Source organism: Pseudomonas sp. NBRC 111119 (assembly GCF_001320125.1).
Lineage (GTDB): Bacteria > Pseudomonadota > Gammaproteobacteria > Pseudomonadales > Pseudomonadaceae > Aquipseudomonas > Aquipseudomonas parafulva.
In genome coordinates, this window is the sequence record NZ_BCAV01000051.1 from 1 (window position 1) to 90,405 (window position 90,405).

Annotated in this window: 78 protein-coding genes and 1 tRNA gene; 33 read left to right on the top strand and 46 right to left on the bottom strand. The window is 63.0% G+C overall.

Translation table 11 applies throughout. The features are described 5' to 3' along the window. Positions 1-106: 106 nt before the first annotated feature. Positions 107-1,420 carry an ATP-binding protein gene (locus APH25_RS18625; RefSeq protein ID WP_060482954.1) on the bottom strand — a complete coding sequence of 438 codons (1,314 nt, stop codon included), beginning with the start codon at positions 1,418-1,420 and terminating at the stop codon, positions 107-109. A gap of 13 nt (positions 1,421-1,433) precedes the next feature. Then, positions 1,434-2,174: a two-component system response regulator OmpR gene (gene ompR, locus APH25_RS18630; RefSeq protein WP_028635354.1), complete on the bottom strand. Its 741-nt coding sequence runs from the start codon at positions 2,172-2,174 to the stop codon at positions 1,434-1,436. Positions 2,175-2,389: 215 nt separating this feature from the next. Between ompR and APH25_RS18635 the strand changes: the two genes are divergently transcribed. From APH25_RS18635 to APH25_RS18660, 6 genes are all read left to right on the top strand, one after another. After that, positions 2,390-4,720 (top strand): Tex family protein, encoded by a 2,331-nt coding sequence (locus tag APH25_RS18635; protein ID WP_060482955.1) that lies wholly within the window; start codon positions 2,390-2,392, stop codon positions 4,718-4,720. Further along, positions 4,720-5,103, top strand: a complete 384-nt coding sequence (locus APH25_RS18640; RefSeq protein WP_060482956.1) for a PaaI family thioesterase — start codon at positions 4,720-4,722, stop codon at positions 5,101-5,103. The genes APH25_RS18635 and APH25_RS18640 overlap by 1 nt, the downstream gene beginning before the upstream one ends. A 154-nt stretch (positions 5,104-5,257) precedes the next feature. Next, positions 5,258-6,835 carry a glutamate--cysteine ligase gene (gene gshA, locus APH25_RS18645; RefSeq protein ID WP_177331204.1) on the top strand — a complete coding sequence of 526 codons (1,578 nt, stop codon included), beginning with the start codon at positions 5,258-5,260 and terminating at the stop codon, positions 6,833-6,835. Then, a complete protein-coding gene (locus APH25_RS18650; RefSeq protein ID WP_028635357.1) occupies positions 6,835-7,470 on the top strand; it encodes a TetR/AcrR family transcriptional regulator in 636 nt (211 codons plus the stop codon). Before gshA ends, APH25_RS18650 begins: the two co-directional genes overlap by 1 nt. 81 nt (positions 7,471-7,551) lie before the next feature. Beyond that, positions 7,552-12,261, top strand: a complete 4,710-nt coding sequence (locus tag APH25_RS18655) for a dermonecrotic toxin domain-containing protein (protein ID WP_060482958.1) — start codon at positions 7,552-7,554, stop codon at positions 12,259-12,261. Beyond that, on the top strand, positions 12,155-13,027 hold the full coding sequence (locus tag APH25_RS18660; RefSeq protein ID WP_060482959.1) for a hypothetical protein: 873 nt from the start codon (positions 12,155-12,157) through the stop codon (positions 13,025-13,027). Before APH25_RS18655 ends, APH25_RS18660 begins: the two co-directional genes overlap by 107 nt. A 48-nt stretch (positions 13,028-13,075) precedes the next feature. Here the strand turns inward: APH25_RS18660 and APH25_RS18665 are convergent, their stop codons facing one another. The 8 genes from APH25_RS18665 to APH25_RS18700 form a co-directional block, all read right to left on the bottom strand. Beyond that, a complete protein-coding gene (locus APH25_RS18665) occupies positions 13,076-13,291 on the bottom strand; it encodes a molybdopterin-binding protein (protein WP_003255829.1) in 216 nt (71 codons plus the stop codon). Between the two features lie 31 nt (positions 13,292-13,322). Further along, a complete protein-coding gene (gene ssuB, locus APH25_RS18670) occupies positions 13,323-14,135 on the bottom strand; it encodes an aliphatic sulfonates ABC transporter ATP-binding protein (protein ID WP_028635359.1) in 813 nt (270 codons plus the stop codon). Continuing rightward, positions 14,132-14,929 (bottom strand): aliphatic sulfonate ABC transporter permease SsuC, encoded by a 798-nt coding sequence (gene ssuC / locus APH25_RS18675; protein ID WP_060482960.1) that lies wholly within the window; start codon positions 14,927-14,929, stop codon positions 14,132-14,134. The genes ssuB and ssuC overlap by 4 nt, the downstream gene beginning before the upstream one ends. A gap of 9 nt (positions 14,930-14,938) precedes the next feature. Beyond that, complete coding sequence (ssuD, locus tag APH25_RS18680) at positions 14,939-16,087, bottom strand: FMNH2-dependent alkanesulfonate monooxygenase (RefSeq protein ID WP_028635361.1); 1,149 nt, start codon at positions 16,085-16,087, stop codon at positions 14,939-14,941. Between the two features lie 59 nt (positions 16,088-16,146). Further along, a complete protein-coding gene (locus APH25_RS18685) occupies positions 16,147-17,112 on the bottom strand; it encodes a sulfonate ABC transporter substrate-binding protein (protein WP_060482961.1) in 966 nt (321 codons plus the stop codon). An 82-nt stretch (positions 17,113-17,194) separates the two neighbouring features. Beyond that, positions 17,195-17,788, bottom strand: coding sequence for an NADPH-dependent FMN reductase (gene ssuE / locus APH25_RS18690; protein ID WP_060482962.1), 594 nt, complete (start codon positions 17,786-17,788; stop codon positions 17,195-17,197). Positions 17,789-17,995: 207 nt separating this feature from the next. Next, positions 17,996-18,634: a peroxiredoxin gene (locus APH25_RS18695; RefSeq protein WP_060482963.1), complete on the bottom strand. Its 639-nt coding sequence runs from the start codon at positions 18,632-18,634 to the stop codon at positions 17,996-17,998. A 164-nt stretch (positions 18,635-18,798) separates the two neighbouring features. Continuing rightward, the gene (locus APH25_RS18700; protein WP_028635365.1) at positions 18,799-20,133 is read right to left on the bottom strand and encodes an OprD family porin; all 1,335 of its coding nucleotides are present in this window, start codon (positions 20,131-20,133) and stop codon (positions 18,799-18,801) included. 424 nt (positions 20,134-20,557) lie between these two features. Between APH25_RS18700 and tauA the strand changes: the two genes are divergently transcribed. Genes tauA through tauD form a run of 4 tightly spaced genes read left to right on the top strand, consistent with a single transcriptional unit; the run spans position 20,558 to position 24,051 of the window. Further along, positions 20,558-21,529, top strand: coding sequence for a taurine ABC transporter substrate-binding protein (gene tauA, locus APH25_RS18705; protein WP_060482964.1), 972 nt, complete (start codon positions 20,558-20,560; stop codon positions 21,527-21,529). A gap of 26 nt (positions 21,530-21,555) precedes the next feature. Then, the gene (tauB, locus tag APH25_RS18710) at positions 21,556-22,344 is read left to right on the top strand and encodes a taurine ABC transporter ATP-binding subunit (protein WP_060482965.1); all 789 of its coding nucleotides are present in this window, start codon (positions 21,556-21,558) and stop codon (positions 22,342-22,344) included. Next, positions 22,341-23,180, top strand: a complete 840-nt coding sequence (gene tauC, locus APH25_RS18715; protein WP_060482966.1) for a taurine ABC transporter permease TauC — start codon at positions 22,341-22,343, stop codon at positions 23,178-23,180. The genes tauB and tauC overlap by 4 nt, the downstream gene beginning before the upstream one ends. 37 nt (positions 23,181-23,217) lie before the next feature. Continuing rightward, entirely contained in the window at positions 23,218-24,051 is an 834-nt protein-coding gene (tauD, locus tag APH25_RS18720) for a taurine dioxygenase (RefSeq protein WP_060482967.1), read from the top strand. A gap of 60 nt (positions 24,052-24,111) precedes the next feature. Here the strand turns inward: tauD and betT are convergent, their stop codons facing one another. Beyond that, positions 24,112-26,073 (bottom strand): choline transporter BetT, encoded by a 1,962-nt coding sequence (betT, locus tag APH25_RS18725; protein ID WP_177331205.1) that lies wholly within the window; start codon positions 26,071-26,073, stop codon positions 24,112-24,114. A 276-nt stretch (positions 26,074-26,349) separates the two neighbouring features. Beyond that, positions 26,350-27,282, bottom strand: a complete 933-nt coding sequence (gene epsC, locus APH25_RS18730; protein ID WP_060482969.1) for a serine O-acetyltransferase EpsC — start codon at positions 27,280-27,282, stop codon at positions 26,350-26,352. A gap of 157 nt (positions 27,283-27,439) precedes the next feature. Between epsC and tcyJ the strand changes: the two genes are divergently transcribed. The 9 genes from tcyJ to APH25_RS18775 all read left to right on the top strand — a co-directional run bounded on the left by tcyJ (position 27,440) and on the right by APH25_RS18775 (position 36,300). After that, a complete protein-coding gene (gene tcyJ / locus APH25_RS18735) occupies positions 27,440-28,234 on the top strand; it encodes a cystine ABC transporter substrate-binding protein (RefSeq protein ID WP_028635372.1) in 795 nt (264 codons plus the stop codon). After that, on the top strand, positions 28,231-28,899 hold the full coding sequence (gene tcyL, locus APH25_RS18740; protein WP_028635373.1) for a cystine ABC transporter permease: 669 nt from the start codon (positions 28,231-28,233) through the stop codon (positions 28,897-28,899). Before tcyJ ends, tcyL begins: the two co-directional genes overlap by 4 nt. Before the next feature lie 2 nt (positions 28,900-28,901). Beyond that, positions 28,902-29,660: an L-cystine ABC transporter ATP-binding protein TcyN gene (tcyN, locus tag APH25_RS18745; protein WP_060482970.1), complete on the top strand. Its 759-nt coding sequence runs from the start codon at positions 28,902-28,904 to the stop codon at positions 29,658-29,660. Positions 29,661-29,896: 236 nt separating this feature from the next. Then, a complete protein-coding gene (locus APH25_RS18750; protein WP_028635375.1) occupies positions 29,897-31,138 on the top strand; it encodes an SfnB family sulfur acquisition oxidoreductase in 1,242 nt (413 codons plus the stop codon). Between the two features lie 51 nt (positions 31,139-31,189). Next, positions 31,190-32,371 (top strand): SfnB family sulfur acquisition oxidoreductase, encoded by a 1,182-nt coding sequence (locus APH25_RS18755; protein ID WP_060482971.1) that lies wholly within the window; start codon positions 31,190-31,192, stop codon positions 32,369-32,371. Then, the gene (locus tag APH25_RS18760; RefSeq protein WP_060482972.1) at positions 32,371-33,762 is read left to right on the top strand and encodes an LLM class flavin-dependent oxidoreductase; all 1,392 of its coding nucleotides are present in this window, start codon (positions 32,371-32,373) and stop codon (positions 33,760-33,762) included. The genes APH25_RS18755 and APH25_RS18760 overlap by 1 nt, the downstream gene beginning before the upstream one ends. Then, on the top strand, positions 33,755-34,555 hold the full coding sequence (locus tag APH25_RS18765) for a MetQ/NlpA family ABC transporter substrate-binding protein (protein WP_028635378.1): 801 nt from the start codon (positions 33,755-33,757) through the stop codon (positions 34,553-34,555). Before APH25_RS18760 ends, APH25_RS18765 begins: the two co-directional genes overlap by 8 nt. A gap of 1 nt (position 34,556) precedes the next feature. Beyond that, the gene (locus APH25_RS18770; protein ID WP_060482973.1) at positions 34,557-35,666 is read left to right on the top strand and encodes a methionine ABC transporter ATP-binding protein; all 1,110 of its coding nucleotides are present in this window, start codon (positions 34,557-34,559) and stop codon (positions 35,664-35,666) included. After that, the gene (locus APH25_RS18775) at positions 35,656-36,300 is read left to right on the top strand and encodes a methionine ABC transporter permease (protein WP_060482974.1); all 645 of its coding nucleotides are present in this window, start codon (positions 35,656-35,658) and stop codon (positions 36,298-36,300) included. Before APH25_RS18770 ends, APH25_RS18775 begins: the two co-directional genes overlap by 11 nt. A 26-nt stretch (positions 36,301-36,326) precedes the next feature. Here APH25_RS18775 and dibA read toward each other — a convergent pair whose 3' ends face one another. After that, a complete protein-coding gene (gene dibA, locus APH25_RS18780; RefSeq protein WP_060482975.1) occupies positions 36,327-38,222 on the bottom strand; it encodes a phosphodiesterase DibA in 1,896 nt (631 codons plus the stop codon). A 184-nt stretch (positions 38,223-38,406) separates the two neighbouring features. Between dibA and desA the strand changes: the two genes are divergently transcribed. Then, positions 38,407-39,591: a delta-9 fatty acid desaturase DesA gene (desA, locus tag APH25_RS18785; RefSeq protein WP_060482976.1), complete on the top strand. Its 1,185-nt coding sequence runs from the start codon at positions 38,407-38,409 to the stop codon at positions 39,589-39,591. A gap of 131 nt (positions 39,592-39,722) precedes the next feature. Beyond that, positions 39,723-40,709 carry a sensor domain-containing diguanylate cyclase gene (locus APH25_RS18790; protein ID WP_042141864.1) on the top strand — a complete coding sequence of 329 codons (987 nt, stop codon included), beginning with the start codon at positions 39,723-39,725 and terminating at the stop codon, positions 40,707-40,709. Between the two features lie 258 nt (positions 40,710-40,967). Here APH25_RS18790 and gabT read toward each other — a convergent pair whose 3' ends face one another. From gabT to APH25_RS18810, 4 genes are all read right to left on the bottom strand, one after another. Then, positions 40,968-42,245: a 4-aminobutyrate--2-oxoglutarate transaminase gene (gabT, locus tag APH25_RS18795; protein WP_028635384.1), complete on the bottom strand. Its 1,278-nt coding sequence runs from the start codon at positions 42,243-42,245 to the stop codon at positions 40,968-40,970. 183 nt (positions 42,246-42,428) lie between these two features. Then, entirely contained in the window at positions 42,429-43,871 is a 1,443-nt protein-coding gene (gabD, locus tag APH25_RS18800) for an NADP-dependent succinate-semialdehyde dehydrogenase (RefSeq protein WP_028635385.1), read from the bottom strand. A 224-nt stretch (positions 43,872-44,095) separates the two neighbouring features. After that, positions 44,096-45,772, bottom strand: coding sequence for an aryl-sulfate sulfotransferase (locus APH25_RS18805; RefSeq protein WP_060482977.1), 1,677 nt, complete (start codon positions 45,770-45,772; stop codon positions 44,096-44,098). Positions 45,773-45,789: 17 nt separating this feature from the next. Further along, complete coding sequence (locus APH25_RS18810; RefSeq protein ID WP_060482978.1) at positions 45,790-48,126, bottom strand: TonB-dependent receptor; 2,337 nt, start codon at positions 48,124-48,126, stop codon at positions 45,790-45,792. A gap of 192 nt (positions 48,127-48,318) precedes the next feature. Here APH25_RS18810 and APH25_RS18815 point away from each other — a divergent pair, with 192 nt between their 5' ends. Next, a complete protein-coding gene (locus APH25_RS18815) occupies positions 48,319-49,233 on the top strand; it encodes a LysR family transcriptional regulator (protein WP_060482979.1) in 915 nt (304 codons plus the stop codon). 331 nt (positions 49,234-49,564) lie between these two features. On the opposite strand, the gene APH25_RS18820 is transcribed toward APH25_RS18815, so the two are convergent. Continuing rightward, positions 49,565-50,470 carry a TauD/TfdA family dioxygenase gene (locus APH25_RS18820; RefSeq protein WP_060482980.1) on the bottom strand — a complete coding sequence of 302 codons (906 nt, stop codon included), beginning with the start codon at positions 50,468-50,470 and terminating at the stop codon, positions 49,565-49,567. 37 nt (positions 50,471-50,507) lie between these two features. Further along, a complete protein-coding gene (locus APH25_RS18825) occupies positions 50,508-51,545 on the bottom strand; it encodes an ABC transporter substrate-binding protein (RefSeq protein WP_060482981.1) in 1,038 nt (345 codons plus the stop codon). A gap of 297 nt (positions 51,546-51,842) precedes the next feature. On the opposite strand from APH25_RS18825, the gene APH25_RS18830 reads away from it, so the two are divergent. From APH25_RS18830 to APH25_RS18850, 5 genes are all read left to right on the top strand, one after another. Continuing rightward, on the top strand, positions 51,843-53,432 hold the full coding sequence (locus APH25_RS18830; RefSeq protein WP_371262517.1) for an ABC transporter permease: 1,590 nt from the start codon (positions 51,843-51,845) through the stop codon (positions 53,430-53,432). Then, positions 53,429-54,292 carry an ABC transporter ATP-binding protein gene (locus tag APH25_RS18835; protein ID WP_060482982.1) on the top strand — a complete coding sequence of 288 codons (864 nt, stop codon included), beginning with the start codon at positions 53,429-53,431 and terminating at the stop codon, positions 54,290-54,292. The genes APH25_RS18830 and APH25_RS18835 overlap by 4 nt, the downstream gene beginning before the upstream one ends. 112 nt (positions 54,293-54,404) lie before the next feature. Beyond that, a tRNA-Arg gene (locus APH25_RS18840) sits at positions 54,405-54,481 on the top strand. Between the two features lie 160 nt (positions 54,482-54,641). Next, positions 54,642-56,372 (top strand): dipeptidase, encoded by a 1,731-nt coding sequence (locus tag APH25_RS18845; protein ID WP_060482983.1) that lies wholly within the window; start codon positions 54,642-54,644, stop codon positions 56,370-56,372. 167 nt (positions 56,373-56,539) lie between these two features. Next, the gene (locus tag APH25_RS18850) at positions 56,540-56,977 is read left to right on the top strand and encodes a CBS domain-containing protein (RefSeq protein ID WP_028635542.1); all 438 of its coding nucleotides are present in this window, start codon (positions 56,540-56,542) and stop codon (positions 56,975-56,977) included. A 5-nt stretch (positions 56,978-56,982) separates the two neighbouring features. Here the strand turns inward: APH25_RS18850 and APH25_RS18855 are convergent, their stop codons facing one another. The 4 genes from APH25_RS18855 to APH25_RS18870 form a co-directional block, all read right to left on the bottom strand. Beyond that, positions 56,983-57,621 (bottom strand): hypothetical protein, encoded by a 639-nt coding sequence (locus APH25_RS18855; RefSeq protein WP_060482984.1) that lies wholly within the window; start codon positions 57,619-57,621, stop codon positions 56,983-56,985. A gap of 69 nt (positions 57,622-57,690) precedes the next feature. Beyond that, complete coding sequence (locus tag APH25_RS18860) at positions 57,691-57,933, bottom strand: DUF2789 domain-containing protein (RefSeq protein WP_060482985.1); 243 nt, start codon at positions 57,931-57,933, stop codon at positions 57,691-57,693. Between the two features lie 178 nt (positions 57,934-58,111). After that, on the bottom strand, positions 58,112-58,744 hold the full coding sequence (locus tag APH25_RS18865) for a LysE family transporter (RefSeq protein ID WP_060482986.1): 633 nt from the start codon (positions 58,742-58,744) through the stop codon (positions 58,112-58,114). Between the two features lie 132 nt (positions 58,745-58,876). Continuing rightward, entirely contained in the window at positions 58,877-60,787 is a 1,911-nt protein-coding gene (locus tag APH25_RS18870) for an ATP-binding cassette domain-containing protein (protein ID WP_060482987.1), read from the bottom strand. Between the two features lie 50 nt (positions 60,788-60,837). On the opposite strand from APH25_RS18870, the gene APH25_RS18875 reads away from it, so the two are divergent. Continuing rightward, a complete protein-coding gene (locus APH25_RS18875) occupies positions 60,838-61,320 on the top strand; it encodes a TIGR02444 family protein (RefSeq protein WP_060482988.1) in 483 nt (160 codons plus the stop codon). On the opposite strand, the gene APH25_RS18880 is transcribed toward APH25_RS18875, so the two are convergent. Further along, a complete protein-coding gene (locus APH25_RS18880) occupies positions 61,296-62,186 on the bottom strand; it encodes an AlgP family protein (protein ID WP_060482989.1) in 891 nt (296 codons plus the stop codon). The two genes, APH25_RS18875 and APH25_RS18880, sit on opposite strands and share 25 nt — an antisense overlap. Positions 62,187-62,392: 206 nt before the next feature. Between APH25_RS18880 and APH25_RS18885 the strand changes: the two genes are divergently transcribed. After that, positions 62,393-63,031, top strand: coding sequence for an FKBP-type peptidyl-prolyl cis-trans isomerase (locus tag APH25_RS18885; RefSeq protein ID WP_060482990.1), 639 nt, complete (start codon positions 62,393-62,395; stop codon positions 63,029-63,031). A gap of 9 nt (positions 63,032-63,040) precedes the next feature. On the opposite strand, the gene APH25_RS18890 is transcribed toward APH25_RS18885, so the two are convergent. The 7 genes from APH25_RS18890 to APH25_RS18920 form a co-directional block, all read right to left on the bottom strand. Continuing rightward, complete coding sequence (locus APH25_RS18890; protein ID WP_028635548.1) at positions 63,041-63,511, bottom strand: Rsd/AlgQ family anti-sigma factor; 471 nt, start codon at positions 63,509-63,511, stop codon at positions 63,041-63,043. A 232-nt stretch (positions 63,512-63,743) separates the two neighbouring features. Continuing rightward, complete coding sequence (locus APH25_RS18895; RefSeq protein WP_060482991.1) at positions 63,744-64,259, bottom strand: disulfide bond formation protein B; 516 nt, start codon at positions 64,257-64,259, stop codon at positions 63,744-63,746. A gap of 223 nt (positions 64,260-64,482) precedes the next feature. Continuing rightward, on the bottom strand, positions 64,483-65,721 hold the full coding sequence (locus tag APH25_RS18900; RefSeq protein WP_028635550.1) for a heme biosynthesis HemY N-terminal domain-containing protein: 1,239 nt from the start codon (positions 65,719-65,721) through the stop codon (positions 64,483-64,485). Beyond that, positions 65,718-66,818, bottom strand: coding sequence for a uroporphyrinogen-III C-methyltransferase (locus APH25_RS18905; protein ID WP_060482992.1), 1,101 nt, complete (start codon positions 66,816-66,818; stop codon positions 65,718-65,720). The genes APH25_RS18900 and APH25_RS18905 overlap by 4 nt, the downstream gene beginning before the upstream one ends. A 44-nt stretch (positions 66,819-66,862) precedes the next feature. After that, positions 66,863-67,630 carry a uroporphyrinogen-III synthase gene (locus APH25_RS18910; protein ID WP_060482993.1) on the bottom strand — a complete coding sequence of 256 codons (768 nt, stop codon included), beginning with the start codon at positions 67,628-67,630 and terminating at the stop codon, positions 66,863-66,865. Next, the gene (gene hemC / locus APH25_RS18915) at positions 67,627-68,568 is read right to left on the bottom strand and encodes a hydroxymethylbilane synthase (RefSeq protein WP_060482994.1); all 942 of its coding nucleotides are present in this window, start codon (positions 68,566-68,568) and stop codon (positions 67,627-67,629) included. Before hemC ends, APH25_RS18910 begins: the two co-directional genes overlap by 4 nt. 181 nt (positions 68,569-68,749) lie before the next feature. Next, a complete protein-coding gene (locus APH25_RS18920) occupies positions 68,750-69,493 on the bottom strand; it encodes a LytTR family DNA-binding domain-containing protein (protein WP_060482995.1) in 744 nt (247 codons plus the stop codon). Positions 69,494-69,802: 309 nt separating this feature from the next. Here APH25_RS18920 and argH point away from each other — a divergent pair, with 309 nt between their 5' ends. Further along, on the top strand, positions 69,803-71,200 hold the full coding sequence (gene argH / locus APH25_RS18925; protein WP_060482996.1) for an argininosuccinate lyase: 1,398 nt from the start codon (positions 69,803-69,805) through the stop codon (positions 71,198-71,200). Positions 71,201-71,244: 44 nt separating this feature from the next. Here argH and APH25_RS18930 read toward each other — a convergent pair whose 3' ends face one another. Further along, positions 71,245-71,907 (bottom strand): glutathione S-transferase, encoded by a 663-nt coding sequence (locus APH25_RS18930; protein WP_060482997.1) that lies wholly within the window; start codon positions 71,905-71,907, stop codon positions 71,245-71,247. A gap of 147 nt (positions 71,908-72,054) precedes the next feature. Between APH25_RS18930 and APH25_RS18935 the strand changes: the two genes are divergently transcribed. Both APH25_RS18935 and APH25_RS18940 read left to right on the top strand, forming a co-directional pair. After that, on the top strand, positions 72,055-72,360 hold the full coding sequence (locus tag APH25_RS18935) for a hypothetical protein (protein ID WP_028635557.1): 306 nt from the start codon (positions 72,055-72,057) through the stop codon (positions 72,358-72,360). A gap of 69 nt (positions 72,361-72,429) precedes the next feature. Continuing rightward, positions 72,430-72,675, top strand: a complete 246-nt coding sequence (locus APH25_RS18940; RefSeq protein WP_028635558.1) for a TIGR02647 family protein — start codon at positions 72,430-72,432, stop codon at positions 72,673-72,675. Positions 72,676-72,738: 63 nt separating this feature from the next. Here the strand turns inward: APH25_RS18940 and APH25_RS18945 are convergent, their stop codons facing one another. The 8 genes from APH25_RS18945 to APH25_RS18980 form a co-directional block, all read right to left on the bottom strand. Further along, the gene (locus APH25_RS18945; RefSeq protein WP_060482998.1) at positions 72,739-74,682 is read right to left on the bottom strand and encodes an FTR1 family protein; all 1,944 of its coding nucleotides are present in this window, start codon (positions 74,680-74,682) and stop codon (positions 72,739-72,741) included. Positions 74,683-74,801: 119 nt separating this feature from the next. Then, complete coding sequence (locus APH25_RS18950; RefSeq protein WP_256217591.1) at positions 74,802-75,761, bottom strand: RHS repeat-associated core domain-containing protein; 960 nt, start codon at positions 75,759-75,761, stop codon at positions 74,802-74,804. 80 nt (positions 75,762-75,841) lie between these two features. Continuing rightward, positions 75,842-77,311 (bottom strand): efflux transporter outer membrane subunit, encoded by a 1,470-nt coding sequence (locus APH25_RS18955; protein ID WP_060483000.1) that lies wholly within the window; start codon positions 77,309-77,311, stop codon positions 75,842-75,844. 2 nt (positions 77,312-77,313) lie between these two features. After that, entirely contained in the window at positions 77,314-78,183 is an 870-nt protein-coding gene (locus tag APH25_RS18960) for an HlyD family secretion protein (protein WP_028635561.1), read from the bottom strand. Further along, positions 78,180-78,392, bottom strand: a complete 213-nt coding sequence (locus tag APH25_RS18965; RefSeq protein WP_028635562.1) for a DUF1656 domain-containing protein — start codon at positions 78,390-78,392, stop codon at positions 78,180-78,182. Before APH25_RS18965 ends, APH25_RS18960 begins: the two co-directional genes overlap by 4 nt. Continuing rightward, positions 78,389-80,476, bottom strand: a complete 2,088-nt coding sequence (locus APH25_RS18970) for an FUSC family protein (RefSeq protein ID WP_060483001.1) — start codon at positions 80,474-80,476, stop codon at positions 78,389-78,391. Before APH25_RS18970 ends, APH25_RS18965 begins: the two co-directional genes overlap by 4 nt. Continuing rightward, positions 80,473-80,925 (bottom strand): MarR family winged helix-turn-helix transcriptional regulator, encoded by a 453-nt coding sequence (locus tag APH25_RS18975; protein WP_028635564.1) that lies wholly within the window; start codon positions 80,923-80,925, stop codon positions 80,473-80,475. The genes APH25_RS18970 and APH25_RS18975 overlap by 4 nt, the downstream gene beginning before the upstream one ends. 104 nt (positions 80,926-81,029) lie before the next feature. Next, a complete protein-coding gene (locus APH25_RS18980; protein ID WP_060483002.1) occupies positions 81,030-81,824 on the bottom strand; it encodes a tetratricopeptide repeat protein in 795 nt (264 codons plus the stop codon). Positions 81,825-82,031: 207 nt separating this feature from the next. Here APH25_RS18980 and APH25_RS18985 point away from each other — a divergent pair, with 207 nt between their 5' ends. Next, entirely contained in the window at positions 82,032-82,598 is a 567-nt protein-coding gene (locus APH25_RS18985) for a WYL domain-containing protein (RefSeq protein WP_028635566.1), read from the top strand. A 4-nt stretch (positions 82,599-82,602) separates the two neighbouring features. Here the strand turns inward: APH25_RS18985 and APH25_RS18990 are convergent, their stop codons facing one another. From APH25_RS18990 to APH25_RS19015, 6 genes are all read right to left on the bottom strand, one after another. Continuing rightward, positions 82,603-83,466: an ABC transporter permease gene (locus tag APH25_RS18990; RefSeq protein ID WP_028635567.1), complete on the bottom strand. Its 864-nt coding sequence runs from the start codon at positions 83,464-83,466 to the stop codon at positions 82,603-82,605. Between the two features lie 14 nt (positions 83,467-83,480). Then, positions 83,481-84,344 (bottom strand): ABC transporter ATP-binding protein, encoded by an 864-nt coding sequence (locus APH25_RS18995; protein ID WP_060483003.1) that lies wholly within the window; start codon positions 84,342-84,344, stop codon positions 83,481-83,483. 4 nt (positions 84,345-84,348) lie between these two features. After that, complete coding sequence (locus APH25_RS19000) at positions 84,349-85,368, bottom strand: ABC transporter substrate-binding protein (RefSeq protein WP_060483004.1); 1,020 nt, start codon at positions 85,366-85,368, stop codon at positions 84,349-84,351. 17 nt (positions 85,369-85,385) lie between these two features. Beyond that, complete coding sequence (locus tag APH25_RS19005) at positions 85,386-86,285, bottom strand: TauD/TfdA family dioxygenase (protein ID WP_060483005.1); 900 nt, start codon at positions 86,283-86,285, stop codon at positions 85,386-85,388. Between the two features lie 198 nt (positions 86,286-86,483). After that, entirely contained in the window at positions 86,484-86,825 is a 342-nt protein-coding gene (locus tag APH25_RS19010) for a hypothetical protein (protein ID WP_028635571.1), read from the bottom strand. A gap of 162 nt (positions 86,826-86,987) precedes the next feature. Next, the coding region (locus APH25_RS19015) for a type I secretion C-terminal target domain-containing protein (protein WP_156333233.1) at positions 86,988-90,405 on the bottom strand (3,418 nt) is incomplete at its 5' end.

The window sequence follows — 90,405 nt, forward strand, 5'->3', positions numbered from 1 at the left end:
GTACCTGCCTCTTCGCGGCTGAAGCCGCTCCCACAGGATTACCGCAGCCTGCAGCTTTGTGCAGTACCTGTGGGAGCGGCTTTAGCCGCGAAGAGGCCGGAAGGCCTCACACAGCATTACGCGGTAACAGCAACCCCAGCGGCAGCCTTACCCGCGCCTCGATCCCACCACCGGACCGATTGCGCAGCTCCACATTCCCACCATGCTGCGCCGCGATCCGCTTGACGATCGCCAGCCCCAGCCCGGTGCCTTTGCCACCGCGCGCCCGGTCACCACGAATGAACGGGTTGAAGATGGTTTCCAGCTCCGACTCATCGATGCCGGTACCCCGGTCCAGCACGCTCAGCACCACATACGGCGCACTTTCGTCACCCGATACATAGGCCGCCACCTCCACGCCTTTGCCCGCATGGTGCAGGGCGTTGCCGATCAAGTTGCCCAGCATGCGCTTGAGCGACACCCGGCGTACCGGGAACGGCGGAATGGGCTCCAGGCACAGACGCACCCGCTCCTGCGGCTGGTTGTACGGCGCCACCACCTCACGCACCAGCGCGCCCAGGTCGATTTCTTCCAGAGGCTCATCCCGCCCGTCGCGGATGAACGCCAGGAACTGATCGAGAATGGCGTCCATGTCTTCGATGTCGCGGACCATGTCGTCACTCAGGTCGTTGTCGCTGTCGAGCAATGACAGCGACAAACGCAAGCGTGTCAGCGGCGTGCGCAGGTCGTGGGAAACCCCGGCCAGCATCAACTCACGCTCGCGCCCGGCCTGCTCCACGTCCTCTGCCATCTGGTTGAACGCCTTGTACACCTCGGCCATTTCGCTGGGGGTGTCGCTGATGGGCAAACGCACACTGCGCCCCTGCCCCAGCTGGCGGGCGGCGAACACCAGGCGCTTGAGCGGCTGGTTGAGCTGGCGCACGAAAATCCAGGCCGACGCCGTGGACAACAGGCCGATGGCCAGGAACCAGCCCAATACGTTCCAGATTTTCTGGCCGCGCAGCGGGTGTGGGTACAGCGGCACTTTCAACCAGCCAGGGCCCAGGCTGGGGGCGTTGACCCACAGCGCCGGTGGCGCATGAATGCGCAAACGCACCTCGGTGTCTTCGCCCAGCTCGGCCTGCATCTGCCGCTGGTAGATTTCGCTGTACGGCCAGTGCTGCTCGCCCTCGGGCACGCCCGAGCCGGTCACCCGGATAAGGCCTGCCGCTTCGGCGATCTGGTCGCGGTTTTCTTCATCCGCCGCCCAGTAGGCGCGCAGGGTCAATGCCACGCCGTGGCTGTACTGCCGGTCGACCAGCACATCCTCGTTCATCAACAGGTAGACCAGGGTGAGTGCCTTGGAAAACAGGACGACGATCAGGACCAGCCACAGCGTGCGGGCGAAGAAGCTTTGCGGAAACCACAGAGGGGTTTTCATTCAGTGGGTGACATCATTTGCCGGCATTGCCATCCGGTACGAATACATAGCCCACGCCCCAGACCGTCTGGATGTAACGGGGCTTGGACGGGTCGGGCTCGATCATGCGGCGCAGGCGCGAGATCTGCACGTCGATGGAACGCTCAAGCGCATCCCACTCGCGGCCACGGGCCAGGTTCATCAGCTTGTCGCGGGTCAGCGGCTCGCGGGCGTGCATCACCAGCGCCTTGAGCACGGCGAATTCGCCGGTGGTGAGCATGTGCACTTCGTTGCCGCGCTTGAGCTCGCGGGTGGCCAGCGACAGCTCGTAGTCACCGAAGGTGACCGACTCGTCTTCGCTGCCCGGCGCACCCGGCACGGTAGGCGCCTGGCGGCGCAGCACGGCCTTGACCCGCGCCATCAGCTCGTCGGGGTTGAACGGCTTGCCCAGGTAATCGTCGGCCCCCAGCTCCAGCCCCTTGATGCGGCTGAGTTCGTCACCCTTGGCGGTGAGCATGATGATGGGGATCTGGTTGTTCTGCTGGCGCAGGCGCCGGCAGGCGGACAAGCCATCCTCGCCAGGCAGCATGAGGTCGAGCACCACCAGGTTGAACACCTCGCGTTGCAGCAGGCGGTCCATTTGTTCGGTGTTCGGCACCGCACGGGCGCGGTAGCCCTTGCTGGTGAAGAAACGTTCCAGCAGGCTGCTGAGCCCCGGATCGTCATCGACGATAAGAATCTTTTCACCTTCAGCGGTGTTTGGCGTGCCGGTCATGAATAACTCCTCTGGTATCGCCGCGCATTATGGCGTAGCCGTTGTAGCGCGTGCCGTGAGCATTGTTAGCAGATTTTTCCCCGGGCGCCAGTTCCCGCTGGCGGCGGGCCATCACCGCAAGCCGTTTGCGATGGGTATAATGCGCCGCTTTCATCCAGCGCCGCCGGGCGAAAAGCTCACCGGCGACCCGTATCCAAGAATGTCAGGTGGTTTACATGGACAGCATCAACAGCCGTATCGCCGAGGAACTGGGCGTGCGCCCCCAGCAGGTCGAGGCGGCCGTGGGCCTGTTGGACGAAGGCTCTACCGTCCCCTTCATCGCCCGTTACCGTAAAGAGGTGACCGGCAGCCTGGACGACACCCAGCTGCGCCACCTGGAAGAGCGCCTGCGCTACCTGCGCGAACTCGACGAGCGCCGTGCCAGCATTCTTGGCAGCATCGAGGAGCAGGGCAAGCTGACCCCGGAGCTGGCCCGGGAGATCAAGCTGGCCGACACCAAGACCCGCCTTGAAGACCTGTACCTGCCGTACAAGCAGAAGCGCCGCACCAAGGGCCAGATCGCCCTGGAAGCCGGCCTGGGCGAGCTGGCCGACAGCCTGTTCAACGACCCGACGCTGGTGCCAGAAGACCAGGCCGCCCGTTTTGTCAGTGCCGACAAGGGTGTGGCCGACACCAAGGCCGCGCTGGAAGGCGCCAAGTACATCCTCATGGAGCGTTTTGCCGAAGACGCCGCGCTGCTCGACAAGCTGCGCAGCTTCCTCAAGCATGAGGCCGTACTCACGGCCCGCGTGGTGCCCGGCAAGGAAGAGGAAGGCGCCAAGTTCCGCGACTACTTCGCCCATGACGAACTGCTGCGCAACGCCCCCTCGCACCGTGCCCTGGCCATTTTCCGCGGCCGCAACGAAGGCGTGCTCAGCGCCTCGCTCAAGGTTGGCGAAGAACTGCCAGGCACCCTGCACCCGTGCGAGCTGATGATTGGCGAACACGTGGGTATCGAGAACCGCAGCCGCCCGGCAGACAAGTGGCTGGGCGAGGTGGTGCGCTGGACCTGGAAGGTCAAGCTGTACACCCACCTGGAAACCGACCTGTTCGGCGAACTGCGCGATAACGCCGAAGGCGAGGCCATCAATGTCTTCGCGCACAATCTGCACGACCTGCTGCTGGCCGCACCGGCCGGCCCACGCGCCACCCTGGGCTTCGACCCGGGCCTGCGCACCGGCTGCAAGCTGGCCGTGGTGGATGCCACCGGCAAGCTGCTGGACTACGCCACCGTCTACCCGCACGCGCCGAAGAACGACTGGGACCGCACCCTGTCTGTCATGGCCGCCCTGTGCGCCAAGCACTCGGTGGAGCTGGTCGCCATCGGCAACGGCACCGCCAGCCGCGAGAGCGACAAGCTGGTGGCCGACCTGGTCAAGCAGTACCCGGCACTGAAGATCACCAAGGTGATGGTGTCCGAGGCCGGTGCTTCGGTGTACTCGGCGTCGGAACTGGCCGCGCGGGAATTCCCGGACCTGGACGTGTCGATCCGTGGCGCTGTCTCGATCGCCCGCCGCCTGCAGGACCCGTTGGCCGAACTGGTCAAAATCGACCCAAAATCCATCGGTGTCGGCCAGTACCAGCACGATGTGTCCCAACTCAAGCTGGCCCGTGGCCTGGACGCCGTGGTCGAGGACTGCGTGAACGCCGTGGGCGTGGATGTGAATACCGCTTCGGTGGCCCTGCTGACGCGCATTTCCGGCCTGAACGCCACACTGGCGCAAAACATCGTTGCCCACCGTGATGCCAACGGCCCGTTCGCGACCCGCGCGGCGCTTAAAAAGGTCAGCCGCCTGGGTGAGAAAACCTTCGAACAGGCCGCAGGCTTCCTGCGCGTAATGAACGGCGACAACCCGCTGGACGCCTCTGCCGTGCACCCGGAGGCCTACCCGCTGGTGCAACGCATCGCCGCCGGCACCGACCGTGACATCCGCTCGCTGATCGGTGACAGCAGCTTCCTCAAGCGCCTGGACCCGAAGAAATTCACCGACGAAACCTTCGGCCTGCCGACCGTCACCGACATTCTGCAAGAGCTCGACAAACCCGGCCGCGACCCGCGCCCCGAGTTCAAGACCGCCACCTTCCAGGATGGCGTCGAAGACCTCAATGACCTGGAGCCGGGCATGATCCTGGAAGGCGTGGTGACCAACGTCACCAACTTCGGCGCGTTCGTCGACATCGGCGTGCACCAGGACGGCTTGGTACATATTTCGGCACTGTCGGAAAAGTTCGTCAAAGACCCTCGCGAAGCGGTCAAGGCGGGCGACGTGGTCAAGGTCAAGGTCATGGAGGTGGATATCCCGCGCAAACGCGTCGGCCTGTCCATGCGCATGGGCGACACCCCGGGCGAAAAGGTTGAAGGTGGCCGAGGCAACGGCAGCAACCGTGGCAATGGCGGCAACCGCCAGCAGCAGGCCCCGCGCCAGCGCGAAACGGCAACCGCTGCCCCGGCCAACAACGCCATGGCGGCGCTGTTCGCCAACGCCAAGCAGTTGAAGAAGAAGTGATGGACGTCCCGCGCGAGTATGTCGAAAGCGCCTTCAGCCAGCTGCTGGGCTGCCGCCTGCAACACCTGGAAGCGGGTGTTGCCGAAGTGGCCCTGGCGCTGGAGCCACACTTGCGCAACCGTGGCCAGAAGCTGCACGGCGGGGCGATTTTCAGCCTGGTGGACATCGCCATGGGCCTGGCCTGCTCGGCCAGCCATGGCTTTGACCAGCAGAGCGTCACTCTGGAGTGCAAGATCAACTACCTGCGCGCCGTCAGCGAGGGCGAGGTGCTCTGCATCGCCCGTGTGCTGCACGCCGGGCGGCGCACCCTGGTGGTCGACGCCGACGTAGTCCAGGGCGACAAGCGGGTGGCGAAGGCGCAAGGAACCTTCGTCGTCATCTAGCTCACAAAGCAGTATCTGCGGTATTTTCCAGCAGTGCGCTGGCACTGCTGGGGCCGTGTAAACCAGGCGACAACGCCAGTTCCTTTCTTCCTACCCTTGTAGACCGTTATCTCTACCCCCATATTGGGGCGACTGACGCGTGAAGGAATACATCTTGAGCGAACTCCTCAACCGCCGCCTGAGCCTGCTCGGCGCAAATCTTCCCCTGCTCAAGCAGTGCCTGCACGGTATTGAGCGCGAATGCCTGCGCGTGACCGACCAAGGTCGCCTGGCCCAGACCCCACACCCGGAGGCGCTGGGCTCGGCCCTCACCAACGAGCGGATCACCACCGATTATTCCGAGTCGTTGCTGGAGTTCATCACCCCGGCACTGCCCGACCCCGCCGAAGTCCTGGAAAACCTCGAGCAAACCCACCGCTTCGTCTACAGCAAACTGGGCGAAGAGTACTTGTGGAGCCCGTCGATGCCGTGCTCGCTGCCGGCCGAGGAAGACATCCCGATCGCCGAATACGGCACCTCCAACATCGGCAGGCTCAAGCACGTGTACCGCAAGGGCCTGGCCCTGCGCTACGGGCGCACCATGCAGTGCATTGCCGGTATCCACTACAACTTCTCGCTGCCCGAGGCGCTGTGGCCGCTGTTGCGCGATGCCGAAGGCAGCGGTGAAAGCGAGCGCGACTATCAGTCGTCGGCCTACATCGCGCTGATCCGCAATTTCCGCCGTTACAGCTGGCTGCTGATGTACCTGTTCGGCGCCTCCCCGGCCCTGGACAAAGGCTTCTTGCGCGGCCGCCCGCACCAGCTCGAAGAACTGGATGCCGATACCCTGTACCTGCCCTACGCCACCAGCCTGCGCATGAGCGACCTGGGTTACCAGAGCAATGCCCAGGCGGGCCTCACGCCTTGCTACAACAACCTGGCCAGCTACACCGACAGCCTGCGCAAGGCAGTGGGCACCCCCTACCCGCCGTATGTGGAAGTCGGTACCCACGTGGACGGCGAGTGGGTGCAGTTGAACACCAACATTCTGCAGATCGAGAACGAGTACTACTCGAACATTCGCCCAAAACGCGTCACCTATACCGGCGAGCGCCCGATCCAGGCGCTCGCCTCGCGTGGCGTGCAGTACGTAGAAGTACGCTGCCTGGACATCAACCCGTTCCTGCCGGTAGGCATCGACATCAGCGAAGCACGCTTCCTCGACGCCTTCCTGCTGTTCTGCGCGCTGGATGACAGCCCGCAGCTGGGCAACAGCGAATGCACCCAGTGCACCAGCAACTTCCTGAAAGTGGTCAAGGAAGGCCGTCGCCCAGGGCTGGAACTGCAGCGCAATGGCCAGCCGGTCAGCCTGGCTACCTGGGCCAGCGAACTGATCGAGCAGATTCGCCCACTGGCCGACCTGCTGGACCAGGCGCACGGTGGCGACGACCATGCCAAGGCCCTTGACGCCCAGCAAGCCAAGGTCGAAGACCCGGCCCTCACGCCGTCTGCCCAGGTGCTTGCCCGCATGACCGAGCATGACGAAAGCTTCGTGGCGTTTTCCTTGCGGCAAAGCCGCATCCACGCTGAGACCCTGCGCGAGCAGCCGCTACCGGCCGAGCGCCAGCAGGCCTTCGAAACCCTGGCCCGCGACTCGCTGGCAGAGCAATCCCGCCTTGAGCAGCAAGAGGTGGGTGACTTCGACCTGTTCGTGGGTGCCTACCAGGCGAGCATCCTGGCGATCAGCAACTGATGAGCCGCAGCAGCACCCCACGCAGGCCCCGCGCCAGCAGCCAGGCCCGGATCGAAGCGATCCTGGCTGCGGCGCGCGAGCTACTGGCAGGCGAAGGGGTTGCTGCACTCTCGATCTACAGCGTGGCGGAACGTGCGCACATTCCGCCTTCGTCGGTGTATCACTTCTTCGCCAGTGTGCCGGCATTGCTCGAAGCGCTTACCGCCGATGTGCACCGGGCATTTCGCGAAGCCCTGAGTGCGCCTATCGACAGCAGCGCATTCACCACCTGGCACCAGCTGTCGCGGCTGATCGAACAGCGCATGCTGGGCATCTACCACCAGGATGCCGCGGCCCGTCAGTTGATTCTGGCCCAGCATGGGCTCAGTGAAGTCGTGCAAGCCGACCGCCAGCACGACATGGAGCTGGGCGAACTGATGCACCGCCTGTTCGACCGGCACTTCCAGTTGCCGAGCCTGCCAGACGATGTAGAGGTGTTCGCCCTGGCCATGGAGCTGAGCGACCGGGTGTATGCCCGGTCGATGCAGTTGTACGACCAGATCACCCCACGCATGGCCGAAGAAGGCATGCGTGTGTTCGAAGCCTACATGTCCCTCTACCTGCCGCCGTTCCTGCCACCGCGCAAGGCGAGCTGAGCACATACATCTACCACCGGCTGAACCGTCGCGATGCTTTCAATGGGTGCACCACATGCCACCCCATAGGGACCATCGCCCATGCCCACCTCCTCCGCCCAGCCGGGCCTCATCAAGACGCTCCCCGCCTCGGCCCTGAACGCCGTACCCGAACACCTGGCCGGCAAAAGCAACGTGCTCACCGCTGCACAGCCGGCCCTGGCCGCCTGCACCAAGCAGCTGCGAGACCTGTTCGGTCAGGCGCCCAGCCTGCGCCAGACCTTGCTCGACACACTGCAGGATGAATTGGAGATAGACCCAACCCACTGCGGGCTGCGTGACGGCGCCAACCAGACCACCTTGCTTTCATTCGCAGCCCGCCTGCTGGCGAACCCGGCGTTCGCCAACCCGTTCGCCGGCTGGACAACGTGGGGCTTTGCAGAAGGCAGTGATCACGCCCAGATGACCGCCGCTGACTGGGTACGTTACCTGGGGCCGCTGGCAAGCACCGCCAGGCTGCGGGCCACCCGCAGTTACTGGGCTGCCCGCATGCCGGGTACTGCCGTTTCACGGCAAAGCCATGCAACTACCCTGCTGCGCGAGCATTTCGAGCACAGCCTGGACATTGCCTACGGGCTGGGAAACCTGGCAACCAGTGCCTGGCTCACTGCAAGGCAAGCCACCCCACGCTTCGCTCAACTGCAATGGCAACCCGCTGGCGCGGCAACGCTGAGCAGTGTTGCGGCGATAGTTGTAGAGCCTGAACCCGAAACAACCGGCTGGCTGTTGTACATTCCCGGGCTCACAACCTGCACTGTGCTGTTCAATGATCTGCAGCGCCTGCGTACCTGGGTATTCGAGAACCGCCACACCTTCTGGCCGGACCCGCGATGGCCCATCACCCTGGGCAGCAGCGACGATGTGCTCATCACGCCGCTGCACGGCGACGGTTTCAGCGCACTGATGGCGGAAACCCTGGCGCAGCACCAGGGCCTTTCCGACCACCACCTGCTGCAGGCGTGCCAAACCAGTGCCACGGATCCCCTGGACTGGACAGCCTTGCAAGCCTGGGAGAACCAGCGAAACGCCATCGTGCCAGAGGCTTTGCCCCAGGACCTAGCGGCACGGATCGCCCAGGTATGCGCCGACGACGCCGCCATGGCCACGCAAGAGGTGCATTTCGCCTGCCTCGAGGAACACCTGCCCATCAGTTGGCGCCAGCAGCGTGTCGAACAGCAGGAGGCGCTGCTGGAGGGATACCTGGCAGGCGACACCGCGCCGACCTCGGCCAAAGTGACACAGCTGCGCGAACAACAGGCGGCGCAGGACCTGGTGAAAACCACGCTGGATACCTACCTGCTCGCCCTGCCAGAGCCCGTGAGCAGCGCCGTGCTGCACCAGCAGGCCGGCGACAAGACCAGGCGCACGCAGATTGCAGAGGGGCTATGCCAGGCGTTGCTGGCCGAAGCGCGGCTGCAACACACGCTGGGCGAGCTGACGGCTGCCCACCTTGGCTGGGTGGAACACCTTGTCAACAGGCCGGAGCCAAGCCTGCAAAGGCCGGTGCAGGTTCGCGCGTTGGCAGTGATCAGCGCCGGCCAGCGCTGGGTATTGAGCGGTTACTTCACAGTGCGTGAACTGCCCGCTGAGCCCGCCCAGGAGCAGGACCCAACGCTGCTGCTGTACCGCCCAGGCCAACGTGGCGGGCTGCTGGCGTTCGCTGACGAAGCGGCACTTGAACGCAACCTGCTGGCTACCCTCGACGGCGCATGGCCCGATGCGCTGCTGGAGGCCGCCCACGCCAGCGATGGCGTGCCGCTGCACCTTATGCTGAGCAACGCGCCCACCTTCGTATTCGAGCATCCGCCCGTCGATGGGCACTTCATGCTGCAATGCGTTGACGCCATCGCTGCCTCCCTGCCCGCTGACACTTCACGCGAACAGGCGCGTCAGCGGCTGTGCATCAGTGAACATCGCGCTAGGTCGACCGCCTTTGCACGGTTCGCCGAGAAAAACCGCAGCAGCCACTTTCAGCACAACCTGCCCCGATTGAGCCATCTCGATGCCCAGCAGATCGCCGCAGTGGCTGCCCAGATCGAAACACTGCAAGCGTCACTGCGCACTTCTACTGGCCTGCTCACGTCGAGCCTGCCACCACGCGATCAATTTACCCGGCAACTGCTGAGGGACCATTTGCGCACTGCATTCGGTGTGCAGGATGCCGGGCAGATCACCCTCGACATCGCTGACAGTGTCACCCTGAACAAAGAGGTCACCGGCCAATCGGCCGCCGGTGGTGCGGGGGCGCGGGACGTACCCGTGTTCAGCACGGCGCGCAGTGATGTGCCACTCGAGGCCTTCATCATGGTGGCACTGGATGAACAGCGCCGCCTGCGCCTGGGCAATGCCACGGTAAAGTTCGAACCTGCGAACCCTTATCTGGCAGAGCGGCTTACGCCAGCGCGCATTGCCATGCTGATTGCCGAACTGGATGCCGCTGGGCGCTTCGAAACACACATCGCCCAAGCCTACCTGGGCTTCGAATATGAAACGCCCTGGCAGGTGGCCTGGCGCCAGGAAACCCTGCGTGCGCCTTACGAGCACCGCCTGAAGCTGCTGTCGCTAAGTCGCCCCACCGGCTTGGATGCCAGCGGCCAGCAAATGCTGGAAACGCTCTACCGCGAACAGGTGACTACAGGCACAGACAGAACCCTCGCCTACCACTCGCTGGAGTTGAAGCCAGGTGTGGCGGCCGACGGTTCGAGCAGCAGTGTCGCGCTGGCCGGCATTGCGCTGGTGCAAGGCACGGCAGGCCCGGTGCTGCTCTACATGCCGGAGGCTCCCAACGGCAAGGCCATCAGCCAGTACCCAGACAGCAGTGCGGCATGCGAAGCGCTGCAGACCATGGCCTTGGACAGCGCCATGGCTCGCTACCTGGCCGAGCAAACCTTGACCGGCAACCCGGATGAGCATGAGCAGTACATCGATGCCGCGCTGCAGGCAGGCTTCAACGGTTTCATCGGCGTAGGCATCGCGCTTGCGCCGAGCCTGCCAACCTACGAGTCCCGCCAGGGCATGGGGGCGCTTATACGCCATCATCGCGCCACCTCTCGCAGCCAGGCCGACCTGGCCCTCGCTGCGCCGCAGGTATTTGACCGTTACTTCTTCATGGGGCTGCGGCTGGTACTCGGTATATTGCCCGGAGCGGGTACCGGCCTTGCGCTCTACGACGGCTGGCAGGCGGCTACTGCTGCGGCCACCGCTTTCGAACAAGGCAACCTGGAAGACGGCCTGACGCACCTCGTCAGCCTGCTGCAGTCAATCAGCGACGCAGTGCTGACCATGGCGCCGCTGGTTGTAGCCACTGGCAAGCCTGCCATGACGGCGCGGCTACTGACCCAGCAACGCCAGCGCCTGCACCCCCTGCGCCCGGTGAGCGGAACACCCCTCCCGCCCCTCGGCGCCTTCAGCGGCTACGAAACCGACCTGCCCAGCGGCCCGATGGTGCGCTGCAGCCTTCCCCAGGGCGCCGGGGTATTCGAGCACACGGCTACCCAGCAAACCTACATCACCCGCAACACGGCCTGGTACGCGGTCGAATGGGATGCCGCTCACCTGACCTGGCGGCTCAAACCCCAGGGCATACGCAGCTATCGTCAGCCTGTGCGGCTCAGCGAGCGAGGGGTCTGGGAAACGCCTGGCCGCCTCAGTGGCCTATTGGTGGACAGCGGCCTGCGCGGGGGCGGCGGTGCACTTACCACGCTGTACAACCGTGGCGTCGCCTACTGGCGCATGGCGATGCGCGCCCAACCCAGGCGCCTTACCGGCCTGGAACTGGCCCACGACATCAATGACGAGCTCATCCGCAGCCGGCCCCGCCTGGCGCAGAAGCAGGCGGCCTACCGCGCAGCGGTGGAGGCTGTGGGCGAAGGCAGGCAGCCCACCGAGGGGCAACGGGCTGCCTACGTCAATGCACGTACGCAACTGGCCGAAGAGCTTCAGGGCAACATGGCGTTCAACGAGCAGGCCGTGGCGCGCCTGCGGGAGCAACGTGCCACGCTGGCTCGGGCAGACTACGTACGCTTCAAGGCCCTGTGCGAAGAAAACATTCTTGAGATGGCGGTGCTGGACATGCACCTGGTCTCGGACCGCTTCACCCTCGCCACCCAGCAGGTCAAGCTGGCGTTCAGCGCCATTCAGGCACTGCCTGGGTCTACCACACACACCTCGGTCGCCAAGCGCCTGACCCAGAATTCACTGGCGGCAAGCAAGGAGATGGTACAGACGCTGGTGGAGGCGGAGCGCCTGGCCGCCAGCCACCAGGTACGGCTTAACACCTTGCAAGGCAATACCCTGAGCAGCTACATGGCCCGCGTGCAGCAGACCGGCCTGGTACTGGACCTGACCAACACCCGCCTGGTCAGGGCGTCGATCCTGTCGATGATCCTGTTCAAGGCGAGCGCGGTGGAGCACCCGCGCATGGGTGCCTTCATGACCCATTTCCATGAACAGGGGGTTGCCCTGCGCAGCACCCTGTACAGCCAGGTACAGCTGCCGCAAGCGCCGCGCCCAGGAACGCACGTTCCTCAGCCACGCCAGAAGCCGCTACGGGCGCTACCTGAACCACCTGACTGCCTGGGAAGACAACTTCACGGACTTGCTGGCGCCTGCAGAAACCTCGTCGTTTCGCCACCTCATGCGGGCAATGATCGACGAGATCGACGCCAACCTCGCCAGGGCCAGCTTGCCCCGCCCTTCTACCGGCCAGCCCCCGCGAGGCGCGAGCCGCCCGCGCCTGTTCGAGACGGTTGAGGGCCCGTTTATCGGTAACGCGTTCGTCGAGCGCGGCCAGACGCGCATGCGCATCAACCAGCCCAATTCCGAGCAGGCGCACACCGTTTACGTCAAAAGTGAAACAGGCCAATGGCAACAAATAGCAGACGAGCCCTGGATGCCCACGCAACCCCTCGCCTCGCTGCTGGAAACCGCGAGCGCCCGCCTGAATGCCATCGATCAGCAACGGGCCAGGCTGCACCAGTACCAGAAACCGCAAACCCTCCCGGTAGACCTGGAAGACATCGCCGAAGGCCACGCCCAGCAGTTGCGATTTCTGGGCGAGAGCATCCGGCGCAAGGCGGGTACTGCGTTCACCGCCAGCCACCTGGGGTTAACCCAGCAGCTGGAAACCGCTGCAGCAGAGATGCATGCACTGGGCCGGCAACTGCGCATAGCCCAGAGCAAGGCAAGCAGCAAGCCGACAGTGGCTTACCTGGAATACCTGGTGGAGCAGCAGGAGGTGGAGCTTGGCTGGTCGCGCACGCTGAACCCGAAACGGGACCGCAAAGGCAACCCGGTGGAATACCTGGAGGAATACCGCATAGTGGACCGCACCAGCGGGCAGCCGCTGTGGTATGCGCACTTCCACTTCCGGCACAAACCGGCAAGCGGCTTCACCCGCCTGGAAGCAGGCCACCTGAAACTGGCCAGCGAACGGGACCTGGGGGAAGGGGCCTGGCGCGCGGCCATGACTGAGGCCCAGGCCAACAAACTGTTCGGCAGCCTGCGCCCGGCTGGCTGACAAATGCCGCATCACCCGGGCTGCCTGACAGCCCGGGTGCCGTTTGGCTTACAGCTTGGCGATGGACACTTCGGTGGACTTCACGAAGGCGATCACTTCGCTGCCAACCTGCAGTTCCAGCTCACGCACCGAGCGGGTAGTAATCACCGAGGTGACGATACCCGAGGCAGTCTGCACGTCGATTTCCGACAGTACCGGGCCTTCCAGGATTTCTTTCACAGTGCCTTTGAACTGGTTACGAACGTTGATGGCTTTGATGGTCATGGGGTAATTCCTTCTATGGGCTTCAGTGGGTTCAGAGCGCCCAGCGCAGTTGCGTGGGCAAAGGGGCTACAGGGTCAGGTTCGGGGGCTGTGCCCGGCGCCGACAGAACACGTTGCAAGACCTCGCTTTCCAGCGCGGCCAGGCGATGGGAGCCACGTGCACGGGGCCGTGGCAGGTCGACGGTGAGGTCCAGGCCTACCTCGCCTTCTTCGATCAGAATCACCCGGTCGGCCACGGCGACTGCCTCGCTCACGTCATGCGTCACCAGCAGCACCGTGAAGCCATGCTGGCGCCACAGGCGCTCGATCAGTTGCTGCATCTCGATGCGGGTCAGGGCATCCAGCGCGCCGAGCGGCTCATCGAGCAACAGCAGGCGCGGCTGGTGGATAAGCGCACGGGCCAGGGCCACGCGCTGCTTCTGCCCACCGGACAGCGCCGCAGGCCATTCATGGGCGCGGTCGGCCAGGCCCACCGCCTCCAGTGCCTGCAGGGCGCGGGGCTGCCAGTCGCCCTTCAGGCCCAGGCCAACGTTGTCGATGACCTTTTTCCACGGCAACAGGCGGGCGTCCTGGAACATCAAGCGGGTTTCTTCGCGGGCCTCTTCCAGCGGTGCGGCACCGGCCAGCAGCTGCCCGGCAGTGGGCTGGTCGAGCCCGGCCAGCAAACGCAGCAGCGTGCTTTTACCGCAGCCGCTGCGCCCGACGATGGCGACAAACTGGCCGGCCGGGATGTGCAGGTCGATACCCTTCAAGACTTCGCGCGGGCCAAACGCCTTGCGCAGGCCGCTGGAGGCCAGCGGGATACCGCGCAGCAGGCGTTGTGGCGAGTCGTTCAAAATGGTCATGCGGCCTCCTTCCTTGCCACCTGGTAAGCCGGGTGCCAGCGCAGCCACACACGCTCCAGGCCACGGGCGGCCAGGTCGGCGAGCTTGCCGAGCACGGCGTAGAGGACGATGGCCAGCACCACCACATCGGTTTGCAGGAACTCACGGGCGTTCATGGCCAGGTAGCCGATGCCGGCATTGGCCGAAATGGTTTCGGCAACGATCAGGGTCAGCCACATGAAGCCCAGGGCAAAGCGCACGCCCACCAGAATCGAAGGCAGTGCGCCCGGCAGAATCACCTGGCGGAACAGGCTGAAACCAGACAAACCATAGCTGCGGGCCATTTCGACCAGCGCCGGGTCGACGTTGCGGATGCCGTGGTAGGTGTTCAGGTAGATAGGGAACAGCGTGCCCAGCGCTACCAGAAAAATCTTGGCCGATTCATCGATACCGAACCACAGGATGACCAGCGGGATCAGCGCCAGGTGCGGCACGTTGCGGATCATCTGCACCGAGCTGTCGAGCAGGCGTTCGCCCCAGTTCGACAGGCCGGTGATGAAGCCCAGCACCAGCCCGATGCTGCCACCGATGACGAAGCCCAGCCCGGCGCGCCAGCCGCTGATTGCCAGGTGGGTCCAGATTTCCCCGCTGTGCACCAGCTCTACGCCGGCACTGAGCACGGCACTGGGCGCAGGCAATATGCGGGTAGACAGCCAGCCTGCACTGACGGCCAGCTGCCAGGCGGCCAGCAGCAGCACCGGCAGCGCCCATGGTGCCAGGCGCTGGGTCAGGGTGTTGGAAGTTGCACGGCTCATGACGGCCCCTCAGCTCTGCGCGACGGATTTAGGCAGGATGTCGTTGGCCACCATCTCGCCGAAGGGGCTGACGTAACCGCCTGCCGTGGCCTGTTCCGGGCGTTGCACGTCCAGGTGCGGGAACAGCAGTTCGGCAACACGGTAAGACTCTTCCAGGTGCGGGTAGCCAGAGAAGATGAAGGTGTCGATGCCCAAGGCTGCATATTCCTTGACCCGCGCCGCCACCGTCGGGCCGTCGCCCACCAGCGCTGTGCCGGCCCCGCCGCGTACCAGGCCAACGCCCGCCCACAGGTTGGGGCTGACCTCCAGCTTGTCGCGGCTGCCGTTGTGCAGTGCGGCCATGCGCTGCTGCCCCACGGAGTCGAAGCGGGCCAGCGAGGCCTGGGCGCGGGCGATGGTGTCGTCATCCAGGTGGGAAATAAGCTTTTCGGCTGCGGCCCAGGCTTCTGCGTTGGTTTCCCGCACGATCACGTGCAGGCGGATGCCAAAGCGCACCTCGCGGCCCTGCTCGGCCGCCTTGGCGCGCACCTGGGCGATCTTTTCGGCAACGGCGCTGGGTGGCTCACCCCAGGTCAGGTACAGCTCCACCTGCTCCGCCGCCAGGTCTTGGGCAGCTTCGGACGAGCCACCGAAATACAGCGGTGGGCGCGGCTGCTGGATGGGCGGGTAGAGCAGCTTGGCGCCCTTTACCTGGATGTGCTTGCCGTCGTAGTCCACCACCTCGCCTTCCAGCACCTTGCGCCAGATGCGGGTGAACTCCACCGACGCCTCGTAGCGCTCCTGATGGTTGAGATGCAGGCCATCACCGGCCAGTTCGTCCGGGTCGCCGCCGGTCACCAGGTTGAAAAGGGCGCGGCCGTTGGACAGCCGGTCGAGGGTGGCAGCCTGGCGGGCTGCCACGGTGGGCGAGATGATGCCGGGGCGCAGGGCCACCAGAAACTTCAGCCGCTGGGTGACCGGAATCAACGATGCCGCCACCAGCCAGGAGTCCTCGCAGGACCGCCCGGTAGGGATCAGTACACCGCCAAAACCAAGGCGGTCTGCCGCCTGGGCAATCTGTTGCAGGTAACCGTGGTCGACCGCACGGGCACCATCGGAGGTACCCAGGTACTTGCCGTCACCGTGGGTGGGCAAAAACCAGAAAATATTGAGGCTCATTGGAGTTGTCTCCTGAAAGGTGACTCAGCCGAGGCGGTGCCCCGGCGCAGGCGAAAGAATCAAGGCGCGGTGGCGACCTTGGCCGGGGGCGTCCAGATCACGTCCTTGATGCTCAGCGGCTTGGGTATCAGCTTGAGCCCCTGGAAGGTGTCAGCGATCTTTTGCTGAGCGTTCACAACGTCGGGCGTCAGCGGCTCTGCACCAAAGCCCTGCCGCTTCATGGAGGTCAGCGTGATGTCGGCGGGCAGGCCGAGCAGCGGGGCAACCTGGTCGGTGACCTGCTGCGGGTTGGCCTCGGCCCATTCACCAACAGCACGCACCTCTTCGATCAGGGCGTTGATCACTGCTGGGTGCGCGGTGGCGTACTTGCGGGTGGCCAGGTAGAACTGGTGGTTGTCGACCAACCCCTTGCCGTCACGCAGCGTACGGGCTTGCAGTTGCTGCTCGGCGGCAGCCTGGTACGGGTCCCAGATCACCCAGGCGTCGACACTGCCGCGCTCGAACGCGGCACGGGCATCAGCGGGCGGCAGGTACACAGGCTGAATGTCGGTGTACTTGAGGCCGGCATCTTCCAGGGCGCGAACCAGCAGGTAATGCACGTTGGAGCCTTTGTTGAGCGCGACCTTCTTGCCCTTGAGTTCTTTTACGGACTGAATCGACGAGCCCTTGGGCACCAGAATGGCTTCGCTGTGCGGCGCAGGGGGCTCGTAGGCCACGTACAGCAAATCGGCACCTGCTGCCTGGGCAAACACTGGCGGGGTTTCGCCGGTAACCCCAAAGTCGACCGAACCGACGTTCAGCCCTTCAAGCAGCTGGGGGCCGCCGGGGAATTCTGTCCACTGCACCTGAATGCCCTGATCGGCCAGGCGCTTTTCCAGCGTGCCTTTGGCCTTGAGCAGCACCAGGGTGCCGTATTTCTGATAGCCGATGCGCAGGCTTTCGGCCTGGGCTTGGGTAATGGCGCCGAAGGACACAGCCGCCGCAAACAGGGCGACCAGACCGCGACGCAAGAAGACTGTGCGCATGGCGCTCTCCTGTGCGATGGGTTCGGGTTGCACCTGCTTGCCTCGTTGACGGGCGAGTAAGGTGGTAAAGCGGTGTAGCCGGTCAGATACTCCAGCGAGCGCTGATCAGGCGTTCATTGAGTACGCCGGGCGCCACGGGGCGCGGCCGGCGGGCCAGCGCCACATGGAAGGTTTCCAGCGAGTCCAGCAGGCGGCCTTCCAGTGCCGGTGCCAGCACGGCGGGCTTATTGCCTTCGCCGTAGGCTATCTGGCTGTCGTCGGCGAAGATCCCTTGCAGGGTCTCTTGCGCCTTGAGTGCTGACAGCACCGGTTTCAATGCGTAGTCCACGGCCAGCATGTGGGCGATGCTGCCGCCTGTGGCGATGGGCAACACGATCTTGTGTTCCAGCGCACGCTCAGGCAGCAGGTCGAGCAGTGTCTTGAGCGCCCCGGCAAACGATGCCTTGTACACCGGGGTAGCCACGATCAGGCCATCGGCCTGGGCCACCAGCTGTTGGAAGTGCTGCACCTGCGGGCTGTCAAAGCGCGCATGCAGCAGGTCTTCTGCGGGGAAGTCACGTACCTGGAAGCTCACCACTTCCACGCCCTGGCCCTGTAGCCACTGGCGCGAGCGCTCGAGCAGCACGCCGGAGCGTGAACGGGTACTGGGGCTACCACCGATTGAGACGACCAGCATTGGAAGGCTTCCTTGTGTTCTGTTGAAACGACAGTAACAGCTTCTTTATATATCTATAAATCATATTTATTTATTTGTTTATTCATTTTTAATCTTATCAATGCAGGCGGCTCCTCTGCGGGCAGGCAAATTCCTTCAGGCATAAAAAAAGGCCGTCGAGACGGCCTGAAACCCTGCTTGGCTAAGCGCGATGCAACAACGAATCCACTAACGATTTGGCTGGGGGGTCAACCGCAGGTACGGTTTCACGGCGCGGTACCCTTTGGGGAACCGCTGCTTGATTTCTTCCTCGTCCTTGAGCGAGGGCACGATCACCACATCATCGCCGTCCTGCCAGTTCCCTGGCGTGGCCACCTTGTGGGTGTCGGTGAGTTGCAGCGAGTCGATCACCCGCAGAATCTCGTTGAAGTTGCGCCCGGTACTGGCCGGGTAGGTAATGGTCAGGCGCACCTTTTTGTTCGGGTCGATCACGAACAGCGAACGCACCGTGAGGGTATCGCTGGCGTTCGGGTGGATCAGGTCGTACAGGTCGGACACCTTGCGGTCGGCGTCAGCGATGATCGGGAAATTGACCACGGTGTTCTGGGTTTCGTTGATGTCGTCGATCCAGCGGTGGTGCGAGTCCACCGGGTCTACCGACAGGGCAATGGCCTTGACCCCACGCTTGGCGAATTCGTCCTTCAGCTTGGCGGTCAGCCCCAGCTCGGTAGTGCACACCGGGGTGAAGTCGGCGGGGTGGGAGAACAGCACACCCCAGCTGTTGCCCAGCCACTGGTGAAAGTGGATTTTGCCTTCGCTGGAATCCTGTTCGAAATCGGGGGCGATATCGCCGAGTTTGAGGCTCATGGGCTGCAACTCCTGTGCTGGCGCCGTGGGTATGGGTTCAATGTGCCTGCATTCGAATAAAAACAAAAAGAATAAATAACGATTTATTTATAATTTTTTAGCCTATTGAATTGCAGGTACAAAAAAGCCTCGCACACGGCGAGGCTTTCTACTGGCGCTACGGCTTACAGGAAGTTGTAAGTGTAGTTGAAGATCAGACGGGTCTGGTCCTGGTCAGCCAGCGAGCTGGTGCCGGTGCCACGGTATACGCCGTGACGCAGGCTGGCGCCCAGGCCCTTGAAGGTGCCTTCCTGGATCACGTAGTCGACGCGAGCGTCACGCTCCCATTCGCTGAAGGTGCCGTTGCCGTTGGCGTTCTTGCCGTCTTCGCCTTTGAGGTAGGAGACCGACGCCTTCAGGCCCGGTACGCCCAGGCGCGCGAAGTCATACGAGTACTGACCGAAGGTGGTGTTTTCACCCGCCTTGGCGAACTGGTTGATCATGCTGTCGGTGAACAGGTAGAAGCTTGCACCGCCGGCGCCTTCCAGCGAGGAGCGCGAGCCGTCCTTGCGGACGCTGCCCTGGTTCAGCCATACGAAGCCACCGTCGTCGTTGACGCGCTGGTGACCGACCATGAGCGAGTGGCCACCCAGGGTATAGGTGAACATCGCGGACCAGGTCTTGTTGTCGACTTCGCCCGGCGTTCTGGCAAAGCCGCCGTTGTTGTTGAAGGTGTAGCCCGAATCGCCGTTGCGGCCGTCGCTGCTGCTGTTGAAATAGCGCAGGTCGGTCTTGAAGGACTGGTCGTCAGCGATCTTGAAGACGTGGGTAGCACCCAGGAAGTGCTGCTTGTAGAAGTCTTCCAGGTTCGAGTAGTAGTACTGCAGGGTCAGGTCTGGCGTGAGCTTGTAGTCCAGGCCGCCGTAGCGGAACTTGTTGCTGTCACGGAAGGCGCCGTTGACCGACAGGCCGGTACGGTTGCTCGAAGCACGGCCCATGGCGTGGGTCAGCTGGCCTGCGTTGATGGTGAGGTTGTCGATTTCCTTCGACTGGATGGTGCCACCCTCGAAGGTCTGCGGCAGCAGACGGCCATCGTTGGACACCAGGATCGGCAGGTTTGGCGCCAGGGCGCTACCGTAGTGAACCTCGGTCTTGGAGAAGCGTGCCTTGGCGTTACCGCCTACGCGCGCCCACTGGCTGGCAGAAGAGCCGTCGGAGTCGCTAGGGAAGAAGCTGCTGTTATCCGGGTGCTTGCCGCGGCCACCGTCCAGGTGGATACCCCACAGGGCCTGTACGTCAACACCGAAGCCAACGGTACCCTCGGTGAAACCGGACAGGTAGTCGAGCTTGAAGCCCTGACCCGACTCACGGTTGTCTGCGCCACCGTCACGGTTGTCGTTGTTGAAGTACATGGTGCGCGAGCTGAGCGACAGTTTGCTGTCGTCTACGAAACCGGCAGCGCCTGCTTGTTGGGCGATAACCCCCAGTGCCACGGCGATGGCCAGGCTGGACTTGTACATGTTTTGCTCCTCTACGTTCTAATTTTTGTGTATCGCTGGCGGCGGGGTCTGTGCCCTGCTCACCGTGGATTGGCGATTTAGTCCCAAAGCGTGACCATTTAGTCAATCGTTTCTAAACATTTCGCGACTTTGGTCTAAGGCGCCACCTGGGCTACAGGATAATGACAATCCTATAAATCCAAAATGACTGTTTTGTGAAACCTTAAGATTTTTACGGAATATGGTGTGAACCTTTACTGCGTTTTGTTGTAGGTCGCGTCAGGGGAATAACCATAGGTTATTTCCAGGCAGTTGGCGCGCATTTGCTGAAAAAGATCACCCGGCTGCACCAACCGCCTTAGCTAATGCCTAAAAGTTATTTATTTCGTCTTTCTTAGATCATTTAGCCTTCTCGTCACAGCCTCCCTGCCGACGAGAACGCCCAATGAATCCGCATACTCCACTGCGCCTGCTTACCGCCCTCACCCTCGCCGGCGCCAGCTGGCTGGCACAGGCCGCCGACCTGACCATCGCCTACCAGACCACGGTCGACCCCGCCAAAGTGGCCCAGGTTGACGGCGACTACGAAAAAGCCAGCAAGGCCAGCATTGACTGGCGCAAATTCGATAACGGGGCCGATGTGATCACTGCGGTTGCCAGCGGCGACGTCCAGATCGGCTACCTGGGCTCAAGCCCGCTGGCAGCTGCCGCCACGCGCAAACTACCCATCGAGACATTCCTGATCGCCACGCAGATCGGCGCCGGTGAAGCCCTGGTCGCCCGCGACAACATCAAGACCCCGCAAGACCTGATAGGCAAGAAGGTGGCGGTGCCGTTTGTTTCCACGGGGCATTACAGCCTGCTGGCAGCGCTGAAAGGCTGGAACATCGACCCTGCCAAGGTGCAGATCCTCAACCTGGCACCACCGGCCATCATTGCCGCCTGGAAGCGTGGCGATATCGATGCCACCTATGTGTGGGACCCCGCCCTGGGTGTGGCCAAGGAAACCGGCAAGGTGCTGATCACCTCTGGCGAGCTGGCCAAGCAAGGCGCCCCGACCTTCGACGCCTGGATTGTGCGCAAGGACTACGCCACCCAACACCCTGAAGTGGTCAAGGCCTTCGCCAAGGTCACGCTGGATGCCTACGCCGCCTACCGCCACGACCCCAAAACCTGGCTGGCCAACCCCGACAACGTGGCCAAGCTGGCCAAGCTGTCGGGTGCCAAGCCCAGCGACATCCCGGTACTGCTGCAAGGCAACGTCTACCCCCTGGCCGCTGACCAGGCCAAGGCGCTGGGCGCCCCGACCATCCAGGCGCTGACCGACACGGCCACCTTCCTCAAGCAGCAGGGCAAGGTCGACGCCGTACTGCCGGACTACGCGCCCTACGTCAGCGCCCAGTACCTGCCCAACTGAACCCGTAGATAACCACGGAGCCTGCCATGGCCTTGCTCGAACTGGAGCACATCAGTGCACAGTACCCCGGCGCCACCGCCCCTGTACTGGCCGACATCAACCTCAGCCTGGGGCCGCGCCAACTGCTGGTGGCCCTTGGGCCCTCCGGCAGCGGCAAGACGTCGCTGCTGAACCTGATCGCCGGCTTCGTCAGCCCCAGTAGTGGCCGCATCACCCTCGACGGTGTGCCGGTCGCAGGGCCCGGAGCGGAACGCGGCGTGGTGTTCCAGGACGACGCCCTGCTGCCCTGGCAGAACGTGCTGGCCAATGTTGCCTTCGGCCTGGAGCTGGCCGGTGTGCCACGTGCGCAGCGGCAAGCCAAGGCAAGGGAGATGCTGGCGCTGGTGGACCTGCACGGCTTTGCCGAGCGCAGCATATGGCAGCTCTCCGGCGGCCAGAAACAGCGGGTTGGCCTGGCCAGGGCACTGGCAGCCGACCCACGGGTGCTGCTGATGGACGAGCCGTTCGGCGCCCTGGATGCCTTCACCCGCGAGCAGATGCAGGAGCTGTTGCTGCAAGTGTGGCAACGCACTGCCAAACCCGTGTTCCTGATTACCCACGACATCGAAGAAGCCGTATTCCTGGCCAGCGACCTGATACTGCTGGCGCCCAACCCGGGGCGGGTGGTCGAGCGCCTGCAGCTGGACTTTGGCCAGCGCTATGCAGCCGGCGAACCCGCCCGTGCCATCAAGTCTGACCCGGCCTTCATCGAAACCCGCGAACACGTGCTGGCGCGGGTGTTTTCCCAGCGCCAGAACCTGAAGGAGCACGCATGAACATCCTGGACCTGCTGGCAGACGGCGAACACGACGCGTCGGCGCAGCCAGCCCTGCGCGCACGCCGCCCACTGCCCACCCGCTGGATCAGCGCTCTGACGCTGGGCAGCCTGCTGCTGGCCTGGTGGCTGGTAACCGCTGCTGGCTGGGTAGAGCCGCTGTTTCTGCCCTCACCGGCGGATATCCTGGACCGGGCCTGGGGCCTGCTGACCCAGGGCTACATGGACGCCAGCCTGTGGCAGCACCTGGCCGCCAGCCTCGGGCGTATCGGCTTCGCGCTGCTGGCTGCCACCCTGACAGCCATCCCGGTGGGTATCGCCATCGGCTACAACCGCGTGGCGCGCGGCATCCTCGACCCACTTATCGAGTTCTACCGGCCCATCCCGCCGCTGGCCTACCTGCCACTGATCGTGATCTGGTGCGGCATCGGTGAAGCCTCGAAAGTACTGCTGATCTACCTGGCCATTTTTGCCCCGATCGCCATCGCCACCGCCACCGGCGTACGCACCGTCGACCCGGCCAGGTTACGCGCCGCGCAGTCGTTGGGTGCCAGCAAGGCCCAGCTGGTTCGTCACGTGATCCTGCCCAGCGCGCTGCCCGACATCCTCACCGGCATACGCATCGGCCTGGGCGTGGGCTGGTCCACCCTGGTGGCCGCCGAGCTGATCGCAGCCACCAGCGGCCTGGGCTTCATGGTGCAGTCTGCCGCGCAGTTTCTGGTCACGGATGTGGTGGTACTGGGCATCCTGCTGATCGCGCTGATCGCCTTCGCGCTGGAAATGAGCCTGCGCGCCCTGCAACGCAAGCTGGTGCCCTGGCACGGGCAAGCCCACTGACCACGCCGGCACACTGGCGCCTGATTGAGAGACCGACATGAGCCTGACCATTACCCCCCTCAGCCCGGCACTGGGCGCACAGATCAGTGGCGTGGACATCAGCCGCGACATCACCGCCCAGGACCGCGATGCCATCGAGCAGGCGCTGCTCCGGCACCAGGTGTTGTTCCTGCGCGACCAGCCCATCAACCCGCAGCAGCAGGCACGCTTTGCCGCGCTGTTCGGTGACCTGCACATTCACCCGATCTACCCCAATGTGCCGCAGACACCACAGGTGCTGGTGCTGGATACCGCCGTGACCGATGTGCGGGACAATGCGGTGTGGCACACCGACGTGACCTTTTTGCCTACCCCGGCACTTGGCGCCGTGCTCAGCGCCAAGCAGCTGCCGGCCTACGGTGGCGACACCTTGTGGGCCAGCGGCATTGCGGCGCTGGAGGGTTTGTCGGCGCCGCTACGGGCGATGCTGGAGGGGCTTACGGCCACCCACGACTTCACCAAGTCGTTCCCGCTGGAGCGTTTTGGGACCACGCCAGAAGACCTGGCGCGCTGGGAGGCCACGCGGCGCAACAACCCGCCGCTGTCGCACCCGGTCGTGCGTACCCACCCGGTAAGCGGGCGCAAGGCGTTGTTCGTCAACGAGGGGTTTACCACGCGTATCAATGAGCTGAGCGAACTGGAAAGCGATGCCCTGTTGCGGCTGTTGTTCGCCCATGCCACGCGGCCGGAATTCAGCATTCGCTGGCGCTGGCAGGAGAACGACGTGGCGTTCTGGGACAACCGCGTGACCCAGCACTTTGCCGTGGATGATTACCGGCCAAGCCGGCGGGTGATGCATCGGGCCACCATTTTGGGGGATGCACCCTTCTGATCGGGGCATCGCCGCGGCCTGTCGTGGCGACGGGCCGCGGTGATGCCTGCAGGGCAGCCTCTAGCGCACCAGATGCAGGAACTGCATGTGCCGTTCGTACTGGTCGAGGATGTCGTTGATGATCTGCTCCTTGCTGTAGCCCACCAAGTCGTAGTCCTGGCTGCCTTCGCTCAGGTGCACTTCCGCCCGGTAGTAGCGGCGGTTCTTCAGGTCCTGCGCGCCCAGCCCACCCAGGGCGAACGATGGCGTGAAGTAGCCACGCATCTGCACCTGGTAGATGAACGGCTGCTCTTCGCCATGGCCCACCTTCAGGCTGACGTTGTCGTGGCTGGGGTCGTCCTGGGTGATCAGCACAAGGCCCTTCTGCTCGAACACTTCACGCACATCGGCAATGGCCGGGCGCACCACATCATCCATGAAGCGGTACACCTCATCGCGTGACGGGAAGTGCACCGCCTGGTTCAGGCGCTGCCGCCAGCCGCCACGGCCACGCCGCGTCTGGGCGAAGGGTGCCAGGGAGTGCAGTTGTGCGATCCGCCGCTGCGACTCCATGTAGAACGCCTTGTGCAGCCCCCACATCATGCACAGCAGAATCAGCGAGAACGGCAACGATGTAAGCACCACCGCCGACTTCAGCGAATCGATGCTGCCGGCGAACAGCAAGGCGCTGGTGACCAGCGCCGTCATGGCGCCCCAGAAGATGCGCAGCCAGTTGGGGCCGTCTTCGTCGGTACTGCCGCCCGTGGCAGACAGGGTGGACAGTACCACCGTGCCGGAATCGGCCGAGGTGACGAAGAACACGAAGCTGATGAACACCGTCATGGCGATCACCGCTTTGCTCCAGGGGTAGGTTTCCAGCAGCAGGTACAGGCTCATGGACGGGTTGTCCAACGCTGCCTGGCCCAGTGCCGTCATGCCATGGTTGATCACCTGGTCCAGTGCGCTGTTGCCGAAGATCGACATCCACGCCAGGGTGAAGCCAAGCGGAATCAGCAGCACGCCGAACACGAACTCGCGGATGGTGCGCCCACGGGAAATACGGGCAATGAACAGGCCCACGAAGGGTGCCCAGGCAATCCACCATGCCCAGTAGAACACCGTCCAGCCACCCAGCCAGTCGCGGTTCTCGCCGTAGGCATACACGTCGAAGCTTTTGCGTGGCAAGGCGCCCAGGTAGTCACCGAGGTTCTGGATCAAGGTGTTGAACAGGTGCTGGGTGGGGCCGGCGAACAGCACGAACAGCAACAGCGCGCAGGCCAGGAACAGGTTGATGTCGCTCATCACCCGCACGCCCTTCTCCACCCCTGCAACTGCCACTGCAACGGCAGCGCCCATCATCAGGGTGATCAGCACCACTTGTACCCACTGGCTGTGGCTGATGCCGAACAGGTAGTCCAGGCCGGCATTGAGGTGCAGCACCCCAAAGCCCATGTCGGCGCCCAGGCCGAAAACCGTGGCGATGATGCCGAAGCCGTCAACGGCGTAGCCGATAGGCCCGTTGATACGCTTGCCAATCAGCGGGTACAGCGCCGACCGCAACGCCAGCGGCAGGTTGTGGCGGTAGGCGAAATACGCCAGCGCCATGCCGACAAAGGCGAACACACCCCAGCCATGCAGGCCCCAGTGCAAGAACAGAATCTGCATCGCCTGGCGCCCGGCTTCGGCCGTGCCAGCCTCGCCCTGCGGCGGCTGCAGCATGTGGGTAAGGGGTTCGGACACGCAGAAGAAGAACAGCGTGATGCTGATGCCGGCGGCGAAGAGCATGCCGGCCCATGACAGGTAACTGAATTCGGGCTCGTCGTGGTCGGCACCGAGCTTGATCTTGCCGTAGCCAGACAAGGCGGTGACCACCACGAAGACCAGATACAGCGTCATCGCCAGCATGTAGTACCAGCCGACGGTGTTGGCAGCCCAGTTCTGCGCCGCCAGCAACCAGTCGCCTGCGGTTTGCGGATTGGAGATGACCACCAGGCCAAAAATGAGGATGAAGCTTGCCGCGAAATAGAACACCGGGGGGTTCATGCGGACCTTGCCGTTGGCAAGTGAAGGGGTCGGCGCACTCATGGGGCATGCACCTCGTCGTAGGACGGAAGGCTCGAAATGAACGGGTTCAGCAAAGGAATCCTCCTGTTGAACACCGGCGGGGGACCAGCGTTTTTAAATTGAACAAGCGTTCAAGTTAATCATGGATTGGGCGTTGGATGCGAATAAGGCCGCTGATCGGTGGGTTTGGTTCCCAGCTGGGTTCGGGGTTGTGAGCGCCGCAGGGCGGCGCTTCGCAAGGGGCGGCAGAAGGGGTTATTGCTTGTCCTGGCAATCCAGTTGCAGGTTTGCCTGGGTGATGTTGCTTTCGGCCGGCACACTGCGGGTCAGCCACACGTTACCGCCGATGGTCGACCCCTTGCCGATGGTAATGCGCCCCAGCACGGTAGCGCCGGCGTAGATGACCACGTCATCTTCCACGATCGGGTGCCGCGCCAGGCCCTTGTGCAAGGTGCCGGACTCATCGCTGGGGAAGCGCTTGGCGCCGAGGGTCACGGCCTGATAGATGCGTACGCGCTCGCCAATGATCGCGGTTTCGCCGATTACCACACCGGTACCGTGGTCGATGAAGAAGCTCGGGCCGATTTGCGCACCGGGGTGGATGTCGATGCCGGTGGCCGAATGCGCCAGCTCCGAACTGATCCGCGCCAGCAGGGGCAGGCCAGCACGGTAAAGGTGGTGAGCGAGGCGGTGGTGAATGATGGCCAGGATACCGGGGTAGCACAGCAACACCTCATCGACGCTGCGTGCGGCGGGGTCACCGTGATAGGCCGCCAGCACGTCGGTGTCCAGCATCACGCGCAGGCCCGGCAGCGCTGCGGCGAAACCCTGGATCAACCTGAGTGCCTGCGCATCCGCGCCGGCCATGTCTTCCTGGCTTTGCCGGGCGGCATAGCGCAGTTCCAGGCGCGCCTGGGCCAGCAACGCATTCAGGGCGGCATCCAGGGTGTGGCCCACGTAGAAGTCTTCACTCTCTTCACGCAAGTCCACAGGCCCGAGGCGCATGGGGAACAACGCGCCGCACAGTTGCTCCAGCACGTGCCGCATCGCCTCGCGCGAGGGCAGCTCGCGGCCACCCTGCTCACCGCTGCTGCGGCCGTTGCGGCTGCGCCATTGCTCACGGGCGCCACGCAACCCGGCCACGATACTGTGCAACTGCCAGTGCCCAGATGAAGGTTGTTCGCTCACGGTTGTCTCCTGCCGTATCGGCCATCCAGTTTTATCGCCATGCCCGCAAACGGCCCGGGCCGGCCTGTGTGCGAACCACTCTACGGCAAAACAGTCACTTGGAAATAACACCGCTTTATTCCATGCTGCGGCATATCAAATATAAGGGGGCTCAGACATGTCGAAATTCGTTAAACCATTACTCAACGCAAGCCTGGCTGTGGTGCTGGGTACCGGCCTGCTCGGCCACGCTTTTGCCGGGGAGGAACTCAAGACCATCCAGGAAAAGGGCGTGATCAACGTCGGCCTGGAAGGCACCTACCCACCGTTCAGCTTCCAGGACGAAAACGGCAAGTTGACCGGCTTCGAAGTGGAGCTGTCCGAGCTGTTGGCCAAGGAGCTCGGGGTCAAGGCCAAGATTCAGCCCACCAAATGGGACGGCATTCTGGCGGCACTGGAGTCCAAGCGCCTGGACGTGGTGGTCAACCAGGTGACCATTTCTGACGAGCGCAAAAAGAAGTACGACTTCTCAGAGCCGTACACCGTCTCTGGTATCCAGGCGCTGATCCTGAAGAAGAAGGCCGACCAACTGAACATCAAGCGTGCCCAGGACCTGGCTGGCAAGAAGGTGGGTGTAGGGCTCGGCACCAACTACGAGCAGTGGGTGAAGCAGGATGTGCCCCAGGCTGAAGTGCTTACCTACGAGGACGACCCGAGCAAGTTCGCCGACCTGCGCAACGGCCGCATCGACGCCATTCTGATCGACCGCCTGGCCGCGCTGGAATATGCGCAAAAGGCCAAGGACACCGAACTTGCCGGTGAGGCGTTCTCGCGCCTGGAAAGCGGCGTGGCGCTGCGCAAGGGGGAACCGGAGCTACTGGCTGCCATCAACAAGGCCATCGACAAGCTCAAGGCAGATGGCACCCTGGCCAAGCTCTCCGAAAAATACTTTGGTGCTGATGTCACCCAATGATCGCTGAAAGCCTGCAACTGGTTGTCGACTCCGCGCCCTTCTTGCTGAAGGGCGCGGGTTATACGGTCCTGCTCAGCGTCGGGGGGATGTTCTTTGGCCTGCTGCTGGGCTTTGCCCTGGCACTGATGCGGCTGTCCAAGGTGCTGCCGGTGAACTGGCTGGCGCGGGTCTATGTGTCGTTCTTCCGCGGCACACCGCTGCTGGTGCAACTGTTCGTGATCTATTTCGGCATGCCGCAGATCGGGATCGAACTGGACCCCATCCCTGCCTCGCTGATTGGCCTGTCACTGAACATGGCAGCCTATGTATGCGAAATTCTGCGCGCCGCGATTTCCTCCATCGACCGCGGCCAATGGGAAGCGGCGGCCAGTATCGGCATGACCCGCGTGCAGGCCATGCGCCGGGCCATTTTGCCCCAGGCGCTGCGCACAGCGCTGCCGCCGCTGGGCAACAGCTTCATTTCACTGGTCAAGGACACCGCGCTGGCGGCCACCATCCAGGTGCCGGAGCTGTTCCGTCAGGCTCAGCTGATTACCGCGCGAACCTTCGAGGTGTTCACCATGTACGTGGCAGTGGCGGTGATCTACTGGGTGCTGTGCAGCATCCTGGCGCACTTCCAGAACCGCATGGAAGCGCGGGTCAACCAGCATGACCAGGAGCATTGAGCATGATTGAAGTCAAAGGCCTTACCAAGCGCTTCAAGGGCCAGACCGTGCTCGACGGCATCGGCCTGACCGTGCAGGCCGGCGAAGTGGTGGCCATCATTGGCCCCAGCGGCTCGGGCAAGACCACCTTCCTGCGTTGCATCAACCTGCTGGAAACGCCCGACGCCGGGCAGATCCACATTGGCGACATCGGCATCGACGCCAACCGCCCGCTGGGTTCGCAGCAGGGGGCGATCCGCCGGCTGCGCCAGCAGGCCGGGTTCGTGTTCCAGAACTTCAACCTGTTCCCGCACCGCACAGCGCTGGAAAACGTCATCGAAGGGCCCGTGATCGTCAAGAAGACACCCCGCGAGCAGGCCGAGGCCCTGGGCCGACAGCTCTTGGCCAAGGTTGGCCTGGCCGGCAAGGAAGACGCCTACCCCAGGCGGTTGTCCGGCGGCCAGCAACAGCGTGTCGCCATCGCGCGTGCCTTGGCCATGGAGCCGCAGGTGATCCTGTTCGACGAACCTACCTCGGCACTGGACCCGGAGCTGGTGGGTGAGGTGCTGGCAACCATCCGCAGCCTGGCCGAAGAAAAACGCACCATGATCATCGTCACTCACGAAATGAGCTTTGCCCGCGACGTGGCGAACCGGGTGGTGTTTTTCGACAAGGGCGTGATCGTGGAGCAGGGCGAGGCCAAGGCATTGTTCGCGGCCCCGCAGCAAGAGCGCACCCGGCAGTTCTTGCGCAAGTTCCTGGGCACGGCCGCCTCAGAGTAACGCCCCGCGCCCGCCCTGCCGAGGGCGGGCAGACCTCTTCTATATATATTCCAAAGCGTTAGTTCATAAACTTTTTATAAAGCCTTACGGTATATATACCGGACCACCGGACCAGCACACATCTGCCGCAATCAGCTGTAGCGGCATTACTTATTTGTGAGGTCAGGAATGGTCAGGATCACAATCACCCCAGTGCGTAACGCCAGGGCATTGAGTGCAGCCAAGGAGCGGCACTGATGTCCACACATGCCCAAATCCCTTCCAGCAGCGACCTGGACAGCGCGCCACCCCTGCTGCCGGCCAAGATACTGCGCAACGATGCCGAGGCCTTGCAGGCAGCACGCGACGTTGCCGCAGTAGCCCGTGAACACGCTGCACGCCGTGACCAGCAACGCAAACTGCCCTGGGCCGAAATCGAACTGTTCACCCGCAGTGGCCTGGGCAGCATCAGCGTGCCCAAAGCCCATGGTGGCCCAGACGTGTCGTTCGAGACCGTGGCCGAGGTGTTCCGCCTGATCAGTGCTGCCGACCCCGCGCTGGGGCAGGTCCCGCAGAACCAGTTCGGCATGCTGCAACTGCTGCGCCTTACGGCAACCGAGGCGCAACAGGCAACGCTGTTTCGCAGCGTGCTGGACGGCTGGCGCATCGGTAATGCAGGCCCCGAGCGTGGCACCAAGGACACCCTCACCCTCAAGGCCCGGATTACCCGCTCAGGCGATGGCTTTCGCATCAGCGGCGAGAAGTTCTATTCCACCGGTGCCCTGTTCGCCCACTGGGTGGCAGTAAAGGCGCTGGACGAACAAGGCCGCCAGCGCCTGGCATTCGTACGCCGCGGCACCCCGGGCCTGCGCATCGTCGATGACTGGTCCGGGTTCGGCCAGCGTACCACCGCCAGTGGCACGGTGCTGCTGGACGAGGTGCCGGTGGAGGCCGAGCTGGTCATCGACAACTGGCGCCAGCGCGACGTGCCCAATATCCAGGGCGCCGCCTCGCAGCTCATTCAGGCAGCGATAGACGCCGGCATCGCAGAAGCCGCAATCGACGACGCCATCACCTTCGTGCGTGAAAAATCACGCCCGTGGATCGAGGCCAACGTCGACCGTGCCAGCGACGATCCTTACGTAATCGCCGACGTCGGCCGCCTCAAGCTCGACCTGCACGCCGCCGAGGCTTTGCTGCGCAAAGCTGCGCGAGTGCTTGACGAGGTCAATGCCAAACCCGTGGATGCCGAGTCGGCGGCGCGGGCCTCGATTGCGGTAGCCGAAGCCAAGGTGCTCACCACCGAAATTGCCCTGCAGGCCAGCGAAAAACTGTTCGAGCTGGCCGGCAGCCGCGCCACCCTCGCCGAGTTCAACCTCGACCGCCACTGGCGCAATGCACGCGTGCACACCCTGCACGACCCGGTGCGCTGGAAGTACCACGCGGTGGGCGCCTACCACCTCAACGGCACACGGCCCGCGCGGCATTCCTGGATCTGATCTGCAGCGTGCGTGGGGCCACTGGGTGCCCCCACGCCGCGGAGAAACACCATGACTACAAGCATCATCAGCAACGACGCCGAAGCCCTCGGCGTTGCCGAACACCTTGCCCAGCAGTTGCGCCGCGACAGCGCACTGCGCGACCGTGAACGGCGTTTGCCACACGCAGAACTCGAGCTGTTCACCCGCTCGGGGCTGTGGGGCATCAGCGTGCCCAAGGCGTACGGTGGGGCGGGCGTATCCAATGTCACCCTGGCCAAGGTGATCGCCCGCATTGCCCAGGCCGACGGTTCACTCGGGCAGATACCGCAGAACCACTTCTACGCGCTGGAAGTGCTGCGGGTAAACGGCACACCCGCGCAGCAACAGCGCCTTTATGCAGAAGTGCTGGGTGGCCGCCGCTTCGGTAACGCCCTGGCCGAGCTGGGCACCAAGACCGCCAATGATCGCACCACCCTGCTGAGCCGCGACGGCGCGGGCTGGCGTATCAATGGCCGCAAGTTCTATGCGACTGGCGCCATCTATGCCCAGCGCATTCCAACCTCGGTGGTTGACGAACAAGGCGTGCAGCACCTGGCCTTCGTGCCCGCTGACAGCCAGGGGCTGCAGGTGATAGACGACTGGAGCGGGTTTGGCCAGCGCACCACTGGCAGTGGCTCTGTGGTGTTCGACAACGTCTGGGTCAACGCCGATGACGTGGTGCCGTTCCAGAGCGTGTTCGAGCGCCCGACACCGGTGGGGCCGCTGGCGCAGATTCTTCATGCGGCCATCGATACCGGCATCGCCCGCGCCGCCTATGAAGACGCCCTGCACTTCGTGCGTACCCGCAGCCGGCCCTGGGTGGACTCCGGTGTGGAACGTGCCAGCGATGACCCGCTGACCCTCAAGAGCTTCGGCCACTTGGCCATACGCCTGCATGCCGCCGAGGCCTTGCTGGAGCGTGCCGGCGAATACCTGGACCTGGCACGAGCGCACAGCACTGCCGACAGCGTCGCCGCTGCGTCCATCGCCGTGGCTGAAGCGCGGGCCATCAGCACCGAAATTGCACTGGCAGCCGGCACCACCCTGTTTGAGCTGGGCGGCAGCCAGGCCACCCTGGCCGAACACAACCTGGACCGCCACTGGCGCAACGCCCGCGTGCATACCCTACACGACCCGGTGCGCTGGAAGTACCACGCCATCGGCAACTACTACCTCAACGATGCCAACCCGCCACGCAGGGGGACCATCTGATGGCCAGGCACATTCTGCTCAACGCCTTCAATATGAACTGCGTGGGGCATATCAACCATGGCCTGTGGACCCACCCGCGCGACACTTCCACCCAGTACAAGACCCTTGAGTACTGGACCGACCTGGCGCGCCTGCTGGAGCGGGGGCTGTTCGACGGGCTGTTCATCGCCGACATCGTCGGCACCTATGACGTGTATGGCCAGTCGCTGGACGTGCCGCTGAAGGAATCCATTCAGCTGCCGGTCAATGACCCACTGCTGCTGGTGTCCGCCATGGCCGCAGTCACCCGCCACCTGGGTTTCGGCCTGACTGCCAACCTGACCTACGAGTCGCCCTACTTGTTTGCACGGCGCCTTTCCACCCTGGACCACCTGAGCAATGGCCGGGTTGGCTGGAACATCGTGACCGGCTACCTGGACAGCGCGGCCCGCGCCATGGGCCTTTCACAGCAGCCCGAACACGACCGGCGCTACGACCAGGCCGATGAATACCTGCAGGTGCTGTACAAGCTGCTGGAAGGCAGCTGGGCGGACGATGCCGTGGTTGCCGACCGCCAGCAGCGTGTGTACGCGCACCCCGACAAGGTGCGCAAGGTTCAACACCATGGGGCGTTCTACGACGTGGACGGCTACCACCTGTGCGAGCCGTCGCCCCAGCGCACGCCTGTGCTGTTCCAGGCGGGCAGTTCGCCGCGCGGCCTGGCCTTCGCCGGCAACCATGCAGAATGCGTATTCATCAGCGGCCAGGACAAGGCCGCCACCCGCACCCAAGTCGACAAGGTGCGTGCCGCAGCAGTGGCGGCAGGGCGTACAGCAAACGCCGTAAAGGTGTTCATGGGCATCACGGTGATCGTTGCGCCCACCGAGCAGCAGGCCCAGGCCCGGCATGCAGAGTACCTGCGCCATGCCAGCGCCGAAGCCGGGGTGGCGCACTTTGCCGCGTCCACCGGCATCGATTTTGCCGCGTACGGCCTCGATGAGCCCATCGCCTTCCGCCAGGGCAACGCCATCCAGTCGGCCACCCGTCAGTTGCAGAGCGACGCCTGGACCCGCAGGCGCCTGCTGCAACAGCACGCCCTGGGTGGCCGCTACGTAACCCTGGTCGGCGACCCGCAGCAGGTGGCCGAGCAACTGATCGCCTGGGCCGACGACACAGGCCTGGACGGCTTCAACCTCACCCGCACCGTCACCCCCGAAAGCTTCGAGGACTTCATCGAGCTGGTCGTGCCCCAATTGCAAGAGCGCGGCCGCTACAAAACCGCCTATGCCCCCGGCACCCTGCGGGAAAAACTGTTCGACGCCAGCCACCCACACCTGCCAGCCGACCACCCAGGTTCGGCCTACCGCTTTACCCCCTACCCTGCCCCGACTGGAGCCCTGCACCATGCTTGAGAAACTGTTCCGGCCCGTCGCGGCCATCGCTGTTGCACTGGGCCTTGCAGCCGGCGCCAACGCTGCCGAGCCGCTGAAGATCGGCACCACTTCGGCTTTCGCCATCCCGCTGGAGGCTGCGGTGGAAGAAGCACACAAGCAAGGCCTGGAGGTGAAGCTGGTGGAGTTCAGCGACTGGATTGCCCCCAACGTCAGCCTCAACAGTGGGGACATCGACGTCAATTACTTCCAGCACATCCCCTTCCTGGAAAACGCCAAGGCGGCCGCCGGCTTCAACCTGGTGCCGTACGCCCCCGGCATCATCAACAACGTAGGCCTGTACTCGAAAAAGTACAAAAGCTTTGCCGAGCTACCGGATGGCGCCAGCGTGGCCATCGCCAACGACCCCATCAACAGCGGCAGGGGCCTGCAACTGCTGGCCAAGGCGGGGCTGATCACCCTGAAACCCGGGGTCGGCTACAAGGCCACCGAAGACGACATCGTCGCCAACCCGAAGAACCTGAAAATCCTCCAGGTGGAGGCCGTGCAGCTGGTGCGCGCCTATGACGACGCCGACCTGGTGCAGGGCTACCCCGCCTACATCCGCCTGGCCAAGACGTTCGATGCCGGGTCTGCATTGCTGTTCGATGGCCTGGAAAACAAGGAATACGTGATCCAGTTCGTGATCCGCCCACAGAGCAAGGGCGACCCGCGCCTGGCCAAGTTCGTCGACATCTACCAGCATTCGCCGGTGGTGCGGGCAGCGTTGGACAAGGCCCACGGCACGCTGTACCAGGCAGGTTGGGAGGGGTGACATGAGCCAGACCAGCGCACTGAAGGTGCCAGATGCGGCGCCCCTGCCGCTGCAGGCCGAGCCGCTGACCCTGCGCCCGAACGTGAATGACGCCCACGTGCGCTTCATAGGCCTGGGCAAGACCTACCCGGGCCAGGCGCAGCCTGCACTGCAAGGCATCGACCTGAACATCCGCCGTGGTGAAATCTTCGGCATCATTGGCCGCAGCGGTGCCGGCAAGTCCTCGCTGCTGCGCACCATCAACCGCCTTGAGCAGCCCAGCCATGGCCGGGTGCTGGTGGACCAGGTGGACATTGGCGGGTTCGATGAGGACCAACTGGTGAACCTGCGCCGCAGCATTGGCATGATCTTCCAACACTTCAACCTGATGTCGGCCAAGACGGTGTGGCAGAACGTGGAGTTGCCACTGAAGGTGGCCGGCGTGGCCAAGGCCGAGCGCCAGCGCAAGGTGCGCGCCCTGTTGCAACTGGTAGGCCTTGAGGAAAAGCACCAGGTGTACCCGGCGCAGCTGTCGGGGGGCCAGAAGCAACGGGTAGGTATCGCCCGGGCACTGGTGCACGACCCACGCATATTGCTGTGCGATGAAGCCACTTCCGCACTGGACCCGGAAACCACCGCATCCATTCTTGAGCTGCTGCGCGACATCAACCGGCGCCTGGGCCTGACCATCGTCCTGATCACCCATGAAATGGCGGTGATCCGCGACATCTGCCACCAGGTCGTGGTGCTGGACCGCGGCCAAGTGGTGGAACAGGGCGAAGTCTGGCGGGTGTTCGGTGCGGCACGGCATGCCGTGACGCGTACGTTGCTGGCACCGTTGCAACCCAGGTTGCCAGACGCGTTGACGGGCCACCTGCAAGCCAGCCCGGCAAGCCGGGACAGCGCCGTGGTGCTGAAGCTGACGGTGCTGGGCGAACCGGACCTGACTGCATTGTTCAACACGTTGGGCGGCAGCGTGCGGTTGCTGCAAGGCGGGGTACAAGCCATCGGTGGGCATGCCCTGGGGCAGTTGATCGTGTCGGTGCAGCATTCGCCGCACGCGACTGGCCCTTTACTGGAGCGCGCCCGTCGCTGGGCCGAAGATGTGGAGGTGCTGGGTTATGTGGTTTGATCGCTTGCTGCAGGGCTTGCTCGATACCTTGTTGATGGTGGGTGTATCGTCGCTCATCGCCCTGCTGGCCGGGGTGCCGATGGCAGTGTTGCTGGTCACCAGCGACAAAGGCGGCATCTTTGCGGCCCCCACGCTGAACCGCGTGCTGGGGGCATTCGTCAACCTGTTCCGGTCCATCCCGTTCCTGATCCTGATGGTCGCGCTTATTCCCTTCACCCGTATGGTGGTAGGTACCACCTATGGCGTATGGGCCGCAGTAGTGCCACTGACCATCGCCGCCACGCCGTTTTTTGCGCGCATGGCCGAGGTGAGCCTGCGGGAAGTGGACCACGGCCTGGTCGAGGCGGCGCAGGCCATGGGTTGCCGACGTTGGCACATCGTCTGGCACGTGCTGTTGCCCGAAGCGCTGCCGGGCATCGTGGGGGGCTTCACCATCACCCTGGTTACCCTGATCAACTCATCGGCCATGGCGGGTGCCATCGGCGCCGGAGGGCTGGGGGACATCGCCTACCGGTATGGCTACCAGCGCTTCGACAGCCAGATCATGCTGACCGTGATCGCCATGCTGGTGGCGCTGGTGGCGCTGATCCAGCTGGGCGGGGACCGCCTGGCGCGCGGGCTGAACAAGCGTTGAAAAGGTGCCGGGCCAACCCGGCACACTCAGCCCCAGCGCAAATCCTGCGCCGCGACTGGCCGTCCGAACCAGTAACCCTGGCCTAACTGGCATTGCTCCTGCAGCAGCAGGCTGGCCTGCTCCGGCTGCTCGATGCCTTCGGCATGCACCTGCATGCCCATGCTGCGCGCCAGGGCAATGATCACCCGCACGATGGCCACATCGTCTTCGTCGAACGGCAAGCCAGCGACGAAGCCCTGGTCGATCTTGAGTTTCTGTACCGGCATCCGCTTGAGCCGCAGCAACGACGAGTAGCCGGTGCCGAAGTCATCGATGGCCAGTGCCACCCCCAGCTCACGCAGGCGATGCAGTTGCTCCAGCGCCACTTCGGGGTCTTCCATCACGGCGCTTTCGGTGACTTCCAGCTCCAGCAGTGCAGGCGAAAGGCCGCTGTCGTGCAACACGTCGGCTACCTGCCGGTACAGCTCACGCTGACCAAACAGGCGGCTTGAGATATTCACTGCCACGAAGGCCAGCGGGCGGCCTTCCTGCTGCCAGCGCACCATCTGCCGACAGGCATTGCGCAGTACCCAGGCATCTATCTCGGCAATCAGCCCGGTGCGTTCAGCGATGGGGATGAATTCTACCGGTGGCACCAGCCCCCGCTGCGGGTGCTCCCAACGCACCAGGGCTTCTACACCCACCTGGCTACCGGTCGCCAGGTCGTGCACGGGCTGGTAGTACACCCGCAGTTCATCGTGCTCCAGCGCCCGCCGCAGCTCCCCTGCCGTTTCCACCCGCTGCTGGGCGTGGGCGGTCAGTTCCTCGGTGTACAGCGCATAACAGGCTCGGCCGTTGCTCTTGGCCTTGTACAGGGCCGAGTCGGCGTTGCGCAGCAATTGCTCGGCACTCAGGGCGTCACTGGGGAACAGGCTGATACCGGCACTGACGCTGATAAACAGCCGATGGCCCTCGAACACGAATGGCTCACGCATGCGGTCGATGATGCCTTGGGCCAGCTTGCCGGCCTGGCCGAGGTCCTGGCATTGCTCGGCCAGCACGCCGAATTCGTCACCGCCCAGGCGCGCAAGGGTCACGCCGCTCACTACCACCTCGCCCAGGCGATCACCCACCAGCTTCAGCAACTGATCGCCGATGGTATGGCCCAGGCCATCATTGATGCTCTGGAAGTGGTCGAGGTCCAGCAGCAACAGTGCACAGCCGCGCTTTTTTGCCTGCGCAGCCACCAGCGCCTGCTGCACGCGGTCGGTGAACAGCAGGCGGTTGGGCAGGTCGGTGAGCGGGTCGTGGTGGGCCAGGTAGGCCAGCTCCTGCTCGGAATGCTTGATCGCGCTGATGTCGCTGAACACCGCGACGTAATGGCTGAGCTCGCCGTCGTCGTCGCGGATCGCGCAGATGGTCTGCCACTGCGGGTAGATTTCGCCGCTCTTGCGCCGGTTCCAGATTTCGCCGCTCCACTCGCCCTTCTCGGAGAGGGTGGCATAGATGTGCTTGTAGAAGTCCGGGCCATGGCGCCCCGACTTGAACTTGCTCGGGCGCTGGCCGATCACCTCGTCCTGCCGGTAACCGGTGATACGCATGAAGGCGCGGTTGACGTGCACGATCAGGCCTTTGCGGTCGGTGACCAGTACCCCTTCGAGCGTGCTGTCGAACACGGCGGCGGCCATGCGCAGGCGTTCCCGGTCCTCGCCGCGCAAGCGCGCACCGACGCCGATGAAGTTCAGCAACCTTACGCGGGACACATAGATCAGCAACGCACTGAGCAGTACCCAGACCACCAGGTTGATCTGCCGCCCTACGGTACGGGCCAGGGGGTCGTCAGTCATGCCGTGCAGCATCACCTCGGCCAGTACCAGCCAGAGGATCGAGAGCACCACATACAGCGCAGCCATGCGCAAGGCGTCGCGAACGGAAACAGACATGTCGGGTGGAATTGCCCATGCAAAAGGATGGGGGATTATAAAGGTTCTGCTGCGCTGTGCGACCGCTGCACGGCGCGCCGCGCAAAGATCGCCTGAAACATCACGTGGTCAGCTGCGACTGGTTTTATTTCCCCGCCAAGGGATAATCGGCCCTTCCCCCTGCATTTCGAGGGTATTTGCATTTATGTGGTACAACGGCCTGCTCGACTTGTCGGCCTGGCAACTGGTCGGCATCACTTTGTTGATGACCCATGTGACCATTGTCAGCGTCACGGTCTACCTGCATCGCTACTCGGCGCACCGGGCACTGGAGCTCAACGCCGTGCTCAAGCATTTCTTCCGTTTCTGGCTGTGGCTGACCACGGCGCAGAACACCCGCGAATGGACCGCCGTCCACCGCAAGCACCACGCCAAGTGCGAAACCCCGGACGACCCGCACAGCCCGGTATACAAGGGTTTGGGTACGGTACTGCGCAAGGGCGCCGAGCTTTACCGCGAAGAGGCGCGCAACCCCGACACCTTGCGCATCTACGGCAAGAACTGCCCGGATGACTGGCTGGAGCGCAACGTCTATTCGCGCTACAAACTCGGTGGCATCGCGCTGATGGCGGTGATCGACCTGCTGCTGTTCGGCACGGCGGGTATCACCATCTGGGCGGTGCAGATGATGTGGATACCCTTCTGGGCCGCCGGCGTGGTCAACGGCCTTGGCCATGCAGTGGGCTATCGCAATTTCGAGTGCCGCGACGCCGCCACCAACCTGGTGCCCTGGGGCATCGTGATTGGCGGCGAAGAGCTGCACAACAACCATCACACCTACCCCAACTCGGCCAAGCTGTCGGTGCGGCGCTGGGAGTTCGATATGGGTTGGGCGTGGATTCGCCTGTTCTGCCTGCTGCGCCTGGCCAAGGTCCAGCGCGTGGCACCCATCGCCCACCGGGTGGCGGGCAAAGCCAGCCTGGACATGGACACTGCCATGGCCATCCTCAACAACCGCTTCCAGATCATGGCCCAGTACCGCAAGCTGGTCATCGGCCCCCTGGTGAAGCAGGAACTGGCGCGCGTGGATGCGTCCGTCAGCCACCATTTCCGCCGTGCCAAACGCCTGCTGTCGCGGGAAACCAGCTTGTTGGAAGACCGCCATCACGTGCGTATCGAGTCCATGCTGGCCCACAGCCAGGCGCTCAAGACCATCTATGAAAAGCGCCTGGCACTTCAGCAGATATGGGCCCGCACCAGCGCCAATGGCCATGACATGCTGGCAGCCATGAAAGACTGGGTGCACGAAGCGGAAACCAGCGGCATCCATGCCCTGCGCGAGTTCGCCGCGCAACTGAAGACCTACTCCCTGCGGCCTACTGCCGCCTGATGTTCCGTTGATCGGCGCGCCCCTTTTTGGGGCGTGCCGTTCAGGAACTTCACCCGCCTGTTTCGACTCGAATTGCCCAAATCGGCCGGAAGGTGGCCGCACCTTTACCCGTCGAGACGCGCTCCGTGCCCATGGCCAAGAACATACCCACGATTCTGCCCGGTACCCCTCCCCCTGACGCCGCCAAGACATTACTGGCACTGCTCCACGCCCAAGGCGAAGTCGCGCGCCTGAGCGAGCGCGAGCAGCTGTTCAGTACGCTGCTCAACAGCGTGAACGCAGTGTTGTGGGCATTCGACTGGGAGACCCGCCAGGTGCTGTACGTCAGCCCTGCCTACGAGCGCATCTTTGGCCGCCCGGTTAGCCTGGTAATGGCCGACTTCAATGAATGGCGGGACAGCATCTACCCTGACGACCTGGAGTTCGCCGAACGCAGCCTTGCCCAGGTGTTGCTCAAAGGCTCGGTGGAAGACCGGGAGTACCGCATTCTGAACGCCGAAGGTGAGGTGCGCTGGCTCAGCGACAAGTGCTACGTCAACCAGCAGCGCGACAGTGACCGGGTGATCATCGTGGGTATCGCCGAGGACATCACCGAAAAGAAGCGCCTGGAGGGCGAACTGCAGCGCCTGGCCACCACCGACGTACTCACCCAAAGCAGCAACCGCCGGCACTTCTTCGAGTGCGCCAAACAGGCCTTCGACAAGGCCCGTGAGGACGAGGCGCCGCTGACCTTCCTGTTGCTGGATATCGACGACTTCAAGGCGATCAACGACAGCTACGGCCACCAGGAGGGAGACCAGGTGCTGCAACGCATCGCCGACAGCGGCAAGGCGGTGCTGCGCAGGGGCGACCTGTTCGGGCGGATTGGTGGCGAGGAATTTGCGGCGGTGTTCCCTGGCTGTACGGCCAAGGTGGCGGAGCAGATTGCCGAACGGCTTCAACGGGAGATACAGCGGCTGAATTTCGGCCAGTCAGAGCGCCCGTACGGCGTCACCATCAGCCAGGGCCTGACCGGTTTGACTGCCGAAGACGACACGCTCGACAGCCTGTACGCACGGGCAGATGCCGCGATGTACCAGGCCAAGCGCCAGGGCAAGAACCAGATCGTCCACGGGTAAGCGTCGCTTGAATAGCTTAGGCAGCATAGCCGTCCCTGCGCAGGGGACTGTCTTGCACAAAATGTGAGAGCTGGCCCAATCACTGTGGGAGCGGGTTTACCCGCGAAGCAGACAGCGCGGTGCAGGGCACCGGCTTCGCCGGTGTTCGCGGCTGAAGCCGCTCCCACAGGTGACTGCTAACTCAACAAGTTATGTGCAGTTCCACAGGAGCGGCTCGCCGGCGATGGACCGCAGAGCGGCCCCACTATCAGCGTAAGATCACGCCAGTTCGGCGAAGCACTCTTCGATGATGGCCAGGCCTTTGTCCAGCAGTGCGTCTTCGGCGGTCAGCGGAACCAGGATACGCAGGACGTTGCCGTAGGTGCCGCACGACAGCAGGATCAGGCCCTTGTCACGGGCCTTGGCCACAACCTGGGCAACGGCAGCGGCGTTCGGGGTGTGGGTACCCTTCTCGAACACCTCAACAGCAATCATCGAACCCAGGCCACGTACGTCACCGATGATCGGGTGCTTCTGCTGGATTTCACGCAGGCCGGCAGTGAGGCGCTCGCCAACGGCTTTGCTGCGGTCCAGCAGTTTTTCTTCTTCGAACACGTCGATAACGGCCAGTGCAGCGGCACAGGCGATCGGCGAGCCGGCGTAGGTGCCACCCAGGCCACCGGGGGCGATTGCATCCATGTACTCGGCCTTGCCGCACACACCTGCCAGCGGGAAGCCGCCAGCGATGGATTTGGCGAAGGTGGTCAGGTCAGGCGCAACGCCCATTTGCTCCATGGCGAAGAAGGTACCGGTACGGCCGGCGCCAGTCTGCACTTCGTCAGCGATCAGCAGAATGCCGTGCTGGTCGCACAGGGCACGCAGACGCTTCATCAGCTCTTTAGGCGCTGGCAGGAAGCCGCCTTCGCCTTGTACTGGCTCAAGGATGATGGCCGCGATATCGCGTGGCTCGGCATCGTTCTTGAAGATGCGCTCGACCGAGGCAATGGCGTCGTCAACGCTGACACCGTGCAGTTCGCTCGGGAACAGCGCACGGAACACGCCGCCTGGCATCAGGCCCATGCCCGCAGAGTACGGTACGACCTTGCCGGTCAGGCCCAGGGTCATCATGGTACGGCCGTGGTAACCGCCGGTGAAGGCGATGACGCCAGCACGGCCGGTGGCTGCACGGGCGATCTTGACGGCGTTTTCAACGGCCTCGGAGCCGGTGGAAACCAGCAGGGTCTTCTTGTCGAAGTCGCCCGGTACCAGCTTGTTGATCTTCTCGCACAGCTCCACGTAGGGTTCGTACGCCAGCACCTGGAAGCAGGTGTGGCTGACCTTGGTCAGCTGCTCTTGCACGGCCGCAACCACTTTGGGGTGCAGGTGGCCGGTGTTCAGTACGGCGATGCCGCCAGCGAAGTCGATCAGTTCGCGGCCTTCAACGTCGATAACGGTGGAGTTCTTTGCCGATTCAACGAAGATCGGGTGAATCTGGCCGACACCACGTGGAACAGCGGCGACACGACGTTGCATCAAGGATTCGTTGGTCTTGCTCATAATGCCCTCATTGCGCCGGTCTGGAATGGCGCTTTTATTCGGGGGTGGCTGGGAGTGCCCACGGTCAGTATTCGTTGATCGACCGCCGCGAACGCCCTGGCCACCAGGTACTGCGCTGTAAAAAAGGCCAGCGAGACGTCGCTCTCGCGCCCCGCTGGCAGAGGTAAAGCCTTTAGCGTGCGATCAGATGCTGATGCACAGGTACTTGATTTCGAGGTAGTCCTCGATACCGTACTTGGAGCCTTCGCGGCCCAGGCCCGAAGCCTTGATGCCGCCGAATGGCGCCACTTCGTTGGAGATCAGGCCGGTGTTGATACCCACCATGCCGTATTCCAGCGCTTCGGCGACACGGAACACACGGCTCATGTCACGGGCATAGAAGTACGACGCCAGGCCGAACTCGGTGTCGTTGGACATGGCGATGACTTCGGCCTCGTCCTTGAAGCGGAACAGCGGGGCCAGCGGGCCGAAGGTTTCTTCCTTGGCCACGGCCGCATTTTTCGGCACATCCACCAGGATGGTCGGCTCGAAGAAGTTGCCTTCGATCAGCTTGCCACCGGACAACACCTTGGCGCCTTTGCCTACGGCGTCTTCGATGTGTTCCTGAACCTTGGCCACGGCCTTGCCATCGATCAGCGGGCCGGTGGTGGTGCCTTCTTCCAGGCCGTTACCGATCTTCAGCTTGGCAACTGCTGCGGCCAGCTTCTGGGCGAACGCGTCGTACACGCCTTCTTGCACATAGATGCGGTTGGCGCAGACGCAGGTCTGGCCGTTGTTGCGGTACTTGGAGATGATCGCGCCCTCGACCGCCTTGTCCAGGTCGGCGTCGTCGAACACGATGAACGGGGCGTTGCCACCCAGCTCCAGGGAAACCTTCTTGATGTCCTTGGCGCACTCTTCCATCAACTGGCGACCGATTTCGGTCGAGCCGGTGAAGGAGAGCTTGCGCACCAGGGAGTTGCCGGTCAGCTCGCCGCCCACTTCACCGGCGCTGCCGGTAACGACGCTGAGCACGCCAGCCGGGATGCCGGCACGGTTGGCCAGCTCGACCAGGGCCAGTGCCGAGTAAGGGGTCTGCGAGGCAGGCTTGAGCACCATGGTGCAGCCAGCAGCCAGGGCCGGGCCGGCTTTACGGGTGATCATGGCAGCCGGGAAGTTCCACGGGGTGATGGCTGCGGTAACGCCGATTGGCTGCTTGATGACGATCAGGCGCTTGTCTGGCTGGTGGCCCGGGATGGTGTCGCCATAGACGCGCTTGGCTTCTTCGGCGAACCATTCGATGAACGAGGCGGCGTAGGCAATTTCGCCCTTGGCTTCGGCCAGGGGTTTGCCCTGCTCGGTGGTCATCAGGCGAGCCAGGTCGTCCTGGTTCTCGATCATCAGTTCGAACCAGCGACGCAGCTTGGCCGAGCGCTCCTTGGCGGTCAGTGCACGCCAGGCCGGCAGGGCCTTGTCGGCGGCTTCGATGGCGCGGCGGGTTTCCGCAGTGCCCATCTTCGGCACGGTACCGATGACTTCACCTGTGGCCGGGTTGGTCACATTGATGGTCTGGCCGCTGTCCGCATCCAGCCACTCACCGTTGATGAAGGCTTGCTGGCGGAACAACTGAGCGTCTTTGAGCTGCATGTCGGCTTCCCGAATTGTTGATTGTTGAAAGCGCCCAACGCAGGGCATCGAGCGTTTGAAATCTCAAACGAATGCTAAGCGTCTGCTGGGGTGTTGGACAATAGGCTGTTCGAAAAAAAGAACGAGTGGTTGAACACCCGAGTGGATGTTTCATGAATGTGGGCTGGGGCGGATGGCCCTGCGGCAGGCAAGCCGGCCCCTACAGGGCCGGTATAGGCAGAAAATCAGAATGCCTTGTCGAGGTCGATCACCAGCGCCCGGTAGCCCACACTGCCGGGCTGCCTGCTGTGCACCTTCAGCTCAACCAGCACCTCCTGGGTGCCCCGCCTGACCTCGTTGAGCACGGTTGTGGTCAGCTTTTGCGGTGTGAGGAAGTTCACCGACGCCGAATAGATGAACTGAGTGTCGGTGTCCGGTCTATAAGCCACCACGGAGGTCACAGGGCTGTACCACTCGTCGCCCCGCTCCTTGCCGTACTCCCACACCTGCTCCACCAGGCCTTTGGCCTCGTCGATGCGGTATTCCACCGCGCGGCTGTAGTTCCCGGTCAACCGAGTGGGTGCAAAGCCCCGGCCCCAGCCGTTGTCGAACACGGTCAGCGTGCCTTTGCCGGTCAGCCAAGCTGTGTGCTGGGTCCATGACCAGTCGAAGCTGTCGCTGTGCACCGGCGTAAGCACCTTGTGCCGCAGGCGCTCGGGCCAGCCCTGTGGCGAGGCGAGGATCCACTTCACCTGCTTGTCGCGGCCAATCTTCACCACCCCTTGGTGACGGGCTGAAACGATGATGCTGTCGTCATCGGCATCGTAATCGATGGCATTGACGTGCGCCCAGTTACGCCCGGTGCCCACCCCCGGGGTATCGCCAAACGGCAGATCCCCTTCTGCAAGCTCGTTCGCCAGCAGGTCGCCCTGCCGGCTGACACCCGGGGGCAACTGGATGGCCGCTTTGCCCAGTGTTTCCAGCAAGTCGCCGCGGTAGGGGTCGAGGATCTGGTTGAGGTCCCAGAACTCCAGCACATCGCCGGCCTCGTTCACTTCGATGATGTGGTCACGAATGGAGCGTACACGCTTGCCGTCCGGGCGACGGTAGTCGCTGGTGCCTACGCGCAGCAGGTAGGTGCCGTTGCTGGTCTCGCGGATTTCATGGGAGAAGTCTGCAAACTTGTCGGGCAGGCTGCGCTGCCAGATCCGCCGCCCCAGCAAGTCGTACTTGGAGTAGGTTTGCCCCTGCCCCCAAATCAGCTTGCCATCGCGGGTTTGCTGGAAGCCCATGGTGCCCCCCAGGCCATCGCGACGGTTGGAGTCGTGAATCTGCTCGATGTCCAGGTACCAGCGCACGTCGCCGTTGGTATCGGCGATCCAGTTGTTGCCCACCTGGTCCCATTCGGCGGCGCCGCCCAGGCCATTCCACTTGAAAGCACGCCCGCCCGGGATGTCCCCGAGCAGGTGGTTGAACAGGTAAAGGCGTTTCTCAAACCCGGGCGCCACCTGCACCGGCTCCACCTCCGGCAAGGCGGCCGTCTGCCTGGCAACCACCGGCAGGCGCACAGCCGGCGCGTAGATCTGGTACTGCTCACGAATGCGCTGGCCATCGAGCTTGTAGGTAACTTCCACCTGGTTGACATGGTCGGGGTACAACCCGAAAACCGGAATCCCCCCGTAGGTCCACAATGAACGGTCGGACACCTCATAGGCGATATCCACCCCGCGCTCACCCCGGCCCAGCACACGTACATGGGCAGCACCGAGGCTGCGACCGCCGTCGCGGATGATCGCGGTGAGCGGCGCCAGCCGGTAAGGGTTGACCACCACATCGCCCAGCAGCGCTTCGTCGGGCTGGGGCACTTTCGCGGTGAGGCAGGCGCCCTCAGGCAATACGGGTGTTTCTGTCTTGGCGTTCATGGCAAAGCTCCTTGTGCTCAGAAGTCGTAACGGGCAGTGGCGCCGAAGGTACGCGGGGTACCGAGCGCACCGGCATAACCGCCGTTGGCGGAGTTCCACAGGCTGGTGAAGTAGGTCTTGTCGCCCGCGTTCTTCACCCAAAGCGACAGGTCGACCACGCCATCGCCCTGGTCCAGGCGCACGCCGGCAGACAGGTTGACCAGTGCATAGCTGGGGATCTGGCCAAAGTCAGAGTCGTCGATGGTGCCCACGGCCTTCGAGCGGAAGGCGTAGCTGGCGGTGACGTAAGGCTCGACCCGTTCGGTGGCCTGCCATTTGTATTGGGCATTGAGGTTGGCGATGTACTTGGAGGCGCCGACCACCTGATGGCCAGACAGGTCGCAGGTGGCATTGGCGCTGGCCAGGCTGACCTCCGGCGGGCACGGTGCGTCCTTGTACTCGGTGTAGCGCACGTCGTTCCACGAACCGTTGAAGTTGACCGTTAGCCCCCGCACCGGCAACGCCGTGGCCTCGAATTCGAGCCCGCGCGAGCGCACGCGGCCGGCATTGGCCAGGTACTGCACGCGGTTGATCTGGTCGTAGACGTTGGCCTGGTAGCCATGCACTTCGGCCCAGAACAAGTTGGTATTGAGCTGCAGGCGGTTGTCGAACAAGCTGCTTTTCAGGCCCAACTCGGCATTGTTGACCCGCTCGGTGCCCACCAGCAGCGAGCCAGTACCCAAGCGCGGCGCCGCGCCGACGGTGAGGTTGACCCCGCCCGACTTCTCGCCGTGGGTCAGGGTGGCGTAGCCCAGCAACTGCTCGTTGAAGCGATAGCTGAGGCCTAGGAGGCCAGAGGGGCTGAAGCTGTACTGGTTGAGGTCGCCCGAATCGTACGCACCTGCGCGACCCTGACGCGCAGCTGCGGCAGCCCCGCTGACGGCCGCGCCGCCGCTGGGCGCATTGCGGGTAACCCAGGCACTCTTTTCTTCATAGGTACCGCGTACGCCGGCGGTGAAGTCCAGGCGGTCGGTGACATGCCAGGTGCCTTGGGCGAACAGCGCGTAGCTGTCGGTATCGATGTGGCCGTTACCCAGGGTGTCGACGTTGGCCAGCGCACCTGTTGGGGTCTGGTTCCAGATATCAGCCTGTGGGCCGTAATAGGTGAACGACTTGTTGTCCAAGTCCTGCTTGAAGTAGTAAGCGCCCAGTACATAATCGAAAGCGCCGCCGGTCGGGGATGCCAGGCGGATTTCCTGCGAGTACTGCTTGTCGCGCACTGCTACACCGGCACTGTAGAACACCGGCACGTTGAGGCCGTCATCGTTGCGCGGGGTGAAATCCCACCAGCGGTAGGCGGTGATGGAGGTCAGGGTGAAGTCGTTGGGCAGGGTCCAGTTGGCTTCCACCGAGGTCCCCCCTTGGAACACGGTGACTTGTTGGTCGGCATCGAAGTTGACCTTGCGGTCCTTGCCCGATACCAGTGTCGCGCCAGCCTGGGCAGCAAGGCTCTGATAGCGGTTGATGCCGTTGATGGTCGGCCCGGTGCTGTAAAGGCTCAGGATGCCGTTGTCGGAATCCTCTTCGTTGTACTCCCCGATCCAGCGCAGGTTGAAATTATCACTGGGCTTGAACAACAGCTGCGTGCGAAAGCCCTGGCGTTTGCCGCCATTGAGCGTGTCGCCGTTGTGCACGTTTTTCACGTAGCCGTCGTCTTCGGTGCGATAAGCACTGATGCGCCCGGCCAGGGTGTCACTGAGCGGGCCCGAGAAACTGCCCTGGGTCTGCCGATACCCGTCTTCACCAATGGACTGCTGGATACTGCCTTCACGGTGGAAGGTAGGTTTGCGGGTGGTCACGTTGAGCACACCGGCGGTGGTGTTCTTGCCGAAAAGCGTGCCTTGCGGGCCCCGCAGCACCTCAAGTTGCTCCACGTCCAGCAGGTCGAACACCGCCATGCCCGGGCGGCCCAGGTAGACGTTGTCCAGGTAGATGCCAACGCTGCCCTCCAGGCCGTCGCTGGCGGGATTGTTGCCAAGCCCGCGAATGGAAATGCTCGACTGGCGGGCATGCACGTACGCCACGTTGGTACTGGGTACCAGTTGTTGCAGATCCTGCACGCGATAAACACGTTGGGTTTCCAGGGCTTCACTGCCCAGCACGCTGATGGGCGTAGGCACGCTCTGCGCGGTTTCTTCACGCCGCCGGGCGTTGACCGTGACGGTGCCCAGCTTGGCTTCCTGCTCCACAGCAGGGGCAACAGGCCCCACTTCTTCAGCGAAGCTGGGCACGGAGGCCGCCAGCAGAACACCGGCCGCAAGCGGCTGCAGGGTGAAACGTGAGGCGCGCGATGGCTTTCGGGTGTGTCCGGACATGCAGATGCTCCTTGAGGCTTGGCCCTGGGCGAGCATTTCCGTTGGCGGAACCGAATCGCGGGAATGGGGGCTTATATTCTTTTAAGAGATATAAATATTTTTAAAACATATTATGTGGAATAAGAGACTCCCTTTATAAGGGGACTGACCCGTGTCATCAATTGCATTCGGCCGAAGGTTTCAATGTAGAAAATGCATATCGATCTGCGTCAGCTACGCCACTTCATCGCCTTGATTGAACACCGCAGTTTCGTGGCGGCGGCTGCCGCAGTGAACCTGTCGCAGTCAGCCTTCAGCCGCAGCATCCAGACGCTGGAGCACAATGTGGGTTGCCGCCTGGTGGACCGCGCCAGCAAGGACTTGCCCCCGACGCGCCAGGGGCTGCTGGTACTGGAACACTCGCGCCGGCTGGTGCATGGCGCGCACAACCTGGTCAATGAAATTCAACAGTTCAACGGCGCCACCACCGGCGTGGTGCGCTTCGGCTCGGGGCCTGCGCCGGCAGGGGCTCTGGTGCCGCGGGCGGTGGCACGCTTCGTGGCCGAGTACCCTGCCGCGCGCACGTGCTTTCAGGTGGATAACTGGCAGGCACTAAACCGCAAGCTGGTCGCCGAGGAAATCGAGTTCTTCGTAGCCGACACCCGCCAGTTCGAATCAGACCCGGATTACCAGGTGCACAGGCTGGCACCCCAGCGCTGGCATTTCTGCTGCCGCGCCGGGCACCCGCTGGCCAGGCAACAGCGTGTGCAGGCGCGGGACCTGTTCGATTACCCGATGGCCACCACCTTTCGTCCACCGAATATCCGCAAGGTCCTCATCGACCTCAGTGGCAGGCAAGATTTTCTGCCGTCGGTGGAGTGCGAGCATGGGTACGCATTGCTGAATGTGGTGATGCACTCGGACACCATCGGCATCGCCTGCAATGCCAATTTGCTGCCCTATCAACATGAAGAGAGCCTGGTGAAGCTGGAACTGGCCGACCTGACGCAAGAGCAGCGTGAGGCCTGCCATACCCGCTATGGGGTAGTGAGCCGGGTGGGGTATGGGTTATCGCCGTTGGCGCAGGGGCTGGTCAGGCAGTTGATTGCCTGTGATAGGGAAGCCTGAGAAACGGCCCAGCCCATGGATAACCTGGGAGCCACTGGTCTGCACAAATCTGACAGCTGTCGCAATCATTGTGGGAGCAACTGTCTTCCACAACAATCTCAAAAATCTCAAAATTAGCGCAATCACTGTGGGAGCGGGTTTACCCGCGAAGCAGACAGCGCGGTGTATGGCACCGGCTTTGCCGGTGTTCGCGGCTGAAGCCGCTCCCACAAGGTAGATTGCGCCAGCGTTCAGATTTTGTGGAAGACAGTTGCTCCCACAGACAGAGCATCCACAGCCCCATCATCATTCATGGGCCTAGAGCACAACTGTTGTAAGCCGCTGCGTAATCTCAACCCTTGCGCGTGGTGCGGCTCTGTTGACCATCCACCCCCACCGGCACCTCACCGGCCAGGGTCACACGGCGAACCACCCGGGGCTGGGTGCCGTAGTCATCCACAGCGTAATGCTGGGTCGCACGGTTATCCCAGATGGCCACGTCACCGGCCTGCCAGCGCCAGCGTACGGTGTTCTCAAGGCGCGTCACATGGCCCTGCAACACGGCGAACAGGTGCTGTGAGTCGGCCAGGGAATAGCCCTTGATACGCTTCACAAAGTGCCCCAGTTGCAAGACTCGCTCACCACTGACCGGGTGTACCCGCACCACCGGGTGTTCGGTTTCGTACACGGTGGAGGTAAACACCTTGCGGTAGTGTTCAAGCTTGGCAGGGTCCACGTCGGGCTTGAGCGTTGCATAGTCGTACTCGTTGCTGTGCACCGCCCACAGCGAGTCGGCCAGCTTGCGCAGCGCATCAGGCAACTCCTGGTAGGCCGCTGCGGTGTTGGCCCACACCGTGTCGCCACCCGACGCCGGTGCCACCACGCTGCGCAGGATGGACGCCTTGGGGTAGGCGTCGACGAAGGTCACGTCGGTATGCCACGAGTTGGCGCGCTGGCCTTGGGCACCGTCGAGCTGCATCAGATAACGGGTGTTCTCCACCACTGGCACGGTCGGGTGAGCGACCGGCTCGCCCAGCAGTTTGGCAAAGCCTTCCTGGCTCGCATCGTCCAGGTGGCCCTGGTCCCTGAAGAAGATCACCTTGTGCTGCACCAGCGCAGCCTGGATGGCCGCCACCGTGGCAGCGTCCAGGTCGGCAGACAGCTTCACGCCGTGGATCTGCGCGCCGATACGGCCGGCAACCGGTTGAATGTCGAGGTCAAGGGTGTGCGGCACGGTGGCCAGGGCAGCGTTACTCATGGTTGTGGTCCTTGCTTTGCTTGTGGGGGTTGAGGGTTCAGCGCGCGGCCTGCACCGCATGTTCCTGCTGCAATGCAGCATCGAGGAAGCGGGGTTCGACCCAATCGGCCACCTGGAAGCCACGGCGGATCAGGCGCTCCTTGGCAGCCAGGTCAACGCCCTGCTGCAACTGGCTGATAAAGCCAGGGTCCAAGCGCGGGTCGAAGTACTGGGCGAGGTCTTCCTTGGCCAGGTCATCACGCAGAATGCTGAGCGGCCAATTGGCGTTGCCGGCCACCAGCTCCAGGTAGGCCTCGCGGTTGCGTTCGTTACGCAGCCAGGTGCTTGCCTGCTCCTGCGCGTTGACCAGGCGCTGCACCAGTTGCGGGTATTTGCGGATGAAATCGCCCGTGCCCAACAACACCGATTGGGTACCCCCTGCCCCGAGCAGCTCGCGGGAGCTGACCGGTATTTCGACCAGGCCGCGCTCGCGCAACGACAGCAGGCTGGACAAGCCCCAAGTGGCGTCGATCTGCCTGGCCGCCAGTGCGGCGTTAGCAGCGTTGAAGTCGAGGTTGATGACTTTCAGGTCACGCTCGGTCAGCCCCTGGCTGGCGAGGGCACTGGCGAACGACAACTGGTTGGCAGTGCCGCGGAATACCGCCACGCGCTTGCCCTTGAGGTCGTGCAGGCTTTTGATACCCGAGCCGGGCACCACGCCCAGGTAGCTTTTTACCCCACGCACACCGGCGGCCAGCACCCGGGTATCCAGCCCGTTGGCCTTGCCGACGATGGCAGCCAGGTCACCCAGGTAGGCAAAGTCGGCCTGCCCGTTGGCCAAGGCTTCGTTGACCGCAGGGCCCGCCCCCTTGAAGAAATGCCAGTCGATACGAATACCGTCTTTGGCGAACTCCCTTTCCAGCAGTTGCTGGTTACGCAGCACATCCACCACGCCACTGGCACTGGGCTTGCTGCCTGCGCTCAGGTCCGGCACAGCGATGCGAATGCTCGATGGGTTGGCCGGTTCAGCGGCCTGAATGTTCAGGCTGATGGCCAGCCCAAAGACGGTGATCAGATGTCGCAATGAGGTTTTCATGGCAAGGCTCCAGGGCAGGCCTCCGCCGGAAACACCCGGCGTTGTGGGCTGAAGCTAGGCCGCGCTGGATAAAAGCTACAAAGACCAAAAACTCATTTTTTTGTAACCGTATGGCATAAACGAGCGTTCATGCCTTCTGCGGGCAGGCTTGCAAAAAACGCATGGAAAATATGAGGAAAACGCAATGTCTGGAGGGTTTCATCAGGCGATAACACCGTGCTCTTATCTCTTGAAGATCACCCATGGATATTTTTAATTCCATAAGTGAATAAACCACAAACCTTCGAGATTCGGCTGATGGATGGAGCTTCAGGCACAACACGATTCTGGCTGCCAAGCCCCCTGCCCGGCTCAAACGCCGTGCAACGTTTCATGCGCCAAAGCCTGCCATGGCTGGTGCCTTTGACGGTTGCCGCCCTGTGGCTGACCGCGACACAACAGCACTGGATGAGTGAGCAGATCCTGCCCGCACCAGCACGGGTATGGGAAAGCGCCGTGGAGTTCGGCTCGGGCGAACTGTGGGGGCACCTGTGGATAAGCTTGCAGCGCCTGTTCTGGGGGCTGTCTGTCGGGATCGGCAGCGGCTTGTTGCTGGGGGTGTGGCTGGGGGCGTCACGCCAGGCGCAGACGCTGGTGCTGCCTACCTTCATCGCGCTGGCACAGATACCGACACTGGCCTGGATCCCGCTGTTCATGCTGTTCTTCGGCATAGGTGAATGGCTGAAGCTGGTGGTGCTGGTCAAGGCCGTGGTGGTGCCGGTGACCCTGCACACACTGGTGGGCGTACGCGATGCCCAGCCCAAGTTGCGCGAAGCCGCCTTGGCCTTACGGCTGCCACGCCACCTGTTGTTGCTGCGCCTGCTGCTGCCGGCAGCCTTGCCGGCGTTTCTCACCGGCGTGCGGCTGGCCTTGGCCACGGGCTGGACATCCTTGCTAGCCGTCGAGCTGCTGGCCTCGAGCGAAGGCATCGGTTACCTGATGGTGTGGGGGCGGCAGCTGTTCATGCTCGATCTGGTCATGCTGTGCATTCTGGTGATCGGCCTGGTGGGGGCACTGCTGGAGCGCAGTTTTTCGGCTTTGGAAAAGCGCCTGCTGTTCTGGCCACAAGCAGCCACAGGGGAGCAACGGCACGGGGCGGTGCCGCGCAGCTGGCAGAGCCTGCTGCTGCCCGTGGCGCTGCTGGCGGCGTGGCAGGCTAGCAGCCGCTATGGTTGGGTCGACACCAATATCCTGACCTCCCCGCTGCAGGTCCTGCATACGCTGCTTGACGGCCTAGCGGACGGCTCCTTACCCCAGGCGTTGCTGGCTAGCCTGCAACGCACCCTGACCGGCCTGGTACTGGGCGGCGGTGCAGGCCTGCTGGTCGGGTTGCTGCTTGGCCTTTCAACCACGGCCGAACGCCTGTTCGGGCCCAGCCTGTCGGCCTTGCGCCAAGTGGCGCTGTTTGCCTGGGTGCCGTTGCTCACTGCATGGTTCGGCCTGGGTGAGGCCGCCAAGCATGTCTTCGTGGGGCTGGCAGCGTTCTTCCCGCTGATGATCGCCACACAACGCGGCATTGCCAGCCTCTCGCCGCAGCTGGGCGAAGCCGCCCGCACCTTGCGCCTGAACCTGTGGCAACGCCTGCGCCTTCTGGTGCTGCCCGGCGCGGCACCGGCCATTTTTGCCGGGCTGCGCCTGTCACTGATCTACGCCTGGCTGGGCACGATCGGGGCTGAGTATTTCATGCCCTCGGACGGCGGTATCGCCAGCCTGATGATCGGCGCCCAGCAATTGTTCCGCATGGACCAGGTGATGGCTGCCATGGTTCTGATCGGCCTCATCGGCGCCCTGCTCGGCACCCTTGGGCAACGCCTGGAATCACGCGCAACGCGCTGGAGAACCGCATGAACGCTCTAAACACTTCGCACTTGAAAGCGGCCAACCAGGCCGATGTTCGCCCACCGCTGGTCAGTTTCGAAGGGGTCGGCAAAGTGTTCACCGTCGATGGCCGCCCCTTCGAGGCCATCCACAACTTCAACCTGTCGATCCGCGAAGGCGACTTCGTTGCCATTGTCGGTGCTTCCGGTTGCGGCAAATCCACGCTGCTGCGCCTGCTGGTGGGGCTGGACACCGACTACAGCGGCAGCATCCAGGTGGATGGCAAACCCGTGAGCGGTATTGGCGGCGAACGCGGTATCGTGTTCCAGGAACACCGCCTGTTCCCCTGGCTGAGCGTGGAGCAGAACATCGCACTGGGCCTGGTAAACGAGCACCTGACGCAGGGCGAGCACGCCCGACGCGTGCACGAGTTCGTGCAGCTGGTGGGCTTGGTGGGGTTCGAATCGGCGTACCCGCACCAGTTGTCTGGCGGCATGGCACAACGCGTAGCCATCGCCCGCGGCCTGGTGGCAAGCCCACGTATCCTGTTGCTCGACGAGCCTTTTGGCGCGCTCGATGCACTGACCCGCCAGCAACTGCAGGATGAACTGCTGGCCATCCGTGAACGCGCCGGCATCACCACCTTGCTGGTAACCCACGACGCCGAGGAGGCGACGTACCTGGCCGATCGGGTAGTGGTGCTGGAACCGCGCCCGGGCCGTATCAAGTCGGTGGTGCAGATCGACCTGCCGCACCCCAGGCTGCGCACAGGTGTTGCGCTGCACGGGCTACGCGAGCAGGTGCTGCATCAGATTACCGGGCACGGCGGCTACCTGCCGCCGCCAGCCTCGCGTGTCGAGGGCCTGCGGCCAGAGCTGATCGCACTATGATCGATTTGGGAGGCTTCAGCCGCGCAGGCCCTTGAGTTGAGCAGGCAAGAAAACAGCTACAGATCAAGGCGATGGACGACACCGGCCGAGATGGGTATCATGCGTGCGCGTTGCACTCGTAGCTCAGCTGGATAGAGTACTGCCCTCCGAAGGCAGGGGTCGTGGGTTCGAATCCCGCCGAGTGCGCCATATCAAAAAAGCCCCAGGCCAGTGCCTGGGGCTTTTTCGTTTGTGCGACATGTCGCATTCCTGGTACTCCCGTACCACGGGCCATTAATGATAGCGTGGGCGTCTTCCCGTTTTCCAAAACGGGCCCACAACAATGATTGGCGAAGGAATGCGCACACCCATGTACCTGAAAAACCTGATCACCACTTCCCTGCTGGCGGCCGGCATCGGCTTGTTTGCCTTGCCCGCCCAGGCCAATCTCAGCCAACAGCAATCCACTGCCATCGTCAAAGCCTTCGAAGGCAGCAACCCTGACGACTTCAAACAGTTCCTCGGCAAGCTCAAGGGCAGCGAACTGGCCAAGGCCGACGACCTGGCCAGTACCCTGGATGCCTACCTGGCAGGCAAGCCCTTGGCAGCCGAGCAGCAGCATGAAGTGAGCCGCCTGCTCGGCCTGTATACCCGCATCAAGTACGGCAAGGCCGCGACCGAAACCTTGCGAGAGCTGGTTGCCATTCCAACCTTCAACGTCGACGGCACCCCCCAGCATCAGAACCCGGCGTTTTTGAAGATCGCCGACAAGATCAAGGCTCTGGCGCATGACTTTGGCCTGACCTTCCGCAACATCGACAACCGCGTTTACGAGATTTCGCTGGGCAGCGGCAAGGAAGTCGTCGGCCTACATGCCCACGCCGATGTTGTACCGGTGAACCCGGATAACTGGAAATTGCCCGACGGCACGCGCCTGGACCCGTTCAAGGTCACCTTGGTGGGTGACCGCATGTATGGCCGCGGTACCGAGGATGACAAGAACGGTATCGTAGTGGCGATGTACGCGCTGAAGGTGGCAAAAGACGAAAATCTGCCGCTCGCACGGCAGTTCAAACTGCTGATCGACACCACCGAAGAAACCAGCGGCGATGCCATCCCCTACTATTTCGAGCGCAACCCCACGCCGGACTACAACCTGGCGCTGGACGGCGGCTACCCGGTGGTCATCGCCGAAAAAGGCTATGGCACGGTCATGGCAACTTTCAACAAGCGCGCGGCCAGCGGCACCGGTGCTGAAATCACCGGCCTGACCGGCGGGCTCGCCACCAATCAGATCCCCACCACATCCGTGGCCACCCTGGTCGCAGACAACCCCGCTGCCGTGGCAAAAAGCCTGAGCGACGCGGGTGCCGACTATGTCAAACGTAATGGCGGCGACTTCAGCATCGAGGCCAAGGCCGAAGGCAACAAGGTGGTGCTGACGGTGGCCGGCGTTTCGGCGCACTCTTCCGAACCGGAGTCGGGCGTGAACCCGGTGGCGCGCATGCTGGGCTTCATCAACGGGCTGGGCCCACAGGTGCCGCTCAAGCAAAACCAGTTCACCGATGCAGCCCGCTATGCAGCAGAGAATTGGGGCCTGGACTACCTTGGCAACAAGCTGGGTATTGCTTACAAAGACGCCTTCATGGGGCCGCTGACCGCTTCGCCGACATTCGTTGGTGTGGATGACAAGGGCCTGAAGCTTGCCGTGAACCTGCGCATCCCCAAAGGCAAGCCCATTGCCACGATCCAGGATGAAATCGCTGGGAAGCTCGGCAAATGGAGCGAGCAAAGCCACACCTCGGTGGCATTCGACTACAGCCTGGACGAGCCGATGTACCGCAACCCTGAGGGTGAGTGGGTGAAAGCGCTGCTGGCAGTGGCCACCGAGAACCTGGGCATGAAGCACGAGTTTGGCACCTCGGCAGGTGCAACTTCAGTGCACGACTTGCCCAATGGCGTGCAATTCGGCCTGGCCATGCCAAACGTGAAATACACCGGGCACAACGACAACGAGTTCAAGACCGTGGAGCAGTTCATGCTGGACTTGCAGATCGTCAGTGAAATGGTCGCGCGTATTGGGCAAATGCCGAAGCTCTGAGGCGGCATTCACTGCATTCAGGCGGGGGCGGTATCAGCTAAAAAAAGCGCCTTGGCGAGGGTCATGACGTTTTTCAATCGGCTCGATGCCGTTTCCTGCATTGCCGTGCAGGCTGGCGTGCCGGATGCTTTAGTAACCCACGCACCCCACCACCCGCAGAGGCCCGTATGAAGAACGTCGAGCAGATCCTCAAGAGCAAGTCCGAGCACCAGACCGTCCACACCATCGGCCCGGACGATTCGGTGCTCGACGCACTCAAGCTGCTGGCCGAGAAAAACATCGGCGCGCTGCCCGTGGTGGAGGGCAACCAGGTTATCGGGATCGTCAGTGAGCGTGATTATGCGCGCAAGCTGGTGTTGAAAGGCCGCTCATCCGCCGCTACGCCAGTGCGCGACATCATGAGTGCGCCCGTGGTGACCGTGGAGCCGAAGCAGAACCTGGAGTACTGCATGAACCTGATGACCAACCGTCACTTGCGCCACCTGCCGGTGGTCAGCAACGGCGAGCTGCTTGGGCTGTTGTCGATCGGTGACCTGGTCAAGGAAACCATTGCAGAACAGGCCGGCCTGATTGTGAAGCTGGAACAGTACATCCGGGGCGAATGAGGCTGTCAGTGGTAAGCGCGCTCCAGCTCGTCCAGCTGGTGGTCGAAGCTGCGCAGGCGCGCTGACCAGGTATACACCAGTACTTCCAGGTCTCGGTTGAGTACAGGGGTAGTGCCGTCGTATTGCGGCAATGCCTCGCCCAGGTCCAGCTGATAGCGCTCTCGCGCCATTGCCTGTGCCACGCTGGAGAGGTCACGGGCGTTGGCCAACCAGTGGTGATGGTGATCATGCACTTCACGGTCGAGTGCCCGGCATTGGCATTTCAGTGCATCCAGGCTCTGGTCGAGCGGTGTGCCCTTTAGCTCCCCCATCACCTCCTCGAAGGTTCGGCCTGAGTGCCAGTAGCTGCCCCAGAAGTACCGGTCGAACACCGTTTCTACACGGCGCAGCGCCACTTTGGTGTTCCAGATGGTCAGCAAGGTGTGCCCCTGCACCACTTCACGCTTGTTCAAGCGCAGCTGTTGCCAGGCGATCCAGGTGAGCGTGGTGAGTGAGTAGGCGACGATAACCGCAGCAGCAGCGTACAAAAAATGCACAGCCTGGTTCAGGTAATAGGCTTGGCGGATACCGTAGAAGTAACTGGCCGTGAGCGTGCCCAGGATCAACAAGGCGCACCAGAAACCCGATGCATAGGGATCTTTCATCGCGCTATCCCCTTATTGTTTACCTGAGCATAGCAACGGCCAATCACCCTTCAGGTGCCGCTCGGCGCTTTATTTCTTGCTCGAATGCAGCGCCTCGTTCAACTGGTCGATCATGGGGATCCAGTCGGCATCGGCGGTGTAGCTTTCCTTGAGAAAAGCGCGCTGGGCATCGCTCCAGAACGGTGCATCCACCAGCTTCACATCCTCGGGAAGGGGCGAATGGGTGGTGATGAAACGGTCGATTTCCACTGCCTCGTCAGGCAGACCCAGCTGCTTGAAAATCTCTGAAAAATGATGAGTCGAGCTATCCATGGTTCCTCCTAGATACCGGCTTCGGCTACTGAGCCAGGGCACGGCATGATGTGAAAGCTTGCTGAACGCGATCATCCGCCTGTGGATAGACCGCACGCAGCCGGGGAAGACTCGAAATAACCCGTATATTTGTCCGAGCGCTGCAGGAAGCGATGGGCTGCAGGCAGCCCCTCGGCAGTCAGACCGGGGCGCGGCGCAGGGTTGCCAGGAACGTGGCAGCGCCAATGAACAGCCCGGCAAAGGTGCGGTTCAGGCGCTTTTGCTGCCGCGGCGTACGCAGCAGGCGCAGTACCCGCGAGGCAAGGCCGGTGTAACCGGCCATTACCAGCATATCGACGGCCACCATGGTCATGGCAATGGCAATGTACTGCGGCAGCAGCGGGGCATGCGGGTTGATGAACTGTGGCAGTACCGCCAGCATGAATACCAGGGCCTTGGGGTTGCTGACATTGACCAGGAAGCCGCGGAATACCAGGCTCAGCGGTTTGCCGATGGGGCGTACGCCAGATTCATCGGTCATGTCCAGGGGCAAGGCGCGCCATTGCTTGTAGGCCAGGTACACCAGGTAGGCCACACCGAACCACTTGATGAACTGGAACGCGGTTGCGGAGGCGGCGAGGATGGCCCCCACACCCGCAGCGATGATGGCGATCTGCATGAGCAGCCCGAGCTGCAGCCCCAAGGCGTTCCAGTACCCACGCCAGAAACCATATTGCAGGCCGCTGGACATCGAGGCGATTGCCCCGGCGCCCGGCGACAGGCTGATCACCCAGCACGCGGCAAAAAAGCCCAACCACACTTCCATAGACATCGCACACCTCGCTCGAACACATGTTGCAAAACGTTAAGCTAAGGCGCCGATGAAAAAATGACCAGAAGATTTTAGAGGGGCTCGGCGGTAGCCCATCGCCAGCAAGGGGCTTGCCGGCGATGGGCTTAAGGCTCAACCCAAGGTTTCGAGCTCGGCCTGCATGCCTTCGAGGGTTTCCAGGGCCTCCATCCACGCTTCTTCAAGCTCGCCTTCACGCTGCTTGAGTGTGCTCTGGCGTGCCAGCAACTGCCGCAACTCGTCCTTGCGCGCAGCTTCATACAGCCCGCCGTCGCCAAGGGCGGTTTCGATCTCGGCCAGCTGGGCGTGTACCTGGCCAAGCTCGGCCTCAAGCTTGTCGGCGGCCTTCTTGTGCGGCGCCAGTTGCTGACGCAAGGCGGCAGCCGCCTGACGCGTGGCCTTCTTGTCGGTCTTGTCCGGGTTCACCGGCGAGCTGCTGGCCGGCGCACTGCGCTGGCGGTACTCCACCAGCCAGCGGCTGTAGTCGTCCAGGTCACCGTCGAACGGCTCGACCTTGCCATCGGCCACCAGCAGGAAGTCGTCAGTGGTGCTTTTGAGCAGATGGCGATCGTGAGAAACCACCACGACCGCACCGGCAAACTCCTGCAAGGCCATGGTCAGCGCCAGGCGCATTTCCAGGTCCAGGTGGTTGGTAGGTTCGTCCAGCAGCAGCAGGTTGGGCCGCTCCCAGGCGATCAGCGCCAAGGCCAGGCGGGCTTTTTCACCACCCGAGAAGTTCACCACCGGCTCGTCGACACGGTCACCATGGAAGTCGAAGCCACCCAGGAAGTCGCGCAGGGTCTGCTCGCGCTCGGCGGGGGCAATGCGCTGCAGGTGCAGCAGCGGGCTGGCCTTGTCGTCCAGCGAGTCCAGTTGATGCTGGGCAAAATAGCCCACAGCCAGGTTTTCACCCAGCACCAGGCGCCCTGCCAGGGGCTGGAGCTCGCCCGCCAGGTTCTTGATCAGGGTGGACTTGCCCGCACCGTTGGGGCCCAGCAGGCCGATACGCGCCCCTGGCGTGAGCTGCAGCTTGACCTTGTCGAGTACCGACTTGTCCGCGTAACCAAGACGGCCTTCAGACAGGCTCAGCAACGGGCTGGAGATCTTGTGCGACTCGCGGAACACGAAATCGAAGGGCGAATCCACATGCGCCGCCGACAGCTCTTCCATGCGTTCCAGGGCTTTGATACGGCTTTGCGCCTGGCGTGCCTTGGTGGCCTGGGCCTTGAAGCGGGCGATGTACTTTTCCATGTGCGCACGCTGCGCCTGCTGCTTTTCGTACGCCTGCTGCTGCTGCGCCAGACGCTCGGCACGGGTACGCTCAAAGGCGGTGTAACCACCCTTGTACAGGTTCAGCTTGCGTTGCTCGACGTGCAGCACATGGTCGACCACCGCATCCAGGAAGTCACGGTCGTGGGAGATCAGCAACAGCGTGCCCGGGTAGCTCTTGAGCCAGTCTTCCAGCCACAGGATGGCGTCGAGGTCCAGGTGGTTGGTGGGCTCGTCGAGCAACAGCAGATCGGACGGGCACATCAAGGCCTGGGCCAGGTTCAGGCGCATCCGCCAGCCACCGGAGAAATCACCCACCCGGCGATCCATCTGCTCATTGGTGAACCCGAGGCCTGCTAGCAATTTGCGCGCACGGGCGTCGGCGGTGTAGCCATCGGCGCTTTCCAGCTCACTGTGCAGCCGGGCCAGGGCAGTACCGTCATGCAGCTGTTCAGCCTCGGCCAGTGCGGCCTGGACCTTGCGCAGGCGCACATCGCCATCAAGCACGTAGTCCACCGCCAGGCGATCGAGGGTATCGACCTCCTGGCGCATATGGGCAATGCGCCAGTCGCCAGGCAGCTGGCAGTCGCCGCCATCGGGCGACAGCTCACCGCGCAGCAGGGCGAACAGGCTGGATTTACCGGCGCCGTTGGCACCGATCAGGCCGGCCTTGTGACCGGTGTGCAGGGTCATCTCGGCGCCGTCTAGCAAGCGCTGCGGACCACGCTGTAAAGTGAGGTTGGATAGTCTGATCATGATGGTCGCGGAGTCTACCAGCTTCCTCGGCCCATAGCGCGGGTACAACCATGCAAAGCGACTTGTGGAATCACGCATTGGCCTTGTATGCCAGGCCCGGTGTGGAGGCAGCGTGCCTTGAGCTGCAAAGGCAAGGGGGGGACGTGTGCCTGCTGCTGTGCGCGACCTGGTTGCAGGCCCGCGCAGTGCCTTTCAGCGATGAGCGCGCGCACGCATTACAGGGCTGTGCCGGCCGCTGGCAACGGGAGGTGGTCGCCCCGCTGCGCAGCCTGCGCCAGCAATGGCGTGAAGCGGCTGGCAGTGACAGCCAACTGGCGCTGCTGCGTGAGCAACTGAAAGGGATGGAGCTGCAAGCCGAAAAGACCCTGCTACAACGCCTTCAGGTCTGCGCTGCAGAGTGGCCTTGCGGGTCACCCGCTGGCGCAGGCGACTGGCTGGCCCGGCTTGCGCCAGGCTCTGCCAGGGGCCACGACGCGCTTGATCGGCTGCGCGCCGCGGCTAGGGCGTATCAGGAAGCCGAAGACGAAGTCTGAGCGGCGCCTGTGTCGGCCGTGGCGGTAGTGCTGCCAGTGGCCGAGTTGCTGCTGGCAGTGCCTGCCGGCTTGGCGTCAGCAGGCTTGCTGGCAGCCGCCCGCGCAGGTGCCTTGGCCGCGGGCTTGGCCTTGGCAGTAGAGGCACTGCTGGGCGACTTTGTTGCAGCGGGCTTGGCAGCAGGTTTTGCCGCAGTACGCGTGGCAGCAGGTTTAGCTGCAGGTTTCGCAGCTGACGTGGTGGCCGGCTTTGCTGCAGCAGCTTTGCCAGCAGGCTTGGCGGCAGCGGTTTTTGCAGCTGGCTTGGCTGCTGGGGTTCTGGCAGCGGGTTTGGCAGCAGGTGCCTTGCCTGCCGGCTTGGCGGTCGCGGTTTTTGCCGCAGGCTTGGCAGCGGCGGCCTTGGGTGCAGGCTTGGTCGCGCTGGCCTTGGCCGCAGGTTTGGCCGCAACGGGCTTGGCAGCCTGGGCGGCGCGCTGGTCCAGTGCCTTGGTGGCAGCTTCACGCACCTTACCCACGCCCTGTGCCAGCTTCAGGCTGTCCTGAGCATCACGCTTGAGTTGCTGAATATACGAACGCGTCTGGGTTTGACGGTCTTTCAAGGAGTCGAGCAGCTCTTCCAGCGCCCCCACTGCCTTTTGCGCCTTGGACTGCGACTTGGCTTTACCCGCCTTCGCGGCGTCTTGCAGTTTCAAACGGCCATTGTGCAGTTTCTCTTGAGCCTTGCCGCGCTGTTTCTCCAACTTGGCGAGCAATTTTTCCGCATCAGCCAGCGCTTGCGAGCAGGCTTCCTCCAAATGGTCGAGCAGGCTACCTGAAAGTTGTTGAAGCAGGTGTAAAGGCGTACTGACTGGCTTCTTTTTAGCCGACATGGCTTACCTCCTGGCTGACGAGATTACGGCTCATACTATGCTTCTGCTGCTGACGCCGCTAGGGCATGTTGACCGTAATATCCATGCCCTGTTGCATGCCGGGGCGAAGTTGCAGTAGCGCCGCCAGCCAAGTGTAGCGGCGGTGAACAGCCGCGCTGCAGGCAAAGGCTGGCATACTTGGCCCTTCATCCACACAGGGGCTGACCATGCCGCGCTATCTTGTTCTGGGTTTGTGCCTGCTGGCGCCGTTGTGCATGGCCGATAACGATGAGCACGACCTCGCCTACAGCCTGGGGGCCAGCCTGGGCGAGCGCTTGCGCCAGGACATGCCCGGCCTGCAACTGGATGCCCTGGTCGAAGGCCTGCGCCAGTCGTACCAGGGTCAGCCGCTGAAGCTGGAACAAGGGCGTATGCAGGCACTGCTACAACAACATGAAACTCAGCAGGCGGATACGGCGACGCAGAAGTTACAAGCCGCCGAAGTGCGTTTCATGGCCAACGAGCGGGCGCGTCACGGCGTACATGAATTGCAGCAAGGCATTCTGTACAGCGAAGTCAAACCCGGCAGTGGCGCTCAGCCAAAAGCGGCAGGCAAGGTGCAGGTGAACTACGTAGGGTGGCTACCGGATGGCTCGGTGTTCGACCGCAGCCAATCGCCACAGTGGTTTAGCCTGGACTCGGTGATCGAGGGCTGGCGGGTGGCATTGCCACAGATGCGGGCGGGCGCAAAGTGGCGCCTGGTGATCCCGTCGGCACTGGCCTACGGTGCCGACGGAGCGGGTGACCTCATCGCCCCCTACACTCCGCTGGTCTTTGAAATCGAGTTGCTGCAAACAGCCGACTAGCGCTGCGCCTCAGGCTTGAACCGCGCCTTCTTCCTTGTGCGCGGTGTGCAACACTTCGATCAGGCAGTCTTCAAGTTCAAAGCGTTCGTGCAACAGGCTGCCCAGCTTGCCAAGTTTCTCGGCAAAGCGTTCAGTGTCGCGGCACTCGGCCTTTTCACAATGGTCGTTGAACGCCAGCGCAATCTGGGTAATGTCGATAATCCGAGGGTTGATCTCTTCGGCCAGCTCCAGCGCTTTTTCATCGCCAAACGCCTTGGCTTCGCTGATCAGCTGTTCGCACACTTCGAAGTGCCAGGCCGATACATAATCCACCAGCAAGGCGCAGAAGTCGCCGTTGGTGTCCTTGTCGGCAAAGGCAGGTTTCACATCACGCAGGGCAGCGAATGCGTGTACCAGTTCCTGGCGCTCCGCTAGCCAACGGTCGATCAGGTTGTTTACCCCGCCCCAACGTTCCTGAGCATTCTGACAACTATCTAGCATGGCGATCTCTTCCCTTTTGGGTAGATGCCGCTGCACCTCGTACCCGAACCTTGCGGCACAAAGGTGGATCAGCAGAACGGCATCGAGCCGTAGTATGTGCGTTATGCGTGCAGGCAGATTATTCCCGCACGTGCTGCCCTTCAAGGTACGCAGCGGACTAACTTCGTACAAGTGTTTAATACACGGTTACACGGCCACTGGTCGCGCTGGCGGCCCACAGCGCCTGTGCAAGCTACTTGAGGTCGCGCATTGCCAAGGTATGTAGGCGGCTCGCCAGCAGATAGCCCAACGGCAGCGTGGCCAGCAGCAAGAACGCCAGCAGGCTCCACTCGGGAAGGGTCAGGTCCAGAAAGCTCCAGGCCAGCGAGTTGCAGTCGGCGCTGCCAAACAACAGCTGCCGGGCGGCCTCGCTCCAGGACTGCCTGAACAGGCGCGCCAGCGGCACCGGGCAGGCGTGGCCGGCATCGTCGGCACCCTGCAGCCATACGTGCCGTGCGGCCAGCAGGGCACCGGCCAACGCACAACCCAGTGCAACCCTCGCATAGCGGCGCTTGCCTCGCGAGGCAGGGGCATGGAGTGTTGCCAGCAGGCATACCAGCGCATAGCCCCCGAGCATCAACCGCTGGCTGAAACACAATGGGCAAGGCGAAAGCGCCAGCGCTGCCTGCAATTGGAAGGTGGCGATCAGCACCACGAGCGCGCCCAGGCAGGCAGGTAGGAAGAAGGTGCGCAAGCGGGCCGGCAGCATGGGCGTTGAATGTTCCGGGGTTGGTAGGGTAGGCCTGAAACGGTAGAGGAAACGTATCCTTTGTTTCAAGGCGCTACTGCCCAGACAATTCACTGCACGGCGAAGGAAATTTCCAGCTAAATGGTAGGAAGGGCCTTAGGACAAAGACCGCAGAATTTACCTACACCAGTGGAGAAATTACCCGCCCCCTAAGCCCGCTGCATTGCGCGGGCCCAGGGGTGGTTCAGGCGCGGACGCTTTCTGGCAGGGGCAACGCCAGCAGGCGCTCATCAAGCAAACCAAGGCCTTCCTGGAACAGCTGGTTGCTGCGCTCGGTTTCACCCAGGCCCGCCAGCAACCGAGCCAGCTCGGCGCAGGTTTCCGGGTTGCGCTCCATGCGCAGGCTGCTTTCCAGATAATCCCTGGCCTTGCCCCACAGGCGGTTCTGCAGGCTCAAGCGGCCCAAGGTGAGCAGCAGGCTGGCGTCCTGCGGGTGCTCTTTGAGCCAACCTTCGGCGGTTTGCAGCTGACGCGCAGGGTCATCACCGCGAACCAGACCATACAGCCGGGCCAGGTGGCTTTCGTACTGGCGCTTGAGCGCAGCGCGCAGCACCTGTTCGGCCTCGCTTTGGGCACCTGCCTGGCGTAGCTGCTCGGCATAGGCCAGCACCAGCTGCGGCTCCTGGCGCTGGGCAGACGTCAATTGCTGCCAGGCGCGTTCAAGGGCCTGCCGGGCGGTTTGGGCATCTTCACCACGGGTGGCTGCCAGGCTCAGGTTCTGGCCCCAGGCACGGCGCTCCAGCGCCGCCAGCTCGGCAGGCGGCAATACCTTGCTCTTGCGCAGGTCTGGCATCAGGCGGATCAGTGCCGACCAGTCGCCGCGCTCCAGGTGCAGGCGTTGCAGCAGGCGCAGCACCTGGGTGTTGTGCGGATGGCGTTGTTGCATGGCCAGCAGTGTTTCCAAGGCGCCATCGCTATCCCCGCGGTCCATCTGCAACTGGGCATGGGTCAGGGCAACGGCCAGTTCGGCTTGCGGCTGGCGTTCGAGGGCGCGCTCCAGCAGGTTGTCGCTGTCTTCGATGCGGCCCTGCTCGTTCGCCGCACGTGCAGCACCCAGGTAGTACATCAAAGGCTGGCGCTCGGCCTCGGCGGCACGGTGCAGGTGGCGCTGGGCACTGGCCCAGCGGCCCTCGGCAAGGTCCAGCTGCCCTTGCTCGACGGCCAACCGATTACGCCGGCTGCGGTTGCGTCGCGACCAGGGGTTGACTGCACCACTCGAGGCCAGCACCAGCCCAACCAGAAAGCGCAGCAACAACAACACCGCCACCACCGCAAGCAACCCCAACAGGGCAGCCCACAAGCCGGACTGATAACGGAAACTGCCATAGGACACCATCACGTAGCCGCTGTGGTTGGCCACGGCCACACCCAGCGCTGCGGCAACCACGATGGCCAGCACCGCCAGCAGGTACACGCGCTTCATGGCTTGCCCCCCTCGGCATCAGCCGGCAAGTGGCGGCGCTGGATGTAGTTTTGCACGGCAGCCAGGCTCTGGCTGAGGTCAGGGGTGACCACCGATACCGGCTGCTCGGCCAGAGCGTTGAGGCTATCGAGCATGGCCTTGCTTTGCGGGTTATCGGCGTTGAAGTTGGCGACCAGCACGCTGCGGGCATCATCCAGTGCCTGGGTGTAGACCTTGGCATCACCGTTGAGCGCGGCCCACTGGGCCTGTTCGATGGTGAGGCTCAGTGCCAGGCGCAACTGGTTAAGTTGCTGGCCTGCCAACAGAGGCCGCACGTTGTCGTCGGCATTGAAGTCGATCTGGAAGTACTTGGAGATCTCCGACCACCACTGCGCCAGGCGGCTTGGGCCATCGCCATCTGCGGTGAGTGCGCCTATTGCATTGGCATCGCTGGAAAACTCCGGCGACTGGGCGCTGAGCTGTTGCACTTGCTCACGCTGGGCGGCCAGCTTGAGGAACAGGCCAGTGCGGTCGGGTTGCTGGGTGCTGCTGAGGGTAGCGAGGCTGCGGGCCAGTTGCTCGCGGGCAGCGAAGGCACCCGGGTCGCTCTGTTCGCGCAGAATTTCGTCCGCACCCTCGACCAGCGCCTTGGCACTGGTGATGTCCTGCAGGGCCGACAGGCGCAGGGTCGCCAGGCGCAGCAGGTGCTCGGCCTCTGCCAGGCGCCACTCCTTGCGGCTTTCGCCCAGCACGGTTTCAACCCGCTGGCTGAGGCGCTGCTGATCGCCTTGCAGCTGGGCAACCAGCCGGCGGCGGTCTTCCAGCTCGCTGGCCGCCGGCAGGCTGGCCAACTGCGCGCTGATTTGCTGCTCACGCTGCTGCAGCGCCTCGGCGCGCTGGTTCAATGCTTCGAGGTGCTGGCCCTGGTCGAATTCATCGCCCTGCAGCTGGTGCACCTGCCAGGCACCCCAGCCACCGACGCCAACGCCCGCAGCGCCCAGCAGCAAGGCCAGCGCAGCCAGGCCGTTGCCGGAGCGTTTGCCGGAGGGGGGGGTGACGGGCTCCGTCGGCACCTGGGCCGCGGTTTGATCATTATTGGACAAGACAGTCTCGCTCACGTATCCATCCTTTGCATGGGGGCGCATCGCGTACAGCTTAGCGCCTAATCGGCAGGTGCAGCGCTGCGCTGCACGGCTGCCAGCAAGGCCGTGGCGCTGGCGCCACGGCAATCCACAACCTGTTGGGCCCCTGCGGCCCTGGCCTGCTCGGCTACCCGCGGGCTCGGCACGAACAGCGGCATGCGCGCAATCTGCGGCCACGCGGTGCCAGCCAGCTGCTGCAAGTGTTCGAAACCCTGCCCACTGCTGACCACCACGCCATTGAGGCGTTCCGCGTGGATGCGCTGCATCAGGGTACCTGCCGGGTAAGCAGGCAGGCAGCGACGATACAGTTCCAGATATTCGACGCTGGCACCTAGCTGTGCAAGACGCTCTGCCAGCAGTTCGCGACCTCCTACGCCGCGCACAATGAGCATGCGCGGGGCGGCACCCGCCACCGCCTGGCGCAGCGCCGGCACCGCCAGCAAGGCTTCGCTGTCATCGCCTGCCGCCGGGTAGCTTACGTGCAGGCCTGCCTGTTGCAATACGGCAGCGGTCGCTGCACCCACGGTGAACCAGCCGCGCGGCGGCATAGGCAGGCCACACGCGGCCACCTGTTCAAGCAGCAACCTGGCAGCCGGCTTGCTTACCACGATGATGCCGCCAAACTGCCCCAGCTCACTCAACAGTGCCCGTTGCCTGGCGTCGGGAAGTACAGGTTCGATGGCCAACAAGGGCAGGCAACTGCTACCCACCCCGGCGTCAGCCAGGCTTTGCGACAGCGCGGCGCAGTCCTCGGCAGGCCGGGTCAGCAACAGTCGCCAGGGGTTCACGGATGGCCAGCCTCGCCATAGACTTCCTTGAGGATAGCCTCGGCGCCCTGGCTCAGCAGGTCTTCAGCCACCTGTATGCCCAGGGCTTCGGCGTGCGCCCGTGGCGCGCGGGCCTGGGCAACCAGCAGAGTGCCGCCATCCGGGTGACCAACCAGGCCACGCAGCCACAGTTGGTCCTGCTCGAGCACTGCATAGCACGCGATGGGCACCTGGCAGCCCCCGTTCAGGCGCTTGTTCAAGGCGCGCTCGGCGACTACGCGGTCGGCGGTGTCCCCATGGTGCAAGGCTGCCAGCAGCGCATGGATGTGCGCGTCGGCACTGCGGCACTCGATGCCGACCGCGCCCTGGCCGCCAGCGGGCAGGCTGTCATCGACGCTGATACTGTCGGTGATGCGGTCTTCGAAGCCCAGGCGAATCAGCCCGGCAGCCGCCAGAATGATCGCGTCATATTCGCCGGCATCGAGCTTGGCCAGGCGCGTATTGACGTTACCGCGCAAAAAGCGAATTTGCAGGTCGGGCCGGCGGGCCAGCAGCTGGGTTTGCCGGCGCAGGCTTGAGGTGCCGACGACACTGCCGGCCGGCAGCGCCTGGAGGCTGTCAAAGCGGTTGGAGACAAACGCGTCGCGCGGGTCTTCGCGCTCGCAGATGCAGTACAGCCCCAGGCCTTCGGGGAAGTCCATGGGGACGTCCTTCATCGAGTGCACAGCGATGTCGGCTTCGTTGTCGAGCAGGGCGTTTTCCAGTTCCTTGACGAACAGGCCCTTGCCGCCGATCTTCGCCAGGGGAGCATCCAGCAGCTTGTCGCCGCGGCTCACCATCGGCACCAGAGACACGTGCAGGCCTGGGTGAGCCTGCTCAAGACGGGCTTTGACGTATTCGGCCTGCCACAGGGCCAATGCACTTTTACGGGTGGCAATGCGGATTTCGCGAGTGGACATGTAACGCCCCGATACCTAGAAATGCCACCGATGATAACAGCATCGTCGCAGGCTCTAGCAGATGCGGATCAACAGCGGGTGCGATGGTGAACCTGGGGCTGAAGTAGTCGGTGCGGGTGTATCAAGGTCGCTGGGCGGCCTGTCGCGGGCAAGCCCGCTCGTGCAGAGAAGGCCGGCAACGTTAGAGGTTCTGCATCATTTTGCGCACACCGGCCACGTGGCGGCGGCTCACCGTGAGGGCGTCACCATCGAGCCCCTTGAGGTAAAGCTGGAAATGGCCGAGCGGCGTACGCTGCAGGCGCTCGATACGCTCGCGGGCGACCAGTGCGTTGCGATGGATACGCACGAAGCGATCACCGAACTCGTCTTCCAGCGCCTTGAGCGGTTCATCGAGCAGCACCTCGCCACCTTCATGACGCAAGGTCACGTACTTGTGATCGGCGATGAAATAGATCACCTGGTGTATGGGGATCAGCTCGATGCCCTTGCGGGTTCTGGCACTGATATGGCTACGTGGCCCACCCCCTTCGCTGCCCGGCCGGGTGAGCGCAGCCAGTTGCGCACGGTTGGGTTTGTCCGCCTTGCGCAGCGCGTCGCGCAGGGTTTGCGGCTGTATTGGCTTGGTCACATGGCTGAGGGTGCTGCCGTCGAATGCCTCGGCGCCATATTCGTCGTCACCGGTGCAAAACACCAACGCCGGCGGCGCCTCGCGCTCGCACAGGCGCGCGGCCACCTGCAGGCCATCGAGCCCTGGCATGCCGATGTCCAGCAAAACCACATCAGGCTTGAGGCTTTCAATCAGTGCAAGCGCTTCCTCGCCGTTCGTGGCACTTGGCTCCAGCACGGTGTAACCCTCGAGTTCACCGAGCAATCGGCTTAGGCGTTCGCGGCCTTGGGGTTCGTCATCAACGATCAGGACATTCATAGTTGCGCTGGATTCCTGAATGAGTCTGCACGGTCATGGCGTAGACAGGTGTGAGTGGAGCGATGCTGCGTGTCACGCTCTAGACCGGTGCGATGGCCAAAGATTCACTGGAGCCGGCAGATTCGCTGCCCACCCCTTGTCAAACTGTAGACGGTCCGTGGGACACTGCCGTTCAATCCTGAAAATCTCTGCAACGGTTTTGCGCAGCCTTCGTCTGTCGATTAACTGCGCCCTGCGCCCTGCGGCAGCGGGCCCAACCCTGCTATCATCGCGGCAATTTTTTCGTTCACGCCTGCAATGAGTGAATTCATGAGCACTGACAAGACCAATCAGTCCTGGGGCGGCCGCTTCAGTGAGCCCGTCGACGCCTTCGTCGCCCGTTTCACCGCCTCGGTAGACTTCGACAAGCGCCTGTACCGCCACGACATCATGGGCTCGATTGCCCACGCAACCATGCTGGCACAGGTCGGCGTCCTCAGCGATGCCGAGCGTGACACCATCATCGATGGCCTCAAGACCATCCAGGGCGAAATCGAAGCCGGCACCTTCGACTGGCGCGTGGACCTCGAAGACGTGCACATGAACATCGAAGCACGCCTCACCGACCGCATCGGCATCACCGGCAAGAAGCTGCACACCGGCCGCAGCCGCAACGACCAGGTGGCTACCGATATCCGCCTGTGGCTGCGTGACGAAATCGACCTGATCCTGGGCGAAATCACCCGCCTGCAAAAGGGGCTGCTGGAACAGGCCGAGCGCGAAGCCGAAACCATCATGCCAGGCTTCACCCACCTGCAAACCGCCCAGCCGGTCACCTTTGGCCACCACCTGCTGGCCTGGTTCGAGATGCTCAGCCGCGATTACGAGCGCCTGGTGGATTGCCGCAAGCGCACCAACCGCATGCCATTGGGCAGCGCTGCACTGGCCGGCACCACCTACCCCATCGACCGCGAGCTCACGTGCAAGCTGCTGGGCTTCGAGGCCGTGGCAGGCAACTCGCTCGATGGCGTGTCGGACCGTGATTTCGCCATCGAATTCTGCGCTGCGGCCAGCGTGGCGATGATGCACCTGTCGCGCTTCTCGGAAGAGCTGGTGCTGTGGACCAGCGCGCAGTTCCAGTTCATCGACCTGCCAGATCGCTTCTGCACCGGCAGCTCGATCATGCCGCAGAAGAAGAACCCGGACGTGCCGGAGCTGGTGCGTGGCAAGAGCGGCCGCGTGTTTGGCGCCCTGACAGGCTTGCTGACCCTGATGAAAGGCCAGCCGCTGGCCTACAACAAGGACAACCAGGAAGACAAGGAACCGCTGTTCGACGCCGCCGACACCCTGCGCGACTCGCTGCGCGCCTTTGCCGACATGATCCCGGCCATCAAGCCCAAGCACGCCATCATGCGTGAAGCCGCCCTGCGTGGGTTCTCCACCGCAACTGACCTGGCCGACTACCTGGTGCGCCGTGGCCTGCCGTTCCGCGACTGCCACGAAATCGTTGGCCACGCGGTCAAGTACGGTGTGGACACCGGCAAGGACCTGGCCGAAATGAGCCTGGAGGAACTGCGCCAGTTCAGCGACCAGATCGAGCAGGACGTGTTTGCGGTGCTGACCCTGGAAGGCTCGGTGAATGCCCGTAACCACATCGGCGGCACGGCGCCTGCGCAGGTACGCGCGGCGGTTGCCCGCGGTACGGCACTGCTGGCCCAGCGGGCCTAGGTGCCGCAGCGGCCTTGCGCATCGCGTCGCAAGGCCGCCCCCCATCACTGTTTGCGGTTACGCATCATCTCGAGGAAGGCCGGCATCGCCGCCTCCTTGTCTGCGACAATCCGTGCGACGTGCGGGTTCTCGCCCATCTGCTGCAGCAATGCCTTGGCCTGGGGGAAGTCCGCCAGCAAGTCGATGTTCAGCACTTTCTTGCCCACAGCGCTCGCCAGGTCAACCGAGAAGCAGAACATCAGGTCGGCCAGGGTCAGTTGATCGCCCGCCACGAAGGGTGCGAAACGCCCGTTGCGTTTGAGGGTGGCGAAGCCGGACAGCAACTCGGTACGCGCCTTCTCCTTGACCAGCGGCTCCACAGGCGTGCCGAAGAACGCTTCGGCGTAGCAGGTGCGCGCAGGCAGCTCGATGTACAGCTCGATTTCCTTGACCAGCTCACGCACCTTGGCCTGGGCGAAAGGGTCAGCCGGCAGCAGCGCCTTGCCGCCTTGGGTGTGCTCGATGTAATCGAGAATGACGCTGGTTTCACTCAAGAAACCGTGCTCGGTTTGCAGCACCGGCACCTTGCCACGTGGGCTGACTTCCAGTACCTGCGGGGTCTGGCCACTGAAGAACAGCACCTCTTCGAAAGGCACGCCCTTTTCCAGCAAGGCCAACTTGACCATGTTGTAGTAGTTGCTGACAGGGAATCCGTAGAGCTTGAGCATGGGTTGACAGCCTCCGGGCCGTAAGAAAATGGCACGGCTTTTATAGCCCCATCGCCCGCGCCTGACCAGCGTCATGCACGCGGTCGATGGCCGGGCATTGCCGATACAGCCGTGGCAAACTGTGCATCCCACAACAGGAGTTGCGCCATGAGCGAACACACCGACATCGACGATGATCAAGACGACGAGGCCTTTGCCGAGGCTACGTTGACGCAGGCAATCGAGAACCAGATCGAAAGCGGCGAGCCCCCTGCGGCCAAGGCCACGTTCAACAAGTTGACCTTGGTCGGCTACGCGCGCGAAGACATCCTGAACCTGATGGCACACGTTCTTGCCTTCGAGATCGACAACATGCTCAGCGAAGACCGCGAGTTCGACGGCCAGTGGTACGAAGCGGCGCTGCGCGCATTGCCTGAGCTGCCGCCTGAGATGGATCAAGGCGACGACGAATAAGCCGGCTACACTCCTAGGTCAGGCACCCCTTGTGGTGCCGCCATCCTTGTCTGGAAGTCAGGAGTCGCCATGTCCTTTTCCCCCGAATTGATCGCCGAACTGGAAGTACTTGCGCTGTTCAACCTCGACAGCAGCCAGGAAGGCATCAAGATTCACAACAACGCCTCCCCCACCCTGATCGCTGCGGCGCAGCGCCTGCACGACAAGGGCCTGACCGATCAGCCTGACGGCGGTTACCTGACCAGCCTTGGGCACGATGCGGTGGAGAGCGTGCAGTTGCTGCAGAACATCCTCAAATCACCGCAGCCAGCCTGAAACCCGAGCACCCCCGGTGGGAGCGGTTTCATCCGCGAGCCCTGGGGGTGCGCCAGCACTGCGTCAGCTAACAGCGGCCCGGCGCTTTTCCATCAGCCGCGAGCGCCCGTACAGGAACACGATGGCCAGCAAGGCCACTGCCTGTGCCGACAGCGAATAGGCGTCGGCGTGAATCCCCAGCCAATCGAACTCAAAGAACGCCACCGGCCGGGTACCCAGCACGCCTGCTTCCTGCAATGCCTTTACGCCATGCCCTGCAAATACTACGGACAGTGCGCACAGCAGCGCGGCGTTGATGCTGAAGAACAGTGACAGCGGCAGCTTGGCCGAACCCCGCAAGATGACCCATGCCAACCCCACCAGCAGCACCAGTGCAGTAGCCCCGCCCGCCAATACCGCCTGGTGCCCGGCCGGCCCTGCCTGTAACCACAGGGTTTCGTAGAACAGGATCACTTCGAACAATTCCCGGTACACCGAGAAGAACGCCAGCATGGCGAAGCCGAACCGGCCACCACCGCTGACCAGGCTGCTCTTGATGTAATCCTGCCAGGCTGCGGCGTGGCGACGGTCATGCATCCACACCCCCAGCCACAGCACCATCACCGCGGCAAACAACGCCGTGCAGCCTTCGAGCAGTTCGCGCTGAGCGCCACCGACATTGATCACATAGGCAGCCAACGCCCACGTAGCGAAGCCGGCAACCAGTGCCAGGCCCCAGCCGATGTTGACGCTGCGCACCGCCGACTGCTGGCCCGTGTTACGCAGGAAGGCCAGGATCGCTGCCAGCACCAGAATGGCCTCCAGGCCTTCACGCAGCAGGATCAGCAGACCAGACACATAGCTCAGTGACCAGCTCAGCCCATCACTGCCCAGCAACTTGGCGGCTTGGTCCAGCTTGGTTCTGGCTTCGGCCAGCCGCTGCTCGGCCTGGGCGATGGGCAAGCCATCCTGCAATGCCTGCCGGTATGCCATCAGGGATTTCTCGGTGTCCTTGCGGGCCTGGGCGTCGATGTTGTCCAGCGAGCTTTCTACCAGCTCGAAACCTTCCAGGTAGGCCGCTACCGACAGGTCGTAGGCCTGGTCGTGGTCGCCTGCACGGTAAGCGGCGAGGCTCTTGTCCAGGGTAGTGGCGGTGTACTCGAGCAATTGCGCCGGGCCGCGTTTGACCTGCGGCGGCTGGGCGCGCTGAGCGCGGAACGCCTGCACGGCTGCTGCACCTTCGTTGGCTGCCACTTCCGCGGGTGTCTGGCGCGCCAGGTCGGCCAGGTTCCACACCTTGTCGCCCTTTGCCGCTTGCGGGTTGGCAGTGAAGCTGGCGATATACGCCGCCACATCCCAGCGCTGGCGGTCGTCCAGCTGGTCAGCGAACGATGGCATCTCGGTACCGTCGATACCCAGAGCCAGCGTGTTGTAGAGGTCGAACAGGCTCAACTGGTCGAGGCGTTCGGTATTTCGCAGGTCGGCGGGGGCCGGCTCCAGGCCGACCCCAGCCGGGCCATCGCCCGCCCCGGTATCACCATGGCAGATCGAGCAGTTTTGCGCATACAGCGATGCGCCACGGGCCGGGTCGGGGGTGATCACCGGGGCTTGGCTCACCTCGTAGGCCACGGCCAGGCGAGCGCCCAATTGACGAGCCTGCTTGGCGACTGCAGCGCCATCCTGACGCTGGTCGATGGCCTGGCGCAGGGCCTGGATGCCTTGCTGCAGCGCGTTGTGTTCGGCGTTGGCCGGCAGGCTGTCAACCAGATCAGCCAACACAGCACTGAATTCCTGCTGCTCACGGTACTCGCCACTGTCCACTACCTTGCCATCGCGCACGGTGGGCGGGTAATCCGCACCAATGTAGTCAAGCAAGTGCAGCGCTTTGGCGGCCTCAGCGGGCGCTTCGGCCTGCGCCAGGGTGCTGCATAGCGCCAGCACTGGACCAAGCAGCAACGCGGGCAGCCAGGACAGCAGACGGGAACGGGTTTTCATGGCCAGTCTCGGAGGGAATGCGAAAGAGAACATTGTTCACTTCGGCTCGCGTTGGCTCAAGGCTACCAGACGAATTTCATGAATAATTTTGTTACAAACCCGGGTCACCAGTAGCGCCAAAACCCAAGGGCGGCGAGGGACGAGATGCGGTATCAGGTATGCCCTCCAACCTGTCGAATGATTGCAGTGTTCCCGCTGATTTCACCCGACACCCGCTGACTTTGACTTAACCGAATTTGAAAATTTTGAATCTTCGCATTGGATAGAAACTTGTAGTTAGTATCACCTGCCTTGATGGCTGCCTCCTTGGGGGACATGCCATGGTGATGGATCGCATTCTGAAAAGTATCGAACACCTGCTGCTCAGCGGATGTGAGCACTTTGAACGTGGCCTTGGACTTGTCCAGTTTCCACCCCTTGGTGCAGGCTGCCGACACGTTGGAATGCCCTGATAGTTGGGAGGTGGAACTCGCATTGCTTGAAGTCAGGCTGCCTAGGGAACCCGAGGATTTTGACAGTTCAGAAGTGCTTGAACCGGTAGAAGCCAGTCGGCTTGCCAACGGCGCTTTCAAGGGCGCAGTACTGTGCCGTCTGCGCGACTCGGCTGTGGGATGAGGCGGCGGAACCGTGAGGGACTTTCTTCGATATTGAGGCATGTGCCCGGTAGGGTCAGCGTGACTGACAGGCTCACAGGACACGTATGCATAGCTGTTCAACCCACCGTCCCCAAACGGGCTCCAACTGTCGGGGCTATTGAAGCGCATCAGCTCTGGACTGTAAGCGCGGTAACCGCCGCCCAACAAAGAGAAGCCCGTTATCTGATCGATGGCCTGGCCATTGAACCCCGCCAGTACCGTTTGCGGGCTGCTGCTGAATCCGTAAGGCGAATAACTCAAATGCTGCCGATGGGGGCCGGCCTGACACGCCACCACGTGCTGCATCTCATCCACCGCCAGCAAGGTGGCGTCGGCCATTTGCCTATGGCTCACCTGAGCAATAGGCGCCTGCCCGAACATCAGTAGCGTGAATGCATCCAACGTTCCGACCTGGGTCGTCAAGGTTTTACCGCGATAAAAGCGATTTAGGGAAGCTCCTGATACAGCGCTCGACATTTTTAATTTCCACATGTTGGACGATCAGGAAATTCTCGCAGAGCGCCCGACAACTGAATAACTAGCAACCCTATCAAAGGTTAAAGCTTCCCTCCCAACGCGCCATCATTGACGTCACTCGGTGACGGTGGCTGCCTAATCGAGCTTGCCTTCCAGCCGCCACCCAGTGCAAGGAACACCCCAATCTGCCCCACCGCCACCTGGCTATTCGCCGCCGCCAGTTGCGCACGCATATCGGTGTACGTGCGCGTCGCCTGCAAGTCCGCCAAAAACGACTCGCGCCCTGCCTGGTAATAGCGGTGGGTCTGGTCTGCCGCTTCTTTCGCCGACCTTTCCGCCTCGGCCAGGGCATCACGGCGGTCAAGCAAGGCGCTGTACTGGGCAAGCCGGGTCTGGGTCTCGCGAATGGCGTTCAGCACCACACCATCAAAATGGGCCAACGCCGCCTGGGTAGAGGCTTCAGCCATGCGAATGCGCGCGCGGGTGCCATTGGTAGGGATGGACCAGCTGATTTGCGGACCAAAGCCCCAGCGGTTGGTTGCAGGCTCGCCCAGGTTGTCAAGGATGCCAATGGTACCTACCTGGGCACCGATGCTGATGTCTGGGTACAGCGCGCCGGTAGCAACGCCAATGGTGGCTGTGGCAGCAGCCAGTTGCCGCTCGGCCTGGCGCACGTCAGGCCGGCGCTTGAGCAGCGCCGCGCCATCGCCGACCGGTACCAACTGATGAAGCTGTGGCAGTTCGGCACACTCGGCAGTGCCGGCCGGCAACTGATCCACCGGCTTGGCCAGCAGCGCCGCCAGGGTATACAGGCCCGTTTCACGCTCGGCCTTGAAGCGCGGCAACTCGGCGCGCAACGATTTGAACTGGGTTTGCGAGCGGGTAACCTGCGTTTCATCGCCACGGCCCGCATCACGCAGGCGCTGGCTGAGTTGCACACTCTGCTGCTGCAGGTCGAGTGACTCGCGGGCAATGTGGTATTCCTCGTTGGCCGAGCACACCTGGGTATAGGCCTTGACCACATCCGCCACCAAGGTAATGCGCGCCGTGTCGGCAGCCGCCTGCACCGCATCGGCATTGGCCTTGGCAGCCTCGGTACCGCGCTTGAAGGTGCCCCACAGGTCGAACTGGTACGAGGCGCTGATGATCGCCTCGCCGATGTTGGCCACCGGCACTTTTTCGGTCAGCAGGAAGGCTTCACCCGACTCTTGCAGGCGTTGCGCACCGGCCTTGACGCCGCCGCTGAAGCCGCCCTGGGATTCGGCAACGTCCACCTGAGCACGAGCCTTGGCGATGTTGGCCGCTGCAACCCGCAGCTCGGTATTGGCGCTGAGCGCCTGGCGCACCAGCGCATTGAGGCGTGGGTCCTGATACAGCTGCCACCAGCCCTCGGGCACCGGTGCCGACACCACGCTGCCACTGTCCTGGCGCAACGGGCCGTTGAGGTCGCTGCGCTGCACGGCGGCGTCCTTGGGCACTTCATAGTCGGGGCCGACCATCATGCAGGCGCCCAGCGACAGGCAGAGACCCGCCAGCATCAGCTGTTTCATGGCTACTGGCCCTCCACGATCGAAACCGTGGCGGTACGCCCGGCGACCATTCGGAAGTCCGGTGGCACTTCGTCGAAGGCGATACGTACCGGAATACGTTGTGCCAGGCGCACCCAGCTGAAGGCAGGGTTGACGTTGGGCAGCAGGTTCGCGCCGCTGCTGCGGTCACGGTCCTCGATGCCGGCTGCGAAGCTTTCTACATGCCCGCGCAGGCGGGTGTTGTCGCCCATCACGCGGATATCCACCGCGTCACCAATGTGGATGCCGCCCAGCTTGGTTTCTTCGAAGTAGCCATCGACGTGGTACGAGGCACTGTCGACCACCGACAACACCGGCCGCCCTGCGGTGACGAACTCATGGTTGCGCGGCGCGCGGTCGTTGAGGTACCCGTCCACCGGGCTGCGCACCACCGAGCGGTCGAGGTTCAGCTGCGCGGTATCCACCGCCACCTGGGCCTCGCTGACCGCAGACCGGGCACGGGCTTCACGCGACTGGCTTTCTTCCAGTTGCTCGGCAGCCACCAGATTGCCCAGCTTGCGATTGCGCCGGGTTTCCCGGGACGCCTGGGCCAGGGTTTCCTGGCGTTCACCAAGGGTGGCCTTGGCCTGGCGCAGGGCCAGGGTGAAACGGTCCTGGTCGATGGTGAACAGCACGTCGCCGCGTTTGACGGTTTGGTTGTCGCGCACTTCCACCTTCTGGATAAGCCCGGACACGTCCGGGGCAATCTGGATTACGTCGGCACGGATGTGGCCGTCGCGGGTCCAGGGGGCGAACAGGTAATACACCACCATCTGCCACACAAGTACGGCGGCAAAGGTCACGACCAGCAGGGTGAGGACCACACGGCCCAGCGTCAGCAAAGGTTTTTTCATGGCAGCATCAGGCTTCGACAAAAATGGTCCACCGCACCGAGCAGTACGGCGTAAAGGGCAACGTTGAACAGTGCGCGGTGCCAGACCAGGCGGTAGAAGTGCACCCGCACCAGCACCGCATGCACCCCCAGAAACAGCAGGTAGGTGGCAAACATCATCACCAGCAGCGTGGGCAGGAATACCCCGCTGATATCCAGTTCACCAATCACAGTGGCGCTCCATCCAGCCCGGGAGGCAGTTGCGGTTGTTCGGCAGGCTCCAGCATTACCTCCACCCCGGGCAGCAGCGCCAGGCGCAAGCCGGCCAGGGCATGCAGCAGGTGAGTGCGGGCCGCGCCGCGTTCATGCGGGTTATCCAGGTTAAGTGCCAGGCGCGCACGCTCCATGCTGCGCAGCAGCGCTGTTGACGCATGCAGGCGCTCGCCGACACGCAGGCAGGCGGCGTAATGCGCACCCACTTCCTCGATGACCGTGGCCAGGCGCTGGCGGCCTTGCAGCCCCGCACGCGGCATGTAGGCCAGCAGGTCCAACAGGTTGAGCCCCACGCGCAGGTCGCGCAGTGCTACACCGCTGTCCTGGCCGGTTTGCGACAACCGCGGCAGGTGCTGCATCAGGCGGTCGAGCATCTGTACCCCCACCTTGCGGTGCTCCGCGAGGGTGGCCGGCTCGGTCATCTCGACGATGTCGCGCCAGGTGAAGCGGGTCATGCGTTTGGCCGCCAGTTCCACCCCGAACGGGCGCATTACCAAGGTCCAGACGAAGGCGAACAACAGCCCCACCGGCCCGGCCAGGTTGGAATTGAGGAAGGTGAAGAAGTCCGCGTCGTACGCCCCCTGAATGCTGATGAAGGTGGAGGTGTTGACGATGGTCAGCAGGGTGCCCAGGTAGAAGCGCGGTTGCACGGTCAGTGTGCCAATGCAGATGAAGGGCACGGCGAAGGCCAGCACCAGCATCGGGAAGTCGTGCAGGTTGGGCAGCACCAGGAACAGGTACAGGCTGGAGAAGATCACCGACATCAGGGTCCAGAAGAAGAACCGGTAGATCTGTGGCGCCGGGTCATCCATGGCGGCGAAGAAACTGCATGACACTGCGGCCAGGATCACCGCACTGGCGCCGTCATTCCAGCCCAGGCCGATCCACAGCCCGCATGCCACGATGATCGCCAGCACGGTGGACGCTACCGAGTACAGCATCAGGCCGCGGTCAAAGAACGGCTTCAGACGGGCCAGGCGCCAGTGCCGGTACACGGCACGCCACGGTGTGGCATCGTCGCTGCGCAGCGCATGCTGCAGGGTGCAGCAGTCCTGCCACAGATCGACCCACTCGGTGAGCCGGTACAGCGCGTTGGACAGCAGCAACTCGGCACGCTGGTCGAGGGCCTCGGCCCCTGGCTGCAGGCGGTCGATGTCGGCATGCAGGGCAGCCCAGCGCCCGATCGAGGCGCTGTCGGCAGTGCCCGCGAGCCATTGCCGGGCGGCATCCAGCACAGGTTGCAGTTGTTCGAACTGCTGTGGCGCACGGCCGTGCAACGCCGTCAGCGCGTCATCCAGGGCATCGAGCACCGGCAGCAGGTGGATCATGCGCCCGCGCAGTTCGCGTACGTTCTTCAAGGTGTGGGGGCCGGCGCCTTCATGGCCGAGCTGGCCGATCATCAACTCCAGGGAGTTGAACGTGGTCACCATGGCCCCGCGCATGCCACCCACGTCACTGGTGCCAGACAGCCGCGCCAGGTAGCTGTCGCTGTAGCGGATGGCATCGTTGAACCAGTTGCCGGTCGCACCCACCACCACCGGCGCCAGCCGGCGTGGCCAGAAAATGGCCCCGACCACTGCCGCACAGACAATGCCCAGGCAGATTTCCTGAGCCCGGGAGGAGGCCACGTCGAAAACCGCCAGCGGGTTGTCGACCACGGCCAGCGCGATCATCGGCAAGGTGTAACCGGCCAGCATCAGTACATAGTTATTGGCGGTACGCAGGTTCAGCGAGAGGAACAGCAAGGTACCGGTCCACAGGGCAATGGCGATGCTGAGCAACAACGGCGACTGCACCAGCGGCGGTACCAGCAGCACGGCCCCGGCGGCGCCCAGCAAGGTACCCAAGGCGCGGTACAGTGCCTTGGAGCTGGTAGGGCCGAGGAACGGGCTGGAGACGATGTACACCGTAGCCATGGCCCAGTAAGGGCGTGGCAGCTGCATCAGCAGCGCGATGTACAACGCGATCATGGAGGCGGCAAAGGTGCGCACACCATAAAACCAGTCACGGGCCGGCGGTACCGAACTGAAGAAACCGTTCATGCCAGGCCACCCGTGCTGCCCAGGCCGGCTGCTTCGAAGGCACGCAGCACGCGCAACGCACCGTCGAGGTCCGCCTGGTCGACACCGCCCAGCACATCGCCACGCAACCTGACCAGTTCGGCTTCGATGGCTTCGGCCAGGGTGCGGCCTGCGTCGGTCAGGCTCAGGGCCTTGGCCCGCCGGTCCAGCGGGTCCTCACTGCGCACTACCAGGCCGGCTTTGCACAGCTGGTCGAGCAGGCGTACCAGAGAAGGGCTCTCCAGGCCGGCAGCCTGGGCCACGGCAACCTGGTGCACACCATCGCCCAGGCGCACGATCATCAGCAGCGGCGCCGCGCAGGCCTCGGAGATACCGTAGCCGGTCAAGGCGTTGTGGCAGATGCGCCGCCAGTGGCGAGCAGCAACCACCAGGCCGCTGCTGACCTGCAGGCGCAGAAGATCAAGGGACATAAGGAGACCAGCTATATTCATAGTTTGCTAACTATCAATATACGCCTGGCCCTCCCCCTCTCGTCAACCGCTGCCGACGGAGGGCACACCGCAAAGGCTGCACATCACGGGTGAATCTGGTCTTCCAGTTTCATCGTCAGCGCCAGGGTGCTGCCCATCTGCACGGCGCGGTCCCGCCACTGTTCGTAGCGCACCTTGTCGCGGCTGCTGAAGTGCACAGCCAGCTCCTCGGCCGCCTGTACCACCCCCGCGGCGGCAGCCAGTTCCAGCCAGTAGAGTGCAGGCTTGAGCTCAGCCTGCACGTACAGCCCGTGCATCAGGCGGTAACCGACTTCGAAGCGGCAGCGCGCCTCGCCCTGCTCGGCGCCGCGCAGGAACCACTGGTAAGCCTGCGCAGGGTCTACCTGCCATTGAAGCCCGCCGTCACACACTTCTTCTTCCAGCAGGTCGCCCAACGCGGCAGCGGCATGCAACATGCCCCGCTCGAAGGCCTGCCGGTAGCACTCTGCTGCCTGCACGTAGGAAGGCTCGACGCCTTTGCCAAAGTAGTGTTGCTGCCCAAGGTTGAACCATGCCGCCGCACTCCCCTGCAACGCTGCCATGCGCAACAGGTGCCCCGCCAGCACGGTATCGGCACGCCAGTACTTGCCATTCAGCCAGATCCAGCCCAGGTCATTGAGGGCTGCCACATTGCCCTGCAACGCTTGTAGCCGCAGGTCGCGATACACCGCCTGCAGGTCGCTGGCCTCGTCCAGGCGGCTGACCAAAAGGGAGCGTTGGCTGGGAAGCCCGACCCCGGCAAACAACCGCTGTCGCTTCCCCACGGCGGCTGGCGGGGTGATGACCCGCTCGGGAAGAAGGCGGGCAAGCAGCGAATGGATATTGCTGGCAGCAGACATGTTCATCCTCATTGAACGACGCACAACCCCAACCTTCGGCTGTGATGAGGCGTGATTCTGCGGGATGGCACGTCAAAACCTGTCGCGAACGATACGGTACCAGGCAACCAAACGTCACTTACTTGATCTGAGCGGTCTGTGGCCAATTGCCATGCCCCTCGCGTGCCGCCATCCTATTGCGGCAAGCCTAGACAAGGACGTTATCTTTTGCCGTTCGCCACCACTCGCGCCACCCTAAGCCGTCAGTGGGCACTGCTGCGCCAGTTGCCCAGCCGCTCCCCCGGCATCACCAGCTCCGAACTGGTCTGGCGCCTGCGAGACCTGGGCTTTAGCGTCAGCAAACGCACCGTAGAGCGTGACCTCAACGAGCTGTCACTGATCTTTCCACTGGAGCGCAATGACAAGAGCATCCCGTTCGGCTGGCACTGGTCGGCCAGTGCCGTGGGTGAATTGCGCGGCAGTTCGGACCTGCTCGCCCATTTACGCGGTGATGCCGTGCTGCCTGTGCAGGGGGACGGCATCGAACTGGTTGCCCGCATCAGTGACACGCTGGCCCGGCAACTGCGCGAAGCGCCATTGAGCAGCGACATGCAGCTGACGGCGCACAAGCAGGGCCATCAGCTGCGGGCCACGGTCAGCGATGGTTGCCCGTTGCGGTGGTGGCTGTTGAGCCAGGGTGATGCGGTGGTGGTCGAGCAACCGGCGCAGTTGCGCGACGAGATTGGCAAGATCCTGACCAATGCAGCAGCGCAGTATCAGGACCTGAAGCCGTAACAGGTCAGCGCTGCATACCCCAGCGGCGCACCGTCAACCGCTCTAGTGTATTGAACACCAGGCCCTCCACCAGCAACCCGATCAGAATCACCACTGCAAGCCCGGCAAACACCTTGTCGGTGTACAGCTCGTTGCGGTTCTGGAAGATGTACCAGCCAAGGCCGCCTTTGCCGCTACTCGCGCCGAACACCAGCTCTGCTGCAATCAGGGTGCGCCAGGCGAATGCCCAACCGATCTTGAGCCCGGACAGGATCGACGGCAGGGCTGCCGGCACCAGGATGTGCAGCACCAGCCGCAGCCCTTTCAAGCCATAGTTGCGCCCCGCCATGCGCAAGGTTTCGGACACGCCGAGAAAACCGGCATAGGTATTGAGCGCCAACGCCCACAGCACGGAGTGCACCAGTACGAAGATCAGGCTGTTGTCGCCCAGCCCGAACCACAGCAAGGCCAGTGGCAACAGGGCAATCGCCGGCAACGGGTTGAACATGGAGGTCAAGCTGCCCAGCAGGTCACGCCCCAGCTGGGTCGACACCGCCAGGCTGGTGAGGCCGAAGGCCAGGATGATCCCAAGCACGTAACCTTTGAGCAGAATGACCAGCGACACGCCAACCTTGGCCGGCAACTCACCGCTGACCAGGCCGCCCCACAGCGCCGTGGCTGTCTGCAGGAAAGTCGGCAGCAGCAGGTCGTTGTCCTGGTAACGGGCAACGGCCTCCCACAGCAGGGCGAGCACCACCAGGATGACCGCCTTGCGCAGCCAGCCGTGTTGCCACAGGCGCTGAGCCAACGGCAGGTTGCGTTCCACAGGCACACTGAGCAACGGCTCCAGCTGCACCTCGTATTCCTGGCGTACAGGGGTAGTGGTCATGGCTGAAGCTCCTGTCAGTAGGCGATGCGGATGTCGTTGAAGCCAAGGCCTTCGGCGTGGTCGGGGGTATCGGCTTCATCGAACAGCAAGCGGTGGATGCGCCGGGCACTGGCCTGGAAATCGCTGCCACCCAAGCTGCCCAGGCCGTATTGGTGGCTGTGCACTTCGGCGCGTACCCGCCCGGGGTGGGGCGACAGCAGCAAAATGCGGTTGCCTACCACCAGGGCTTCCTCGATGGAGTGGGTAACGAACAGCAGGGTGAAGCGCACCTCCTCCCACAGCAGCAGCAGTTCTTCCTGCATCTTGCGCCGGGTCAGCGCGTCGAGCGCCGCAAACGGTTCATCCATCAGCAGGATCTTCGGCTGCGTGGCCAAGGCCCTGGCAATGGCCACGCGCGCTTTCATGCCGCCCGACAGGGTGTGCGGGTAGGCATCTGCAAAGGCTGCCAGGCCAACTTTCTCCAGGTAGTGCAGCGCACGCTCTTCAGCCTCTGCGCGTTTCAATTGGCCCGATACCAACAGCGGGAACATCACGTTCTGCTTTACCGTTTTCCAGGGCGGCAACTGGTCAAACTCCTGGAACACGACGATACGGTCCGGGCCGGGCCCGCTGACCGCCTGCCCCTGCAGCACGATCTGCCCCGCCTGGGGCTGAATGAAGCCGGCCACGGCTTTGAGCAAGGTGGACTTGCCGCAACCGGACGGGCCGAGCAGCACGAAGCGGTCCGCCGGGTCTACCTCGAAACTCACCTGGTGCGTGGCGCGCACCACGCGTTGCCGGGTACGGTATTCAAGGGTGAGGTTATCCACTTTCAGCAGCGGCGGCGTGGCCACACGGTCGAGGTTGCTGACCGTGTGGCCTGGCAATGATGCAGTCATGCGCTCAGCTCCCCTGCAGCGGGCGTTCATCCTGGAAGAAGTAGTCCTTCCACGATTCAGGCTTGTGCTTGATGGCGCCTACCCGGTAGAGAAATTCGGCAAGCTTGTAGGTGTTCTTTGGGGTGACGGTGAATTCGTACTGCGGGTTGTCGATCAGTTTGATCAGTGTTTCACGGTCGATCTTGGCGTTAGTCACGCGGATATAGGTGTCGGCAGCGGCCGCCTTGTCGTTCTGGGCAAAGGTGGCAGCTTCAGCCAGGGCATCGACAAACGCCTTGTAGGTCTTGGGGTTGTCCTTGCGGAATTTTTCGGTCGCAAACAGCAGGGTGGGCGAATTCGGCCCGAGCAGGTCGTAGCTGTTGAGCACCACATGCACGTTCTTGTTGGCCAGTGCCTGGTCCTGGAACGGCGGGTTGGAGAAATGGCCGTTAAGCTCTGTACCCCCTGCCAGCAGTGCGGCAGTGGCATCAGGGTGAGGTACGGCAAGGGTGTATTTGTCCAGCCGGTTGTACTGAGCGTCGCCCCACTGCTGCGCTGCCGCGTACTGCAGGAAGCGCGACTGCACAGACACACCCACTGCCGGCACTGCGATGCGGTCTTTGTCTGAGAGGTCAGCAATGGTTTTCACAGCAGGGTTGCTGCTGACCAGGTAATACGGGAAGTTGCCCAACGAGGCCACGGCCTTGACGTTCTGCCGCCCCTTGGTGCGGTCCCAGACGGTAAGCAGCGGGCCTACCCCTGCCCCCGCGATATCCACCGAGCCAGACAGCAATGCGTCATTGATGGCAGAGCCGCCCGACAACTGGGCCCAGTCGACTTCGATGTCGAGGCCCTGCTCCTTGCCGTGCTTCTCGATCAGGTGCTGGTCTCGCACCACGTTCAACAGCAGGTAGACGATGCCGAACTGTTCGGCGATGCGGATCTTGCCTTCGGCATGAGCCAGGTTAGGGGCAGCCAGGCTGCCCACGACCAGGCTTGCGCCCAGGCCGATGCTTGCCGCCAGGCGGCTGATGGATTTGCGCATGATGGTTTCCTCAGTCGTCAGAACGGGGCATCGCCCTGGATGGTGGTGCGGTAGAGTTTGCGCCGCAGGTGCGCGGGGCAGCCGGCGGCCAGGTGGATGAGCGAGCGGTTGTCCCAGAACACCAGGTCGTGCGGCTGCCACTGATGGCGGTAGATGTTCTGCTCCAGCACGCTCAGGGCGTAGAGCTGCTGCAGCACGTCACGGCTTTCATCGTCCGGCAGGCCGACGATGCGGGTGGTAAAGCCTTCGCTGACGAACAGGGCCTTGCGGCCGTTCTCGGGGTGCGTGCGCACCACCGGGTGGATCACTTCCTGAACCTGGGCCAGCTGCTCGGCGGTAAGGGCGGGGCGCCAGTTGCCTTCGAACTTGGTTTCGGCATAGCGCGCGGTGTAGGAATGCGCGGCATCGCGCCCGGCAATGACCTTGCGCAGCGCATCAGGCACAGCCTCCCAGGCCTTGTGCATGTCGGCGAACAGGGTGTCACCGCCTTCGCTTGGCAGCTCCTGGGCGTGCAACATCGAACCCAGGCTGGGCAACGCTTTGTACGACAGGTCTGAATGCCAGAACTTGCCGGCATCGCCCAGGCCGATGTTCTGGCCGTTTTCGACGATGTTGGAAACAATCAGAATTTCCGGGTGGCCGGCCAACAGGAACTGTTTGAGCACATGGATCTGCAACTCGCCGAAGCGGCGGCTGAAGGCAATTTGTTGCTGGGGGCTGATGCGCTGGTTGCGGAACACCAGCACATGGTGATCGAGGTGAGCGCGATGGATACGGCTGAAATCATCGGCATTGACCGGCTGGGCAAGGTCCAGGCCTATAATCTCGGCGCCAACGGCACCGGAGAACGGGCGGATTTCGAAGCGTTGCGGCTGGGCGCTGTCGAGGGTCGACAAGGCGTTCGAGGCGGCTGGCATTTTTCACTCCACGCAGTGCGCGACTCCAGGACGCGCAACGATCAGAAACGCACGGGGTATTCCCGTGTGGGTTCAAGTCGTGCGGCGCATCGATTGGTCGACGGGTACGCAGTGGGGTGAACTATAAATGCATAAGAAAAATTATTTAAATACTCTTAAAGAATAAACATAGTTCATCCATTCCGGCTTGTTCCGCGATCAGATCAAGCCACCCTCCTCTTCCTCTTCGATCAGGTTGTTGAGGCTGCTGAGCGCCTTGCGCGCTGTGGAACGGTTCAGCAACTTGGCCTGGGCACCGGGTGGCAGGTCGGTGATCTTGAACACGCCCTTGGCGGTGAGCACATCGATCAGGTCCTCGAGCACTCGGATCATGTCCAGGTCGCTTTGCTTGAGTTGGTTCAGGCTGTTTTCCACGACGTCATCGGCGAACCACTCCTGGATGTCGGCATGGTCGGCCGGGAGCATTTCGGTAAATTCGTCAAAAGCGGCTGCTTCTACCCGCAGCAACTGGCCGGCAGCGTCGCGTTGCACGTAGAACATGGCAGAGTCCCTCGTCACAGTGGTTCCTTGTCAGTAGACAGCAGCATAGGCAAAAAGCGCCGGGCACGTTGGCCCGGCGCTGGATTATGCGCTGTGGTGGTTAGGCGGGGAAGCCTGGCTGGCGCATTGGGGCGGCGCTGGAGGCCGCCCCGTGCACAGTTATCAGCTGTCCTTGTTATGGATGATGATGGTCGGGTCGGCACCACTGATCAACGAATTGATCGTCTGGTTGGACCAGTTCACACCTTCCAGCTTGATGGTGACATCGACGTTGGCCAGGCCACCGGTAGCATTGAGCTTGCCTTCACTGCTGACCTGGAGTGTGGTCGTACCTTCCACCGTGGTGAGCTTCAGGTAGTTATCGATCGTGCTGCCCTTCTCGCCCTGCAGCAGGTCCTTGAGGTCGATACGGTCGCCTTCACCCTTGTTGAAGTCCTTGATCACATCGTTGCCGTAGTCGCCGGCCTTCCACACGAAGGTGTCGGCACCGCTGCCACCGATGAGGATATCGTCACCCGGGCCGCCAATGAGGATGTCGTTGCCGGAGCCGCCCAGCAGGATGTCATTGCCCTTGCCACCGTCCAGTGTGTCGTTGCCGCCTTGGCCAAAGAGAATATCGTTGCCGTTACCGCCCGACAGAATGTCATTGCCGTCGTTGGTACCGGAGATATCGAACTCCTTGTAATGCTCGGTGATGTACTGGTGTATCGCCTTGCTGTCCACGGCACTGGAATCCACATGGGTCTGCATCGCGACATAGTTCTGCAGCGCTTCGATGCCGTTGCCTGCAACCGACGGCATGGTGATCAGGTCGCCGAAGATAATGTCGTTGCCGTCACCGCCATTGACCGTGTCATTGCCTGGCGCCGTGGCGTCGGTATGGCCGAGTACCGCGTTGGCCAGGTTGGAGGCGTCGATGTTGGTTTGCGGATTGCCGTCAGAGTCGTAAGGCTTCAGGTCATCGGTATTTACACCGCTGCCGATACCAATGGCTTCGATGGTTGGCGACAACGCCTTGAGCAAGGCGAATGCACTCTTGGAGTTGCTGACCGTGTCGGCGTCGGTGTAGCTACCTTGGCCAGCAAGGCTCGACAACTCATACGTACCATCACCCTGCGCATGCAGCACGCCGCTCACAGCCGTGCTCCAGCCCCAGAAGCCGGCCTTGTACACAGCCAGGTTGCCGTTGCTGTCGATCTGCAGGACGTTGTTGCTGTCCAGGTTGACGTTCACGGTCTGGCCAAGCTTGTAATTGATCGACGACAGGTAGGCATCCATCATGATGTTTGCCTTACTGCTGCTGTAGCTGACAAGCGTAGGGTTGGTCCTCTCGCCGGCCTGGTAGAAAGTAGGCTGGCCGTCGGTGATGAAGAAGGTCTGGTTAGTGCCGGACACACCTGCATTTTTCAGGTTCTGGAACCAGTTTGCCGTAGTCTTGAACGCATCTTCGTAGTTGGTACCGCCGTCAGCACTCATTGCGCTGAGTGCGTTTTTCAGTGTCAGCAGGGCGGAACCGTCGGACAGGTTCACCGAAACGGTCGATTTCACCTGGGTGGCGAAGTCCACCAGCAGCACGTTGACCGTACCGGATGTGGAACCCTGCACGCTGTTGGCCAGGGTGGTGAACACAGACTGCAGTGCTTTCTGCGCAGCATCCACCGAGTTCTTCATGCTGCCCGAGGTATCCACGATGAATGCCAGGTTGTAGCTCTGCCCTGGGGTCACATGGAAGCCGCCGATATCAGACACGATGATCTCGTTGGCGCCGGTACCGGTGAAGTTGTCGCTGTCGGCGGTCAGGTTGGTGGACGTGTAGGTATCCCCGTACACCGTGACCTTGATCGTGCCTTCGTTGACTGCCTTGCTGCCGCCAACGCTCTCGGTGGAAGTAGAGGTGACCTTCACGTCGAACTGGCCCTGGTAGTAGGCCGGTGGCTTGATGGTGAGGCTGCCCAGCTTCCAGCCGGTAACATCCACACCCGACGCGCCCACGGTGGCGGTATGGCCAGCACCATCACTGACCACCGAGCCTGCCGGGATACCGGACAGCTTCACGTTCAGGCTTTCGGAGCCGTCTGTGTCGGTCAGGGCGGTAGAGATACCGACCAGTTTGACCGTGCCATTCTCAGGCCCTTCGTTGAGCTTGTAGCCGTCGTAGTAATTCTGACCGTTGACCGTGTGCATGTCGGACACGCTCAGGCCAGCGTTACCCATCTCGGTGACGTTCTGGTACATCTTGATGTTCGAGCTGCTCAGGTCCGTCACGGCACCGGAGCCCACCTGGATATTCAGGTCATAGCTACCCGGGCCAGACTGGTTGGCATGGTAGATCTCGATTGGGTAGTAACCCGAGGAGGCCGGCGTGAAGGTGCCGGACACCTGGCCACCACCGCCCCAGGTGGTGGTAACCACGGCTTTGCCGCCTACGTTCACCAGGAAGCTGTCGTCAGCCGTACCGCTGAAGGTGTAGGTTTTGCCAGCTTCCAGGTAGATCAGGCCGGACGTCTTCGAACCGGTACCCGCGTTCACGTTGCCGTCGGACTGCACGTTGGTGATGGTGCCGCTGGAATTGGCGTTGCCAGAGTTGGCAAACACCGTCTTCAGCTCGTCGCCGGTAATACCGTTGCCGCCGGTGCCCAGGTTTTTAAGGCTGGTCCACACTTCCTTGGTCAGCCCTTTGGACTCGACATCGGCACTGCCGATTGCCAGCGTCGGCATGTCTGCCACCGGGCTGATATCGACCTTCATGGTCACTTCGGTGCCCAGGTTGGTGCCATCGTTCGGTTTGTACTTGAACTGTGCGTAGTCAGCCTGCTGGTTGCCCACACCGGTGCCACCGTAGCCATCGGCGCCGGACTGGTTGAGCAGTGGCACGAACTTCAACTTGCTGGCAGTGATGTCCGCCTGGCTGACCACCTGGCCCACAGTGACGTTGGTCCAGGTGGTGCCATTGAAGAACTTCAGGCTACCGGCAACCGGCAGCGAAGTGATGGTCACAAACAGGCCCGTGTTGCCGTCTGGGTCGGTGACCTTGAAGTCATTCCAGGCGAACACGTAGTCGGTATCTTCGACGCCGTACACAGCACCGCCCGGCGACACAGGCAGGTTGTCGTTGTCGATGATGGCCGTAGTGACGCTGCCCTTGCTGCTGTCCACCTGCAGGTTTTCGAAGTTGCCACCGGTGGCACTGTCGATCTTCACAGTGAAGTTCTCGGTACCTTCCACCAGCTTGTCATCGATGGTCGGTACGTCGAAGGTCACCCCGGAGCTGTTGGCCGGGATCTTGACGGTGGTAACGCCCGTGAAGTCTTCACCGTTCTTGGCGGTGCCGGAATAGCTGAGGGTGACGGTGACTTCGGCTTTCGACGGATTGCTCAGGGTCAGTGTGTAGTGGGCCGTTTCACCTTCGGTCAGTGATGTGGTGCCGCTGATGCCCACGGTGGTCAGGTCGCCCTGGCCCGCAGGTTCGTCGGTCACGGCGGTGGTCACCGAAGCCTTGTTGGCTACCAGGTTCTCGAACTGCTTGTCACCGGCAACTGCCAGGTCAGTGATCGCCTTCACGATGGAAGGCTGGCCGCCC

Bases quoted from the DNA above. Each gene is read 5' to 3' on its own strand.
- APH25_RS18980 (WP_060483002.1), bottom strand. From the start codon at position 81,824: ATGTCTGCTGCCAGCAATATCCATTCGCTGCTTGCCCGCCTTCTTCCC.
- APH25_RS19005 (WP_060483005.1), bottom strand. From the start codon at position 86,285: ATGCCAGCCGCCTCGAACGCCTTGTCGACCCTCGACAGCGCCCAGCCG.
- APH25_RS19000 (WP_060483004.1), bottom strand. From the start codon at position 85,368: ATGCGCAAATCCATCAGCCGCCTGGCGGCAAGCATCGGCCTGGGCGCA.
- APH25_RS18755 (WP_060482971.1), top strand. From the start codon at position 31,190: ATGACTACAAGCATCATCAGCAACGACGCCGAAGCCCTCGGCGTTGCC.
- APH25_RS18865 (WP_060482986.1), bottom strand. From the start codon at position 58,744: ATGTCTATGGAAGTGTGGTTGGGCTTTTTTGCCGCGTGCTGGGTGATC.
- tauC (WP_060482966.1), top strand. From the start codon at position 22,341: ATGAACATCCTGGACCTGCTGGCAGACGGCGAACACGACGCGTCGGCG.
- APH25_RS18870 (WP_060482987.1), bottom strand. From the start codon at position 60,787: ATGATCAGACTATCCAACCTCACTTTACAGCGTGGTCCGCAGCGCTTG.
- APH25_RS18930 (WP_060482997.1), bottom strand. From the start codon at position 71,907: ATGCTCAAGCTCTACGGATTCCCTGTCAGCAACTACTACAACATGGTC.
- APH25_RS18625 (WP_060482954.1), bottom strand. From the start codon at position 1,420: ATGAAAACCCCTCTGTGGTTTCCGCAAAGCTTCTTCGCCCGCACGCTG.
- APH25_RS18825 (WP_060482981.1), bottom strand. From the start codon at position 51,545: ATGAAAACCTCATTGCGACATCTGATCACCGTCTTTGGGCTGGCCATC.
- APH25_RS18635 (WP_060482955.1), top strand. From the start codon at position 2,390: ATGGACAGCATCAACAGCCGTATCGCCGAGGAACTGGGCGTGCGCCCC.
- APH25_RS18760 (WP_060482972.1), top strand. From the start codon at position 32,371: ATGGCCAGGCACATTCTGCTCAACGCCTTCAATATGAACTGCGTGGGG.
- tcyJ (WP_028635372.1), top strand. From the start codon at position 27,440: ATGTCGAAATTCGTTAAACCATTACTCAACGCAAGCCTGGCTGTGGTG.
- tcyL (WP_028635373.1), top strand. From the start codon at position 28,231: ATGATCGCTGAAAGCCTGCAACTGGTTGTCGACTCCGCGCCCTTCTTG.
- ompR (WP_028635354.1), bottom strand. From the start codon at position 2,174: ATGACCGGCACGCCAAACACCGCTGAAGGTGAAAAGATTCTTATCGTC.
- ssuC (WP_060482960.1), bottom strand. From the start codon at position 14,929: ATGAGCCGTGCAACTTCCAACACCCTGACCCAGCGCCTGGCACCATGG.
- APH25_RS18655 (WP_060482958.1), top strand. From the start codon at position 7,552: ATGCCCACCTCCTCCGCCCAGCCGGGCCTCATCAAGACGCTCCCCGCC.
- APH25_RS18830 (WP_371262517.1), top strand. From the start codon at position 51,843: ATGGATGGAGCTTCAGGCACAACACGATTCTGGCTGCCAAGCCCCCTG.
- APH25_RS18835 (WP_060482982.1), top strand. From the start codon at position 53,429: ATGAACGCTCTAAACACTTCGCACTTGAAAGCGGCCAACCAGGCCGAT.
- APH25_RS18990 (WP_028635567.1), bottom strand. From the start codon at position 83,466: ATGACCACTACCCCTGTACGCCAGGAATACGAGGTGCAGCTGGAGCCG.
- APH25_RS18945 (WP_060482998.1), bottom strand. From the start codon at position 74,682: ATGTTCTCTTTCGCATTCCCTCCGAGACTGGCCATGAAAACCCGTTCC.
- APH25_RS18815 (WP_060482979.1), top strand. From the start codon at position 48,319: ATGCATATCGATCTGCGTCAGCTACGCCACTTCATCGCCTTGATTGAA.
- APH25_RS18895 (WP_060482991.1), bottom strand. From the start codon at position 64,259: ATGCTGCCGGCCCGCTTGCGCACCTTCTTCCTACCTGCCTGCCTGGGC.
- APH25_RS18920 (WP_060482995.1), bottom strand. From the start codon at position 69,493: ATGAATGTCCTGATCGTTGATGACGAACCCCAAGGCCGCGAACGCCTA.
- dibA (WP_060482975.1), bottom strand. From the start codon at position 38,222: ATGTCTGTTTCCGTTCGCGACGCCTTGCGCATGGCTGCGCTGTATGTG.
- APH25_RS18875 (WP_060482988.1), top strand. From the start codon at position 60,838: ATGCAAAGCGACTTGTGGAATCACGCATTGGCCTTGTATGCCAGGCCC.
- APH25_RS18765 (WP_028635378.1), top strand. From the start codon at position 33,755: ATGCTTGAGAAACTGTTCCGGCCCGTCGCGGCCATCGCTGTTGCACTG.
- APH25_RS18900 (WP_028635550.1), bottom strand. From the start codon at position 65,721: ATGAAGCGCGTGTACCTGCTGGCGGTGCTGGCCATCGTGGTTGCCGCA.
- APH25_RS18640 (WP_060482956.1), top strand. From the start codon at position 4,720: ATGGACGTCCCGCGCGAGTATGTCGAAAGCGCCTTCAGCCAGCTGCTG.
- APH25_RS18850 (WP_028635542.1), top strand. From the start codon at position 56,540: ATGAAGAACGTCGAGCAGATCCTCAAGAGCAAGTCCGAGCACCAGACC.
- APH25_RS18770 (WP_060482973.1), top strand. From the start codon at position 34,557: ATGAGCCAGACCAGCGCACTGAAGGTGCCAGATGCGGCGCCCCTGCCG.
- APH25_RS18860 (WP_060482985.1), bottom strand. From the start codon at position 57,933: ATGGATAGCTCGACTCATCATTTTTCAGAGATTTTCAAGCAGCTGGGT.
- APH25_RS18700 (WP_028635365.1), bottom strand. From the start codon at position 20,133: ATGTACAAGTCCAGCCTGGCCATCGCCGTGGCACTGGGGGTTATCGCC.
- APH25_RS18955 (WP_060483000.1), bottom strand. From the start codon at position 77,311: ATGAAACAGCTGATGCTGGCGGGTCTCTGCCTGTCGCTGGGCGCCTGC.
- APH25_RS18750 (WP_028635375.1), top strand. From the start codon at position 29,897: ATGTCCACACATGCCCAAATCCCTTCCAGCAGCGACCTGGACAGCGCG.
- tauA (WP_060482964.1), top strand. From the start codon at position 20,558: ATGAATCCGCATACTCCACTGCGCCTGCTTACCGCCCTCACCCTCGCC.
- APH25_RS18940 (WP_028635558.1), top strand. From the start codon at position 72,430: ATGTCCTTTTCCCCCGAATTGATCGCCGAACTGGAAGTACTTGCGCTG.
- APH25_RS18805 (WP_060482977.1), bottom strand. From the start codon at position 45,772: ATGAACGCCAAGACAGAAACACCCGTATTGCCTGAGGGCGCCTGCCTC.
- hemC (WP_060482994.1), bottom strand. From the start codon at position 68,568: ATGTCCACTCGCGAAATCCGCATTGCCACCCGTAAAAGTGCATTGGCC.
- tcyN (WP_060482970.1), top strand. From the start codon at position 28,902: ATGATTGAAGTCAAAGGCCTTACCAAGCGCTTCAAGGGCCAGACCGTG.
- APH25_RS18885 (WP_060482990.1), top strand. From the start codon at position 62,393: ATGCCGCGCTATCTTGTTCTGGGTTTGTGCCTGCTGGCGCCGTTGTGC.
- APH25_RS18995 (WP_060483003.1), bottom strand. From the start codon at position 84,344: ATGACTGCATCATTGCCAGGCCACACGGTCAGCAACCTCGACCGTGTG.
- APH25_RS18950 (WP_256217591.1), bottom strand. From the start codon at position 75,761: ATGTCGAGCGCTGTATCAGGAGCTTCCCTAAATCGCTTTTATCGCGGT.
- APH25_RS18890 (WP_028635548.1), bottom strand. From the start codon at position 63,511: ATGCTAGATAGTTGTCAGAATGCTCAGGAACGTTGGGGCGGGGTAAAC.
- gabD (WP_028635385.1), bottom strand. From the start codon at position 43,871: ATGCAGCTCAAAGACGCTCAGTTGTTCCGCCAGCAAGCCTTCATCAAC.
- APH25_RS18810 (WP_060482978.1), bottom strand. From the start codon at position 48,126: ATGTCCGGACACACCCGAAAGCCATCGCGCGCCTCACGTTTCACCCTG.
- APH25_RS18960 (WP_028635561.1), bottom strand. From the start codon at position 78,183: ATGAAAAAACCTTTGCTGACGCTGGGCCGTGTGGTCCTCACCCTGCTG.
- APH25_RS19010 (WP_028635571.1), bottom strand. From the start codon at position 86,825: ATGTTCTACGTGCAACGCGACGCTGCCGGCCAGTTGCTGCGGGTAGAA.
- tauD (WP_060482967.1), top strand. From the start codon at position 23,218: ATGAGCCTGACCATTACCCCCCTCAGCCCGGCACTGGGCGCACAGATC.
- APH25_RS18790 (WP_042141864.1), top strand. From the start codon at position 39,723: ATGGCCAAGAACATACCCACGATTCTGCCCGGTACCCCTCCCCCTGAC.
- APH25_RS18660 (WP_060482959.1), top strand. From the start codon at position 12,155: ATGATCGACGAGATCGACGCCAACCTCGCCAGGGCCAGCTTGCCCCGC.
- APH25_RS18845 (WP_060482983.1), top strand. From the start codon at position 54,642: ATGTACCTGAAAAACCTGATCACCACTTCCCTGCTGGCGGCCGGCATC.
- ssuE (WP_060482962.1), bottom strand. From the start codon at position 17,788: ATGCTGGTCGTCTCAATCGGTGGTAGCCCCAGTACCCGTTCACGCTCC.
- APH25_RS18695 (WP_060482963.1), bottom strand. From the start codon at position 18,634: ATGAGCCTCAAACTCGGCGATATCGCCCCCGATTTCGAACAGGATTCC.
- APH25_RS18820 (WP_060482980.1), bottom strand. From the start codon at position 50,470: ATGAGTAACGCTGCCCTGGCCACCGTGCCGCACACCCTTGACCTCGAC.
- APH25_RS18975 (WP_028635564.1), bottom strand. From the start codon at position 80,925: ATGTCCCTTGATCTTCTGCGCCTGCAGGTCAGCAGCGGCCTGGTGGTT.
- APH25_RS18935 (WP_028635557.1), top strand. From the start codon at position 72,055: ATGAGCGAACACACCGACATCGACGATGATCAAGACGACGAGGCCTTT.
- APH25_RS18685 (WP_060482961.1), bottom strand. From the start codon at position 17,112: ATGCGCACAGTCTTCTTGCGTCGCGGTCTGGTCGCCCTGTTTGCGGCG.
- APH25_RS18650 (WP_028635357.1), top strand. From the start codon at position 6,835: ATGAGCCGCAGCAGCACCCCACGCAGGCCCCGCGCCAGCAGCCAGGCC.
- APH25_RS18665 (WP_003255829.1), bottom strand. From the start codon at position 13,291: ATGACCATCAAAGCCATCAACGTTCGTAACCAGTTCAAAGGCACTGTG.
- betT (WP_177331205.1), bottom strand. From the start codon at position 26,073: ATGAACCCCCCGGTGTTCTATTTCGCGGCAAGCTTCATCCTCATTTTT.
- gabT (WP_028635384.1), bottom strand. From the start codon at position 42,245: ATGAGCAAGACCAACGAATCCTTGATGCAACGTCGTGTCGCCGCTGTT.
- desA (WP_060482976.1), top strand. From the start codon at position 38,407: ATGTGGTACAACGGCCTGCTCGACTTGTCGGCCTGGCAACTGGTCGGC.
- APH25_RS18855 (WP_060482984.1), bottom strand. From the start codon at position 57,621: ATGAAAGATCCCTATGCATCGGGTTTCTGGTGCGCCTTGTTGATCCTG.
- APH25_RS18775 (WP_060482974.1), top strand. From the start codon at position 35,656: ATGTGGTTTGATCGCTTGCTGCAGGGCTTGCTCGATACCTTGTTGATG.
- tauB (WP_060482965.1), top strand. From the start codon at position 21,556: ATGGCCTTGCTCGAACTGGAGCACATCAGTGCACAGTACCCCGGCGCC.
- APH25_RS18970 (WP_060483001.1), bottom strand. From the start codon at position 80,476: ATGAACGGTTTCTTCAGTTCGGTACCGCCGGCCCGTGACTGGTTTTAT.
- ssuD (WP_028635361.1), bottom strand. From the start codon at position 16,087: ATGAGCCTCAATATTTTCTGGTTTTTGCCCACCCACGGTGACGGCAAG.
- ssuB (WP_028635359.1), bottom strand. From the start codon at position 14,135: ATGACCATTTTGAACGACTCGCCACAACGCCTGCTGCGCGGTATCCCG.
- APH25_RS18880 (WP_060482989.1), bottom strand. From the start codon at position 62,186: ATGTCGGCTAAAAAGAAGCCAGTCAGTACGCCTTTACACCTGCTTCAA.
- argH (WP_060482996.1), top strand. From the start codon at position 69,803: ATGAGCACTGACAAGACCAATCAGTCCTGGGGCGGCCGCTTCAGTGAG.